The sequence below is a fragment of the Asanoa sp. WMMD1127 genome (genome assembly GCF_029626225.1).
Lineage (GTDB): Bacteria > Actinomycetota > Actinomycetes > Mycobacteriales > Micromonosporaceae > Asanoa.
On sequence record NZ_JARUBP010000001.1, the window covers coordinates 7,207,149 to 7,322,491 of the forward strand.

Below are 115,343 nucleotides of genomic sequence, written 5' to 3' on the forward strand. Positions count from 1 at the left end.
GGCCGCCGCCTACGACGCCGCCGGTGAGCCGACCCCGGCGGTGCGCGGGTTCGCCCGCTCCCAGGGCGTCGACCTGGCCGACCTCGCCCAGCAGGACGTCAACGGCGTCCCGCACGTGACGGTCGTCAAGCACGAGGCCGGGCGTACGGCCGCCGAGGTGTTGGGCGACGTGCTGGCCAAGGTGGTCGCCGCGCTGCGCTCCGCCAAGAACATGCGGTGGAACGACCCCAGCCTCTCGTTCACGCGGCCGGTCCGCTGGCTCCTGGCGCTGCACGGCGACGAGGTCGTGCCGTTCGCCGTCTCGTCGCTCGCCTCGGGCCGGCAGACGCGGGTCCACCGCACCGCCGAGGCGCCCGTGGTCACCGTCAACAGCGCCGAGATCCACCTCGACACGCTGCGCGCCCACGGCATCCTGGCCGACCCCGACGAGCGCCGGGCGGAGATCGTCGCCGCGGCGCAGCGGCTGGCCGCGGAGGTCGGCGGTCAGGTCGACGTCGACGGCGAGCGGGCGCTGATCGACCAGATCAGCTACCTGGTCGAGTGCCCGACGGCACTGCTGGGCCGGTTCGACGAGAGCTACCTGCGCCTGCCCGAGGCGGTGCTGGCCACGGTGATGCGCAAGCACCAGCGCTACCTGCCGATCCGTGGCGCCGACGGCGACCTGCTCCCCTGCTTCGTCGCGGTGGCCAACGGCACCGTCGACGGGGACCTCGTCCGCGCCGGCAACGAGGCGGTGCTGCGGGCCCGCTACGAGGACGCGGCCTTCTTCTACCGCGCCGACCGCGAGGTGCCGCTGGACGCGATGCGGGCGCGGCTGGAGCGCCTCACCTTCACCGACAAGCTCGGCTCGATGGCCGACCGGGCGGCCAGGATCAGCACGCTGTCGCGGACCCTGGCGGCCGACATCGAGCTCGGCGGGGCCGAGCGCGACACCCTGGGCCGGGCGGCCGAGCTGGTCAAGTTCGACCTGGGCGCGCAGCTGGTCACCGAGATGACGAGCCTCGCCGGGGTGATGGCCCGGGACTACGCCGCGCACGCCGGTGAGCCGGCCGCGGTGGCCGAGGCCGTCTGGGAGAGCGAGCTGCCGCGCAACACCGGCGACGCGGTGCCGGCCCACGCGCCGGGCGCCGTGCTCTCGCTGGCCGACCGCCTCGACCTGGTCGCCGGCCTGGCCGCCACGGTCGGGCTGCCGACCGGCAGCAGCGACCCGTTCGCGGTGCGCCGGGCGGTGCTGGGACTGCTGGCCGTGCACCGCACCGGCCTGGTGCCGGTCAGCCTGACCCGCGGCCTGGCCGAGGCGGCCGCCCTGCAGCCGGTCGAGGTCTCCGCACAGGTGCTGGCCGACGCGGGCGAGTTCCTCGCGCGCCGGCTCGAGCAGGTGCTGGTCGAGGAGGGCCACCCGGTCGACCGGGTCCGGGCGGTGCTGCCGCACGCGGACCGGCCGGCGCTGGCCGACCGGCTGCTGCACCAGCTCGACGAGCTGGCCAAGGACGAGCGGTTCCGGGCGCTGGTGGAGGCGATCCAGCGGTCCCGCCGCATCGTGCCGGCCGGCACGCCCGCCGGCTACGACCCGGCCGCGCTGGTGGAGCCGGCGGAGAAGCGGCTCGACGAGGTCGTCCGGACGGTCTCGGTGCCCGGCCCCGACCTGACCGCGTTCCTGGCGGCCGCGGGCAAGGTCACCGAGCCGGTCAACACCTTCTTCGACGAGGTGTACGTGATGGCCGAGGAGCCGGCGCTGCGGCAGGCGCGACTGGGCCTGCTGGCCACGGTGCGCGACCTGGGCGCCGGCATCCTCGACTGGGACCACCTGCGGCTTTAGGGCGTCAGCAGGATCCGGCCGCCGACACCGCCGGCCACGAGGCGGCGGTGGGCCTCGCCGGCCTCGGCCAGCGGCAGCGTCTCCGTGCGGATCGGCACCAGGCCCTGCCGGAGCGCGGCCAGGGCGGCGACGGCCGCCGGTCGGCCCCGCTCGGGACGCGCGGCCAGGTAGGCGCCGACGTTGAAGCCGAGCAGGCCCAGGTTGGCGTACCAGAGGGCGTTGGTCGAGACCGTGTGCGGCCAGTCGCCGCTGGCGTTGCCGACGAGCAGCATCCGCCCCAGCGGCGCCATCACCTCGAGGCTGTCGGTCCGGACCTGGCCGCCGACGGGGTCGACCACGATGTCGAATCGGGTCTCCAGCGCGGCGACGTCCTCGGCCGCCACGACGTCGTCATAGGGGAAGCCGGCGGCCCTGGCCTTCGACAGAGACGGCCGGCGGACGGTGCCGACGACCGCACCGGCGCCGAGGGTGCGGGCCACGCCCGGGAAAGCCGACGCGAGACCGCCCAGCGCGCCGTGCACCAGCAGCCGCTCCCCCGCCCGCAGGTGCGCCACCTCGGTCAGGGCCAGGTGGGCCGTGGTCGCGTTGGGCAGGGCGGCGACGGCGAGCGCGGGGTCGACGCCGGCGCCGGCCAGGCTGACGGCGAGCCGGGCGTCGACCACCTCGACCTCGGCGTAGCCGCCCGCGGGACCGGTGCCCGACAGGGTCACCACGGGCTCGCCGACCCGGACGTCGTCGACCCCGGCACCGAGCGCCCGGACGGTGCCGGCGACCTCGAGACCCGGCACGTAGGGCGGCTGCGGCAGCCCGGGCCGGTCCCGGTAGTCGCCCTGGCGGATGAACACGTCGATCAACCCGACGGCGGCGTGGCTGACGTCGATGGCGATCTGGCCGGGCCCGGGCTCGGGATCCGGCAGCTCGCTCAGCGCGAAGACCTCGGGCCCGCCGAACCGGGTGACCACTGCGGCACGCATGACTTCCCCCTTTACGCAATCAGCTTGCGTTAATGGCCCCACGCTACCACCCAACGCAAGCGGATTGCGTTAGAGTGACGGCATGCACCGTCGGGCCCGCTCACCGGAGGCGAAGCAGCAGCGCGCCGAGGACCTGCTGGCCGCGGCCCGCGCCCTGGCCGCCGAGGCCGGCGGGGTCCGGCACGTGACGCTCGCGGCCGTCACGGAGGCGGCCGGCCTGCACCCGTCGGCCGTGCGCCGCTACTTCGCCAGCAAGGAGGAGCTGCTGCTGGAGCTGGCGGAGCGCGGCTGGGCGCGGTGGCGGGAGGGCGTCGAGGCGGAGCTGGCCGGCGCCCGCGACCTGACGCCGGCGGAGACGGCCGCGGCGGTGGCCCGCACGCTGGCGGCACAGCCGCTGTTCTGCGACCTGCTCACCCACGTGCCGCTCAGCCTGGAGGGCGAGGTCGACATCGACCGGGCGCGCCGCTACAAGACGAGCTCGTTCGCGGCGTACGACGGGATCGTGTCGACGTTGACCACCACCGGCACGATGACCACCGATCAGGTGCACGACCTGATCACCGCGGCCCTGGGCCTGACCGCCAACCTGTGGCAGCTCGCGCACCCGACGGCGACGCTGGCGAAGCTCTACGAGCAGGAGCCGCGGTGGGCGCACGCGGCCCTCGACTTCGAGCCGCGCCTGACCCGCCTGCTCCAGGCCACCGCGACCGGCCTGACATGACCTGGCACGGAGTCCCGCGCCGGATCCGGCTGACGGTGGCGGCGCTGGCCCTCGTCCTGACCTACGGCGGCATCGTCCACATCGTCCAGCTGGCCACGGGCGGCTGGCCCCCGTACGCCTGGGCGCCGCCCTCGCTCGCGCTCGATTTCACGTCGCTCACCCTGCTCGACCCGCTGGCCGCGGCCCTCCTCGCCACCCGCCGCACCGCGGGCCTCCACCTCGCGACCCTGGTCCTGGCGACGGACGCGGCGGCCAACTGGTACGCCACCTACCGCCTCCTCGACCCGACCTGGCCGGCCAGAACCGCCCAGGCCGCCATCACCGTCCTCGCGCTTGCCTCCTTGGTCGCCGCACCCCGCGTCCACCCCTGGCTACGCCGCGGCCGGATACGTTCGAGGGGTGAGTCCACAGGAGATTTTCCAGCGTTACATCCACGCCGGGGCGATGAGTCGGGATCCGGAGCGGGTCGCGGCTCTGTTCACTGAGGACGGTGTCTACGAGGCGCCGCTCGCGAGCGTGGGCGACGTCTTTCCGCCCAGGATGAGTGGGCGCGCGGCCATCCGGGACGGGCTCGCCGCCGCCTATCGGCGGATGGCCCCGCCGACCGACCCGGTCGATCCCGAGCGCACCCGCTTCGCGCTGCACGTCACCGCGGATCCCGACGTCTTCATCGCGGAGATAGACACCGCCTTCGCGTCCGGCGCGACCATGTCGCTCGTGCAGATCTTCCGGGTTCGCGACGGGCTGATCCACCACCTGCGCGACTACTTCGCGCCCGTGCGCTAAGCGGCGCGGCGTTGGCGTTTGTGCGCGACTACTTCGCGCTTGGGCTAAGCGGCGCGGCGTTGGCGTTTGTGCTCGTCGAGCCAGGCCGGCAGCTCCTCGCCGGGCATCGGGCGGGCGGTGTGCCAGCCCTGCACCAGGTCGCAGCGGTTCTTGGCCAGGAGCTTGTGCGTGATGTCGTCCTCGACGCCCTCCGCGACCGTGCGGATGTGCAGCGACCTCGCCAGCTCGATGGTCGACCGGACGATCGCCGCGTCGTCGCTGTTGTGGGCCATGCCGGCGATGAACGACTTGTCGATTTTGATCTCGCTGATCGGCAGGCGGCGCAGGTGCTGCAACGACGAATATCCCGTGCCGAAGTCGTCGAGGCAGATGGTGACGCCGAGGTCCGCGATGCGGCGCAGCGGCGCCTGGGCCCGGCGCACGTCGGCCAGGATCGCGCTCTCGGTCAGCTCGATCTGGATCTGGCCCGGCGGGATCTCGTGGTACGCGATCCGGTGCGCCAGATGGTCGATCAGCTCGTCGCTGTAGAGGTCGCGGGTGCTGACGTTGAGCGCCGCCCGCAGCGTGACGCCCTGCGCGTTCCAGGTGGCGACCTGGGCGGTGACCCGGTCGATCATGCCCCTCGTCAGCATCACCATGACCGGCGTGTGCTCGGCCAGCGCGACGATCTCGTCGGCCCGGATGGGGCCCAGCTGCGGGTGGTTCCAGCGCAGCAGCGCCTCGACCCCCTCGATGCGGCCGGTGCGCAGCGAGACCTGGGGCTGATAGAACGCCCGGAGGCGGACGGTGTCGTCGACCTCCAGCGCGCGGCGGAAGTCGGCCAGCAGGCTCAGCTGCGCCGGGCTGGCCCGGTCGGCCCGCTCGTCGTACGCCGCGATCATGTCGCCGTGCTGTTTGGCCTCGTACATCGCCACGTCGGCGTGCCGCAGCAGCGTCGCGAAGCCCTCGCCCTCGTCGGTCGCCAGGCCCACCGAGGCGGTCACGTCGACCCGCAGGCCCTCGAGATAGACGGGCTGGTTGAGGTTGCGCACCACCGCTTCGGCCAGGCGGCGCGGGTCGCGGGCGCGGGCCAGGATGGCGAACTCGTCGCCGCCCAGCCGGGCCGCCACCCCGACGTGCGGGTCGATGGTGGGCAGGCGCTTGGCCACCGCGATCAGGAGATGGTCGCCGATGTCGTGCCCGAGCGCGTCGTTGACCTGCTTGAACCGGTCGAGATCCAGGACCAGCAGGGTGGGCGCCGGGTCGTCGGTGGTGCCGCTGAGGATCAGCCGGTCGTACGCGCCACGCAGGCCGGACCGGTTCGCCAGGCCGGTCAGCGGGTCCTGGCGGGCGATGTTCTCCCGCTGGGTCGACAGCCGGGCCAGCCGCTGCACCGCGTAGAGCGGGATGATCGCCAGCGGCACGAACGCCACGTTGATCAGGGCCGCGAAGGCCAGCACCGGGCTCAGCACGAGCAGCGCGGAGTTGAACAGCACCTGGTCGCGCACGACCACCAGGGCCCGCCGCCACGTCAGCCCTTCGCCCAGCCGGGTGCCGAGGAACAGCACGCCGTAGACGGCGAGCCAGGCCACCCCGGCGGCGACCACCGCCAAGGCGTCGGTGGCGAGACTGGAGTCGCCGCCGTCGCGGAACGGGTCGGGTCTGCCCAGCCACAGCACGGCCGACGCGGCGCCCAACGCGAGCGTGTAGCGGGCCGCGGCCACCACGGCGGCCGCGGGCGTGCGGCCCAGGCGCCAGGCGATCACGAGACAGGCGACGGCCTGCGCGGCGGCGGCCGGCCAGAGCCCGAAGGTCAGCAGGATCGCGAAGGTGAAGCAGACGGTCGGCGCGACGGTCACCTTGACGCGCTCGGGCCCGATGTCGGCGGCGAACGCGGTCAGCCCCGCGAGCACCGCGAGGACGACCATGACCCAGAAGGCGGCGTCCCGGGCGTTGGCGGTCGCGCCGCCCAGATGCGTGAGCAGGACGGCGAGCGCCGCCGCCAACGTCGCCACGTTGAAGGCGACGAAAGCCGGGCGCCGTCGTGCCCACACCACGCTGATCGTAGTCGCCGGGCCGCGGCGTTATCAGCCGTTATGTCCCGTGAGCGGTGGTCGGTGCGACTGTCACCGGAAGTGACCGCGGCGCGCGTACAGTGAAAAGATGATCTCCGTCGGTCTGGTGCTCCACCCGACGAAGCCGGTCGCCGAGTCGGTCGACATGATCGTCGACTCCGCCCGCGACGAGCCGGTCCGGGTGGTGGCCCGCGAGATCGACCGCACCCGGGTCCCGCCGGGCGTCGACGTCGTCCCGGAGGCCGCGTTCCGCGAGCAGGTGGACGGGGTCGTGGCGCTCGGTGGCGACGGCACCATGCTGGGCGCGATGCGCCTGATGACCGGCCGGCCGGTGCCGATCCTCGGGGTCAACCATGGCAACCTGGGTTTCCTGGTCGAGGTCACCCCGAGCGGACTGCCGTCGGCGCTGCGCCGGCTGGCCACCGGCGACTACACCGTCGAGAGCCACGCGGCGCTGGAGGTCAACGCCGGCGAGACGAGAGCCTGCGCGTTCAACGACGTGGTGATCGGCCGGACCGGGGCGGGCCGCACCGCCTCGGTCGACCTGACGGTCAACGAGGTGCACTACGGCTACTACAAGGCCGACGCCGTCATCGTCGCCACGCCCACCGGCTCGACGGCCTACAACTACTCGGCGGGCGGGCCGATCCTGTCGCCGTCGTCCAACGCGCTGGTGGTGACGCCGGTGGCGCCGATGTCCGGCATCAGCCGGCCCGTGGTGCTCGGCGGCGGCGACCGGGTCTCGTTCCAGGCCGAGGGCGCGCTCGTCGTCGAGGCCGACGGGACGGGCGCGCACCCGGTCGCCGCCGGCACCGACCTGACCGTGCACCTCAAGCCCGACGCCGCGCAGGTCGTGCGGTTGTCGCCGCGCGACTACGCCAACCGCAGCCGCGTGCGGCTCAGCCTGCTGGACCTGCCGCTGCGGCCGGACCAGCTGCTGGAGCTCATCCCGCTGGAGCTGCGCCGCAACGTGGCCGCCGCCATCGATGCGCCGCCCGAGCCGCCCACGGCGGACGGCTCGGGCGCCCCTACCCAGGGGTCCTAGGGCGACGTGATCGTGTAGGTCGCGCCCGCCTGGGTCGCGAACGAGACCACGTCGCCGGTGACCGACGGCGTGACCGCGCCGCCGCCGACCCGGGTGACCACGACCGGCCGCCCCGGCCACGGGTTGCGCAGCCGCACCTGCCGGCCGGCCTCGCTGGTGATGTCGACATAGGACACCCGCCCGCCGGCCAGCGCGCTGGACACGAGAAACGCGTCCTTCTCGCGCAGCTTGACGAAGCTGGCGTCCCGGGCCGCCGGCCAGACCGGAAACACCCGGATGATGCCGTCGTCGCTCTGCAGCAGCAGGTTGTTGACGGCCTCGGTCGCGCCGGACTTCTCCAGGCCGTGCCACTCGTCGCGGATCCGCAGGTTCGGGTCCGTCTTCGCGGCGATCTGGGCCTTCAGCTTGTCGATCAGGCTCTGCGCCGGGTAGCCCACGCGGGCCGCCTGCGTGAACACCTTCGGGAAGCTGTTGTCCTGGCCCCACGAGTTCATCGCGTCCAGCGTGTCGATCGCCCGCTGGCGGTCGGCGGCCGGCGAGTTGAGGCCGAGGCCCTCGCCCGGGTGGATGAACTCGAGGTTGACCGTGTTGTCACCGGGCCGGATCGCCCGCCCGTCGGAGACCGTGCCGGGATCGCCCAGGGCGTAGACCGACTTCCCGTTGTGCGTCGTCGTGGCGATCGGCGGCAGCCCGTTCAGCATCTGCTGCCACAACGGCCGTGACCCGGCGTCGAGACCGAGCTCGTTGCTGGCCGCCAGCAGCGACGTCAGCAGGTAGCGCAGCATCCCCACGTCGAGGCTCGGGTTCCGGGCCCAGGTGCCCTCGTGCGGCCCGCCCCACGTGGTGTAGCGGCCGGTGGCGGCGTCGTACTCCATCCATCGGCTGAAGAACGTGGCGACCTCCTTCATGAAGGGGTACGCCTTCGTCTGCAGGTAGGTCCGGTCGCGGGTGTAGTCCCAGTAGGCGATGAACTCGACGACGTTGAACAGCGCGTTGCCCACCTGCTGCCAGTAGTTGCCGTCCGGTGTGCCGCCGAACGGGCTGATGCCGACCGGGAACAGCACGCCGCCCGGTATCCCACCGGACCCGAACCGCGGCGTCACGTAGTCGGACTTGACCTGCTGCAGCTCCTGCGTCGACCGGCGGCGGGCCTCCGGCAGGTAGGAGATCACCGCGTCGATCATCGGCAGGGCCAGGTCGGCCCGGTTCGACGAGTACGCGCCGTAGAAGTTGGCGACGAAGTTGTAGTTGAGGTGGTAGTCCCCGGAGAAGTAGGGGTCGTCCTTGGTGGTCCAGAGCCCGTAGAGCCCGGGCGCCGTCCTGCCGTTCCGCGATGCCGAGCCGAGGAAATATTGTGCGGCGTAGTAGAACCGCTCCAGCACGTCGTCGTTGAGGTCCACATAGGAACGGAGCCAGAACTGCTTCCACCACTCGACGTGCCCGTTGTAGAGGCCGTCGAGGGCCGTTCCGGTCTGGGCGTCGGCCAACGACCGGGCGCCCGGCGCAGGGTCGGCGTTGTTGGCCCCGCCGCCGGCCACCGCGGTCAGCAGGCGCAGCGTCTGGCCCGGCTGCAGGTCGAACTGGAACCGGGCCGTGTTGCCCGACGCGGTCGGCGCGGCCACCGGGCTCGCCCCGATCAGGCGGCTCGCCAGGGCCGCGCGGGACACCCAGCGCGACCCGCCGGGCGTGGTCCGCGCGGCCCAGGTCGTGTTGCCGGAGGCACCCGCCGTCTGGGTGAAGCCGCCCATCGGATTGGTGGCCCCGGACCAGGTGCGCGCCTCCAGCCGCACCGGGGCGCTGCCGGTCGAGCGGATCTGGGTGACCAGCAGGTTGTCGTTGGCGGCGACCCAGGTCTTGAGCACGACGGGCTGGCCGCCGATGGTCATCGTGGTGTCGACCTCGCCGCGCAGGATGTTCTGCTCCTCGAGGAACGTCCCGCCCGAGCCACCGCCCGGCCCGCCGCCGGTGCCGTAGAGCTCGAACTGGCCGATCCGGGCCCGCGGGTTCTGCTGCGAGTCGGCCGTCGTGCCCTGCGTCGGCTCGGTGGAAACCAACCGGACCCACCGGGCGGTACGCGACCCGAGCGTCCGGTCGGTGACCGCGGCCGTGTTGTTGGTGACGGTGTCCCAGCTCGACCAGTTCTGGTTGTCGGTCGAGGTGAGCACCTGAAAGTTCTTTGTGTTGTTGGCGGTCTCGGCCGGCCGGGCCGCGCTGTCGTGCCGGGCGATGTAGCGGGTGAAAGTCTTCGCGCTGCCGAGGTCGAGGGTGAGCGTCTGTGGCTTGCCGACCTCGGAGACCCAGCCCTCGTAGCCGGGGCCCCACTGGCCGCTGACGGCCCGGGATTGTGGGAACGACGGATGCGAAGTGCTGGCCGTGGCGGTGGCGCCGAGGGCCAGGTTGCTCGACGTGGAGCCGCTGGCCGCCGCGAGCGTGACCCCGCCGACGGGCGCGGTCGCCGGGCCCGGGTTGCCGCGCCAGAAGTTGCCCTTGGCGACGAGGAACGTCTTGACGCCGGCGCTGCCGGACGAGGTGACACCGATGTCGCCGTTGCCCAGCAGAGCGGTGCTGGGCATGCCGTTGACGACGGAGTTCACATAGGACTGGTCGGTCCAGCGGCCCTTGATGTTCGCGAGCAGCGACTGGATCGCCGCCCACTGCTGGTCGGGGGTCGGTGTCGCGGCCTGGGCCGGGGCGGGCGTCGCGAGCCCGACACCGGCCACCACAGCGGCGACGACGGTTCCGGCGATCACCCGGCGGGACGGACGGGTTCTCACGGTGCTTCCTTCCTAGTGCGGTGGGGCCACCGTCTCCACCGGCGCCGGGACGGGGCGCAGGTTGAGGTTCTCGAGCGTGCCGAGGCCGGCGACGGTGACCGTTGCGGGACGGGGGGTGGTGGAGCGCAGGGCGGCGAAGTCGGGCTCCACGCCGAAGAGGCCGGCGACGACCGCCTCGGCGGTGGCCGCCCCGGCGATCGAGTCGCGGTTGGCGACGCCGCGGCCGGCGACGCGGACACGCAGCTCCCCGGCGCCGGGGACGATCTCCATCGCCTGTCCCCACAGGCCGCCCGAGGCGGCCCGCGGGGTCCTGCCGAGCACGCCGGCCGCGAGGTCGGGCCGGCCCAGCCGGGCCAGCCCGTACGCGGTGACGCCGGGCCAGGCGCCGAACGCGCCTCCGGCACCGTGGTCGGGCCGGTCCGAGAACGGCGCGATCGGGTCGTCGGCCGCCAGCGCCCGCATCCACGGGCCGGCCAGCAGCTTGTCGACCACGAACGCGACCATCTCGGCCCGTTGCTCGCGGGTCAGGTCGCCGGCCATCGCCGCCGCGACCAGACCGAAGTCGAGGACGTGCCCGATCGTCTCGCGACCGCCGGGGTGGGCGATCTGCCACCGGCCACCGCCGGCGTAGAGGCCCAGCACGGCGTCCGCGAGCGTGGCCGCCACGCCGTCGGCCCGGTCCGCGTCGGAGTCACGACCGAGGTAGCGCAGCAGTTCCGCCCAGGACCGGAGCATGCCGACATAGGCGGCGTTGAACGAGGCCATCCCGTCGACGTAGTTGGGCACGCACTCCAGCACCCGCCACGCGTCGGCGCCGAAGTCGGCGAGCCCGTCGAGGTCGCCGCGCCGGCCGGCGACCCCGTAGGCGAGACGCTCGAGATGGTCGAGCACCGTGCGCCCGCCGGCCGGCTCCGACAGGAAGGCGATGTCGCCGGTGCTGCCGACGTAGTGCTCGACCAGCCGGAACAGCGCGTACTCGTTGGAGACGTAGTAGTTGCCGAGCGGGCCGCCGCCGCGCACGTCGTAGCCGAACGCCGTGTCGTAGGGGCTCGCCAGCCCGGCCAGCAGCCAGGCCCGCAGGCCGGACGGGTCCAGCATGGCGTAGAGGCGGCTCCACTCGGTGTGGTCCCAGAAGAACGTGGTGGTGGCGCCGAGCCGCGGTCCGCCGGTGAGGAAGACCGGGCCGGTGCGGCCGACCCGGGTGTTGCGCAGGTAGACCGCCAGCAGCGCGCCCATGTGGTAGGCGCGGGCCAGGTCCTCGTCGGGCGTGCGCAGCGTGGGCAGGTGGCCGCTGAAGTCGGGGTTGCCGGGGGTGAACGCGTGGGCCCAGAGCCGGCGCCAGGCGTCGGCGGTCGCGGCCAGCTCCGCGTCGAGCGTCGCGGCGGCGGCGCGGGCCTCCCCGGCGACGGACCCGGTGCCCCAGGCGAGGGCGAAGCCGACGGTGTCGGTCGCGCCGGGCGCCAGGTCCAGCCGCCAGGTCGCGCGGGCGCCGGCGCCGTGCGGCACGAGCTCGTCGGGCGGGACGGCGAAGGCGTACGCGGCCCGGGCGGCCGAGGCGGTGTCGATGACGGCGACCGTGCCGTCGTCCACGGTGGACCGCCAGCGGACGGCGCGGGTCCAGTGGCCGGTGCGGGCAACCTCGGCGCCGTCGAGCACCAGGGCGGCCCGGTGGGCGTCGACCTCGACGCGGATGTGGTGCCAGCGGCCCGCTTCGAGCGGCCGGTCGGCGGTCTCGCGCTCGCCGCAGATCGCCAGCCAGAGCCGCCCGCCGGCGATGCCGAGCTGGAGCGAGTCAGGGTGGTTGCCGTGGGTCAGCAGTACGCCGTCGTGGCCCGGGTCGTCGGCCCGGAACTCCAGCTCCAGCGCGACCCCCGGCGTCAGCTCGAACGCGTCGAGCGGCACCTCGGCGCCGTCGTCGAGCACAACCGGGCCGGGGAAGGCGAGGCCGGTGCCGGCCGTCAGCGCGCGGACGGCGCCCCGGACGGAGGTGGTGTGCGGCCAGACCCAGTCGGCGCTGACGTGGCGGGGCAGCTCGTACTCCAGCAGCATCGGCGCGGAGTCCTCGTCGCGCTGGATGCCCGGCGGGCGCGGCCGGCCGAGGCGCAGCCGGCGCGGGCCCGGGCCGAGCAGGTACGGCGCGCCCTGCGCCCCGGGCCGCGTGGTGTCCCGGATCCGCTCGAGCGCGTGGTAGTCGTGCTCCCCGGACGCGTTCCACGGCACCGTGTGGAGCCAGCCCCAGCCGGTCTCGGAGTGGCCGACCGGCGCGAACAGGTCCTGGGTCAGCTCGACCGTGGCCGCCTCGGCGCGGGTGTTGGTCACCTGGATCCGCCAGAGCAGCCAGTCCGCGTCGTAGCCGAGGCTGGTGTCCGTGACGACGTCGACGTGGGCATCGCGGTAGCTGCGCCGGGTGCCCCACGGCTTCCACCGGTAGTGCTGCACACCGGGCACGCCGCCGTCGACCCGCAGCACGCCGGTGTGGTAGCCGCCGGCGAACGGCGGTGCGGCCAGCCAGGAGACGCTGGTGAGGTCGTGGTTGACGTGGGCCTGGCCGCGCTGGTTGCGCAGCGACGGCAGGTGGCCGAGGTCGCCGGCGGCGACCCACTCCCCCGCGACGTCGTCCAGCGGCGGCACCCCGGTCACTTGCTGGCGCCCGACGTGAGGCCCGCGACGAACTGCTTCTGCACCGTGAGATAGCCGACCACCGGCAGCGCGCCGGCGAGGAACATGATGCCGAAGAGCTGGCCGTAGTCCACTGAGTACTGTCCAATCGTCAGGTAGAGGCCCGTGGTGATGGTCTGGCCCTGCAGCGGGCCGAGGATGAACAGCGGGTTCAGGAAGTCGTTCCAGATCCACAGGGTCAGGAAGATGACCACGGTGGCGGTGGCCGGGCGGACCAGCGGCATGACGATCTGCCACCAGATCCGCAGGCCGCTGGCGCCGTCGAGCCGGGCCGCCTGGACGATCTCGTCGGGCACCGAGCGCATGAATCCGACGTAGACGAAGACCGCGAAGCTCAGGTAGCCGCCGCCCAGGTTCGCCAGGATCAGCCCGGGGTACGAGTGGTCGAGGCCGATCCAGGTCAGGATCCTGATTGTGGGCAGCAGGGTGACCTGCGGCGGGATCATCAGTCCGGCGGAGAGCGCGACGAGGATCGCGGCCTTGACCCGCCCGCTGCGCCTGGAGATGTAGAAGCTGAACGCGGAGCCGAGCGGGACGATCAGGGCGACCGAGCAGACCGCGACGATCAGCGAGTTGCGCAGCCCGAGCGGAATCAGGTTGTCGGGCCGGCTCAGCGCCTCGGTCAGGTTGTCCAGCGTCGGCGGCCAGGGCGGCGCGACCGGGTTGCCGAGGATCCGCTCCTGCGGCTTGAACGCGTTGACCAGCATGAGATAGATCGGCGCGGCGAATACCAGCGTGACGGCGGCCGCGACCAGGACCCGGGTGCGCCCGCTCGGGCGGCGGCGTCGGGGGCTGGGCGTTTCGGGCGGCGGTGTCAGGGCGGTCCTCCCGCCGGCGGTCGGGCGGTCGCGCGTATCCCCGATGGTCGTCATAGGGAGATCTCCCGGCGGCGCAGGGCGCTCGTGACGGTGAGGGCGACCACCGCGGACAGCGCGAGCAGGAGCATCGCGACGGCGCTGGCGTAGCCCACCCGGTCGCTGGTGAACGCCAGCTTGACGATGTAGAGCGCGGTCGACTGGGTGGAGTTGGCCGGGCCGCCGCCGGTGAGCACGGTGATGATGTCGTAGAGCTTCAGCACGGTGATCAGGGAGATGGTCACGCTGATCGTGGTGCCGGGCGCGAGCATCGGCCAGGTGATCTTGCGGAAGCGTTGGGTGCCACGGACGCCGTCGAGCGAGGCCATGTCGTGCAGCTCGAGCGGGATGCTCTGCAGGGCGGCCAGGTAGACGACCGTGGTGAAGCCGCTCATCACCCACGTGACGACCAGGCCGATCGAGAAGAGGGCGGCGTTGGGGCTGCCGAGCCAGGGGTACGGCTCGTCCAGGATGCCGATCTTCATCAGCGCGGTGTTGAGCAGACCGTTCTGCGTGAGGATGGTCTGCCATACGAAGGCGACGATCACACCCGAGAGCACCTGGGGCAGGAACGCGACCGTACGCATGACGCGGTAGGACAGGCTCGTGCGGTTGAGCAGGATCGCGAAGGCGACGCCGAGCGCGTTGGCGGCCAGCGTGACGCCGAGCGCGAGGATCAGCGTGAAGGTGAGGCTCGCCCGCAGCTGGTCGTCGCCGGCCATCTCGGTGTAGTTGGCCAGGCCGACGAACTCGTTGGTGGCTTTGAGCGGGTTCTCGTTGGTGAAGCTGCTGCGCAGGCTGAGCAGCAGCGGCAGCACGAGGAAGACCAGGTAGAGGCCGACCGCGAGGGCGGCGAGCAGGGCCAGGCCCCGCTCGCCGGACTGCTTCCTCACTGCGCGGCGGTCTTCCACGCGTCGTCGAGCTTCGCGAGCTCACCGGCCACGTCGTCGCTGGTGAACAGGGCCTGTGCGGTCGCGTAGAAGGCGTCGTTGAGCCCGGGCGGCAGCGCGTCGTCGTTGGTCGCCCAGCCGATCGCGTTGACCTTGTTGTTGTCCTGCCCGACGTACGCGTAGGAGTCCTTGAAGACCTGGGTGACCGTGACGCCGTAGTCGTCGAGGGTCTTGCCCTTGATCATCGGGAACGCGCCGTCGGTCTCGATGAGCGCCTTCAGGTTGGCCGGGTTGAGCGACCAGGCCTGGCCGAACTTCTCGGCGAGCGCGGTGTCCTTTGCCTTCGCGGAGATCGCCATCGAGCCGCCGCCGACGAACGGCACGACGACGTCGCCGTTGTCGGTCGGCCACGGGAACGAGCCGAAGTTGTCGGCGGTGTCCTTAGGTACGGAGCCGAGGAACCAGCTGCCCATGGGGTACATCGCCGACTTGCCGCCGGTGAAGCGGGTTATCGAGTCGGCGTACTTGACGCCCAGGGCGCCCTTGTCGAAGTAGCCGCCGGTGACGAGGGTGCGGTATTTCCGGACCGCCGTGACCAGGTCCGCGTCAGCGAACTTGACCTTGTCCGCGTAGCGGTCCTGGAGCCAGTTCTTGTTCTTGCCGAGGATGTCGGCGGAGATGATGCCGACCAACGGCATGGAGGCGGCGAACGGGTCGGCGCCGCCGAGCTCGATCGGCGTGATGCCCTTGGCCTTGAGCTTGGCGCAGGCGTCGAGGAACTCGGCCCAGGTCTTCGGGGCCGCGGTGATGCCCGCTTGTTGGAACAGCTGCCTGTTGTAGTAGACCTGCGGGACGATCTGCGAGTTGGTCGGCGGGATGTAGACCTCGCCCTTGAGCGAGTTGGCCGACGGCAGCAGGAAGTTGGCGTCGATCCAGGTCTTGTCGTAGGGCTTGAGCAGGCCGGCGCCGACGAAGTTGGACGGCGTGATCGACTGCAGCAGGTCGGGGAACTGGCCGGACTGCTGCAGCTGCTTGGCGTAGCCGTCGCGGTCGGTGCTCGGCGCGACGATCTTGTTGATCTTCACGCCGGGCGTTTGCGCGGTGGCGGCGGTGATCGAGTCGTCCCAGAACTTCGCGTCGAGGCTCGGGGTCTCGAAGACAAGGTAGGTCAGGGCGGTCTCGCCGCTTTCGTTCCCTCCGCCGTCGCCGCTGCCACAGGCGGCGGTGAGGGCGAGGAGACCGGCGACGCCTGCCGCGACCAGCGGCTTCCGTATCAAGGGGTCCTCCCGGGGACGGGGGTGCGGGTCAAGGTGCGGCTAGTCAAGATGATCGTTTCGGGATAACGTTATCCGGAAGCATAGGAAGTTTCACTCGCGTGTCAAGGGTGCTCGGTGAGCGGGCGTCCGAAGAGGAGGATCAGGCGATGACCGATCGGGTGGGCGGCGGGGTGCGGCGAAAGCGCCCGACCATGCGGGACGTGGCCCGCGAGGCCGGCGTGGCGCTGCGCACGGTGTCCCGGGTCGTCAACGACGACCCGACGGTCGGCGCGCACCTGGTCAGCCGGGTCCGGGCGGCGATCACGGCGCTGGACTACGCGCCGGACGAGCGGGCTCAGCAGTTGCGCCGGGGCACGAGCGGCACGATCGGCGCGGCGGTGCGCAACCTGGCGGACGCGCACCCGGTGCTGTCCGCGGTCGACACCGCGTCGCGGGCCCGCGGCCTGGCGCTGCTGGCCATGTCGACGGAGGACGACGAGTCCCGCGAACGCGAGGCGGTCATGTCGATGTGCCGGCGCCGGGTCGACGGGATCGTCATCGAGCCGATCGGGCCGACCCATGACTACCTGGCCGCGGAGGTGGCCGCCGGGTTGCCGGTGGTGGCGGTCGACCGCCCGTGCGGCGGCGTCTCGGCGGATGCCGTGCTGTCCGACAATGCGGCCGGGATCGGCATGGCCTACCGGCAGCTCTCGGTCCACGGGCACCGCCGGATCGCGTACATCGGGGACGACGAGCGGATTTTCACCGGTCGGGAGCGAGCGGCGGCGTTCCGGGCCAGCGTGGCGGCGAGCGGTGGGCCGCTGTCGGGGATGGTGCATCCGGGGGTGGTGACGCCTGAGCGGGTCTCGGCGGCGTTGGGCGCGGTGCTGTCCGGGCCGTCGCCGGCGACCGCGTTGATCACGGGCAACGTGGCGACGACGATCGAGGCCCTGCGCTGTCTGGGTGCCGACGCGGGGCGGTTGGCCCTGGTCGGGTTCGACGACTTTCCGCTGGCGGACATCCTGCGGCCGGGGGTGACCGTGGTAGCGCAGAACACGGCGGTGATCGGCCAGACGGCGATCGACCTGCTGGTGGCCCGCTCGGCCGACCCGTCCCGCCCCGTCCAGACGGTCACGGTGCCGGTGGAGCTGATCCCCCGAGGCTCCGGCGAGCTCCCACCGGCCGACTGAGCCGGCGGTCCCTCTCCGATAACGTTATCCCGCTCGTCGGTTGTGCCGGAATGCGCATAGGGTGCGGGCATGGACGGCGCCGCAGAGATGTTCGCCCGCGACAAGGCTTCCGAGTCGCTCGGGATGTCGGTTCTCACGCTCGAGCCCGGGCGGGCCGTGCTCGAGATGACCGTGACGGATCTGATGGTCAACGGCCACGGCATCGCCCATGGTGGCTACGTCTTCCTGTTGGCGGACTCGGCTTTCGCCGGCGCCTGCAACTACCCGGGCGCGGTCACGGTCGCGGCGTCCGCCGAGATCGTGTTCGTCTCCGCGGCCCGGGAGGGCGACCGCCTGACGGCGACAGCGGTCGAACGCCACCGCGCCGGGAAGTCCGGCATCTACGACGTCACCGTCCGCTGCGGCGACCGCCTCGTCGCCGAGTTCCGCGGCCTGAGCCGCACGCTCTCCAGCTAGCTGTCGCCCGATGCACGTCGGGCGGCGAGGTAGCGAGCCCGCTCCTCCGCCTCGAGGTGTTCGGTCGCGAAGCGGACCACGACCCGCGGGGCGGTCGCCGCATGCTCGTCCAGGAAGGCCAGCAGGCGCGCCCGGTCGTGTTTGCCGGCCTCGCGGAGCATGCCGCCGACGACCGTGTTGACGTACTCGTGCGGGTCGTCGACCAGCATCTCGGCCAGGGCGAACGTGTCGTCCGCGTCGCCCGCCCGCACCAGGGCCAGCGTGGCGAACATGGCGATCCGCCGTTCCCACCAGTGCGGCGAGCGGGCCAGGTCGTAGAGGACGTCGCGGGGTTTGTCGCGCAGGTGCGCGCCGACCACCTGGTGTGCGCTCAGGTCGACCAGGTCCCAGGTGTCGATGCGGTCCGTGCGCCTCAGGTAGAGAGCGAACAGGTCCGCGCGCGTCGACTCCGAGGTGCGCTTCGCGCCGGCCTGGTTGCCCATGATGCGCAGGGCGCCGACGCGTACGAGATGGTTGCCGCTGTCGAGCAGGATGTCGAGCTCCGCGAGCGGCAGGTCGCCGAACTCCTTGGCGAGGCCGAACACGTCGCCCATCCGGACCCGGTCGCGGCCCGGCGGCGGTCGGAGGGCCTCGATCCGCGCGGTGAACGCGGCGGCGGTCAGCGTCATCCGACGATGATCGCGCCGATAGCCGAGGCGGTCCAGCACGTAGCGGCCGGGCGCCCGCCCTGGCCATACTCGCCTCCATGCACCCTCCGCTCGACCGCAGCACGCTGACCGCCGTGGAGGCCGCCGCGCTGGCCGCGGTCGACGAGGCCGGCATCGGCCCGACCTTGCTCGAACTCCTGGCGGTGCCCAGCGTGACGGGCACCGCGGCCGAGTCCGAGCTGCAGCACCTGCTGGCGCGCCGGCTGGCGACCCTGGACCTCGACGTCGACCTGTGGCGGATGGACCTCGACGCCCTCCGCGCACACCCGGACTTCCCGGGCAGCGAGGCCCCACGCACAGAGGCTTGGGGCCTGGTGGCCGGCACCCGCCACCGCACCGACGGACCCGCGCTGATCCTCCAGGGCCACGTCGACGTCGTGCCGCCGGGCGACCAAGCCCAGTGGGAAGGCGACCCGTTCCGCCCGCGGACCGTCGGGGACACCGTGCACGCCCGTGGCGCCTGCGACATGAAGGCCGGCCTCGTGGCGATCCTCGCCGCCCTGGAGGCGATCAAGACGGCGGGCGCACGGCCGCGCGGCCACGTCTCGGTGCACTTCGTCGTGAGCGAGGAGGACGGCGGCCTCGGCGCGTTCGGCACGCTCGAGCGCGGCCACACCGGCGACGCCTGCATCATCACCGAACCGACCAGCGGCGCCATCATGACCGCCAACGCGGGCGCCCTCACCTTCCGCATCGAGGTGCCGGGCCAGGCCACCCACGGCAGCACGCGGTACGCCGGCGTCAGCGCGATCGACGCCTACCTCCCGATCCATCGGGCGCTGGCCCGACTCGAGTCCCGCCGCAACGCCGACCCGGACCCGCTCATGTCCGGCTACCCGATCCCGTACCCGCTGTCGGTCGGCACCGTCCAGGCCGGCGACTGGGCCAGCAGCGTCCCCGACCTGCTGGTCGCCGAAGGGCGGCTCGGCGTGCGGCTGGGCGAGGACCCGGCCCGGGCCCGCGCCGAGCTCGAGACATCAGTGGCCGAAGCCTGCGCCGACGACCCTTGGCTGCGCGCCCACCCCGCCACCGTGACGTGGCCCGGCGGCCAGTTCGCCAGCGGACGCCTGCCGCCCGGGCACCCGCTGGCCGCACTCGTCACACAGGCCCACGCCGAGGTCACCAACGGCGCGCGGCCACTGGAGCGGGGCGCACCCTACGGCAGCGACCTGCGGCTGTACGCGGGCAAGGACATCCCCACCCTGCAGTACGGCCCGGGCGACGTGCGCCTCGCCCACGGCCCACGCGAGCAGGTCGACGTGAGCGACGTGGTCACCGTCGCCCGCACCCTGGTGCTCGCGACCCTGCGCACGGTCGGCACGAGGTAGGCCGGCCGCACCAGGTAGCCGGCTTCACGCGCGGCGGTTGCGGCCCGTCAGCCACGACAGGGCGCTCAGCAGACCGAACCCCGCGACCGCCCCGATCACCGCGAACACCACCCACTGCACGCCCGGGTGGACGCCGTCGAGCACCCCGGAGGCCAGCCACACGCAGAGGCCGCCGACGAAGAGCGACGCGACCAGCGCGACGACGATCGCCGTGAGGCGCTGCCCGTTGGTGGCGGACGGGTACGTGTTGAGACGACGTTCGAGGCGGCTCCAGTCCCGATTCGGCATGGGAAGCGCAGTACCCGAACGGCCGCGCGCGTGAACCTGCCTAGGGCAGGCGGCCTACCCCCGCCCAGACGCAGGAGAGGCGCGGGTCGTCGGCGAAGTCGGTCGGGTCGTCGGGCTGCGGACGCCACTGCGTCACCCAGACGATGCCCGGGTCGACGAGCTCGGCCGGCCCGAAGAAGCGCGCCACACCCTCGCGCGTGCGGCCGCCGGCGGGCGTCGCGGTGCGCTGGTTGTAGACCTTCTGGATGGTGCTGTGCTCCTCGCTGGTGACCGACGCGTCGGCGCCCTCGTTGGCGCCGTGCGACACCAGCACGTAGCTGCCCGGCGCGAGCGCGTCGCGGAACTGGTCGACGAGGCCGTAGGCCTGGTCGTCGTCGGGCACGAAGTGCAGCACCGCGCAGAGCAGCAGGGCCACCGGCTGGTCGAAGTCGAGCGTCTTGAGCACCACCGGGTGGTCGAGGACGGCGCGCGGCTGGCGCATGTCGCCCTGAATCGCGGTGACGCGGCCGGTGTCCCCGATCAGGTCGAGGCTCTCGGAGACCGCGATCGGGTCGATGTCCACATAGACCACACGCGACTCGGGTGCGACCTCCTGGACGATCTCGTGGACGCTGCCCTGGGTCGGCATGCCGGAGCCCAGGTCGAGGAACTGCCGCACGCCGGCCTCGGCCAGGTGGCGCACGGCCCGGCGCAGGAACGCGCGGTTGGCCTTGGCCATCGCGGGCGCGGACGGCATCATCGCCACGACGCGCGCGGCCGCCTCGCGGTCGGCCGGGAAGTTGTGCACGCCGTCTAGGAAGTAGTCGTAGATCCGGGCGGCGGTCGCCGGCTTGGTCGATCGGTCACTCACGCCGGTGCTCTCCACGTCCATGGCGCAGACGGTACCGTGCCGCCCACAGGGGACGCTGCCCCAGGTTCATAAACAGTTTTGGCGTTACGAATCGTCGACTGCTGTTAACCGCTCTGCCCTCCCACGCCCGCCGCTCCTAGGTTCGTCGGCACCCCCCTGGGAGGAGACAACTGTGCGGCAGAGAGCATCCGGACTCGGCGTCGCGGCCATCGTCGCGGCCGCCGCGGTCCTGGGCGTCGGCGTCCCCGCGGGCGCCGAACCCGCCAACCCCCAACCCACCCCCATCCGGTACGCGGACAGCCCCAACGCCGTACCCGGGCGCTACATCGTGGTCCTCAAAGACGGCGCCGACGCACGGACGAAGGCCCGCGACCTCACCACCCGCTTCGGCGGCCAGGCCCGGCACGTCTACACGACGGCCCTGCGCGGGTACGCCGGCACCATGTCGGAGCAGCAGGCCCGCACGCTGGCCGCCGACCCGGCCGTCGCGTCGGTGGAGGCGGTGCAGCGGATCGGCGTCGCCGACACCCAGAACAACCCGCCGAACTGGGGCGACGACCGGATCGACCAGCAGAACCTGCCGTTGAACCAGGCCTACACGTACCCCGCCAACCCCGGTCAGGGCGCGACGGTCTACGTGCTGGACACCGGCATCAACGCCAACCACGTCGACTTCACCGGCCGCGTGCGGCAGGGCACGGACATGGTCGACAACGACAGCTCGCCGACCGACTGCCACGGGCACGGCACGCACGTGGCCGGCACGGCGGTGGGCACCACGTACGGCGTGGCCAAGAAGGCGAGCGTCGTGGCCGTACGCGTGCTGAACTGCCAGGGCAGCGGCACCAACGACGACCTGATCGCCGGCATCGACTGGGTGCGCGCCAACGCGCAGAAGCCGGCGGTCGTCAACTACAGCATCGGTTGCCAGAGCCGGTGCAGCAGCCAGGCCATGGACAGCGCGGTGTCGAGCCTCATCTCGTCCGGCGTGCAGTTCGTCCAGGCGGCGGGCAACTCGTCGGACGACGCCTGCTACTACAGCCCGCAGGCGGTGGCGGCGGCGGTCACCGTCGGCAACACCAACAGCTCCGACGCCCGCAACAGCAGCAGCAACTACGGCTCGTGCCTCGACATCTTCGCGCCGGGTACGAGCATCGTGTCGGCCTCCTACTCGAGCAACACCGGCAGCGCCACGATGACCGGCACCTCGATGGCGTCGCCGCACACGGCCGGCGCGGCGGCTGTCTGGCTTGGACTGAACCCGAACGCCACGCCGGCCCAGGTGCGGGACGCGCTGGTCACCAACGCCACGAGCGGCAAGGTGACCAGCCCCGGCTCCGGCTCGCCGAACCGGTTGCTCTACACGGGCTTCATGAACGGCGGCACCAACCCGAACAACCCCGCGGTGACCAACCCCGGCAACCAGACGACGGTCGTCGGGCAGCAGGTCAACCTGCAACTGCGGGCGTCGGGCGGCACGACGCCGTACACCTGGAGCGCCTCGGGTCTGCCGGCCGGCCTGTCGGTCAACGCGTCGACCGGCGTGATCAGCGGTAGTCCCACCGCCGCCGGCACGTCCACCGTCACGGTGACCGTGCGCGACAGCGCGTCGCGGACCGGCACGGCCACCTTCACCTGGACGGTCACGACCGGTGGCGGCGGTTGCACGCCGGTGCAGGTCGTCGGCAACCCGAGCCTGGAGAGCGGGACCACGCCGTGGTCGGCGAACTCCGGCGTGATCGGGGCGTGGGCGAGCTACGGCTACCCGGGCCACACGGGCACCCGGAGCGCCTGGCTCGGCGGCCAGGGCCGCACGCACACCGACTACGTCCAGCAGTCGGTGACGATCCCGGCGGCGTGCACCAGCGCGACGCTGCGCTACTGGGTGCGGATCACCACGGCCGAGAACGACGGGCAGGTCTGGGACCGGCTGACGGTGACCATGGGCAGCACCACCGTCGGCTCCGCGACCAACCTCGACGCCAACTCCGCGTACGTGGAGAAGGTCGTCGACGTCACCCAGTTCCGCGGGCAGACGGTGACCCTGCGGTTCAACGGGGCGGAGGACCAGTCGCTGCAGACCAGCTTCGTGGTCGACGACGTGACCATCAACGCGTCCTGATCTCCGTCGGCAAAGGCCGGGTCGCTCACGAGGCGGCCCGGCCTAGTCCCATTCCCAGCGCATGCCGACGATGCCGGGTGGCACGTCGGCCGCGACCAGGTGGGCGCCGTGGGTCGAGCCGATCCAGACCTCGCGTACGCCCTGGTCCGGCGCGTGGAGGCCGCGGCGCTCGAAGCGGTAGCAGCGCGCCGGGACCGCGTCGTGGTCGAACTGGACCTGCAGGACGTACTCGCCGACCGGTGTCGAGAAGCCGTGGTAGTAGTTGTCCGTCGTGACGCGCGAGCCGCTCTCGAACTCGTACTCGATGACCGCGGTGTCGCCCTGGGCCAGCATCCGGTCGAAGATGATCTCCGCCGCGAGCAGCCCGGTGCCCGGATCGGACCGCACCCGCCCGACCCGGCAGTTGCGCAGCGGATGCACCCCCACCGGCGCGTCGGGGTCGTCGGTGTGGAAGATCCCGACGGTACGCGAGACGCGGTCGACGTTGGCCCGCAACACCTGCCGGCAGTTGAGCCCGCGCTCCTGCCGGTCGGCGCCGACCAGGTAGAGGTCGTGCATGCTGACCCGGGACAGCTCGTGGTACATCCACTTGTCCAGCTCGCTCATGATCTTCGAGACGCTGGCGCCGTTCTCGAACAACCGGTCGATGTCGATCGTCCCCGGTGGCTGGTTGAGCCAGCGGCCGCGGGGCCGGCGCGGGCCGAGCTGGGCGATCAGCGACTCGGCGGGCAGGGCCAGGATCTGCTCCATCAGCCGCACGGCCCGCATCGACTCGGGCCGCTCGGGCCGGCTGCGGCCGCGCCGCCAGTAGCTCAGGGTGGTCAGGCTGACCGTCACCCCCGCCGCCGCGAGCCGCGCCTGGATCTCCTCGGGCCGGATCCCCCGGTCCTCCATGGCCAGATGCAGGGCGGCGGAGAACGGGCCGGTACGCAGCGCGTGCGCCAGGTCGCGTCCGAGCGGATCCGATCGAGCCTTTTCCATGAACGCGAGTATCGCCACGGGGGTGCCCGGACGCCACCGCCCCGCCGCGACCCTTGAGAAGGAATCGGATTACCGTGCATATTGTGAAAATTGTCCAATATGCTCCCCCTGACGTATGAGTCCGATTCAGGGGGCGGTTCTGATGGCAACACGCGCGCGGGCCCGGGTGCCCGCTCTCGCCGCGGCCGCGGCGGTGGTGACGGCCGCGGCGCTGTGGGCGTCGTGGGCGCCGGCGGAGGCGATCGGGCCGGTCAACCCGGTCGACGGCGGCCCCGAGCTCAGCGGCTTCCTGGTGGTGGTCGAGCAGAACGCCACGCTGACCAGCAACGAGAGCGAAGGGCCGGTGGCGATCGGTGGCGACCTCACCATCGGCGGCACCTACCAGATCTCGTCGAACACCGGGCACACGTACGGGACGGATGCCCAGCCGACAGCGCTGGTGATCGGCGGCCGGGCGCTGCTGACGACGCCGCCGAGCCTGGCCAGCGGCTATCTCCAGGTCAACAACAACAAGTACCTCAAGATCGGCGACACCACCGGGGTGGCGGTCCTCGACCAGGCCAACATCCTGCAGATCGTCCCGGACCCGCCGGCCGACCCCAACACGTTCCCGCGGGTGCAGAACGGCGCCAACCAGACGCCGGCGAGTGCGACCGCCGCGACCGGCATCGACTTCGCGGGCGCGTTCGCGACCTACCGGAGCCGCGCGGAAGAGATGGCCACCTGCCCGGGCACGGTGACGCTGCGGAACGCCAACGGGGGTCCCATCGCGCGGCCGATCACGTCGCCGACGCAGGTGTACGTGGACCTCACCAACAACCAGACGAACGTGCTCAACCTGACGGCGTCCGAGATGGACAACATCGTCAGCATCACCTACAACGATCCGCCGACGGCCAACAGGCCGGTCCTGATCAACGTCGACACCGGGCCCAGCTACACCTGGAACCCGCCGACGTCCGCAGGGGTGGGCGGGCAGCAGGCGTCGTACATCCTCTACAACTTCCCGAACGTCACGGACCTGACCCAGACGGGGGCCAACTCCGTCGAGGGCACGGTGTACGCGCCGAACGCCACGCTGACCGACACGAACTCGGGCAACATCGAGGGCAGCGTCATCGTGTCGAACCTGGTGCACGGCACGGCGTCGGCCAACGGCGGCGAGATGCACAACTTCCCGTTCGACACGACCATCCAATGTGTCTCGTCGACCCCGACGCCGACTCCGACCGTGACGCCGACGGGCACGCCGACGCCGACCCCGACGGCCACGCCTACGCCCACGCCTACGCCGACCCCGACCCCGACCCCGACGCCGACGGGCAGCCCGACGCCCACGCCGACCCCGTCGGGCACCGGGTCACCGACACCGACGCCCACCGGCAGCCCGACGCCGACACCGTCCGACACGTTCGTGCCGCCGGTGTGGCCGACCGAGCGTCCGCCCTACGTGCCGCATCCGGGCATCGGCGGCGGCCGGCCACCGGGCGACATGCCCGTGACCGGTTCCCCGGTCAAGCCGATCGCCATCGGCGGCGCGCTCGCCGTGCTGACCGGCCTGGGAGTGCTGCTCCTGGTCCGCCGCCGGCGGGGCCTGACCGAGTCCTGACCTAAGCCGACGAAGGCCCGGCGCGGGGATGTCCCGCGCCGGGCCCGTCGTCTCAGGCCGACCGAAGGACGATGTCCGTCAACTCGCTCAGCGTCTCGATGCGCCAGGTCGCCCGCGAGAAGTCATGTGTTCTCGTGAAGTCGTTGTGGACGACCACACAGTCGATACCGGCCGCGACGGCTGAGCTCAGCCCCCGCGCCGAATCCTCGACGACCAGCGTCTCGCCCTTGGTGGCGCCGAAGCGCTTCAACCCGGTCAGGTACGGCTCCGGGTGGGGCTTGGCACGCTCGTAGTCCTCCCGGACGAGCACGAAATCCATGAACTGCCGGATCCGGCGCGCCTCGTGGATGACCTCGAAATCCCTGCGCTTCGCGGTCGTCACGATGGCCATGCGGACGTGCCTCGACAGCTCCTCGAGAGCGTCGACGACGCCCTCGATCTCGATGGCCTCGGTCCTCAGATACTCCTGGTAGTACGCATCGCGAACCCCGCGCTGCCGGCTGATGGTCTGCTCGTCGACACCGGCCGCCCGCGCCTGGGCCCAGGTGCCCGAGCCCTGGTTCATGTCCTGGACGTACTGGTCCAAATCCAAGGTGAAGCCGACGTCCGCGAGCGCGCGCTCGCCGGCCTTGTGGTACCAGAACTCGGTATCGACCAGCACACCGTCATGATCGAAAAGCACGTACCTCTTCACGAGGAAGCGCCGTCGTACGTCGCCCGGGCGACGTCGATGTCCCCGATGTGCCGCTCCGCCCACTCGGTCATCAGGGCCAGCACCGGAAGCAGGCTCTCGCCGACGGGCGTGAGCCGGTATTCGACGCGGGGCGGCGTCGCGCCGGTCACCGACCGCGCGACCAATCCGTCGCGTTCCAGGGTCCGCAGCGTCTGGGTGAGCATCTTCTGCGTGGCGCCGGCCACCGCGCGGGCCAGTTCGCCATGTCGGCGTGGCCCGCCGGCGAGCTCCTTGAGGATCAGGCTGACCCACCGCTCCCCCAACCGGTGCAGCACCCGGTGCGTGGGGCAGGCGGCCACCGAGACGAGGTACGCGGAGCGCGCGCCGGCTCGCCGTTCGTCGGCACGGCTGGTGGCCATGGTTCCTCCAGGCACTTCGAAGTGCGTACTGCCGCCGGGGGTGGGGGCAAGCCTAGCGTCGGCGGCATGAGCGTGATCGGCTTCGCGTGTGCGCTGCCCGGAACCCGGGTGGTCAAGGCGCTGAACACGGTCGGACCGGCGTCGCTGATGGCCGACCCGGGCAGCCTGGCCGTACCACCGGCGACGTTTCTCTGTGGTGACGACGGCGATGCCAAGAAGCTGGTCGCCGGGCTGCTCACCGACCTCGGCTGGTCACCACGGCAGATCGTGGATCTCGGCGGCGTGGCGAACGCCTGGTGGCCGGAGTCGTTCGTGCTCATGGTCCGGCCGCTGGTCGCCGCGCTGGGACCCGTCCCGTTCGGGCTGTCGATCGCCTACTGACGCGAGCGCGCGCGCGACTGTGCGATCGCGCCCAGGGCCAGGATGACCACCACCGCGCCGGCCAGCCACCAGAGCCAGCCGAAGCGGCCCGTCAGGGTGGAGCTGGCGTCCCGGTCGGCCGCCGGCGCCGGCGGCATCTGCTGGGCCACCTTCGCCTCGACCTTGACCAGGGCCTTGCCCGGATGCGGCGCCGGCGACGTCACCGCGACGTCCCACGAGCCCGGCGTCAGGACCGGTCCGCTGGTGTAGAAGCCCTGGCCTTCCGCCGACGGGTTGAGCTGGATCGGGCCGACCGTGCGGCCGCTCTCCCCCGTCGCGTTCAGCACCAGGCGCACGCCGGTCTCCACCGGGTGCTTGTCCTTCGTGTAGATCGCGCGGACCGTCACGCCCCCCGCGCCGTCGCCGGCGACGTCGAGCGTGACGGGTCCGTCGTGTGCGTATGCGGGCAGGCCCGGGACGAGGGCCAGCAACGCCGCCGCGAAGATCGCCGCAACGCCGCGAATGAACACCCTCATCCCGAGCCTCCTTGGTTCCGAGTTACTTCAGCGGTCCGCCGGCGACCTGCCGGGCGGCGTCACCGGGCACCCGGCCCGCACCGGCCAGCGACTTGTTGCCGTTGGCCTTCTTGCCCGCCGCGCTCGCGTCGCCGCCGAGGCGGACGATCATCGCGTCGGCGTCGCGGACCAGGACCGCCCGGACCTCGGCGTTGGGCACCAGGGCGGTGTCCTGCGCGAGCTGGCGGAACGCGGTCAGCTGGTTGATCGCCCGGCGGTCGTTGCCGGCCGCCTCGGCCTCGCGTGCCGCCTGCAGCTTGGCGCCGAGCTGCTTGTGCGCCTTCGCCGACAGCCAGCTGGTCGCCTTGAAGCGGTCCAGCAGGGACTGCATGTCGCGGAACGAGGTCGTGACGTAGAACCGGACCGACGACGTGGTGACGTTGCCGGCCTTGTCGGTGGCGGTCACGGTCAGCTCGTGCAGGCCGAGCGGCAGCTCGAACATGGCCTGCAGCTTGTTGGCCGGGTAGGCCGCGCCGTCGAGCGTGCCGACCACGCTCTTGAGGCCCGACGTCGGGTCGACCGCCTGGTAGGTCACCCGGACGTCCTGGCTGTCACCGTAGAGCTGGCCGTCGGCCAACCCGCCGATGATCACCGTGGGCTTCGTGCCGTCGATCTTCACGATCGCCGACTTGAGCGTCTCCACGTTGCCGGCGTTGTCGGTCGCGCGGTAGAGCAGCTCGTGCTCGCCCTCGCCACTGACGTCGACCGGCGCGGTGTACGGCGTCCAGGCGCCGCCGTCGAGCGCGTACTCGACGGAAGCGACCCCGGACCCGGCGTCGGTCGCGGTCAGCGTCACCGGGACGGCGCCGTTGTGCCAGCCGTCGTCGGTCGACGGCGCGAACGTCGCCGCCGTCACCGGCGCGGTGGTGTCGATCTTGACCGCCACCGTCTTGGTGGCCTCGACGTTGCCGGCCTCGTCCGTCGACCGGAACCGCACCTCGTGCGACCCGTCACCGGTGACCTCGACCGGCGCGGTGTATGCCGTCCACGTGGTCGCGCCGTCGACCTGGTACTCCGTCGACGCCACCCCGCTGCCGCCGGCCTCGTCGGCCGCCGTCAGCGTGACCGTCGCCGGGCCGGTGTGCCAGCCGTTGGTCACGGTCCCCGCCACCGACGCCGTGGTCACCGGCGCCGTCTCGTCCTCCGGCTCCTCGCCGCCCGTGGAGAGGCGGAAGTAGTCGAAGGAGATCGGCTTCGACGCGGTCTGCGCCGCGCCGAGGCTGAAGAGGCCGACCTTGGGCGCGGCGCCGACCGCCGCGTTGGTCAGCGTCTCCGGGAACGTGGTCCAGGTCGTGCCGTCGGCGGAGTACGACGCCGTGTAGGTGTCGCCCACCTTCGCCAGGCGCAGGTGCCACACCGCGGTGGTCAGGTTGGTGACCTGCGGCTGCGGGTTCTGCACCACGCTGGCGATCTCGCTCCGGAACTCGATCCGCCGCGCGACCGGCTGGCCGGCGGTGTTGTCGGCGATGAAGTCGAACTTGACGTAGTTGTCGTCGTCGCCGTACACCATCAGGCCGCCCTGCTGGTACTGCTCGTCGAGCTGGCTGCCGTCGACCTTGGTCTCCAGCGTCCAGTCGCCCGCGGGCGCGTTCTGCAGGATGAAGTTGGTCGGCCCGGTGTTGTTGCCGGTGTAGATGTCACCGTTGGGCACGTCGATGGTCAACGACCCGTCGGCGACCTGGTAGGCCGTGGCGTCCTCGCGGACGACCGCGTCCCACCGGCACTTGTCGAGCGCCGTGCCGTCGAACTCGTCGGACGGCGCGACCTCGCCACCCGCCTCGTCCGGCGAGATCTGGAACCAGTCGAACTCGGCGTTCACGACCGGGGCGGCGGTGCCGCCGTTGAGCGCGTACAGCCCGATCTTCGGGTTCTCGATCCCGGCCAGCTCGGCCGAGCGTCCGGCCGGCGTGTAGGTCACGCCGTCGGCCGAGAACGCGGCGGTCAGGTTGGTGCCGTCGGAGATCAGCCGCAGGAACACGGTGTCGGTGCCCTCCGGAGCCGGCGTGCTGTCGGCCGCCTCGTTGCGCGGCGTTCCGGCGGTCTGCCGGATGAACTCCACCCGCTTGTAGTCGGCGAAGAGCAGGTCGAGCTTGGCCCAGTTGGCGTCGTCGCCGTAGAGGATCAGGCCGGCCTGCTGGTAGTTCGCGGTCAGCGGCAGGGTCACCTTGGTGGTGGCCTGCCAGGAGCCGCCCGGTGTCGGCTGCAGCACGATGTTGCCGGCGTCGGTGCGGGCCCCGTAGAGGTCCGCCGCCTGCGTCGGCAGCAGCAGAGCGCCACCGGCCACGGAGTACGTCTGGTTCTCCCGGACGATCGTGCTCCACCGGTCGCGGTCGAGCGCCGTGCCGTCGAAGTTGTCCGAACGCGCCCCGAAGCAGGACGTGTTCGGCGCCTCGACCCGGATCGGCACCGTGGCGTACGCCGCCGCGCCGCGGGCGTCGGTCACGGTCAGGGTCGCCGTGAACGTGCCGGGCGTGGTGTAGGTGTGCGACGCGTTGGCCGTGGTGGCCGTCGTGCCGTCACCGAAGTCCCAGGCGTACGTGACCGCGTCGCCCTCCTCGTCGGTCGCCGTGCCGCTGAACTCGACGGTCAGCGGCGTGGTGCCGGACGTCGGGTTGCCGGACGCGGTGACCAGCGGCGGCGCGTTGTCGGTGACGCCGCGGCCGAGGAAGTCGACCCAGTTGACGTTGAACACCGAGCCCTGGCCGGTGGTGCCGGCCGGGTTGCGGGCGATGAAGAACAGCGGCCCGCTGGTGGTCGGTGGATTCTCGAGCGGCAGGCTGACATCCACATAGGACTGCCATCCGCCGGTGCCGGGCACGTCGACGGTGCCGAGCACCGCGCCGTCCACCGCGCCGGACCGCACCTCGATGCGGCCGCCGTCGACCGCCGAGGCCACCCGGAACCGCAGGCTGGTGATGCCGGTCAGGTTGGCCGGGTCGAACGTCCAGTAGTCACCGTCTTCGATGAAGCCGATGTTCTGGAAGCCGCCCTGGGTGTCGCCGGTGGTCTCCCGCTGCACGCCCGGGTCGCCGCCGCCCACGCCGTCGGGCGAGCGCCCGGTGGCCGAGAAGTACTCCGCCTGCTTGCGCTTGGGCTGGAGCTGCTCGATGTCACGGCCGGTGAGCGGGTTGGACCCGCCGACCCCGCCGTCGTCGGTGTAGGTCGCCTCGAACACGCCGAACACGTTGGCGTCGGCGCCGTGCCCGGAGGCGAGCGAGGTCTGGATGCTGCCCGTGCAGCCCTGCTGGCTCTGCAGCGGGTGGGCGTGCTCGTCGTGACCCAGGTAGTACTGCAGCTTCACCCGGGAGCAGTCGATCTCGCCGTCCTCCGGGTCGGTCACGGTGACCGTGTATTCGACCTGGTCGCCCCAGTTGAAGAAGCCACCGTCCGGCGGGAACGTGATCGACACGGTCGGCTCGGTGTTGCCCACGGTGATCGGCACGTTGGCCACCGCGGTGCGCCCGCCCGGGTCGGTCACCGTGAGCTGCGCGGTGTAGTTGCCCGGCTGCGCGTACGTGTGGCTCGGGTTGGGGTCGGTGGAGGTGCCGCCGTCGCCGAAGGTCCAGGCGTAGGTGATCTCCTCCTCGTCCGGGTCGCGCGAGCCGGCGCTGGAGAACTGGACGGTCAGCGGCGACGGGCCGGAGGTCGGCGTGCCGGACGCGACCGCGATCGGGGCACGGTCGCCCGCCACGTAGTCGATCCGGTAGATCCCCGAGTTGTCGTTGTTGCCGCCGAAGCCGCTGCCCCACTCGATCAGGTAGAGCGCGCCGTCGGACCCGAACTCGAAGTCCATCGGGCGCAGGAAGGCCATCCCGGTGAGCAGCTGGTTGATGTCGACGACCGCGCGGGCGTCGTCGGTGAGCTGGAACGTGTACATCTTGTTCTGGTTCCACTCACCGAAGATGGCCTTGCCGTCGTAGTAGGCCGGCCACTTGCGGTCGGACGGGTTCGCCGCGTCGTAGCGGTAGACCGGGCCGCCCATCGGCGCGCCGCCGCCACCGATCTCCGGGAACAGCGGGTTGCCGCTGTAGTCGTAGTCGATGGTGGCCGGGATCGCCGGCGGGAGGTTGCGCAGGCCGGTGTTGTTGGGCGAGTCGTTGACGATCGCCGCGCAGTCGAACTTCGGCCCGCTCGGTCCACTGGGGAACGTGTAGTCGTTGTAGGCGTAGTTGTTGCCGTGGCAGTAGGGCCAGCCGTAGAAGCCGGGCTGCGCCACGATGTTCCACTCGACCGTGCCCTCCGGGCCGCGGTTGGGGTCGGCCTGGCCGGCGTCCGGCCCGTAGTCGCCGACCACCAGCGTGTCGGTCTTCGGGTCGATGCCGATCCGGAACGGGTTGCGGAAGCCCATCGCGAAGATCTCGGGACGGGTCTGCGCGGTGCCGGCCGGGAACAGGTTGCCCGCCGGGATCGTGTAGGTGCCGTCGTCCTCGGGGTGCACCCGCAGGATCTTGCCGCGCAGGTCGTTGGTGTTGCCGGACGACCGCTGGGCGTCGAAGTCCTGCCGGCCCGGCCGCTCGTCGATCGGGTTGAACGAGTTGGACTCGAACGGGTTCGTGTTGTCACCCGTGGCCAGGTAGATGTTGCCGGCGCTGTCGAACGCCATGCTGCCGCCCGCGTGGCAGCAGGTGTTGCGCTGCGTGTCGACCTGCAGGATCACCTTCTCGGTGGCGAGGTCGACCGTGTCGCCGCTGACGGTGAACCGCGACAGGTAGTTGCGCGGGGCTCCGCCGTCGGGCGCGTAGTACAGGTAGATCCAGTTGTTGGTGGCGAAGTCCGGGTCGAGGCGTACGCCGATCAGGCCGTCCTCGTTGCCGGTGAACACGTCCAGCGTGGCCGCGGTCGTGGTCAGGCCGGTGGCCGGCGAGATGACCTGCAGCCGCCCGTCGCGCTCCGCGTAGAACACCCGCCCGTCGGGCGCGATGTCGAGCTCCATCGGGTTCTGGGTGTTGCTGTCGAGCGTCACCTTCTCGAAGCTGCTCGTCTTGCTGGCCGAGCAGTCGGCGTCCACCACGCCCGCGGTGGTCTCGATGCCGCCGAGGAGGTGGTTCAGGAAGTTCGGCTCCGCGTACGACTCCTGCGTGTGCCCGCTGCCCGTGTACCAGGAGCGGCCGCCGTCGTAGTCCTGGCACCAGGCCGTCGGGTGGTCGGCGCCCATCGCGCCCGAGCCCGGCGAGTAGCTGGTCTCGTCGAGGCTCGCCAGCACGTGCACGGTGCCGCGGGGGTTGGTGCGGAAGTTGTACCACTCGTCGAAGCGGTTCCACTCCGCCGGCAGGTCCGCTGTGGACGGGTGCGCCGGGTCCTCGACCTTGATGGTGGCGTTCTGGTTGCTCGGGTGCGCCGCGAAGTAGGCGCCGACGAGGCCGCCGTACCAGGCCCAGTCGTACTCGGTGTCGGAGGCCGCGTGCACGCCCGCGTAGCCGCCGCCGGCCTTGATGTAGCGCTCGAACGCCGCCTGCTGGTCGGTGTTGAGCACGTCACCGGTGGTCGAGAGCCAGACCACGGTGGCGTAGTTGGCCAGGTTGGCGTCGGTGAACGCGGCGGCGTCCTCGGTGGCGGTCACCGAGAAGCCGTGCTCCGCGCCGAGCTGCTGGATGGCCGCGATGCCGGCCGGGATCGAGTCGTGCCGGAAGCCGGCCGTCTTGGAGAAGACCAGGACGTTGTACGGCTCACCGGGCGCCGGTGCGGCGCTGGCGGGCGTAGGGCCGGCGACGAGCACGCCGGCTACCAGCGCCAGGCTCGCGCCGAGGCTGATCAGAGTTCGTCGAAAGTTTCGGCGATGGACGGACACGAAGGCGCTCCTCCGCATGCGGTGACGGCCCGGGTGCTCGGCTCGCCGAAGACCGAACGCCCAGGTGGATGGTTCGCTGCCTGATGATTAACCCTTGTGGATCAAGCCAAAGACAAGTCTTGCGCGATGTATTTGCATGTAACGTTTGCGTAACTACCGGCCACCGGCCACTCTGATCGTCGCTCCGGTCACATAGGACGCGTCGTCGCTGAGCAGCCACGCGATGGCCGCGGCGACCTCGTCGGGATAGCCGGCGCGGCCGAGCGGGGCGTTCGGGCCGACCCGGTCGGCCCGGCCCGGCTCGCCGCTCTGGGTGCCGTGGAAGTCGGTGTAGATGACGCCGGGTTGCACCGTGTTGACCCGGATGCCTTCCGGGCCGAGCTCTTTGGACAGACCCAGCGTGAGCGCGTCGAGGGCGGCCTTGCTGGCGGCGTAGTGGGGGTACTCGAACGGGCTGCCGAGGGTCGCGGCGGCCGACGAGACGTTGACGATCGCGCCGCCGTCGGTCATCCGCCGGGCCGCCTCGCGGGCGCAGAGGATCGCGCCGACCACGTTGACGTCGACCACGCGGCGCAGGTCGGCCTCGTCGAGGTCGACGAACCGGCCGATCCTGCTGCCGACGCCGGCGTTGTTGACCAGACCGGTGACGGGGCCCAGCTTGGCGGCCTCGTCGAAGAGCGCTCTTATGTCGCCGGCGTGGGCCAGCTCGCCCGCGACGGCGACCGCCTGCCCTCCGTCGGCGGTGATCTCGTCGACGATCGCGGCGGCCGCGGCGGCGTCGCTGCGGTAGCCGACCGCGACGGCGTGCCCGGCCCGGGCGAGGCGACGCGAGGTGGCCGCGCCGATGCCGCGGGAACCGCCGGTGACGATGGTGACCTTCACGTGCCGAGCTCCAACCGTGCGTAGACCTTGTCGCCCTGGGGCTCCAGGGTCGCGCCGGCCCTGCGCAGCACCGCTTGCGCCGCCCGGTTGGCGGGTGTCGTGTCGGCCCGGACCGCGCGGGCGCCGGCTTTCCCGGCCTCGGCCAGGAGGGCGTGCAGAGCTCGCGTGCCCAGCCCTTGGCCGCGGGCCGAGCGGGCCAGCCACATGCCAGTTTCCGCTGTGGCGCCGTCCGCGTCGAGGGTGAGGCGGATCATGCCGCGCGGCTGGTCGTTGATCATGATGGCGTACATCACGGTGCGGTGTGGCCCGGTCAGGCCGGCCTGGCGCTCCTGGTGGAACGCGCGGAAGAACGTCTCGCGCGCCCGCGTCCAGCCCGGCTCGCCGTCGACCGGTGGCATGACCTCCTCGGGGGTCGCGTCGACGCGGGCGGTCTCGAGCAGGCGCTCGGTGAGCGCGTCGTCGAGGGGCGTGAGGACGAGCGGCATTGTCACACCCTAGGTTTAGCGTCCGGCGCATGACGACGCCATTTCTCGTCGACGTGCCCGACGCCGTGCTCGCCGACCTGCGGGCCAGGATCCGCGCCACGCGCTGGCCGCCGCCGGCGCCGGGGACGCCCTGGGAGCAGGGCACCGATCTCGACTACCTGCGGGAGTTGTTGGCCTACTGGGCCGACGGGTTCGACTGGCGGGCGGTGGAGCGCGGGCTCAACGCGTACCCCCAGTTCGTCGCGTCGGTCTCCGGGGTGGAGATCCACTTCGTGCACCAGCGGGCCGTGGGCGGGGGTGGCGTGCCGCTGGTGTTGACGCACGGGTGGCCGAGCGCGTTCGTCGAGATGCTGCCGCTGGTGTCGCGGCTGACCGATCCCGGCACGCACGGGTTGCCCGGGCCGGCGTTCGACGTCGTGGTGCCGTCGCTGCCGGGCTACGGGTTCACGCCGCGGCCGTCGTCACCGGTCGACTACCGGCGGGTGGCGGCGCTGTGGCACGGGCTGATGGAGTCGTTGGGATACGCGCGCTACGGGGCGCACGGTGGGGACTTCGGCGCCGGGGTGGCGACCTGGATGGCGCTGACGGCGCCGTCGCGGATGCTGGGCATCCACCTGACCACACCGGAGGTCTCCCCCTTTCTCGGCGACGGGGCGGCGCCGTTGACGGCGGCCGAGCAGGCCTACGTCGACCAGCACGTGGGGGTGTGGGGCGCCACCGAGCGCGGCTATTCGGCGATCCAGAGCACGAAGCCGCAGACGGTGGGCTACGGGCTGACCGACTCCCCCGCCGGGCTGGCGGCCTGGATCGTGGAGAAGTGGCGGTCGTGGGGCGACACCGGCGGTGACGTCGACGGCCGGTTCGGCCGGGATTTCCTTTTGACCTTGTTGACCGTCTACTGGGCGACCGGGTCGATCACGACGTCGATGCGGGACTATTTCGACAACCGGTGGCACGGCGCCGCGCCCGGGCCGGACGACCGCGTCACCGTGCCGACCGGGATCGCCGTGTTTCCCAACGAGTTCATGCCCGAGGGCGAGCCGCCGCTGTCGTGGTCACAGCGCCTCTACGACGTTCGGCGGCGCACGGTGTTCCCGCGCGGCGGGCACTTCGCCGCGGCCGAGGAGCCCGACCTGGTGGCGGGCGACATAGCGGCGTTCTTCGCGAGCGTGTTGCGCGCGGGGGGTGATGCTTGATCGACTCGAGGCATGGCAGGGCACATGACCGCCGACGAGTTCCGCCGGCACGGGCACGAACTGGTCGACTGGGTGGCCGACTACTGGGAGTCGGTCGGCTCCCTTCCGGTGCGTCCCTCCGACCCGCCGGGGGCGGTGGCCGCGCGGCTGCCGGCCGCGCCGCCGGCTGAGGGTGACGGGTTCGCCGGGCTGCGGGCCGACCTCGACTCCGTCGTGCTGCCCGGGATGACGCACTGGCAGCACCCCGGCTTCTTCGCGTACTTCCCGGCCAACACGTCGGGGCCCAGCGTGCTCGGTGACCTGGTGGGCGCGGGGCTGGGCGTGCAGGGGATGCTCTGGGCCACCGGTCCGGCCGCGACCGAGGTCGAGACCGTGATGATGGACTGGCTGGCCACGTTGCTCGGACTGCCATCGCGGTTCCTGTCGTCGTCGGCGGGCGGCGGCGTCATCCAGGACTCGGCGTCGTCGGCGGCGCTGGTGGCGACGCTGGCGGGGCTGCACCGGGCGGGCGGCGGCGGGTGGCGCTCATCGGGGGTCGAGGGGGCGCGCTACACGGTCTACACGTCGACCCAGGGGCACTCGTCGATCGAGAAGGCCGCCCGGATCGCCGGCATCGGCGACGCGGGCGTCCGCCTCATCCCGGTCTCGCCGTCGACGCTGGCGATGGACCCGGCGGCGTTGCGTGCGGCGCTGGCCGCCGACGTGGCGGCGGGTGCGCGGCCCGCTCTGGTGGTGGCCACGATCGGCACGACGTCGACCACCGCCGTCGACCCGCTGCCGGCGATCGGCGAGATCTGCGCGGAATATGGCGTCTGGCTGCACGTCGACGCGGCCTACGCGGGCGCGGCGGCGGTCTGCCCGGAGCTGCGGTGGACGCACGCGGGGCTCGAGCACGCGGACTCGTACTGCTTCGACCCGCACAAGTGGCTGCTGACGGGCTTCGACTGCGACGCGTTCTGGGTCGCCGACCGCGAGGCGCTGGTGTCGGCGCTGACCGTCATGCCGGAATACCTGCGCAACGTGGCGACGGAGTCGGGGGCGGTGATCGACTACCGCGACTGGGGAGTGCCGCTGGGTCGGCGCTTCCGGGCACTCAAGCTCTGGTTCGTCATGCGCTGGTACGGGGCGTCCGGCCTGCAGGCCCACATCCGCTCGGGGGTTTCCTTGGCGCGGCGGTTCGCAGATCTGGTGGCGGCCGACGAGCGCTTCGAGATCGTCGCCCCGCACCCGTTCTCGCTGGTCTGCTTCCGCCTCCGCGCGGGCGACGCGGCGTCGGAGGAGCTGCTGTCCCGGATCAACGCCACGGGCCGCTACTACCTGACCCACACCAAGGTCAACGGCTCCTACGTCCTGCGGCTGGCCATCGGCGCGCCGCAGACCAGCGAGTCGCATGTGGACGAGGTGTGGTCGCTCCTGTCGACCGCCGCCACCGACGTGCTGGCGGGCCACGCGTCGTGATCTCGGCCCGTGAGGGGTGGCCGCGGCGGAGCGCGGCTACGCCGACGCCGGCGAGCTCGTCGGGGCGGGCCTGCGACCTGCTGGCCGCCAGGTACGACAAGGCGGCCCCAAGGACGCTGGCCGCCGGGCACGACACTGCGGCCCCTAGGACGCTGCCCGCCCGGGCACGACACCGCCGCCCCAAAGACGCCCGCCCGGGCACGACACACTGCGGCCCCAAAGACGCTGACCGCCCTGGCCACGACACTGCCACCCCAAAAACGCTGACCGCCCGGGCACGACACTGCCACCCCAAAAACGCTGACCGCCCGGGCACGACACTGCCACCCCAAAAACGCTGACCGCCCGGGCACGACACTGCCACCCCAAAGACGCTGACCGCCCGGGCACGACACTGCCACCCCAAAGACGCTGACCGCCCGGGCACGACACTGCCACCCCAAAGACGCTGACCGCCCGGGCACGACACTGCCACCCCAAAGACGCTGACCGCCCGGGCACGACACTGCCGCCCCAAAGACGCTGACCGCCCGGGCACGACACTGCCGCCCCGAAGACGCTGACCGCCCGGGCATGACAGGGCGGCCCCAAAGACGCTGGCCGCCGAGTACGACGGCCCGGCGGTGAACGGCTGGCCGCCTGGTCGGTGCGTTCCGGCGGTGATGACGTGCCGGGGTTGCTGCCGGCGGCTTTGCCGAGGTCGGGCTGCCCTACAACGAGAGAGACAGCGCAGCGGGGCGCCGAGGCGGCGGTGCTCGGGTTGGCCGGCCGGGTGGTAGCGGGGAGCGCTCGCCTCCGGAGACCTGGTTTCCTGAGCCCACTCCCATATCGGGCGCGAAGGTCGGCCGCTCACGGCGCGGCTCGTGGAGCTGGACCATTTCTCTGACCGCGCGATGTCTGCGACGCCGCGATCGACGCCGAGCCAGCGCCGACGCACGCCGCATCACCGCCGTTCGCGACCTACATTGAGATCAACTCACCGCTGAACATATAATGCGAAAACGGACGGCGATGACATCGGGCGCAGGACTGGCGATCCGACGCACCACGCCGATCGGGATCGCGGAGCGGCCGAAGATGGTTCGATGTCCGTACCCGCGGCGGTCCGAGATGCGACCTCCGGACCGTCGTGGGCCAATTGCCGGTCCCGTTAGACCATCGCCTCCAACCTCGCGGCGAAGCTGACGCCAGGCCTTCCTATTATTTTCATCAATGGAAATAAGAACCCGAGCCAATGGAGCACGGCTGTTTTCGCGGGATAATATTCGCATGCGGCAGCTTCAACTATTCACGACGGCTCACATGGCCGCCATGCGCGATAGGACGAAGCGCCGCAATTATTCGGTCGAAGCCGACGAGTTCCGCCGTGCGCACGCGCAGCATCGGGATTGGGGGATGGCGCAGCGGCATTCGCAGAAGCTGCGCCGCTTGCACGGCAACATTCCCGACGACGCGGCACTGATAGCTGCTTGGGCCGAGCGGCCACACGCGGCCGAGGCGGTGGGTGCGCTTCCGTCAGCGAGCGCGAACACCCCGAGCTCACCGGAACGCATCCTGGGTGAGCCGCCGATCCCGGCGGCCCGGATGCTGGAGGCCAGAGTCAAAGCGGCCATGCCGGATCCGTCACAGCAATCCGGCTCGGAGCCGAACACGACCGAACCACCCGAGCCACACCCGACCGACCCAGCCACGCCGGAAGCGGCCGAGCCGGCCACGCCAGAACCAGCCGAGCCAGCCACGCCGGTCACGCCGGAAGCGGCCGAGCCGGCCACGCCAGAACCAGCCGAGCCAGCCACGCCAGAACCAGCCGAGCCAGCCACGCCAGAACCAGCCGAGCCAGCCACGCCAGAACCAGCCGAGCCAGCCACGCCAGAAGCGGCCGAGCCAGCCACGCCAGAACCAGCCGAGCCAGCCACGCCAGAACCAGCCACGCCAGCCACGCCAGAAGCGGCCGAGCCAGCCACGCCAGAACCAGCCACGCCAGCCACGCCAGAACCAGCCCAGCCAGCCATGCCGGAAGCGATCGGGCAGGATCGGTCCTACACGGCCAACTGGCCAGCGCCCCATACGACCCATTCTGGCCGGCCCGACCGACCGGACCTCGCCGACGCGGCCGGCGGGACACGGCTGTCAGCACACCGCCTGGCAACTCGCCGCCGAGCCGGCCCAGTCCCACGTGGCCAGAGCCACCTGACCGACGCGGCCCGGCAGTGGCCAGGGCCACCTGGCCGACGCGGCCCGGCAGGACACGGTGGCAGCACACCGCCATGCAGGCCCAGGTCCAACAGAGCGGGACTATTCGACCGCAGAGGAATGGCATCGTCTGCTACACGCGGCCGGCGACGCATTCATCCTGCGATATTGTTCCGCATCGCGACGAGGTTGGCATTGGCGGAGCGAAAAATCGCGGCGTTCGACGAGATGTTTCGACGACCGCCGACATCGCGTGGCGCGCCTCGATATCGGCTGTCTGACGGCGGGCGTTTCTTATCGGCAAGATAAAGGCACACGCACAAACGGCTTCGGCCGCGGTTCGCGGTCAGGCCCAGGCGGCCGGGTCCGCGGTGAGGTCGCGGACGCGGTCCGGGAGCTTGCCGGTGGCGACGTCCTGGATCGAGACCAGGTCCAGGATCTCCCGCTCGCTGGCGCGCAGCGCGATCCAGACCTCCTGCAGCGCCGCCGCGGCCCCCGTGTAGCCCAGGTCCTCCGGTCGTTGGCCGCGCACGTTGGCCAGCGGCCCGTCGATCGCCCTGATGACCTGCCCGAGCCCGATCTCCCGCGCCGGCCGGGCCAGCCAGTAGCCACCTTCCGGCCCCCGCTGGGCGTGGACCAGGCCCGCCCGGCGCAACTGCAGGAGGATGCTCTCCAGGAACTTCGGCGGGATGTCCTGCGCCCGGGCCACCTGCTCGGCCGTCATCGGTGTGGGGCCGTCGCTCTTCTGGTCCGCAGCCGCGGCCAGTTCTGCCATGGCGCGTAGCGCGTAGTCGACCCGTGCGGACAGTCGCATGGGACTAATCCTATCGGGTACGTAGAAAGGAAAAGATCATGCACCCACGCGGCGGAGGAGGCCCTCCTGGACCGCCGTGGCGATGTTGGCGCCCGTGGCCGTGAACATGCGGCCCGTGGCCAGGCCGCGGCCGCCGGAGGCGGACGGGCTCCAGCAGTCGTAGAGGAACCACTCGTCGGCCCGGAACGGACGGTGGAACCACAGCGCGTGGTCGAGGCTGGCCCCGATCACGCCGCCCGGGCCCCAGACCTCGCCGTGCACCGACAGCACCGAGTCGAGCAGCGTCATGTCGGACGCGTAGGTCAGCGCGCAGGCGTGCAGCAGCGGGTCGTCGGGCAGCTTGCCGTCGATGCGCATCCAGACCCGCTGGTGCGGGTCGGCCCGCCGGTCGCCGGGCGCGACCCAGCCGGGCTCGCCGACGTAGCGCACGTCCAGCGACCACGGCACGCTCGACCAGATGCCGAGCCGCTCGGGGTAGGCGCCTAGGCGCTCCCGCATGGTCGGCACCGACTCCGGCCCCGGCACGTCCAGCGGCGCCGGCGCGGAGTGGTCGAGGCCGTCCTCGTGGCGGTGGAACGAGGCCGACATGAAGAAGATCGTCTTCTCGTTCTGCACGGCGACCGATCGGCGCACCGAGAAGGAGCGGCCGTCGCGGATGGTCTCGACGTGGTACTCGATCGGCTGGCCGGACTCCCCCGGGCGCACGAAGTAGCCGTGCAGCGAGTGGACGGTGCGCGACGGGTCGACCGTACGGCCCGCCGCGACCAGGGCCTGGGCGGCGACGTGGCCGCCGTAGACCCGCTGCAGGCCGACGACCGGGGTCGTGCCGACGAACGTGGAGTCGTCGCGCCGCTCGAGGTCGAGCATGCGGACGAGGTAGTCGACCGCCTCCTGCCCACCCGCGGGCATGGCGCCCCCGGTCACGAGGTTTGGCGCGTGACGCTGGCCGGGTCGACCAGCGAACCGATCAGGTGCACCCGGAGCGTGTTGGTCGAGCCGGGCGTCCCGGGCGGGCTGCCCGCGACGACGACCACGTAGTCGCCGGGCTCGGCCCGGCCGAGGCCGAGCAGCGCCTGGTCGACCTGGCGGAACATGTCGTCGGTGTGCTGCACGAACGGCATGTGGAAGGTTTCCACACCCCAGCTCAGCGCCAGCTGGGCGCGCACCTCGGAGACCGGGGTGAAGGCCAGCAGCGGCAGCTCGCAGTGCAGGCGGGCGAGGCGGCGGACCGTGTCGCCGGTCTGCGAGAACGCGACCATCGCCTTGGCGCCGACCGCCCGGGCGACGTTGGAGGCCGCGATGGTGAGGGCGCCGCCGTGCGTACGCGGGTCGTGCTGGAGCCGCGGCACCGGCATCCCGCCGGCCTCGGTCGTAGCGATGATCTTGGCCATCGTGCTGACCGCCAGGACCGGGTATTTACCCACGCTGGTCTCGCCGGAGAGCATCAGTGCGTCGGCGCCGTCGAGCACCGCGTTGGCCACGTCGGAGGCCTCGGCGCGGGTCGGCCGGGCATTTTCGATCATCGAGTCGAGCATCTGGGTCGCGACGATGACGGGCTTGGCGTCCTCGCGGCACATCTGCACGGCGCGCTTCTGCACCAGCGGCACCTGGTCGAGCGGAAGCTCGACGCCGAGGTCACCGCGGGCGACCATCACGCCGTCGAACGCGTCGACGATGTCGTCGAGCCGGTCGACCGCCTCGGGCTTCTCGACCTTGGCCAGCACGGGGCGGCGCACGCCGACCTCGTCCATGATCGTGTGGACCAGCTTGGCGTCGTCGGGCGAGCGGACGAACGAGAGGGCCACCAGGTCGACGCCGAGGCGCAGGGCGAACCGCAGGTCCTCGGTGTCCTTGTCGGACAGGGCCGGCACGCTCACCGCGACGTTGGGCAGCGAGACGCCCTTGTTGTTGGAGACCGGGCCACCCTCGATCACCAGGACCCGGATGTCGTTGCCGGTGACCTCGGTGACCTCGACCGCGACCTTGCCGTCGTCGATCAGCAGCCGGTCGCCGGGCTTGACCTCCTGCGGGAGCTTCTTGTAGGTGCAGGAGACCCGGTCGGCGGTGCCCGAGACGTCGTCGCTGGTGATCACCACGGAGTCGCCGGTGCGCCACTCGTGGGGCCCGTCGGCGAAGCGGCCCAGGCGGATCTTGGGGCCCTGCAGGTCGGCGAGGACCGCGACCGCGCGACCGGCGGCGTCGGCCGCCTCGCGCACCAGCTTGTAGACCGCCTCGTGGTCGGCGTGGTCACCGTGGCTGAAGTTGAGCCGCGCCACGTCCATCCCGGCGTCTACGAGGCCCCGAATGCGCTCCGGCGAGGCGGTCGCTGGGCCCAGCGTGCAGACAATCTTCGCGCGGCGTGTCACGCCCATGAGGCTATTCTCTTTCCCGGATCGTCCTTGTAACCGGCTTCTGTCGCAAATCCGAACAGTTGCCGCCCATCAGCGTGGTGACCGGCTGATGGGCCGTCAGCGAGCCTACTCGCGCCCGCGCCCAACCCGAAGCAAGGGCCCCTTGTTAACGCTTTTCGCATAGGAAGGGCCCCTTGTTAACACCTGCGCGTCGGCGGGCGTTAACAACGGGCCGTTCCTTTCGTGCCACCGGGCGTGCGGCGGCGGTCGACACCCGGAGGTCAGGCGGCCAGTGGGACCGCGGCCGGATCCACCGGGGTCGGCAGGGATCCCTCGCCGCCGAGGTACGAGTGGATCGCGGCGGCGGCCGCCCGGCCCTCGGCGATCGCCCACACGATCAGCGAGGCGCCCCGGTGCATGTCGCCCGCGACGAACACCCCGTCGGCGCCCGTCTGCCAGTCCGGCCGCGCGTCGACCGCGCCGCGGGCGTTGCGGGTGACCCCGAACTGGTCGAGCAGCGGCTGCGGCTCGGTGCCGTCGAAGCCGATCGCCAGCAGCACGAGGTCGGCCGGCAGCTCGCGCTCGCTCCCGGGGACCACCTCGATCAGCCGCTCCCCGTCGACCTTGGTCACCGAGACCTCGGCGATCCGCACGGCCCGCACCGCGCCGGTGCCGTCGTGCACGAACTCCTGCACGCCGACCGCGAAGTCCCGCGAGCCACCCTCCTCGTGGGCCGGGTAGTTGCGCAGGACCCACGGCCAGGTCGGCCACGGGTCGCGGGCCTCGTCGCGGGCCGACGGCGGTTCCGGGTAGAGGTCGAGCTGGTAGACCGCGGCCGCGCCCTGCCGGTGGGCGACGCCGAGGCAGTCGGCCGCCGTGTCGCCGCCACCGATGATCACCACGTGCTTGCCCGCGGCGTCGATGGGCGTCGTCTCCGCGATCCCCGCCGCGACCCGGTTGGCCGGCACGAGGTGCTCCATGGCCAGGTGTACGCCGCGCAGCCCGCGCCCCGGTGTCGCCGGTGTGTCGCGGCCCTGCAGCGCCCCGCAGGCCAGCAGCACCGCGTCGTACTCGGCGCGGAGCTGGTCGGCGGTCACGTCGACGCCGACGTTGACGCCGGTCTCGAACGCCACGCCCTCGGCGAGGAGCTGCTCGACGCGGCGGTCGATGTGCGCCTTCTCCAACTTGAAGTCGGGAATCCCGTAGCGCATCAGCCCGCCGATGCGGTCGTCACGCTCGAACACCGTGACCGCGTGCCCGGCCCGCGCCAGCTGCTGCGCGGCGGCGAGGCCGGCCGGGCCGGAGCCGACCACGGCGACCCGCTTGCCCGACGAGTGGCCGGCCGGCTGCGGCGTGACCAGGCCCAGGTCGAACGCCCGGTTGGCGATCTCCACCTCGACCTGCTTGATCGTCACCGCGTCGCCGCCGGCGATCGACAGCACGCAGGCCGACTCGCACGGTGCCGGGCAGAGCCGCCCGGTGAACTCCGGGAAGTTGTTGGTGGCGTGCAGCGACTCCGACGCCGACGCCCACTGGCCGGTGCGGACCAGGTCGTTCCAGTCCGGGATCCGGTTGCCGAGCGGGCAGCCCTGGTGGCAGAACGGGATGCCGCAGTCCATGCAGCGGCTCGCCTGCTCGCGGATCAGCCCGTCGTCGGCCGACGGGTAGACCTCGCGCCAGTCCTGGATGCGGACCGGCACCGGGCGCCGCTGCGGAAGCTGGCGCCCGTGGCGCAGGAAACCTTGGGGATCAGGCACGTGCCACCTCCATGACAGCCGTGTCGACGTCATGGCCGGCAGCCTCGGCGGCCCGGATCGCCTCCATCACCCGCTTGTAGTCGCGGGGGACGACGGCGACGAACTCGCGGGCCGCTTCCGGCCAGCGCTTGAGCAGGTCCTCGGCGACGGCCGAGTCGGTCTCCTCGAAGTGCCGCTGCACCAGCGCCTGCACCGTGACCTGCTCGTCGTCGGTGAGCGGGGTGAGGTCGACCAGCTCGGGGTTGACTCGGGCGGCGTCGGCCCGCCAGAGATAGGCGGTGCCGCCGGACATGCCCGCGGCGAAGTTGCGCCCGACCGGCCCGAGCACGACCACCGTGCCGCCGGTCATGTATTCGCAGCCGTGGTCGCCGACGCCCTCGACGACGGTGGTCGCGCCGGAGTTGCGGACCGCGAACCGCTCGCCGACCCGGCCGCGCAGGAACAGCTCGCCGCCGGTCGCCCCGTAGAGGATCGTGTTGCCGGCGATGATCTGCTGCTCGGCCACGAACGGCGCGTCGACGTGCGGGCGCACCACGACCCGGCCGCCGGAGAGCCCCTTGGCCACGTAGTCGTTGGCGTCGCCGTGCAGCCGGACCGTCACGCCCCGCGGCAGGAACGCCCCGAACGACTGGCCACCGGTGCCGACCAGGTCCAGCTCGACGGTGTCGTCGGGCAGCCCCGCGCCGCCGAACCGCCGGGTGACCGCGCCGCCCAGCATCGCACCGACGCTGCGCTGGTCGTTGCGGACCGCGACGGTCGCCCGGACCGGCGTGCCGTCGGCCAGCGCCGGCGCGGCCAGCTCGATGAGGTGGTTGTCGAGCGCCCGGTCGAGGCCGTGCTCCTGCTCGCGCACGCGGCGCCGGGCCGCGCCGTCGGGCAGGTCCGGCACGTGCAGGACGGGCGACAGGTCGAGCCCGTTGGCCTTCCAGTGGTCGATGGCCGGCGCCAGGTCGAGCAGCTCGGCGTGGCCGATCGCCTCGTCGATGCTGCGGAAGCCCAACTCGGCCAGGTAGCCGCGGACCTCCTCGGCCAGGAACTCGAAGAACGTCTCGACGAACTCCGGTTTGCCGGTGAATTTCTCGCGCAGCGCCGGGTTCTGGGTGGCGATGCCGACCGGACAGGTGTCGAGATGGCAGACGCGCATCATCACGCAGCCCGAGACGATCAGCGGCGCGGTGGCGAAGCCGAACTCCTCGGCGCCGAGCAGCGCGGCCACCACCACGTCGCGGCCGGTCTTGAGCTGGCCGTCGACCTGCACGGTGACCCGGTCACGCAGCCCGTTGAGCAGCAGCGTCTGCTGGGTCTCGGCCAGCCCCAGCTCCCACGGGGTGCCGGCGTGCTTGAGGGAGTTGAGCGGGCTGGCGCCCGTACCCCCGTCGTGGCCGGAGATCAGGATGACGTCGGCCTTGAGCTTGGCGACGCCGGCCGCGACCGTGCCGACCCCGACCTCGGAGACCAGCTTGACGTGCACCCGGGCGGCCGGGTTGACCATCTTGAGGTCGTGGACGAGCTGCGCCAGATCCTCGATCGAGTAGATGTCGTGGTGCGGCGGCGGCGAGATCAGCCCGACGCCCGGGGTGGCGTGCCGGGTCTTGGCGATCCACGGCCACACCTTGTTGCCGGGCAGCTGGCCACCCTCGCCGGGCTTCGCGCCCTGCGCCATCTTGATCTGCAGGTCGTCGGCGTTGACCAGGTATTCGGTGGTCACGCCGAACCGGCCGCTGGCGACCTGCTTGACCGCCGAGCGCCGCCGCGGGTCGTAGAGCCGGTCGACGTCCTCGCCGCCCTCGCCGGTGTTGGACTTGCCGCCGAGCCGGTTCATCGCGACCGCGAGGGTCTCGTGGGCCTCGGCCGAGATGGAGCCGTAGGACATCGCGCCGGTGGCGAACCGCTTGACGATCGCGCTGACCGGCTCGACCTCGTCGAGCGGCACCGCCGGCCGGTCGCCGACGCGCAGGCGGAACAGCCCGCGCAGCGAACCGGCCTCGGCCGCCATCTTGTCCACAGTGGAGGTGTAGCGGGCGAAGATGTCCTCCCGCCGGCTGCGGGTGGCGTGCTGCAGCAGGAACACCGTCTCCGGGTTGAACAGGTGCAGCTCGCCCTCGCGCCGCCACTGGTATTCGCCGCCGACGTCGAGCCGCCGGTGGCTGCGCTCGGCCTCGTTGGCCCGGTAGGCGCGGGCGTGCCGGGCCGCGATCTCCGTGTGGATGTCGGCCAGCCGGGCGCCACCGATCTTCGCCGGCGTGCCCGCGAAGTAGCGCTGCACCAGGCGGGCGTCCAGCCCGACGGCCTCGAAGACCTGGGCGCCGCAGTACGAGGAGACGGTGGAGATGCCCATCTTCGACATGATCTTCAGGACGCCCTTGCTGAGCGCCTTGACGTAGTTGCGGATCGCGTCGGCCGGTGCCACGCCGGTCAGCGCGCCGGTCGCGATCAGGTCCTCGGCGGACTCGAAGGCCAGATAGGGGTTGACCGCCGCCGCGCCGTACCCGAGCAGCAGGGCCGCGTGGTGCACCTCCCGGCAGTCGCCCGACTCGACGACCAGCGCGACCTGCGTACGCGTCTGCTCGCGCACCAGGTGCTGGTGGACGGCCGCGGTGAGCAGCAGCGACGGGATCGGCGCCAGGTCGGCCGTGGAGTCCCGGTCCGAGAGCACCAGGATGCGCACGCCGTCCTCGATCGCCTCGGAGACGTGCCGGCAGATCTCGGTGAGCCGGGCCTTGATGCCGGCCGCGCCGTTGCGCAGCGGGTAGAGCCCGGAGACCCGGACCGCCTTGAAGCCCGGCAGGTCGCCGTCGTCGTCGATCGAGAGCAGCTTGGCCAGCTCGTCGTTGTCGAGCACGGGCCGCGGCAGCACGATCTGGCGACAGCTGGCCGCGCCCGGCTCGAGCAGGTTGCCCTCGGGCCCGATGGTCGACGAGAGGCTGGTCACCAGCTCCTCGCGGATCGCGTCCAGCGGCGGGTTGGTCACCTGGGCGAACAGCTGGTGGAAGTAGTCGTAGAGCAGCCGCGGCCGGGTCGACAGCGGCGCGATCGGCGTGTCGGTGCCCATCGAGCCGAGCGGCTCGGCGCCCGAGCGGGCCATCGGCCCGACCAGGATCTTGAGCTCCTCCTCGGTGTAGCCGAACGTCTGCTGCCGGCGCTGCACCGAGTCGTGCGTGTAGACGATGTGCCGCCGGGCCGGCAGGTCCTCGAGGTCGATCAGGCCGGCGTGCAGCCAGTCGTCGTAGGGCAGGGCGGCGGCCAGCTCGGCCTTGATCTCGTCGTCCTCGACGATCCGGCCCTCGGCGGTGTCGACCAGGAACATCCGGCCGGGCTGGAGCCGACCCTTGGCGACCACGGTGGCCGGGTCGAGGTCGAGCACGCCGGCCTCGCTGCCGAGCACGACCAGGCCGTCCTCGGTGCGCCACCAGCGGCCCGGGCGCAGCCCGTTGCGGTCGAGCACCGCGCCGACCAGGGTGCCGTCGGTGAAGGCCACGCTGGCCGGCCCGTCCCAGGGCTCCATGAGGCTCGCGTGGAAGCGGTAGAAGGCCTTGCGGGCCGGGTCCATCGCCGGGTCGTTCTCCCACGCCTCGGGGATCATCATCAGCACGGCGTGCGGCAGCTCGCGGCCGGCGAGGTGGAGCAGCTCGAGCACCTCGTCGAAGTTGGCCGAGTCGGACGCGGCCGGCGTGCAGACCGGGAAGAGCCGCCGGATGTTGCCGGGGATCTGCGGCGACGCCAGCAGGGCCTCGCGGGCCATCATCCAGTTCTTGTTGCCACGGATGGTGTTGATCTCGCCGTTGTGCGCGATGAAGCGGTAGGGGTGGGCCAGCGGCCACGACGGGAACGTGTTGGTCGAGAAGCGGGAGTGCACCAGGGCGATCGCGCTGCTCACCCGCTCGTCGGTCAGGTCCGGGAAGAACGCCGGCAGCTGGTCGGGCGTGAGCATGCCCTTGTAGACCATGGTCCGGGCCGACAGGCTCGGGAAGTAGGCCGGTATGCCGCGCTCGGCGGTCTCGCGCTCGGCCTGCTTGCGCACGCAGAACGCGACCCGGTCGAGGTCGATCCCGCTGATCGGCGTGCCGGCCGGCCCCGCGGGACCGTCGTGCAGCCGGTGGGCGGCGAGGAAGATCTGGCGGATCCGCGGGCGTACGAGCTCCGCGGTGGCGCCCAGGCCCGCGGGCTCGACGGGCACGTCGCGCCAGCCGAGCACCTCGGCGCCCTCGACGATGGCGTACTTCTCGATCACCGTGACCGCCTGGGCGGCCTCCGCCTCGCCGTTGGGCAGGAACACCAGGCCGGTGGCGTAGAAGCCGGCCGCCGGCAGCGGGACGTCGACGCTGGCCCGGAGGAACTCGTCGGGCACCTGGATCATGATGCCGGCGCCGTCGCCGGTGTTGGGCTCCGCGCCGCGCGCTCCCCGGTGGTCGAGCCGGCACAGCGCCGAGAGTCCCTTCGCCACGACGTCGTGGGACGGGCGGCCGGCAAGATCGGCCACGAACGCGACGCCGCAGGAGTCACGCTCGTTCTCGGGGTCGTACAAACCCTGGGGATGCGGCTGAGCCGCCCCGACAAATGCCACCGGGCCTCCACGGTCGTCTTGGTCACGCTGATTTCAGATGCGGGACGACGTCGGCCCTGGGGGTCTTCTGAGTTTACGTGAATGCCGGCCCTCATCCGCCAGGACGTATTGATCACACGCCCAGAGTCTGAGATGTGTACTCTCGCGCGGTGACTACCCCTGATCCTGCCCTCCTGCACCGACTGGAGGCCTTCTACGACGCCCTGCCCCGGTTCACCGCGCGTGCGGAGGAGTTCGGGGGGCTTGTCCTGTTCGTCCGGGAAGGAGCGGGCTGGCCGTTCTACGCCCGTCCCCGGCTCGACGGTGGCGAGCCACCGTCCGCGGCCGACATCATGGCCGCCCGGGAGCGGCAGCGTGAGCTGGGCCTGCCGGAGGCCTTCGAGTGGGTCCACGAGAACGCGCCCGACCTGCTCGCCGTCGCCCGCTCGGCCGGCCTGGCGGTGCTGGAGGCGCCGCTGATGGTGCTCGACCCGGCGGCGCTGCCCACCGCGGACGCGCCCGACGTGCGGCTGCTGGACCCGCAGTCCCCCGCCTTCGCCGCCGACCTGGAGCTGTCGCGTGCGGTCGCGGCCGTGGGCTTCAGCACACCCGGCACGGACAGCGGCGCCGGCGGGCCCGCCGAGCGCGACGCGGCCCGGGTGGAGATCGACGCCGCGGCCCTGGAGGGCGAGCGGCAGGCCATCGCCGAGGGCCGCCGGTTCACCGCGGTCGCCGAGCTGCCCGACGCGGGCCAGGTGGCCAGCGGCATCGGCATGCGGGCCGGCGACGTGGTGGAGATCGCCGGTGTGGCCACGCTGCCCGCCTACCGCCGCCGCGGCCTGGGCGCCCGGCTGACCGCGGTGCTGGCCCGCCAGGCCCTCGCCGCCGGCGCGGACCTCGTCTTCCTGTCGGCCAGCAGCGTCGACGTCGCCCGCGTCTACCTGAGCGTCGGCTTCCGCCGCGTCGGCACGGCCTGCATCGCCGAACCGGCCCCGGTGGCCGCCCCCGCCTGACCCTCGTTCGTCAGCTGGGCTCGGCGGCCGGTAGGGCCGGCACGGACAGTTCCGCCGGCTCGCCGACCAGGGTGTCGATGCCGGCGACCCGGCCGGCCGCGTGGGCCTTGGCGTAGGCGTCCTCGCCCAGCAGCGTCCGCAGGCCGGCCGCCGTGGCGGCCAGGTCGTGCAGCTCGCAGGCCGGCACGGGCGCGCCGAGCTCCGTGCGGATCGTCGCGGCCGCGCCCAGCAGCGCCGCCCCACGCTCGCCGGCCCCGACCACCCGGGCCGCCTCGGCCAGGGCCTCCAGCACGCTGGCGGTGCGCCAGCGGTCGCCCACCTGGCGGTGCGTGGCGAGGCTGCGGGTCAGGTGGGCGACGGCCCGGCCGGTCCGCCCGGCCCGCAGCTCGACCAGGCCGCGCAGGTTGTGCGCCCACCCGAGGCCCTCGGGGAACGCGAGCGCCGTGAAGCGGTCGAGCGCGGTGTCGAGCAGCGAGGCCGCGCGGTCGCCGTCGCCGCGGTAGAGGGCGACGGCGCCCAGGTTCATCAGCACGGTGGCGGCCGCCTCGGGGTCGCCGAGCCGTTCGAAGCCGTCGAGGGCGGCGCGCAGCTTGGCCTCCGCCCGGTCGAGGTCGGTGGCGAGCCAGGCCGTGAAGCCCCGCAGCAGCGTCGACTGGGTCGCGCCCCACTCGTCGCCGTGCATGCCGAACAGGCGGGCGGCGGCGTCGAGGTGCGCGGCCGACGCGCGATATTCGGCCCGCTCGCGGGCCACGGAGCCGAGCGTCAGCTCCACCCGGGCCTCGCCGAGCGGGTCGCCGGCCGCGCGGCAGGCGGCCCACGCCTGCGCGGCGTGCCGGGCCGCGGCCGGGTAGTCGCAGAGCAGCATCGCCAGCATCGCCGCCCCGGCCAGGGCCCGGGCGCGCAGGGTGGCCGGCGCGTCGGGGTGCCGGGCCAGCGCGTCGACCAGCCACGTGCGGCCGTCGCGGTAGTAGCCCTCGAGCCGGCAGTAGTTGGCCAGCACCCCGGCCAGCCGGAGGTCGCCGTGCGGCTCGTCGGCGGCCCCGGCGCCGGCCAGCCAGGCCATCGCGGCCCGCAGGTTGGCCGCCTCGCGGCGGAGCCGGCCGAGCCACCAGCCCTGGGCCGAGCCGCGCAGGCCGCCGTCGGCCCGCTCGGCCAGCGCGAGGAAGTGCCGGGCGTGCGCCTGCCGGGCGGCCTCCTCGCTCCCGGCGGCGCGCAGGCGGCCGAGCGCGTGCCGGTGGATCGGCACCAGCATGCGGAAGCGGGCGTCCGGCTGCGCCTCCACCAGGGACGCCTCGACGAGGGCGGCCAGGCCCTCGGCGGCGTCGCGGCCGGCTACCGCGGCGGCCGCCTCGGCGTCGAACCCCCCGGCGAACACCGCCAGCCGGTCGAAGAGTTGGCTGGCGACCGGGTCCAGCTGGTCCACACTGGACTCCACGGCGGCCGCGACGGTGCGGTGCCGGGCCGGCGCGGTCGGGTCCGGGCTGCGCAGCACGCTGTGGTCGGCCCGCAGCCGGGCGACGATCTCGGGAACCGACAGCACCGGCGTACGCGCGGCGGCGAGCTCGATGGCCAGCGGCAGCCCGTCGAGCTCGGCGCAGAGCATGGCCACGGCGGCCGCGTCGGACTCCGGGACCGGGCGGCCGGCCCGGGCGCGGGCGCGCTCCAGGAACAGCCGGCTCGCCGGGTGGGCCGCCAGACCCGCGATCGTGTGCTCGCCCTCGGGCGCGGGCCCGGACAGCGGCGGCACCGGCACGGTGACCTCGCCGGGCACCCGCAACGCGACCCGGCTCGTGGCCAGGACGCGCACCACCGGGCAACGCTCCAGCAGCACGGCGACCAGCTCGGCGGCCCCGGCGACGACGTGCTCGCAGTTGTCGAGGAGGAGCAGCCCGTCGCCGGCGCCGAGGGCGTCGGCCAGCGTGTCGCCAGTCGCCCGCCCGGGCTCGTCGCGGACGCCCAGCGCGACCGCGACCGCGGTGGCCACGGCCGCCGCGTCGTCGACGACGCTCAGGTCGACGAACCAGACCGGGGCCCGGTCGGTGGCGACGGCGACGGCGAGCCGGGTCTTCCCGCTGCCGCCGGGCCCGGTCAGCGTCACCAGGCGGTGCTCGGCGAGGTGCGCGGTGACCCGGCCGGCCAGCCGGTCGCGGCCGATCAGCGGGGTCAGCGGCACCGGCAGGCCGGTCCGGGCGGGCGCGGTCGTGGGCGGCGGCGCCGGACAGGGCTCCTCGGGCCGCTCCCACCACGTGGCCAGGCCGCCCGAGCGCACCTGCGCGGCGATCTCGCCCAGCCGCCGGCCGGGCTCGACGCCGAGGTTGTCGGCGACCGCCAGCACCGCCCGGTCGTAGACCGCGGCTGCCGCGCGCCGGCCGCGCGCGAAGGCGGTCGCGGTGAGCAGCAGCTCCCAGAGGCGTTCGCGGAGCGGATGCCGGTCCAGCGCCCGCTCCAGGTCGGCGACCGCCTCCTCGGCTGCGGTCAGCGCGGCCGCGCCGGCGGCGACCGCGTCGGGGTCGGCGGCCGGCGCCCCGGCGGCGGTCAGGGCGGCGGCCACCCGGCGCAGCACGCACTCCCAGCGGTCCTCGACGGCCGCGGCGCGCATCTGCACCAGCCGCGTGCGCTCGGCCTGCACCCAGCCGAGCGGGTTGACGGCGCTGCCGGACAGCGGGTCGTCGTCGAGGTCCACCTGCCACAGCCGCAGCGCACTGGCGAACCGGGCGGACGCCCCGGCCAGGTCGCCGGCGGCCATCAGCTCGCGGGCCCGACGCAGCAGGTGACCGAAGCGGCTCGCGTCGACGGCCCGGCCGGGCAACCGCAGCACCAACCCGTCCGGCCCGCGGCCGAGCAGCTCCGGGCACCCGGCCGCGGCCAGCGCGGCGGCCAACGCGTCGATCGCGGCGGGCAACCGCGGCCCGGCGCCGCGCTGCCGTGGCACCGTCCACAGTGCCGTGCCGATCTGTTCGGTGAGGACAGTCTCACCTGGACGGAGCGCCAGCACCCCCAGCAGGTCGCGGGCGGGCGGCGGCAACGGCACCTCGACGCCGTCGGCGAGCAGGCGGACGGGACCGAGCAGGCAGGCGCGCACGGGCCGGTGCCCGTCGGCCGCTGCCGGCCCGCCGTCGTCCACCACGCGCACCCCCTGTTCGGTAGCCGGTAGTCTGCCCGTCCGCCGGCCCTGAGGTCATGGCACGTTCGGCCCCCTCGGGCGCGTTGCTCGGCCGCTTACGACTCGGTCACGCGGGGGGCCGCCACTGTGCCGCGGTGCTCGCGGCGCTGCCCAGCAGCCGCGGGGTGATCTGGCCGAGGGCCGCGTCGCGGGCCCGCAGCGCGAGCCGGCCCCGCGTCTGCAGCACCGCCGACATCCGCCGGGTCTGCCGGACCATGGTCGCGGCGCGCGGCCGGCGCTCCCGGTCGTAGCCCTCGATGGCCCGGCGCAGCGGCAGGCCGGTCGACGCGTCGCGCACGGCGGCCGCGAGGGTGGCCGCGTCCTCGAACGCCAGGCAGGCGCCCTGCCCGAGGTGGTGCGGCATCGCGTGCGCGGCGTCACCGAGCAGCACCACACCGCCCGGACCCGACGCGAAGGCGTACGCCCGGGGCAGTGGGCGCAGCTCGCGCACCTCCTGCTGGATCAGGTCGGCGGGCTCCGTGGCGGCGAGCAGGTCGGCGATCGGCTCGGGCCAGCCCGCGTACCACCGGCGGAGCAGGCCGAGCTGGGTGGCCGGCGGCTCCGGCCGGGGCGCGCCGGCGGCGGTGGCGACCCAGTAGACGCCGCCCCGGCTGGAGGCGCCCGACGAGCCCCGCTCCCCCAGCGACGCGGCCACGAACCGGTAGCCCGCGCCGAGCGTCTCGCCACCGACCGGGCGGCCCTCGAGCCCCTTCGGCGCCCGGTACCACGGGATCACCGCGCGCCAGGCCGTGCAGCCGGAGCTGACGACGGCCGACTCGGGGGCCAGCCGGGGCCGGACCGCGCCGTCGATGCCGTCGGCCGCGACCACGAGGTCGGCGGCGAACACCTGGCGACCGGCGGTGACCGCGGGCCGTTCGGTGCCGCCGGTGCGCACGTCGGACACCTGGACGCCGGTGCGGATGTCGATGCGGTCGCCGAGCCCGGCGATCAGCGTGTCGTGCAGGTCCTCCCGGTGGACGACGACCGGCGCGCGGTGCGCGGCCACCGGCCGCGGCTGGACGAGCCAGTGCCCGTCGGGCCGCCGGACGCCGCTCTCGCCGAGCGGGGTGCCGATCGCGTCGAGGCCGGCGCCGAGGCCGAGGGCGCGCAGGGCGCGGATGCCGTTGGGCCAGAGCACGAGCGCGGTGTGGCCGGGCCGCACGCGGTCGGCCCGCTCGAGCAGCGTGACCTGCCAGCCGGATCGGGCCAGCGCGCCGGCCGCGGCCAGGCCGCCGATGCCGGCGCCCACCACCACGGCCGTACGCATGGGCACCGCCTCTCCGGGTGGTCGGTCGGATCAGCGGTCGTCGGCGCGGCCGCCGGCGCCGGCGGCCGTGGTGTCGCTGTCGCGCCCGTCATCATCGGCGCCGTCGGCGGCCGCGGCGTCGGACTCGTCGTCCGTCTCGGCCTCGACGGGCTCACCGGCGGCCGTCGTGTCCCCCGCCTCGGGGACCACGCCGGTCTCCCGGTAGGCCTCGAACTGCTCTTCGGTGACCACCCGGTAGCTCGACGGGATGGCGGCGGACGCGGCCGGCTTGGCCGAGACGTCGACCGTCGAGATGTCGCCGCCGCGGGGCGCCGGGACGGGCGCGTCGACGCCGACGGGGATCAGGTATTCGCGGGGGCCGCGGACGCGCAGGAAGTAGACGAGCGCGCCGACGAAGACCAGGGCGGCGACGAACACGTTGATGCGTACGCCGAGGATGTGGGTCGCGGTGTCGTCGCGGAGCATCTCGACGAAGAACCGGCCGAGGGTGTAGCCCATCACGTAGAGCGCGAAGGCCCGGCCCTTGCCGAACTTGAACTTGCGGTCGAGCCAGTAGACGACGCCGGCGACCAGCACGTTCCAGATGAGCTCGTAGAGGAACGTCGGCTGGTAGAGCCCCGGGCGCAGCACCGGCTCGCCGTCGACCAGCGTGGGCTGGCCGGCCGAGTCCATCTCGTGCACCTCGAGACCCCAGGGCAGCGTGGTCTGCCGGCCGTAGAGCTCGTTGTTGAACCAGTTGCCGAGCCGGCCGACGGCCTGGGCCAGCGGCAGGCCGGGCGCGAGCGCGTCGGCGGCCACGGTCAGCGGCATCCCGAGCTGGCGGCAGGCGAACAGCGCGCCGACGGCCCCACCGGCCACCGCGCCCCAGATGCCCAGGCCGCCCTTCCAGACCTGGAGCGCCTCGAGCGGGTCACCTCCCTCGCCGAAGTAGGCGCCGGGCGAGGTGATCACGTGGTAGATCCGGGCGCCGATGATGCCGAACGGCACCGCCCAGACCGCGATGTCCAGGATCGCCCACTTGTGCGCGCCACGGTTACGGAGGCGGACCTCCGTCACCCAGGCGGCCAGAATGATGCCCAGGATGATGCACAGGGCGTACGCCCGGATCGGCACCGGGCCGACCTGCCAGACGGCGTGGGTGGGACTCGGAATCGCGGCGAGGGTCACGGGACAACACGGTACCGTCGCGCATGGTGCTGACGGCACCCCGGGTTAGCTCCAGATCTATCCGGACACCGCACGCATCGTGCACGACGGTCGTACGACGGCTGACGTTGACCCGCGACCGGCGTACGGTAACCGGGTATGAACTCCCTCACTTCCGCGGTCGCCGCGATCGTCACCGACGACGCCGGCCGCGTGTTGCTCTGCCAGCAGAGCCAGGGACACCGCCGGTGGGGGCTGCCCGGCGGGAAGGTCCGTGAGAACGAGAGCCCGATCCACGCCGCGGTCCGCGACATTCGCGAAGAGACCGGCATGGATGTCGAGATGGTCGACATGGTCGGCCTGTACGAGCTGCGCGGGCAGGGCCTGCCGGACGTGGTCGTCCACGTCTTCCGCTGCCGTGACGGCCGCGGTGAGGCGCTGGTCAACGCGCCGGGCCGCATCTGCCGCCTCAGCTGGCACGAGCCCGACGACCTGCCCCAGCCGATGACCCCCACCACCCGGACGGCGCTCGCCCACGCGTTCGCGGGGCGTTCCGGCGTGGTGTGTGAGGTCGACCGCGATGCCGAGCCGGACTATCCGGACGCCGCGGACACCAGTGACGCCCGCAGCCAGGACGTCGTCGTCGGCCTCGCCGGCTAGCTAACGCTTGACGGCTCGCACACCCGCGGCGAGCTCAGCCGACAACGCCCGCAGCGACGCCAGGCCGGCCGCCTCGTCGGCGGCCTCCAGGACGCAGCGGACCAGCGCGCTGCCGACGATCACGCCGTCGGCGAACGAGCCGACCTCGGCGGCCTGCGCGCCGTCGCGGACGCCGAGACCCACTCCGACCGGCAGGTCGGCGGTGACCGCGCGGACCCGCGCGACCAGGGCCGGCGCCGCCGTCGAGGTCTGCTCCCGGGCGCCCGTGACGCCCATCAACGCGGTGGCGTAGACGAAGCCGCGGCAGTGCGCCACGGTCATCGCCAGCCGCGCGTCCGTCGACGAGGGCGAGACCAGGAACGTGCGGTCCAGGCCGTACGCGTCGGAGGCGGCCAGCCACTCGTGCGCCTCGTCGGGGATCAGGTCGGGCGTGATCAGCCCCGCGCCGCCGGCGGACGCGTAGTCGCGGGCGAACGCGTCGACGCCGTACTGCTCGATGGGGTTCCAGTAGGTCATGGTGACCACCGGGGCGCCCGTGGCGGCGACCGCCTCGACGACCCGCATGGTGTCGGCGGTCCGCACGCCGTTGGCCAGCGCGATGTCGCTGGCCTTCTGGATCACCGGACCGTCCATCACCGGGTCGCTGTAGGGGATCTCCACCTCGATGACGTCGACGCCGGCCTCGACCATCGCGGTCATGGCGGCGATGCTCCCGTCGACCGTCGGGAACCCGGCCGGCATGCAGCCGACCAGCACCGCCCGGCCCTCGGCGCGGGCCTTTTCGAACGCCACAGCAATGCTCATGTCAGGATCCCGAAGTATTGCCCCGCGGTGTGCGCGTCCTTGTCGCCCCGGCCGGACAGGTTGACCACGATGACCGGCTCGCGACCGAGCTCCGCGGTGAGCGCCGGGATGATCCGCAGGGCGCCGGCCAGCGCGTGCGCGCTCTCGATCGCCGGGATGATCCCCTCGGTGCGGCAGAGCAGCTGGAACGCCGCCATCGCCTCGTCGTCGTCGACGGGCTGATAGGTGGCCCTGCCCGAGTCGTGCAGCCAGGCGTGCTCGGGCCCGACGGCCGGGTAGTCCAGGCCGGCCGAGATCGAGTGCGACTCGAGCGTCTGGCCGTCGGCGTCCTGCAGCACGTACGTCCGGGCGCCGTGCAGCACGCCCTTGGAGCCGGCGGTGATCGAGGCGGCCGTGCGGCCGGTCTTGACGCCGTCGCCGCCCGCCTCGAAGCCGTAGAGCCGCACGGACTCGTCAGGGACGAACGCGTGGAAGATGCCGATGGCGTTGGAGCCGCCGCCGACGCAGGCCGCCACGGCGTCGGGCAGCCCGCCGAGCCGCTCCAGCGACTGGGCGCGGGCCTCCCGGCCGATGCCGCCGACGAAGTCGCGCACCAGCTCGGGGAACGGGTGCGGGCCGGCGGCCGTGCCGAGCAGGTAGTGGGTCTCGTCGACCGAGGCGACCCAGTCGCGGAGCGCCTCGTTGAGCGCGTCCTTGAGGGTCCGCGAGCCGGCGGTCACCGGGATCACCGTGGCACCGAGCATCCGCATGCGGGCCACGTTGAGCGCCTGCCGCTCGGTGTCGAGCTCGCCCATGTAGACGACACACTCGAGGTCCATATAAGCGGCGGCGGTGGCGGCGGCCACGCCGTGCTGGCCGGCGCCGGTCTCCGCGATCACCCGGCGCTTGCCCATTCGCTTGGTCAGCAGCGCCTGGCCGAGCACGTTGCGCACCTTGTGGGCGCCGGTGTGCAGCAGGTCCTCGCGCTTGAGCAGGATCCGGGCGCCGGCGTGGGCGCTGAGCCGGCGGGCCTCGTAGAGCGCCGAGGGCGCGCCGGCGTAGTCGCGCAGCATCGCCTCGAACTCGGCCACGAACGCCGGGTCGGCCTTGGCGCTCCGGTAGGCCGCGTCGAGCTCGTCGAGCGCGGCGACCAGCGCCTCGGGGATGAACCGGCCGCCGAAGGGCCCGAAGTGACCGGTGGCGTCGGGCAGCAGGTCGGTCATCGGACCGGCCTCGGCGTCGCCGGGTGGTTGCCGGCGTTGACCAGCTCGGCGACCGCGTCCCGGGGGCTCTTCTGGGTCACGAGTCCCTCGCCGACCAGCACCGCGTCGGCCCCGGCCGAGGCGTAGCGGATGAGGTCGTGCGGGCCGCGTACGCCCGACTCGGCGATCTTGACCACGTTGTTGGGCAGGCCGGGCGCGATGCGCTCGAACACCGACCGGTCGACCTCGAGCGTGCGCAGGTTGCGGGCGTTGACGCCGATCACCCGCGCGCCGGCCTCCATGGCCCGGTCGGCCTCTTCCTCGTCGTGCACCTCGACCAGGGCGGTCATGCCGAGCGACTCGATGCGCTCCAACAGGCCGGTCAGCACGTTCTGCTCGAGCGCGGCGACGATCAGCAGGACCATGTCGGCGCCGTGGGCCCGGGCCTCGTGCACCTGATAGCTGGAGACGACGAAGTCCTTGCGGAGCACCGGCACCTCGACGGCGGCCCGCACCGCGGCCAGGTCGGCCAGCGAGCCGCCGAACCAGCGGCCCTCGGTGAGCACGCTGATGCAGCGCGCGCCACCGCCGGCGTATTCGCTGGCCAGGTCGGCGGGGTCGGGGATGTCGGCGAGCTGGCCACGGGACGGCGAGGCCCGCTTGACCTCCGCGATCACCGCGACGCCGGGCCGGCGGAGCGCGGCGTGCGCGTCGCGCGGCGGCGGGGCGGCGGCCGCGAGTCGCTTGATCTCGTCCAGAGGAACCTGCTGCTGCCGAGCTTCGACGTCTTCGCGCACGCCCGCGATGATCTCGTCGAGGACACTTACCGGCGTCGCCGAGTTGGCGCCGTCGTCACCCTGCGGTTGATCAGCATTCACCAACGGACTCCCCTTTCCGGGTGTCATGCGCCCGATGCTATGGCCCGCCGGACCGCGGACAGCGTCCGGGGTATGGGCCGTCTCACGCCGCGTGGTCGGGCATAATGCCCGGCCCGTCCCGCCGCACGTGACGCGTACCGCATCCGCCACGGGTCGGACACTCTGCGGAAACAGCCCTGGGAGAGCATGTCGTCGGGCAAACTGGTCGGCGGTGCCATTGGTGCACCGACCACAGGGGACTTGTTCATCGGGGCGGGGCATGGACAACACACTGATGCGGCAGCAGGGCGGGATAGCGGACTTTCCGCGGGCGGTCCTCTCGGCGGCCTACGGGGTCATCGACACGGCGCAGCGGGTCGTCGTCGGCGACGAGCGGGTACGCACGGCGCGCGGCAACGCCTGGGAGGCCATCTGTGCCGACCGGGCCCGGGCCGACCAGCGCGACGAGGTGCGCCGGCACGTGGCCATGATCGTCACCATGCCGCCGCGGGCCAAGGCCCGCTCGCTCACCTGAGCGTCGGGTCCTCGCCGCGGTCGAGCGCGTTCCAGGTGTCGGTGGTGCCCCCCACCGACCTCGGCGACCGCTCGTAGCGCGCGCCCATCCCGGGCCAGCGGTGCCCGGCCAGCGCGGCGGCCAGCCCTCCGGCCACCACCAGCAGTCCGCCGACGGCGGTGAGCGCCGGCCAGGCCGTGCTCGCGTCGAACACCCGGCCGAACGGCAACGCGACCAGGGCCAGCCCGACGAGCAGCACGAGCGCGCCGACCGCGCGCCGCGCCCAGCCACGGGTGGCCAGCAGCGCGCCGGCGCCGGCCAGCGCGACCAACGCGAGGGCGGACAGGCCCGGCACCAGGTCGGCGCCGGTCTGGTCGGGGCTCGCCGGCGTCGGCCCGTGGGTGTAGCCCCGCTCCCAGGTGCGGCCCGCGCCGACGAAGGCCAGCCCGGCGCCGACGGCGCAGAGCAGCACCGTCGAGGTCAGCCGGCGGCGGCCGTCCGTCATCGCGCGGCCCGCAGCGTCTCGGCCGCGCTGATCGCCGCGAGCACGGCGGCGGCCTTGCTCTGCGTCTCGCGCTCCTCGGCGGCCGGGTCGGAGTCGGCCACGATGCCCGCGCCGGCCTGCACGTAGGCCACGCCGTCGCGGATCAGCGCGGTGCGGATCGCGATCGCCATGTCGAGGTCGCCACCGAAGCCGAGGTAGCCCACCGTGCCGCCGTAGACGCCCCGCCGGGTCGGCTCGAGCTCCTCGATGATCTCCATCGCGCGTACCTTGGGCGCTCCGGACAGGGTGCCGGCCGGGAACGTCGCCGCCAGCGCGTCGAACGCGGTCCGGTCGTCGCGGAGCTGCCCGACCACCGTCGAGACGATGTGCATGACGTGGCTGTAGCGCTCGATCGTGGCGAACTCGGGCACCTCGACCGTGCCCGGCACGCAGACCCGGCCCAGGTCGTTGCGGCCGAGGTCGACCAGCATCACGTGCTCGGCCCGCTCCTTGGGGTCGGCCAGCAGCTCGGTCGCGAGCTCGGTGTCGTGCCGCTGGTCCCGGCCGCGCGGGCGGGTGCCGGCGATCGGGTGCAGCAGCGCCCGGCCCTCGGTGACCTTGAGGTGGGCCTCCGGCGACGAGCCGACGATGTCAAAGCCGTCGAACCGCAGCAGATACATGTACGGGCTGGGGTTGGTCGTGCGCAGCACCCGGTAGACGTCGAGCGGGTCGGCGGTGGTCCGCCGCTCGAACCGCTGCGCGACGACGATCTGGAAGCACTCGCCGGCCCGGATCGCCTCCTTGGCCAGCTCGACCGCCTTCGGGTAGCCGCCGTCCGGGGTGCGGCTCTCCAGCCGCGTCTCGGCGGCGCCGGTCAGGTCGATCGTCGAGATCATCGGCGGGGTGGGGCGGGACAGCGAGGTGGTCATCGCGTCCAGGCGGCCGACGGCGTGGTGGTACGCCGCCTTGACCGCGTCGTCGTCCGCCTCCGGGGGCAGGATGGCGTTGGCGACCAGGATCGCCGAGCCCGCGTAGTGGTCGAGCACCACCAGGTCGGTCGCGAGCATCATGCCCAGCTCGGGGACGCCGAGATCGTCGTCGGCCAGCTCGGGCAGGCGTTCGAAGCGGCGGACCAGGTCGTACGCCAGGTAGCCGACCATGCCGCCGGTCAGCGGCGGCCCGTCGGGGTCGTGCCCGCGGCCGGTCAGGGCCGCGACGGTGGCGCGGAGCACGTCGACCGGGTCGCCGCCGGTCGGCACGCCCTCGGGCGGGGTGCCCAGCCACTCGGCCTGCCCGTCGCGCTCGACCAGGGTGGCCGCGCTGCGGACCCCGACGAACGAGTAGCGGGACCAGGCCGTCCCCGCGCCCTGCTCGGCGGACTCCAGCAGGAAGGTGCCCGGGCCGCCGGCCAGCTTGCGATAGACCCCGACCGGGGTCTCGCCGTCGGCCAACAGGCGGCGGGTGACCGGCACGACCCGTGCGCTCGTCGCAAGCTCCGCGAAGCGCTCGAGGCTCGGCGTGACGGCGCCGGTCGTCATGCCCGCACCGGCAGCTCGTCGAAGAAGCAGGTGGGCGTGCCGGTGTGGCAGGCCGGGCCGACCTGTTCGACGGTGAGCAGGATCGTGTCGCCGTCACAGTCGAGAGCGGCGGACTTCACGTGCTGGGTGTGGCCGGACGTCTCGCCCTTGACCCAGAGCTCCTGCCGGCTGCGGGACCAGTAGGTCGCCCGGCCGGTGGTCAGGGTGCGGTGCAGCGCCTCGTCGTTCATCCAGGCGAGCATGAGCACCTCGCCGTCGTCGTGCCGGCGGACGACAGCGGGCACGAGCCCGTCCCCGGTGCGCTTCAGGCGGGCGGCGATCGCCGGGTCGAGACCCGAATCTGGTACGGCCACCCGACCAATTCTTCCGTACCGGCGGATGGGCCGAATCCCGGGGCTTTCGGGGGCTGTGCTCCGGCTCACGTCGCGGTAGTTTGTCCGTGCGCCGCCCGGGTTCCGCGTCACCGGCGGGGCGCTCCCTGCCCTCTCTTCCGCGTGTCCACTCGTCCCTGTCCGTTGGGCACGGGTCCGACGCGTTCCCGTGGGCAGTCGCGTCCCGTCTCCCCCACCCGTCCGGCGCGCCCCATCCTGGCATCGCCCGGCCGGGTCGCCGTTACGCAAACGGACGGAGGACTTACCCCGCATGCAGCCTCAGCCCCCACCCCAGCCCGACCAGGGCGAGCCGACTTTCGCAGTGCCCGGCCAGCGCCCACCCGGCGACGAGGCGCCGGTGTCCGCGCTCGACGCCCTCGCCGCGGCCCAGGCCGCTGAGACCGCCGACCCACCGGTGTCGGGCGCCTTGACCGAGAGCACGATCGAGACCCCCGTCATCCGTCCGGGTGAAACGACCCAGCCGCTGCCGCCGATGACGAGCGAGTTCGTGAGCGCCCCCTCCCCGTGGAGCACCGCGCCGGCCGCGTCCGAGTCGGACAGCCCGGTCGCCGAGGCGGTCGCGCCGCCGGCCCAGGAGGCGGAGCCGGCTGAGGCGATCGTCGCCGAGGACGCCGAGGAGGCGGCCGAAAGCGCGGCCACCGAGGCGGCCGAGGACCCCGAGTTCGAACGCGAATGGCAGGCGCTGCTCGCCGAGGAAGCCGCGGCCGACTCCGCGACCACTGTGGACGACGCTCCGGACGCGAGCGCGGCCGAGGCCGTGACCGCCACCGACGAAGCGCCGTTGCCGGAAGCCGCGACGGTGACCGACGAAGACGCGGCGCCAGAGGCCGCAATCGACGCAGAGCCGGAAGCGGTCACCGTCGCCGACGAAGCGGCCGAGCCAGAGGCAGTCACCGCCACCGACGAAGCGGCCGAGCCCGAGGCAGTCACCGCCACCGACGAAGCGGCCGCGCCAGAGGCCGTGACCGTCGCCGACGAAGAGGCTGAGCCGGAGGCAGTCACCGCCACCGACGAAGCGGCCGCGCCAGAGGCAGTCACCGCCACCGACGAAGCGGCCGCGCCAGAGGCTGTGACCGCCACCGACGAAGAGGCTGAGCCCGAGGCCGTTGCCGAAGCTGACGAAGAGGTCGACGCCAGCGCCGGCACCGACGAAGAGGCCGAGCCTGAGGCCCTGACCGTGGCCGACGAAGCGGCCGAGCCGGAAGCCGCGGCCGACGAAGAGGCCGAGCCGGAGGTCGCCGCCGTCAGCGACCAGGAGGCTCAGGTCGACGCGGCAGTCGATGACAGCGTCGAAGCCGCCGCCGAGCCGGAAGCCGCCGCCGACGAAGAGGTCGGGCCGGAGGCCGCCGCCGTCAGCGACGAAGACGCCGACACCGGGGCGGTCGACGCCGAGGCCGCGACGGTCGCTGACGAGGACACCGAAGCCAGCAGCGACGAAGACGCCGAAGGCGAGGCTGACGCCATCGACGCCGAACTCGCGACCGTCGCCGACGAGGACACCGAAGCCAGCAGCGACGAAGACGCCGAAGGCGAGGCTGACGCCATCGACGCCGAACTCGCGACCGTCGCCGACGAGGACACCGACGCCAGCAGCGACGAAGACGCCGAAGGCGAGGCTGACGCCATCGACGCCGAACTCGCGACCGTCGCCGACGAGGACACCGAAGCCAGCAGCGACGAAGACGCCGAAGGCGAGGCTGACGCCATCGACGCCGAAGTCGCGACCGTCGCCGACGAGGACACCCAAGCCAGCAGCGACGAAGACGCCGAAGGCGAGGCTGAGGCCATCGACGCCGAGGTCGCGACGCCCGCCGACGAAGAGGTCCAAGCCGAGGCCGCAACCGACACCGAGGTCGAACCCGAAGCGGCCGCCGCAACCGACGACGAGGCCGATCCGGCCGTCGACGCCGGCGACGACGCCGAGCCGGACGCGGCAACCGAGACCGACGTCGAACCCGTAGCAGCCGCCGCGACTGACGACGACGCCGAGGCCTCGGCGGCCATCGACGCTGAAGCCACGGGCGACGCCGATGAAGGGGTTGAGGCTGACGCCGAGCCGGAGGCGGCCGAGGTCGAGGCTGAGGCCGCTGTGAGCGACGAGGATGTCTCCGGCGAACCGGAGGCCGCGATCGCCGCCGACGAAGACGCCGAAGCTTCGATCGACATCGACGAGGGCGCTGAGGCCGACGCCTCGCCGGAGGCCGCGGTCGCCACGGAGGAAGGCGATTCGGGCACCGACGCGGAAGCAGCGGCCGATGTCGATGACGCCGGGCTGGAGTCTGCGGCGGGGACCGAGCCCGAACCGGAAGCCGCCATCACCGTGGACGCGGAGGCGGACGCCGAAGCCGACGGTGAGCCCGACGCGGCCGGCCACGACGCCGAGCCGGAAGCCGTCGCCGCTGAAGCCGACGACGAGGCGGCCGCGGAGGCCGAGGCCGACGAGCCGGAAGCCGCTGCTGACGCGGACCCCGTGGCGCAGGCCGACGAGGATGAAGCGGCCGAACCGGCCAGCGAGTCCGAGGCCGAGCCCGCGGCCACCGCGGACGCGGACGCCCAGGCGGAAGCCGGGTCCGAGGCGGACCCCGACGCGGAGGCGAGCGCCGGTGTCGGTGACGCCGCCGACGAAAGCGACGACGCCGAGCCAGTGGCGGCCGCGGCCGACGCCGGCGGCGAGGAGCCCGGCGACGACGACGTCGAGGCGACCGCGGACCTGGTCGAGACCGAGACCGTCGAGGCCCCGGCCGAGGAGGTCGCCGCCGACCCGGAGGGGCTCGTCGAGACCGCCGACGCGCCGGCGCCCGTCGCCGACGAGGAGGAGGACGGGGACACGGTCGAGTTCCCGCAGGGGTCGCAGTACGAGTCGGCCGCGCCGATCGTCGCCGCGCCCAGTTTGGCTGATCTCGGGTCGCCGGCGGCTGAGGTCAAGCCGGTCAGTGGGCCGCCGATGCGGCCCGGGGACGTGCCCGAGACGCGGATCGCGGTGTGGAGCGCCGAGGCGGCCGACGCGTTGCGGTCCGAGTGGCACGAGGTGAAGGCCGAGTTCGTCGACGAGCCGGTCGAGGCCCTGGAGCACGCCCAGGCGCTCGTCGCCCGGGCCGTGCAGCAGCTGGCCGAGACCCTGCTCGCCGAGCAGGTGGAGCTCGACCCCCGCCGCGAGAACGAGGCGCCCGACACCGAGGCGATGCGGGTGGCGATGCGCCGCTACCGCGACTTCCTGGATCGGGTGCTCGCCCTCTAAGAAGCAAACACCGAACGCCCCGGCCGCACAGTGGCCGGGGCGTTCGCTTGCGCGCGTCCATCTATTTCATCTACCGTTGAGTTCAACAGGCGTTGAATTTCAGAGACGGAGGAACGATGGAGACCGCGATCGAGGTCAGCGACCTCGTGATCAACCGCGGAAAGCGCGAGGTGCTGCACCGGTTGAGCTGCACCATCCCGCGCGGGAGCATCACCGGGCTGCTCGGGCCCAGCGGCAGCGGCAAGACCACCCTGATGCGCGCCATCGTCGGCGTGCAGATCGTCGCCTCCGGGCGCGTCACCGTCCTCGGCGAGCCGGCCGGGGCGCCGCCGCTGCGGCACAAGATCGGCTACCTGACACAGGCGCCGAGCGTCTACGACGACCTGACGGTCCGCGAGAACGCGCGCTACTTCGCCTCGCTCTACCGGCTCGGCGCGGCCGACGCCGACGAGGCCATCGAGGCGGTCGGGCTTGCCGGCGCCGCCCACCAGCTCGTCGCCAACCTGTCCGGCGGCCAGCGCAGCCGGGCGAGCCTCGCCTGCGCGATCGTCGGCCGGCCGGAGGTGCTGGTGCTCGACGAGCCCACCGTCGGCCAGGACCCGGTGCTCCGCGACGACCTCTGGGCCCGGTTCCGCGCGATGGCCGCCGACGGCACCACGATCCTCGTCTCCAGCCACGTCATGGACGAGGCCAACCGGTGCGACCGGCTGCTGCTGATCCGCGACGGCTACCTGATCGGCGACGACACCCCGGCGGCGATCAAGACCACCGCCGGCACCGACGACCTCGACGAGGCGTTCCTGCGCATCATCCGTCAACAGGAGAAGGCGGCCGCGTGATGACTCCCCGCACCCTGGCCAGCACCATCGGCCGCATCGTCCGGCAGCTCCGGCACGACCGCCGCACGGTCGCGATGGTCATCGTCGTACCCCTGCTGCTGTTGACCCTGCTCTATTTCATGTTCGACGGCCAGGGCCTGATCTTCGACCGGATCGCGTTGATCATGCTCGGCATCTTCCCGTTCATCATCATGTTCCTGATCACGAGCATCGCGATGCTGCGCGAGCGCACCAGCGGCACGCTCGAGCGGCTGTTCACCACCCCGGTCGGCAAGCTCGACCTGCTCTTCGGCTACGGCATCGCGTTCGGCCTCGTCGCCGCGGTGCAGGCCGCGGTGGCGTCGGGCCTCGCCTATTGGCTGTTCGGTCTCGACACCGCGGGCCCGGCCTGGCTGGTCATCGTGATCGCGGTGGCCAACGCGGTGCTCGGTGTGGCGCTGGGCCTGCTGTGCAGCGCGTTCGCCCGCACCGAGTTCCAGGCGGTGCAGTTCATGCCGGTCGTGGCCATCCCGCAGATCCTGCTGTGCGGCCTGTTCGTCGCCCGCGACCAGATGGCGGGGTGGCTGCAGGCGATCAGCGACGTGCTGCCGCTGTCCTACTCCGTCGAGGCGCTGAGCGAGGTCGGCCGGCACACGGACCCGACGGGCATCATGTGGCGGGACCTTGGCATCGTGGTCGGAGCGATCATCCTCGCCCTGGCCCTCGGCGCCGCCACCCTGCGCCGCCGCACCGCCTGACACAGAAAGGCAGCCAACGTGGTACGACGGACCGGTCGCCGGCCCGGCAACCCCGACACCCGTGACGCGATTTTGGCGGCCGCCCGGACGGCGTTCGCGGAGAAGGGCTACGACGGCGCCTCGATCCGCCACATCGCGACCAGCGCCGGAGTCGACCCGGCGCTGGTCCACCACTACTTCGGCACCAAGGACAAGCTGTTCCTGGCCTCGATGAACGCCCCGCTCGACCCGGGCGAGATCATCCCGGAGGTGCTCGCCGGCGACCCCGAGGACCTCGGCGAGCGGCTGGTCACGATGTTCCTGACGATCTGGGACGGGCCGGCGGGAAAGGCAGGAGTCGGCCTGCTGCGCTCGGCGGTCAGCACGGAATGGACCGGCCGGCTGTTTCGCGAGTTCGTGGTCACCCAGGTGCTGCGGCGGGTAATGCAGTCGGTGCCGATGCCGCCGGAGGAGGCGCCGTTGCGGGTCAGCCTCGTGGCCAGCCAACTGTCCGGCCTCGCGTTGGTCCGCTACGTGATCAAGGTCGAGCCGCTCGCCTCGACGCCGCGGGAGGTCCTGGTCAAGGCCGTCGGGCCGACCATCCAGCGCTACATCTTCGGCGACATCGGCAAGGGCTAGCCTGGCCCGCATGGCCGAGTCTCTCTCCTTCGACCGCGTCGCCGACCGCTACGACGAGACGCGGGGCGGGCAACGGCGTGGCGAGGAGTTCGCCGCCGCGCTGGCGCCGCACCTGCGGCCCGGCCGGTCGCTGGAGATCGGCGTCGGCACGGGCCTGGTCGCCGACGCGCTGGCCCGCCGGCACGGTGTCACCACGGCCGGCGTCGACCTCTCCCCTGCGATGCTGAGCCACGCGTACGCACGGCTCGGTCCCCGCGTGACGGTCGGCGACGCCCGGCGGCTGCCGGTGCGGGACGCCTCCGTCGACAACGCCTTCTTCGTCGGCGCGCTGCACGTGATCGTCGACCTGGCGACGGCCTTCACCGAGGCGGCCCGGGTCGTCCGGCCCGGCGGGCGGGTGCTGGCACTGTCCGCCAGCCGTGACCGGGGCCGCCACGACGCCTTCGCGCCGCTGCTCGCCGGCCTGCCCAACCGCGACCGGGTCGACACGCCCGACGCCGTGGTCGCCGCCGCCCACGAAGCGGGCCTGCGCACCCGCGAAAGCCGCGAGGTCACGGTCGGCGCCGCGGCCACGTCGCCCAACGAGATCGCCGAGACCATCGAGACGCGCGCCTGGTCCTACCTGTGGAACGTCGACGGCGCGGTCTGGGCCTCGACCGTCGCGCCGATCGTGCAGGGCCTGCGCGACCTGCCCGACCCGGACGAGCCGCGCGAGCGCCGGATCACCTTCCAGCTCTCGGTGTTCGAGAAAGCCGAGAAGCCTTAGCGGGTCTGCTCGAGCCAGCTCGCGTAGAGCTTCGCGTAGACCGAGCCGGCCTCGCGGACGAGCTCGTCGTGCGGACCGCGCTGCACCACCCGCCCCGCGTCGACGACGATCACCTCGTCGGCGGCCTGCGCCGTCGACAGCCGGTGGGCGATCGCGACCGTGGTGCGGCCCCGGGTCACCGCGTCCAGGGTGCGCTGCAGCCGCACCTCCGTCGCCGGGTCGACGGCGCTGGTCGCCTCGTCGAGCACCAACAGGTCGGGGTCGGCGACGTAGGCCCGGGCCAGCGCGACCAGCTGCCGCTCGCCCACGCTGAGCGCCTCGCCGCGCTCGCCCACCCGGGTGCCGAGCCCGGCCGGCAGGCCTTCGACCCAGTCGGTCAGGCCGAGCTCGGTGAACGCGAGCTCCAGGTCGGCGTCGGAGAGGTCCGGCCGGGCGAAGCGGACGTTCTCCGCCACGGTCGCGTCGAACAGGAAGCCGTCCTGCGGCACCATCACCACGCGGGAGCGCAGGGAGTCGAACCGGATCCGGTCGAGGGGCACGCCGGACAGTCGTACGCTGCCGGTCGTCGGGTCCATCAGCCGGGTCAGCAGCTTGGCGAACGTGGTCTTGCCACTGCCCGTCTCGCCGACCACCGCGACCCGGGTCTTGGCCGGGATGTCGAGGTCGACGTCGGCGAGCACGATCGGGCCGCCGTAGGTGAACGAGACGTCGTCGAACCGGATGTCGATCGGCCCCGGCGGCAGCTCGACGCCCTGCTCACCCGGGTCGGCCACGTCGGGGCTGACGTCGAGCACGTCGAGCACGCGGCGCCAGCCGGCCACCGCGTTCTGCGCCTCGTTGAGCACCTCGGTCGCGATCTGCACGGGCTGGATGAAGAGCGTGACCAGGAAGAGGTACGCGGTCAGCTGGCCGACCGACAGCGTGCCGCCGACGCCGAGCTGGACGCCGACGACCACCACGGCCGCGGTGGCCAGGCCGGCCGCCAGCTCGCCGCTGGAGAAGCCGGTCACGCTGGTGCGCAGCGCCCGCATCTGGGCGACCCGGTGCTCGTCGATCGCGGTGTTGAGCCGGGTGCGGGTGCGCTCGGAGACCCCGTACGCCCGGATCACCGGCGCGCCCACGACGCTCTCGGACACGGCCGCGAGCAGCGCGCCCATCCGCTTGCGGACCGTGCCGTAGGCGCCGGCGAGGCGCTTCTGGAAGGCCCGGATCACGAACACCGCGGGCGCGAACGCGATCAGCACGACCAGCGTCAGCTGCCACGAGTAGTAGGCCATCACGCTCGCCGTGACCAGCACCTGGCCGGCGCTGATGATCAGGATGACGCCGCCCCACTGCAGGAACTGCGTGATCTGGTCGATGTCGCTGGTCACCCGGGAGACCAGCGAGCCGCGGCGCTCGGACTGCTGGTGCAGCATGGACAGGTCGTGGATGTGCCGGAACGTGCGCACCCGCACGTTGGCCAGCGCGGTCTCGCTGACGGTGAACAGCCGCCGCATCATCAGGTAGCCGCAGAGCGTGGTGATCGCCAGCACGCCCGCCGTGATCGCCACGACTGTGCCGACGAAGCCGACGTCGAGCCCGCCCGGGCCGGCGATGCCGCGGTCGAGGCCCTGCTGGATGGCGACCGGCACGGCGGCCCGGCCGACCATCGAGACGATGGCGAAGAACAACGTGCCGGCGAGGCCGGTACGCAACTCCGGCGAGAGCGACAGCCCCCGGCGAATGGTGGCCCAGGTCGACGCGTCGCGCTCGGGCAGCTCCGCCGGCTTCGTCGCGGCCGCCGGCTTCGTGGCGGTGGCGGTGGTCATGCGGTCACCGCCCCTTCGTCCTCGTACGCGTGCTCGCGCTCCCGCTCGGCCTCGGCCCGCTCGTAGGCGGTGACCAGGTCGGCGTACCCCGGTGTGCTGGCCAGCAGCTCCTGGTGGGTGCCGGCCGCGACCACCCGCCCGTGCTCGATGTAGACCACCTCGTCGGCGAGGGCGATCGTGGCCCGCCGGTAGGCGACGACCAGGATCGACGTCGGCTGCTCCCCGCCCCGCAGGCCGGCCAGGATCGCCGCCTCCACGCGGGGGTCGACCGCGCTCGTCGCGTCGTCGAGCACCAGCAGCCGCGGGCGGCCGGCCAGGGCCCGGGCCAGCGTGAGGCGCTGGCGCTGGCCGCCGGAGAGCGACGTGCCGCGCTCGCCGACCATCGTGTCGAGGCCCTCGGGGAGCCGGTGGATGAACTCGTCGGCCTGGGCGAGCCGCAGCGCGGCCCAGACGGCGTCGTCGTCGATGCCCTCGCGGTCGAGGGAGACGTTGGCCCGCACCGAGTCGTCGAAGACGAACGGGATCTGGGCGACCAGCGCGGCGGTTTCGGCCAGCCCGGCGGCGGTCAGCTCGCGCAGGTCGTGGCCGTCGATGCGGACCGTGCCGGTGACGGGGTCGACCAGGCGCACCGCGAGCGAGGCGATCGTGGACTTGCCGGAGCCGGTCGGGCCGACCAGGGCGACCGTGCGGCCCTCGGGGACGACCAGGCTGATGTCGTGCAGGACGGTCGGGCCGTGCTCGTCGTCGGCGGTGTTGACCATGTCGTCGGTCTCGCCGCCGGCGGGATAGGCGTAGTCGACGTTGTCGAAGGCGAGCCGGGCGGGTTCGTCCGATTTTTCGGGATTTATCGTGCCGTAACGCATCTCACCCGTCGCGGTCAGCACGTGCTGCAGCCGGTCCCAGCCCGCCACGCTGCGTGGCAGCTCGGCCAGCACCCAGCCGATCGCCCGCACGGGGAACGCCAGCACGGTGAACAGGAACGCGACGCTGACCAGGTCGGTCACCGAGATGTCGCCGGCCCGCAGCCGGAACGTGCCGACCAGCAGCACGGCCAGCGTGCCGAGGCTCGGCAGGGTCTCCATCAGCGGATCGAACAGGCCGCGCAGCCGGCCGACGGAGATCAACGCGTCGCGCAGCCCGCGGGCCTGGTCGGCGAACCGGTCGGTCTCGTGGCTCTCGCGGCCCATGGTCTTGACCACGAGCGCGCCGTCGAAGCTCTCGTGCGCGATCGCGCTGACCTCGCCCCGCATGAGCTGGGCCCGGGCCTGCCGCGGCGCCATCCGGCGCGAGTAGAACACGTTGATCAGGAAGAGGCCGGCGAAGGTGGCCACGCCGACCAGGGCCAGCACCCAGTCGGTGAAGAACAGGGAGCCGACGGCGCCGACCAGCATCACCACCGTGCCGACCGCGAACGGCAGCGGCGCGATCGGGAACCAGGCGGCCTCGACGTCGGAGTTGGCGTTGGACAGCAGCGTGCCGGTGGCGTGCCGGTGGTGCCACGACAGCGGCAGGTCGAGGTAGCGGCCGGTGACCAGCCGCCGGTAGCGGGCCTGGAGCCGGAACTGCATGTAGCCCGCGCCGAGCCGGCGGCCGAAGATGCCGACCACCCGCAGCATGCTGATCGCCAGCACCGCGGCCGCGCCCAGCCAGAGCAGGACGTCGTTGATCTCGCCGTCCTCGATCGCCGGGACGACGATCCTGCCGACGATGTGCCCGATCACGTACGCGCTGCCCACGACCAGACCGCCGAAGAGGACGCTGCCGCCGACCGCGAACGTGAAGATGCGCGGTTCGTCGCGGATCGCCCGGCCGAGCACGCGGAAGCCCCGGGCGAGCACGTCCCGGCTGGTCACGCTCGCCACTATGGTTGCCCCTCTGTTTGCCACCCGCACGGCGTCCCACGTGGGGTAAGCCGCGAAATTCCACCGTTATCCTTACCGGACCCAAGGCTCCGGTGCGAGCGGGTATTCCCTGTGTCCGCCGTCACAACAGGCGCTTCTCCCGCGCTCAGCCCGACAGGCGGATTCCCGGCACCCTGGCTACGATTCTCGCCATGTCGCGCTTCGTGCGGTCCGAACGGCGGAAACTGGCCGACCTTTTCAGCACGCTCGGCCCGGACGCGCCGACGATGTGCGAGGGGTGGGCCACCCGCGACCTGGCCGCGCACCTGGTCATCCGGGAACGCCGGCCCGACGCCAGCCTCGGCATGTTCGTCCCGCCGCTGCGCGCCCACGCCCGCAACACGCTGCGCGCGTTCGCCGGACGCCCGTACCCGGATCTGATCGAACTGGTCCGCAACCCGCCTCTGTGGAGCCCGGTCAGCAACCCACTGGTCGAAGGCCTGACCAACGGACTGGAGTTCTTCGTGCACCACGAGGACGTCCGCCGGGCCCAGGCCGACTGGCACCCGCGCGACCTGCCCAAAGAGGACCAGGCCGGGCTGTGGCGGACCGCGTCGACGATCGGCCGGCTGCGGCTGCGCAGGTTCCCGGCGGCGCTGCTGGTGCAGGCGCCCGGGTTCGGCGAGTTCACCTCCGGCGCCGGCGGCGAGCGGCTTAGGCTGGTCGGCAGCCCCGGTGAGCTGGCCTATTTCCTGGCCGGGCGGCAACGGGCCACCCGGGTCCAGATCGACGGCCCGCCCGCGCTGGCCGATCGGCTGCGGACCACCCCGCTGAAGATCTGAGGCATCGACCTAACCACCCGTTCCCCGACCCGTTCGGGCTCCCGCATTATCGGAATCCGAGGGGGTGGGATGCGGACGTTCGCGGCGACGGCGTTGACCCCACCACCGTACGAGGCGCTCGTCCACGACGCGGTCGCCGAGATCGCGGCGCACTCGGCGCAGTGGGCCGACGCGTTCGGGCTGGCGCCGACCCCGGCCGCCCGCGCCCGGCTGGCCAAGGCCGATGCCGCCGCCCTCGCCGCCCGGGCCTGCCCCGACGCGCCGCTGCCCGCCGTCCGGCTGCTGGCCGACCTGGTGACCTGGCTGTTCGCGTTCGACGACCGGTGCGACGAGGACGAGCTCGGCACGGACCCCGGCCGGCTCGCGCCCGCGCTGGCGCCCCTGCTGGAGGTCGTCGACCGGTTCGGCACGGCCGCACAGTCCGGCTACCAACCGGCCGGGCCGACCGCGGCCGCGCTGCACGACCTGTGTCGTCGGGTGCGCGCGCTCGGCAGGCCGGGTGGGCTGCTGCGCTTCGCCGCCGCGTTCCGCGAGTATCTGTTCGCGCTGCTCTGGGAGGCGACCAACCGGCAGCTGCACCGGGTGCCGCGGTTCGCCGAGTACGTGCAGATGCGCCGGCACACCGGGGCCGTGCTCCCCAGCTTCGCGCTCACCGACCTGGCCGTCGGCGGGCTCGCGCTCGCGGCCGACCGGGTGGACCCGCGGGTGGTCCGGCTCGACCTGCTCGCCGCGGACCTCGTGTGCTGGTGCAACGACGTGTTCTCCTACGGCAAGGAACGCCTGCGCGACGGGCACAACCTGGCGACGGTCATCGCGTACGAGCTGAGCTGGCCCGAGAAGGCGGCGCTGACCGAGGCGGCGGCGCGCTACAACGCGGGACTGGCCGCCTACGGCGCGCTGGAGGCCGAGGTGCTCGCGGACGCCGACGCGCGGCTGAGCCGGATGCTGGAGTCGCGTCGGCGGTGGCTGCGGGCCACGTACGACTGGTCACTCCTGGCACTCCGGTATCACCTGTGACACCGCGGCTGGGTCCACGATGAAGACCCTGGTCAGGCCATGATCGACACGTTGCTCAAGGGACTGGCATCCGCACGGTGATTGGCCCTACCCTTCGGTAGCAGTGACCGCGATCACATGGCCAACTAAAGGTGGTTTCCGGATATGTCGCTCGATGTCCCTTACCGGTCGATCCCCGACATGTTCCTCAAGCGTGTCGCCGCGTCGCCCGACGCGCGGGCATTCGGCTTCCCGGGTGCCTCCGGCCCGGAGTGGATGACCTGGCAGCAGGTGGGCGAGCGGGCCAAGGCGCTCGCGGCCGGCCTGCACGGCCTCGGCGTCGGCGCCGAGGAGCGGGTGGCGATCCTGGCCAACACCCGCATCGAGTGGGTCATCGCCGACCTCGGCATCATGTGTGCCGGCGGTGCGACCACGACGGTCTACCCGACCACCGAGCCGGAGGACGCGACGTTCATCATCGCCGACTCGGGCTCCAAGGTCGTGATCGCGGAGAACGCGATGCAGGCCGGCAAGCTGGCCGGCGCCGACCTGCCGGCGGTCACCCACGTCGTGCTGATCGACGGCGACGCCGACCCGGCGGCCACCCCGCCCCAGCTGACCATGGCCGACCTCGAGAAGCAGGGCGCGGCCGCGCTGGCCGGCGAGCCGGGGCTGATCGAGCGACTGGTCGAGCCGATCGCGCCCGACCACCTGGCCACGCTGATCTACACCTCGGGCACCACGGGCCGGCCCAAGGGCGTCGAGCTGCTGCACGCGGGCTGGTGCTGGGAGGCGGTGGCGCAGGCCGACCTCGGCATCCTGCGCGCCGACGACCTGCAATACCTCTGGCTGCCGCTGTCGCACTCGTTCGGCAAGACGCTGCTGTGCGGCATCATCCACGTGGGCCTGCCGACCTACGTCGACGGCCGGATCGACGTGCTCGTCGACAACCTCGGCGTGGTCAAGCCGACCCTGATGTGCGGCGCGCCCCGGATCTTCGAGAAGGTCTACAACCGCGCGATCACCAACGCCACCTCGGAGGGCGGCGCCAAGGCCAAGATCTTCGGCTGGGCGGTGGCGACCGGCAAGCAGAAGGTCAAGCTGGAGCAGGCGGGCAAGCCGGTGCCGGCGGGCCTTAAGCTGCAGTACGCGATCGCCACCAAGCTGGTGTTCAGCAAGCTCCAGGCCCGCCTGGGCGGCAACATCCGCACGCTGGTCTCCGGCGCGGCGCCGCTGAGCGTCGACATCGGCGAGTTCTTCGCCGCGGCCGGGCTCCCGATCTCCGAGGGCTACGGCCTGACCGAGACCAGCGCCGGCAACTTCGTCAACCGCCCCGGCGGCCTGCGCATCGGCACGGTCGGCCAGCCGCTCGGCGACCTGGAATGCAAGATCGACGAAGACGGCGAGGTGCTGCTGCGCGGCGCCCCGGTCATGCGCGGCTACCACAACCTGCCGGAGGAGACGGCGGCCGCGTTCACCGACGACGGCTTCTTCCGCACGGGCGACATCGGCGAGATCAGCGAAGATCGCTACCTGAAGATCACCGACCGCAAGAAGGACCTCGTGAAGACCTCGGGCGGCAAATACATCGCCCCGTCCCACATCGAGGGCCTTTTCAAAGCCATCTGCCCGTACACCTCGCAGGCGATCGTGGTCGGCCAGGCCCGCAACTTCTGCACGATGCTGATCACCCTGGACCCGGACGCCATCGCGGCCTGGGCGGCGGGCAACGAGCTCGCCGGCAAGCCCTACGCGGAGATCGTCGCGTCACCGCAGGCCCACGAGATGGTCGCGGGCCACGTGGCCGAGCTCAACACGAAGCTCAACCGCTGGGAGACGATCAAGAAGTTCGCCATCCTCCCCCGCGACCTGACCATCGAGGACGGCGAGATCACCCCATCCCTCAAGGTCAAGCGCCGCGGCGTCGAGGCCAACTTCAAGACCGAGATCGACAAGATGTACGAGGGAACGCTCGCCGAGATCTGACCGTTCGACCGGCCCGCCGGCGCGTCAGCCGGCGGGCCGTCGCATGCGCAGGGCCCAGAGGTTCTCCTCGGGCAGCGACGAATACATCGGAACGGTCTCGACCTCTTCGAACCCCCGGGCCCGGTAGAACGGGATGCCGCGCTCGTTCCCCTTGGTCACCCCGACCCAGATCTCCTCGGCGCCCGCGTCGGTGAGCTGCTCGACGACGCGGTCGAGGAGGAGCGTGCCGAGGCCGCGGTTGCGCTTGGTGGGATCGAGATAGATGACGAACAGCTCGCCTGTCCCCGGCTTGGTGATGCCGCCGCCGGCCGCGCCCTGGACGAGCCCGCCCTCCTCGACGACCTGGTAGCCGAACCAGTGCGGCGGGCTGGGGTTGACTTCCCTGCTGACGCGCTCCGGTTGGTAGAAGTCGCGGATCGTGCGCTCGATGAAGTCGGCGGGTAGGAGGTCGCGGTAGGTCTCCCGATAGGCGACGGAACAGATCTCACAGATCCGCTCCACGTCGTCTGCGGTCGCGACCCGGACCCGGGCTCTGTCGGATGTCACCGCACCAAGCTAAGGCCAGGCCACCCACCCTCGCAGCGCGGGTTTGCTCTGCAGCCATATACGCAACGGGCGAGGCCGAGGGTGTTGCGTATATGGCTGCAGAGCAAGCGGCGGGCCCTGCCGCCCGCCGCTTGCTCTGCAGCTTCCGCGCCGCGCAGCCCTCGGGCCCGGCACCGCGCAGCCCCGGCTCTCCGCGCCCGGCACCCCGGGCCTCGCAACTCGCCCCGCGCCCCGCACCATGATCGAGTGCGGAGAATCAAGAGTGTGGCGAGGCGTTTGCATGATCATGTGCAGCGGTTCAGGGCGATTGCCGGCGTGTCACCAGATCTGATGCACTCGATCGTCGAGATGTGCGGCCATCTGCCAGGTGAAGCGCACATGATCACGTCCGCCGGTTCCATCCAAGCCGAGCGGCCGGCTCAACGGAGCCACCGCCCTGGGCCGCCGGTCTGACGAACCGCCGACCCGAGCACGGTCGTCTTGCGGCCAGGGCGGCCGGCACGACCAAGGCGAGCGACCGGCCCGGGCGGCCCGGCACCGGGCGGTTTCTCCTGAGCGACTGGAGGCGCTGAGCAGGAAGGCGTCAGGCGATGACGACCGGTTTGCGCCAGCCCGGGGCAGGCGTGCGGTCCAGGTCGTAGCGGACCGTGGCGATGCGCTTGACCGCGTCCACCAGGTCCTCCGCCGGCAGTGTGTAGGGCAGGCGGAGGAACCGCTCCAGCGTCCCGTCCAGGCCGAACCGCGGCCCCGGCGCCAACCGCACCCCCACCTCCTCCGCCGCCCGCGCCAATGCGCTCGAGATGGGCCCGTCCAGCTCCGCCCACAACGTCACGCCGCCCTGCGGTGGGTGGACGCGCCACTCCGGGAGGTGTTCCGACAGCGCCGTCAGCAGGGCGTCGCGTTGGGTGGCCAGCTGCGCCTGGCGGGCCGGGACGATCGTGTCGGCGCGGTCCAGCAGTTGGGCGGCCACCAGCTGGTCCAGGACCGGGCTCGACATGTCGACGCCGACGCGCAGGGCGGCCAGGCGTTGGACCGTCGGGGCCGAGGCGCGGACCCAGCCGATGCGCAGGCCGCCCCAGTAGGGCTTGCTCATGCCGCCGATGGTGATCACGCGGGAGTGGCGGTCGAACATCGCGACCGGTGGCGGCATCTCGACGCCGTCCAGCGGCAGGTCCACGAAGGACTCGTCGACGACCAGGTCGGTGCCGGTCGAGTGGGCCGTGGCGACCATCCGCTCCCGCAGGTCCGCCGGCATCAGGTGGCCGGTGGGGTTGTGGAACTCCGGGATGACGTACGCCAGTCGGGGTGTGGTCTGCCGCAGCGCGCCCAGCAGCAGCTCGCCGTCCCAGCCGGCCGCCGGGTCGAGGCCGTGCGTGGTGATCCGGGCGCGGCGCGCCGACAGGGCGGCCAGGGCGTTGGGATAGGTCGGCGATTCCATGAGTACGCCGTTGCCCGCCTGGACCGTCAGCCGCAGCACCAGGTCGAGGGCCTGCTGGGTGCCGCTGGTGACCATGATCTGGTCGGGGCTGGTCGGCAGGCCACGGTCGGTGAACCCGCGCGCGACCGCCTCGCGCAGCTCGACCAGGCCGGTCGGGTGGTAGCCGGCGTCGCCCAGGTAGCGCGGCAGCTCGTCGGCGGCGGCGCGGGCCGCGGGGATCAGCTCCGCGGGCGCGGCGAGGGCGGCGCAGCCCAGGTCGATCATGCCCAGGTCGTTGAGCGGGGTCCACAGGCCGGTGCTGGCGACCCGGTGACCGCCCGGCAGCGTGGTCCAGCTGCCCGCGCCGCGGCGACTGGTCAGGTGGCCACTCTCGCGCAGCTCCCGGTACGCGGCCGTGACGGTGGTCCGGCTGACCTTGAGCGCCTCGGCGAGCTCGCGTTCGGCGGGGAGGCGGATGCCCAGCGGCAGCCGGCCGTCGGAGAGCAACCCGCGGACCGCCCCGGCCAGGGCGGCGTAGTCAGGGTTGCGCCGGCGGCCCGGCAAGGCGTGCCAGTGGCCGAGGAGCCGGGCGAGTTGGCTTCCACGGACCAGGCTCGTCATATCCACTCCTCGCGAATTGGCTCTTCAGCACCACACCAATTGGTTCCAGAGTGGCATGCATGGTGTCCGAGAGCAACCACGCACCCTCCGGCCTGCGCGACCGGCTTCCCCGGCGGCTCACGCAGCTGTTCGTCGGGCTGGCGCTGTACGGCGCGAGCATGGGCCTCATGATCGAGTCGGCGCTCGGACTGGACCCCTGGGACGTCTTCCACCAGGGCCTCGCCGAGCGGACGGGCCTCTCGTTCGGCACCATCGTGATCATCGTCGGCGCGGCCGTGCTGCTGCTCTGGATCCCCCTGCGGCAGAAGCCGGGCATCGGCACCGTCAGCAACATCGTCCTCATCGGGCTGGCGGTGGACGCCACCCTGGCCCTGCTGCCGACGCCGGACCCGCTGGCGGTGCGGATCACCTTCCTCGTCCTCGGCATCGTCCTCAACGGCGTCGCGGGCGGCCTCTACATCGGAGCGCGGCTCGGTCCGGGCCCCCGCGACGGCCTGATGACCGGCTGGGTGGCGCGCAAGCCGGGCCGGTCGATCCGGCTCACCCGTACCGTGATCGAACTGTCCGTCCTCGCCGCCGGCGTGCTGCTCGGAGGCACGGTCGGCGTGGGCACGGTGGCGTACGCCCTCCTGATCGGACCCCTCAACCACGTCTTCATTCCGCTGTTCACGGTGCGCCCGTCGGCGGGCCGGGTGAGCGCCCGCCCGCTGCCCGACCCGGCTGCATGATGCATCGAGACTGGTGAAGGTTTCAGGTAAACAAAAGATCACCACAATGTTCATGGCTCGTTGACGTTGGCATCATGGGGCCATGGGGCAGGACGGCTGGCGACGATCCGACGCGTGGATCTTCGTCGCGGTGGTGATGGCCAACGGCGCGGGGCGGCACATGCGCTCGGCGACGACGAGACGACCGGAGGGCGTACGGCTCGCGGACGTGCTCTCGATGGCCGACCACCTGCGCCAGGTGCTGCCGGGCCGGCGTGAGGTCGAGGAGGCGGTCCGCCGGCTGACCGGGGCAGGCCTGATCACGGTCGTCGACGGCTGGTTCCAGGTGACCTCGACCGGCGCCGCGATGTGGCGCAACCGGCGCGTCGGCGTGGGCGCGGTGGACACGGTCTACACGCAACTGCTGCGCCGCCCGCTGGCCGACGACGGCGACTGGACGCTCGACGACGCGGACCACGCCGCGGCGATCCTGGAGTACGCGGGCCGCACCGACCCCGACGAAAGCGCCCACTCGTGAGCCTGGAGATCTTCGTCGGCGAGTGGGCGGTGGAGGCGTCGTTCCCGGGGATGCCGCCGACCGCGGCGCGGAGCGTCTTCGAGTGGACGCTGGGCGGGACCTACCTGGCGCAGCGCACGGAGATCCCGATCCCCGAGGCGCCGGACAGCTTCTCCCTCGTGGCCGCCCGGGCCGAGAACGGCCGCTACACGCAGCACTATTTCGACTCGCGGGGCGTCAGCCGCGTGTACGCGATGACGTTCGACGACCGCGTGTGGACCCTGACGCGGGAAACCGGGGACTTCTCACCGTTCCACTTCGCCCAACGCTTCACGGGCACCTTCACCGTCGACGGCAACCGCATCGACGGCGCATGGGAGAAGGCGATGCCGGGCGCGGAGTGGGAGCACGACTTCGGCCTGACCTACACCCGCCTGGGCTGACCGCCCGCCCGCCGTGGGATTCGCGGCTGGTTTGCCTCGGCGTTTCGCTTGTGGGCGTGTCGCGGCGGAGGGAGGGATGTGCCGAGCGTGGACATGCTTCGGCATGTACGCACATGACAAAGCATGTACGCCTCCGACGACACCTCCGGCCTCCCCCCAAACACGCCCGGGTTCGCAACACGCCGAACGAGCGGGTGCCGCAGGGCACGCAGGCCGGAGTCGAGCCGCCCCGGTTCCCGCCGGCAGTCCCGGAAGAGGAACCGCCCGCCGCGCCGGCGGGACCCGCTGCCGAGCGGGTTCAGGTCACGCTGGAGTCGGCCCAGCGGCCGCAACCGTGAGGTGGGGCCGGTTCAGGTCAAAGCCCAAGTCGGCCGGGCGGCCGCAACCCTGCGGTAACGGGCGGGTTCAGGTCAAGGCCGGGGTCGGCTCTGGGGTGGGGGCGGCGCGGTGGCGGGCGACCCAGTCGACCAGGGGGACCGCGGCCAGGGCCGCGCCGAGGAAGACTCCGCCGATCAGGAACCAGCCCCAGCCGCCCGTGGTGACGGCCAGGGCGATCAGGGCGGCCGGGCCGATCATCTCGATGGCCGAGTTGCCCATGCGGAAGGCGCCGAAGTACTCGCCTCGGCGGCCGGGCGGCGGCAGTTCCGCTGCCAGGGTCCATGAGCCCGCCGACTGCCACATCTCCGACAGCGTGAACAACACCGTCGCCACGACGAAGACGATCATCGTGACCACGCCTGACGTGGCGCCGGCCAGGTAGAAGATCGGGCAGCCCAGGGCCGCGGCCAGGCCGCCCAGGCGGAGGGCGCGGGCCGCGCCGGGGAGGATGTGCGCCGCGGGTCATGGCTACCTGCAACGTTGTCGCCATGATGGTGTTGATCAGGGTCAGCACGCCGATCCACCACTTCGGCGCGTCGGTGTGTGTGAGCAGCCACAGGGGCGCGACCTGCAGTTCGATCGTGCCGTAGGCCAGCAGCACCGTCACCGCCAGGAACTGGCGGTCGGCGAAGACGTGCCGCTCGCCGACCGCACGAGCGCGCCTGGCCCGGCCGGGAGGACCCGCGGGCAGGCGGGCGATCAGTGCCAGGTTGGCCAGCAGCACGACAGCGTTGGTCAACGGCAGCGCCAGGTACGCCCACCGCGTGTCGACCGCCAGCGCCAGCGCCGCCAGGCCCGCGCCGGCCGACCAGCCGACGTTGAGCCAGGAGCGGGCGAACGCCTGGGTGCGTACCCGGGTCTCCGGGTCGACCGCCTCGATCAGGTAGACGTGCCCACCCCGACACCGAAGACCAAGCTGACCAGGGCGTACGCCCGGGGCCGGCCGGCCGGTGGGATCAGGTTCTCGCGGACGCCCACCGGTTACCGGACGGGGTGGCCGGCCGCACGCAGCACCGTCTTCACGTCGCCGATGCGCAGCTCTCCGAAGTGGAACACCGAGGCGGCCAGCACCGCGTCGGCCCCGGCGTCGACCGCCGGCGGGAAGTGCGCAGCCGCCCCCGCGCCGCCGCTGGCGATGACCGGGATGTCCACCGCGGCCCGGACCAGCCGGATCAGCTCCAGGTCGAACCCGGCCTTGGTCCCGTCGGCGTCCATCGAGTTGAGCAGGATCTCCCCCGCTCCCAGGTCGGCCACCCGCCGGGCCCACTCGATCGCGTCGAGCCCGGTCCCCTTACGGCCGCCGTGCGTCGTCACCTCGAAATCCCCGAACGGCGACCGCCGCACGTCCAGCGACAGCACCAGCACCTGGTTGCCGAACCGCTCCGCGATCTCGCGCACCAGCTCCGGCCGCGCGATCGCCGCCGTGTTGACCCCGACCTTGTCGGCGCCGGCCCGCAGCAGAGTGTCCACATCGGACACCGAACGCACACCGCCACCGACGGTCAGGGGGATGAACACGGACTCGGCGGTACGCCGTACGACGTCGAGCATCGTCCCTCGGTCGTCCGACGACGCCGTCACGTCGAGGAACGTCAGCTCGTCGGCCCCGGCCGCGTCGTAGGCCGCCGCCAGCTCCACCGGGTCCCCGGCGTCGCGCAGGTCGACGAAGTTGACGCCCTTGACCACCCGCCCCGCGTCGACGTCGAGGCACGGGATCACCCGGACCGCGACGCTCACGACGCCAGCACCGCCAACGCCTCGCGGACGGTGAAGGCGCCCGCGTACAACGCCTTGCCGGCGATCACGCCTTCCACTCCCTCACTCTCCAGCGTGGCCAGCGCGCGCAGGTCGTCCAAGGTGGACACGCCGCCGGAGGCGATCACGGGCGCGGGCGTGCGGGCGCAGACCTCGCGCAGCAGGTCGAGGTTGGGTCCGCGCATCATGCCGTCCTTGGTGATGTCGGTGACCACGTACCGCGCGGCCCCGGCCTTGTCGAGCCGCTCCAGCACCTCGAACAGGTCGCCGCCGTCGCGGGTCCAGCCGCGGGCCGACAGCGTGCGTCCGCGCACGTCGAGCCCTATCGCCACGCGGTCGCCGTATTCGCCGACGACCCGGTCGCACCACTCCGGGTCCTCGAGCGCGGCCGTGCCGATGTTGACCCGGGCCGCCCCGGTGGCCAGCGCCGCCCGCAGCGAGGCGTCGTCGCGGATGCCACCGGACAGCTCGACCTTGACGTCGAGGCGCGACACGACGGAGGCCAGCAACGGAGCGTTGGAGCCGCGGCCGAACGCGGCGTCGAGGTCGACCAGATGCACCCACTCGGCCCCGTCGTGCTGCCAGGCCAGGGCCGCCTCCAGCGGGTCGCCGTAGCCGGTCTCGGTGCCGGCGGCGCCCTGCACGAGGCGGACGGCCTGGCCGTCGGCGACGTCGACGGCGGGCAGCAGGTGCAGCGTCATGGTCTTCCTCCGCAGGAGAGCGATCTATCCGGCCCGGCGGCCCAGGGCGACGACGACCAGGGCCGGCAGGCAGAGCAGCAGGAGCACGGTGAGCACGAGGCGCAGCGCCAGGTCGTCGACCAGGAACCAGACCAGCGCGAGCAGCACGAGCGTGACGACGGCGATGCCGGCCCGCTCGCCGCGGCTGCGCCGGACCAGCAGGCGGCCGGTGCGGCGGCGCTTCGGGGTCAGCCGGTTGACCAGGGCCCGGCGGCGCTGGCGGCGCGCGGAGACGCGGGCCCGCTTGGCGCGGAGCTTGGCGGCCTCCGCCTCGCGGGCGGCCCGGCGCAGGGCGCGTTCCTTAGCCAAGGGTGGCCAGCCAGTTGCCGAGCAGGGTCGCGCCCGCGTCGCCGGACTTCTCGGGGTGGAACTGGGTCGCCGACAGCGCGCCCCGCTCGACCGCGGCCACGAACGGCGTCTCGTGGGTGGTCCAGGTGACTCCGCTCCCGGGGTCGTGGGCCGCGTACGAGTGGACGAAGTAGAACCTCGTGTCGTCGGGCAGGCCGGCGAACAGCACCGAGTCGGCCGGCGGGGCGACCGTGTTCCAGCCCATGTGCGGGACGCGGCGCGCGGCGAGCCGGGTGACCGTGCCGGGCAGCAGGCCCAGCCCCTTGGTCACCACGCCGTGCTCCTCGCCCGCCTCGAACAGCACCTGCATGCCGACGCAGATGCCGAGCACCGGGCGGCCCGCCGAGACGCGCTCGGCGATCACCCGGCCGGCCGCGCCGGGCAGCGCGTCGATGCCGGCCATGCACGCGGCGTAGGCGCCGACGCCCGGCACCACCAGGCCGTCGGCGTCGGCGGCAGCCGCCAGGTCGGGGGTCACGGTGACGTCCGCCCCCACCCGCTCCAGGGCCCGCTGCGCCGAGCGCAGGTTGCCGGAGCCGTAGTCGAGGACGACCACCTTGCGGGCGGTCACGACGGCACCAGCCAGAGGATGCCGCCGACCAGCGCGAGCGCCGCCAGCAGACCGACGAAGACGACACCGCCGCGCGCCGCGCCCTGCTTGTGCATCGAGTAGGCGCCGCCGGACAGGATCCCGGCCAGGCCCAGCAACAGAACCGGCACCACCGAGCTCATAGCCGCCCCTCGCTTCGCGAGGCACGCCAAGAGCCGGGCTCACTGAGCCAACCGGTTCGCTCGCTCCGCTCGCTCACAGTGCGCCCTTCGTGGACGGGACCGCGCCGCCGGAGCGGGGGTCGATCGCCACCGCGGCCCGCAGCGCCCGGGAGACCGCCTTGAACTGGGCCTCGACGACGTGGTGGGCGTCGGGGTTGCCGCCGGGGCGGGCCGCCCGCAGCACGTCGACGTGCAGCGTGACCTTGGCCGCCAGGCCGAACGACTCGAAGATGTGCCGGGTCATGCTGGTGGGATAGACCGGCCCGATGTACGGCGCCAGCGGCGGCTCGTCGTGCACCACGTAGGCCCGGCCGGACAGGTCGACCGCGGCCCGCACCAGTACCTCGTCCATGGGGACCGTGGCGCTGCCGTACCGCTGGATCCCGGCCTTGTCACCCAACGCCTCGGCGAACGCCGTGCCGAGCGCGATCGCGGTGTCCTCCATCGTGTGGTGGGCGTCGATCTCGAGGTCGCCGACCGTCCGCACGGTCAGGTCGAAGCCGCCGTGCCGGGCGATCTGGTTGAGCATGTGGTCGTAGAAGCCGACCCCGGTCGAGATCTCGGCACGGCCGGTGCCGTCGAGGTCGATCTCGACCGACACCTTGGTCTCGTTGGTGGTCCGCTCCACGCGGCCGATGCGGCTCACAAGGACTCCATCGCGGTGAGGAAAGCGTCGGTCTCTTCGGGCGTGCCGGCGGTGACCCGCAGCCAGCCGGGCAGGCCGACGTCGCGGACGAGCACGCCCCGGTCGAGCAGGGCCTGCCAGGCGGCCCGCTGGTCGCCGCCGACCTCGAAGAGCACGAAGTTGGCGTCGCTGTCGGCCACGGTCAGCCCGCGGGACCGCAGCGTGGCCACGATCCGGTCGCGCTGCTCCTTGATCGCCTCGACGGTGGCGAGCAGGCCGTCGCGGTGGGCCACGGCGGCGCGGGCGGCGGCCTGGGTCAGCGCGCTGAGGTGGTAGGGCAGGCGGACGAGCTGGACGGCGTCGACCACGGCCGGGTCGGCGGCGAGGTAGCCCAGCCGGCCGCCGGCGAAGCCGAACGCCTTGCTCATCGTGCGGGTCACCACGAGCCGGGGGTGGCCGGGCAGCACGGTGAGCGCGCTCGGGGTGCCGGGGCGGGCGAACTCCGCGTACGCCTCGTCGACGACGACCATCCCCGGCGCCACGTCGAGCACCGCGGTCACCACGTCCGGCGGCAGCGCCGTGCCGGTGGGGTTGTTGGGCGAGCAGAGGAAGACCAGATCCGGCGCGTACGCGCGCACCTGCGCGACCACGTCGGCGGCGGTCAGGGTGAAGTCGGCGCCGCGGCGGCCGTCGACCCAGCCGGTGCCCGTGCCGACGGCCAGCAGGGGGTGCATCGAGTAGGCCGGCGTGAAGCCGAGCGCCGTGCGCCCCGGCCCGCCGAACGCCTGCAGGAGCTGCTGCTGGATCTCGTTGGAGCCGTTGGCCGCCCAGACGTTGGCGACGGTCAGCCCGTGCCCGAGGTAGGCCGCCAGGTCGGACCGCAGCGCCACCGCGTCGCGGTCGGGGTAGCGGTTGAGGTCGCGCAGCTCGTCCTGGACCGCCTTGCCGATCGCCTCGACGACGTCGTCGGGCACGGAGTAGGAGTTCTCGTTGGTGTTGAGCCGGACCGGCACGTCGAGCTGCGGCGCGCCGTAGGGGGTCAGCCCCCGCAGGTCGTCGCGCAGCGGGAGGTCGTCGAGGTGGGTCATGCCGGGAACCTCGCCGTGACCGCCTCGCCGTGCGCCGGCAGGTCCTCGACGGTGGCCAGGGTCACCACGTGCGGGGCGGCCTCGCGCAGCGCCGCCTCGTCGTACTCCACGATGTGGATCCCGCGCAGGAACGACTGCACGGACAGGCCGCTGGAGTGCCGGGCGCAGCCGCCGGTCGGCAGCACGTGGTTGGAGCCGGCGCAGTAGTCGCCGAGCGAGACCGGCGCGAACGGGCCCACGAAGATCGCGCCCGCGTTGCGCACCCGGAACGCGACCTCGCGGGCGTCCCGGGTCTGGATCTCGAGGTGCTCGGCGGCGTACGCGTTGACGACGCGCAGCCCCTGGTCGAGGTCGTCGACGAGCACCGTGCCGGACTGCTCGCCGGTCAGCGCGGCGGTGATCCGCCCGGTGTGCTTCGTCTTCGCGACCCGGCCCGGCAGCTCGCGGTCGACGGCGTCCGCCAGCGCGGGCGACGTGGTGACCAGCACGCTGGCCGCGAGGGGGTCGTGCTCGGCCTGGCTGATCAGGTCGGCGGCGACGTGGCCGGGGTCGGCGGTGTCGTCGGCCAGGACGGCGATCTCGGTCGGCCCGGCCTCGGCGTCGATGCCCACCGTGCCGCCGGAGCGCAGGATCCGCTTGGCCGCGGTCACCCAGACGTTGCCCGGGCCGGTGATGATGTCGACCGGCCGGCAGTAGCCGGTGCCGTCGGCGTTGGTGGTGCTGCCGTGGCCGAGCACCGCGATCGCCTGCGCGCCGCCGATCGCGTAGACCTCGTCGACGCCGAGCAGCGCGCACGCGGCCAGCACCCGCTGGTCGGGCAGGCCGCCGTTGTCCTTCTGGGGCGGGCTGACCACGACCAGCGCGTCGACGCCGGCCACCTGGGCGGGCACGACGTTCATCACGACCGTGGACGGATACATCGCCAGGCCGCCGGGGACGTAGAGGCCGACCCGCTCGACCGGGACCCAGCGCTCGGTGACCGTGCCGCCGCGTACGACCTGGGTGGTGGTGTCCTGCCGTTTCTGGTCCTCGTGGACCCGCCGCGCCCGGGCGATCGCCTCCAGCAGGGCGGCCCGGACGTCGGGGTCGAGGCTGTGCTCGGCCGCCTTGATCGTCTCGGGCGGGACCCGCAGCTCGTCGAGGGTCACGCCGTCGAACCGCTGCGTCGCCTCCCGGACCGCGTGGAACCCATGCTCCCGGACCGCCTCGACGAGCGGGCGGATGGTCTCGACGGCCTGCGACACGTCGAGCCGGGCACGGGGCAGCAGACCGCGCGGGTCGGTGTCGACGCCGCGCAGGTCGATCCGGTTCAACACCTGGCCAAGTCTAGGCGTCCCAGCAATCGAGATTCCGCCGCCGTTCGCACGGTTAGGTCCTCGGTGCCCGGTCAGGCGTTAGGCTCGGGCGGTGACGTCGCGGCTGCCCGTTTTCCCCCTTGGGACGGTGCTTTTCCCCGGCCTCGTGCTGCCGTTGCACATCTTCGAGGAGCGCTACCGCGACCTCGTGAAGCATCTGCTCAGCCGGCCGGACGGTGATCCACGCGAGTTCGGGGTGGTGGCGATCCAGCAGGGCTGGGAGACGCTGCCCACCGCCCCGCCGCCCGGGCAGTCGCCCACGGACCCGCCGCGGCTCGGCCCGGTGCCCGTCCACCCGCTCCCGCCACCGCCCGCCGCCGCGCCCGCCTCCCCCGGCGACGTGGCGCTGCACGAGGTCGGCTGCACGGCCGAGCTGCGCCAGGTGACCGAGCTGCCGGACGGCCGCTACGACATCGTCACCGTGGGCCGCCGCCGGTTCCGGGTGGTGTCGATCGACAAGACGTCCGAGCCCTACCTGATGGCCGAGGTCGAGTGGCTGCCCGAGCCGCCCGGCCAGGAGGAGCTCGCCGACCTGCTGGCGCCGCGGGTGCTGGCGGTGTTCCGGCAGTACCTGACGCTGATCCGGGCCGACGAGCAGGAGCTCACCGAGCAGCTGCCCGAGGACCCGACGGTGCTGTCGCATCTGGTCGCGGCCACGGCGGCGCTGAGCCTGGAGGACCGGCAGCGGTTGCTGGCGACGCCCGACACGGCCGGGCGGCTGCGGGCCGAGCTGCGGATGCTGACCCGGGAGGCGGCGCTGCTGCGGCAGGTGCGGGCGGTGCCGGTGCCGCTGCGGGAGCTGGCGGTCCCGGCCTCGCCTAACTGAGCAGGGCCTCGACGTAGCTGGTGAGTCGCGCCGCGGCGTCGATGTCGGTGCGGCCGAGTTCACGCCAGGGCCCGACCACCTTCTCGGCGGCGGGGGCGAAGGCGAGGGCGTCGAGCAATCGCCAGTAGCGGTGGGCGGCCGGGTCCGCGTCGAGCGTGCCGCCGGTGTCGCGGTAGTGGTCGGCGAACCGCATCCCCGCCTCCGCGCCGTGCAGGAGGGCGGTGGCGGTGGCGCAGTGGGCGACGTCGAGGTCGGTCGGGCCCCACGAGGTCTCCACCCAGTCCACGACGCCGGTGATCGTGCCGCCGGTGAAGAGGACGTTGCCGGGGTGGAAGTCGCGGTGCAGGAAGGCGCCTTCGTACGGCGGCGGGTCGCGCCGGATCTCGCTGATCGCCCTGCGCCAGAGGGCGTCGTCACCGCCGGGTGGCCGGACCCGGTCCGGGTCGGTCCAGGGCTGGTAGGTGCGCGGCCGGGTCGTCGGCGTGATCGCGTGGATCCGCACCAGCCGGCGGGCCAGTTCCGGGGAGTGGTCCTCGGTCAGGTCGACGCGGCCCTTAAGCAGGGTCATCAGCAGGGACGGGTGGTCGCAGTGGTCGCCGGCCGGGTCGACCGCGACGAGTCGGGCGGCTGGGACGTCGGTGTCGGCGAGCAGTCTCAGGATGTCGGCTTCGCGGGCCAGCAGGTTGGGTGCGTGGCGGACGAAGAAGGGGGTCTGGAAGGAACGCAGGACGAGGGCGTACGGGCCGTCGGGGCCCTCGACGTCGAGCCGGCAGATCCGCGAGGTCCAGCCGCCGCGCAGGGTGCTCACTCGTGTGACGGCATGGCCGGGCGGCAGGGCGTCGTCGACCCAGGCCTGGGTACGGGGCTCCAGGTCGGCGGTGGTCGGCGGCATCAGCGGGCCGCGTCGCCTCGGGCGGCGGCTCGGCGCCGGCTCACGGCGTCGGCCGAGGCTGTTGCCCGTCCGGAGCGCCGGGATCGCCCGGGCCATGGTGGGGCGGGTTCGGCGCGGTCGGGAAGCCGCTGCCCGGGTCGTCGCCGGGGACGCCGGGCGCGGCCGGGAGGCCGGTGTCGGCCGATCCGGGCACGCCGAGGACGTAGAACGGGTTGTTCGGCGTCGGCTGTGGGAGCTGAGGCTCGCGTTGCAGCGACGGCGTGCGGGACCAGCCGGCGAGCAGCGTGTAGATGATCACGGCGCCGAAGGTCGCGATGAGCAGGTCGCCGTGAACGAACGGGACGACGTCCCAGAGCTTGGTGAACCCACCGGCCCGCAGGTCCGGCGGCCGGGTGATCAGCTCGCCGGGCTTGGCCGCCAGGATCCTGTCGTGGTAGTCGCCGATCCCGATCCGCCGGCCGACCTGCCAGGCCAGGATGCTGGCCCCGATCGTGCCGACGACCAGCCCGGCGAGCGTCCACGGCCCGCGGTGGCGCCGGAACCCGATCCACGTCACCAACGCCGCCAGGACGCCGAGTACGAACAGCAGGATCGTGAACCACCCGTCCGACGCGATGAACTCCTCAGGGCTCGGCGTCGCGAAGACCGCGCCGTCGTCGGTCTTGATGATCGGCACCCCGGGCGCGAGCAGGGCCCAGAGCAGGCCGAGCGGGGCGCCCACGACGGCGACCACGACCGCGGTCAGCCCGGCCGCCCCGAGCCGCTGCCGCAACGGCAACGCCGGCGGCTCCGGCGCCCGCGGCCCCACCCATCCGTCCTGCGGCCCGACCACCACGCCACCGTCATGCTCGGTCGGCGCCGCCCAGCCGCCCGACGCGCTGGGATCACCGCCGGCCGGCGGCGCCGCCTCCGCACCGCGCGAGCCGGCGTTTCCCGTGTCGCCTGACCCGGCGTCGACGCCCAAGTCCGGGGCGCCGATCGGCCCCACCGGCTGCGCACCGCGCGCGCCGGCGTTCCCCGTGTCGCCTGACCCGGCGTCGAGCCCTGAGTCGGCGGTCGGAACCCCCGGCCGCGGCCGGGCATCCGGCGGCTGCCAGCCCGACGGCGGCGTGGCCCACGGTCCCGGACGGGACGCGGCGGACCCGCCGGTGGGCGCGGGCGGGGGTGGCGGGGCGTCCGCCGACGACCAGGTGCCGTCCCCCGAAGCGGGAGCGGCGCCGGAACCGGCGGGCGCCGCCCAGGAACCGTCAGTCGGTTCGGGGCTGGCGGCGGTCACCGACCGATCCTCTCAGGCGAATCGCCCATCGCCTACCGCACCCCGCCGCCGACGATCAAGCCCGGAGCGACATGAGCAACACCAGTCGCGCGCCGCCGGCCCAGGCCGACCAGGCGGCAGAGGCCCGACGGCCCGCTGCGGGCCGTCAGCGGGCCAGCTCGACCGCCGACGGGCCGAGCAGGGCCTTGAGGTCGGCCATCAGCGCCGTCGTCGGCGCCACCCGTAGCGGGCTCAGTCGTAGGACCGTGGCCTTGGAGCCGTTGACCAGGCGCACGTGCACCTCGGACGGGCCCGGGTGGGTGTTGAGGATCTCGCGGAGCCGTTCGACCAACGGCGGCGTGACCCGGTTGGTGGCGATGTTCATGACCACCGGCTGGTTGCCGTCGGCGCTCGCGGCCGAGATGTCGGGGATCGACATGTCCATCGCCATGATGCGGGCCTGGTCGTCGCGGCGGTCGACGCGGCCCTTGACCACGACGATCGCGTCCTCGGCGATGTATTGCCCGACCAGCTCGTAGGTGTTGGGGAAGAACAGCACCTCGACGCCGCTGGTCATGTCCTCGATCGACGCCGACGCCCACGGCCGGCCCTGCTTGGTGATCCGGCGCTGGACGCCGGTGAGGATGCCGGCCAGCGTGACCACCGCGCCGTCGGGGATCGCGCCCTCCTCCGCCAGCGCCGCGATCGGGGTGTCGGCGGCGGCCGACAGCGCGCGGTCGAGGCCGGAGAGGGGGTGGTCCGACACGTAGAGGCCGAGCATCTCGCGCTCGAACGACAGCTTGTCGGGCTTGTCCCACTCGCCGTCGGGGATCGGCGGCGACACGATCATCGAGGTCTCGGACGCGTCGCCGAACGCGGCGCCGAACAGGTCGTACTGGCCGACCGCCTCGTTGCGCTTGACGCCCATGAACGCGTCGATCGCGTCGGCGTGGATGGCCAGCAGGCCCTTGCGGCTGTGGCCGAGCGAGTCGAACGCGCCCGCCTTGATCAGCGACTCGATGGTGCGCTTGTTGCAGGCGACCGCGTCGACCTTGCGCAGGAAGTCGTAGAAGTCGGTGTAGGGGCCGTGCTGCTTGCGGGCCCGCACGATCGCCTCGACGACGTTGACGCCGACGTTGCGGACGGCGGCCATGCCGAACCGGATGTCGGTGCCGACGGCGCCGAACCGGGCCAGCGACTCGTTGACGTCGGGCGGCAGCACCTTGATGCCCATGCGCCGGCACTCGGCGAGGTAGACGGCCGCCTTGTCCTTGTCGTCACCGACCGAGGTCAGCAGCGCCGCCATGTATTCGGCCGGGTAGTTGGCCTTGAGGTAGGCGGTCCAGAAGGAGACCAGCCCGTAGCCGGCGGTGTGTGCCTTGTTGAACGCGTAGTCGGAGAACGGGACGAGGATGTCCCACAGCGTCTTGATCGCCGCGTCGGAGTAGCCGTTGTCGCGCATGCCCTGGGAGAAGGGCACGTACTCCTTGTCGAGGATCTCCTTCTTCTTCTTGCCCATCGCCCGGCGGAGCAGGTCGGCGGCGCCGAGCGTGTAGCCCGCGAGCTGCTGCGCGATCGCCATGACCTGTTCCTGGTAGACGATCAGCCCGTAGGTGTCGCCCAGGATCTCCTCGAGCGCGTCGGCCAGCTCGGGGTGGATCGGCACGACCGGCTTGCGGCCGTTCTTGCGGTCGGCGTATTCGTTGTGGGCGTTGGCGCCCATCGGACCCGGCCGGTAGAGCGCGAGGACCGCGGAGATGTCCTCGAAGTTGTCGGGGACCATCGAGCGCAGCAGCGAGCGCATCGGGCCGCCGTCGAGCTGGAACACGCCCAGGGTGTCGCCGCGGGCCAGCAGCTCGTAGGTCGGCTTGTCGGCCAGCGGCAGCTGCTCCAGGACGACGGTCTCGCCCCGGTTGTGCTGGATGCCGTCGAGGCAGTCATCCATGATCGTGAGGTTGCGCAGGCCGAGGAAGTCCATCTTGAGCAGGCCGATGGACTCGCAGGCGCCCATGTCCCACTGCGTGATGATCGCGCCGTCGTTGTCGCGCCGCCAGATCGGCAGCACGTCCATCAGCGGCTCGCCCGACAGGATCACGCCGGCCGCGTGCACGCCGGGCTGACGGATCAGGCCCTCGATGCCCTTGGCGGTGTCGACGACCTTCTTGGTGTCGGGATCGGTCTCGTAGAGGGTGCGGAACTCGGCGGCCTCGGCGTAGCGGTTGTGCGACGGGTCGAAGATGCCCGAGAGCGGGATGTCCTTGCCCATCACCGGCGGCGGCATGGCCTTGGTGATCTTGTCGCCGACCGCGAACGGGTAGCCGAGCACCCGGGCCGCGTCCTTGATGGCCGCCTTCGCCTTGATCTTGCCGTAGGTGACGATCTGGGCGACCCGCTCCTCGCCCCACCGCTCGGTCGCGTAGCGGATCATGTCGCCGCGCCGGCGCTCGTCGAAGTCCATGTCGATGTCGGGCATCGAGACGCGGTCGGGGTTGAGGAACCGCTCGAACAGCAGGCCGTGGTCCATCGGGTCGAGCTCGGTGATCTTGAGCGCGTAGGCGATCAGCGCGCCCGCCGCCGAGCCACGACCCGGCCCGACCCGGATCTTCTCCTTGCGGGCGTATTCGCAGAGGTCGGCGGTGACCAGGAAGTAGCCCGGGAAGCCCATCTTGCAGATGACGTCGAGCTCGTAGTCGGCCTGCTTGAGCCGGTCCTCCGGGACGCCGTTGGGGAAGCGCTCGCGCAGCCCGCGGTGCACCTCGGCGCGCAGCCACGACTCCTCGGTGTAGCCGTCGGGCACCGGGAACGAGGGCATCAGCTTGCGGTGGCCGAACACCGACGAGTAGTCGCCGATCTTCTCCGCGATCTCCAGCGTGTTGGCGCAGGCGCCGGGAACTTCCTTCTCCCAGAGCTGGTACATCTCCGCGGCGGACTTCAGGTAGAAGTCGCGCGCGTCGAACTTGAACCGCTTGGGGTCGGCCATCGTGGACCCGGACTGCACGCAGAGCAGCACCTCGTGCGCGTCGGCGTCCTTCTCGTAGGTGTAGTGCAGGTCGTTGGTCGCCACCGGCTTGAGGTTGAGCCGCTTGCCGAGCGCCAGCAGGTCCTGCCGGATCCGGGTCTCGATGTCGAGCCCGTGGTCCATCAGCTCGAGGTAGAAGTTGTCGCGCCCGAAGATGTCCATGAACTCGGCGGCCGAGGCGCAGGCCTTCTCGAAGTCGCCGATCCGCAGCCAGGTCTGCACCTCGCCGGACGGGCACCCGGTGGTCGCGATGATCCCCTTGCCGTGCTCGTGCAGCAGCTCCCGGTCGGCCCGCGGCTTGAAGTAGTAGCCCTCCAGCGACGACCGCGACTGCATCCGGAAGAGGTTGCGCAACCCCTCGGCGTCGGCGGCGAGCATGGTCATGTGCGTGTAGGCGCCGCCACCGGACACGTCGTTCTCGCCGCCGTCGGCCCACCGCACCCGCACCCGGTCCTGCCGGGCCGTGTTGGGCGTCAGATAGGCCTCGACGCCGATGATCGGCTTGACCCCGGCGCCGGTGGCCTGCTTGAAGAAGTCGTAGGCGCCGTACATGTTGCCGTGGTCGGTCATCGCCAGCGCCGGCATGCCGAGCCGATTGGCCTCGGCGAACAGCTCCTTGAGCCGGGCGGCACCGTCGAGCATCGAGTACTCGGTGTGCACGTGCAGATGCACGAACGAGTCGGACACCCGGGACCCCCTTCACTCAAGCGCCGCGACGAGCCTAGTCCGCGGGTACGACAGGAGGCACCAACGAACCCCCGGTGAGTTGAAGATCAAATTCACATTGCCGGCGGAGATCCGGATCCGGCGCACGACTCGCCGGAGAGTGCGCGCCACAAGCAAGTTCCGACATCCGCGCCACCGCTGGTCGCCGGGCCTGGTGGCGCCATTGGGCGGCGACACGGCCAACACGAAGATCATGTGTGCCTGGTCGGGCCCCGACCAACCCGACCGCAAGATCATGTGCGCCTGCTCTGGACGACACGCCGCGAGGCACCCAGACGAGGTGCACTTGATCTCGCGAATGCCGAGTCGAACTCCAGACCCAACGCACCTGATCAATCGACCGGCGGAGGCGATGCGGGCCCGCCTTCCGCCGGCTCGCCGGCGCGGCCACCGCAGCCGCTCGGCGCAGCCGGCCGAGCGAGGCTAGCCAAACACGCTCTAAGGCATCCTAGGATGAACCATTTGGCAAGCGCCGAGAACCACGGGCGACGACGAGGAACGCGCCCGACGGATCGCGGGTATAGCGATCGAGGCGATCCGGGCGCAGGGCGGCGCGTGACCGTCGCCGCCTCGTCACACGGGATGGCCCACCCGGCCGAGCTGAGCCCGCGACGGCGGCTAATACCGGCTCGGCAACATCGCGCCACAGGCAGGCCGGCGTTGTGGTGGTTGCGGGCAGGGCGGCCTCGGTGATCACGGCCGCGATTCGTGCGCGTGAGGCCGGCCACGGCGGTCAGCGGGCGAACGGCTCCAGCATGATGCTCGCGGCCTTGAGCCAGGCGTCGCGGGTCTCCGGCTGGAGCAGCGCGTATTCGATGGACGAGCCCGCTTCCAGCGCCGGGTCGTAGGGCACGACCGCGACCGCGCGCGTGCGGGTCGCGAAGTGGGCCGCGAAGTCGTCGAGCATCGGCGACTTGCCCGGGGTCGGGCACGACAGCAGCGTCACCGCGTTGGTGGCCAGGTCGCCCATGCCCACGTCGTAGAGCAGGTCGAGCATCCAGTCGGCGGTGAAGGCCGCGTCCTCCCGTGGCACGGTCGTGATCACCAGCTGGTCGGCCGCCTGCAGCACGGTCTGCCAGTTGGCGCTCTCCACGTTGTTGCCGGTGTCCACACAGATCACGTCGTGCGTACGCCGGAGCAACTCGAGCACACGCCGCACCGTGTACTGGTCGAGCCGTTGCGCGAACCGTGGGCTCTCCTCGCCGGCCAGCACGTCGTAGGAGCCGTCGGACGCGTGCCGCAGGAAGTCGTCGAGCGCCTCGGTCAGCCCGTAGCCGTGCTGCGCCTCCACCTCGGCCAGGTTGGCGATCAGGTGGCGGATCGTGCGGGCGTGGCGGGCGCTGCCGGCGCGCAGGCCGAGGGTGCCGCGCAGCTCGTTGTCGTCCCAGGCGAGCACGCCCTGGCCGCGGATGCTGCCGACCGTCGCGGCGGCCAGCACGGTCGCGGTGGTCTTGTGCACGCCGCCCTTGGGGTTGGCGAACGCCAGCACCCGCGAGCCGCCGAACTCCCGGCGCAGCACCCCGATCGCCCGGTCGACCTCGGAGTCACCGGCGACCGGAGCCGGCGCGGGCACAGCGGCGGCCGCGGCCGGCGCGCGCCACTCCAGGCCGGCCGGGTCGGCGATGCCCGCCGGCGGCTCGGCCACCCGCGGCTCGGCCCGCGCGTAGGACTCGTAGCCACCACCCGCGTAGCTCTCCGGGTAGTCACCGCCGTCGAACCGGTCCTCGGAATATCCGCCGCTGCCAGCGGCGCCGTAGCCGTAGTCGGTATCGCCGCCGTAGTAGCCCCCGGACCGGTAGGCCCGCGGCTCGTAGCTCTCCTGCGGCGCCGGCGGCACCTGCGGTGGGACGGCCGGCGGATATTGGCGCTCCGGCGGGTACGCGACCGGCGCGACCGCCCGCCCCTGGAACCCGTTGACGGGCGCCACCGGCTGGTCCGGCCGCTCCACCGGCGTCCGCGGCGCGGCGACCCGGGCCTCGCGGACCTCGTGGTTCTCCCCGGTGCGCCCGCCGAGCAGCGCACGGTCGAGGAGTGCCCGCCACCGTGGGGCCGGCTCGGCCGGTCGACCCCACCCGGTTTCGGTGCCCTCCACGCCTCGCCCTCCCGACGCGTACGCCCGCTCGACAGCTCCGGCTACGAAGCAACCCTATGCGGCCCGCACCAGGACGCATATCCCCACTGTGCATATGGCGCACCGTCAGACTGGTCCAACGTGCCGGGCCGGTCACCGGATGTGGGCCACTCCACGATTACCCCGGCTCCGGTGAACCCGTGGCCGCCGGCTCGGTGGGCGCCGCCGACGGCGGGTCCGCGGTCGGCCCGGCGGGCTCCGGCGACCGCGTCGGCGCAGGTGGCGGCGCTGTCGGCTCGTCGGCCGGCGGCGTCGGCGGTGCGGCCGTCGGGCTCGACGTCGGGTGCGGGTCCGGCAGCGGCGGCAGGAACACGGCGCGGTCCAGCGTGCGGACCTCCGGCGCCGGGTCGACGGCGCGCACGCCCGGTTGCGCGGCGAGGCGCTTCAGGTCGGGCGGCGCCGCGCGCAGGACGGCCGCGTACACGCAGGAGCAGTGCGTCCGGTACGCCGTCGCCTCGGCGATCGCCACGCGCGCCGCTGTCTCGTACACGGGACGCAGTCGTTCTTCGTCGGGTGTGCCGGTGACCTCGGTCGCGCGCTCCTGGTAGTCGTGCGCCTCGCGTTCCTTGCGCTCCGCGAACAGCAGCATCCCGGCGACCACGTCGTCCGGCACCCGGTGTACGGGCATCCGCGCGATCTGCGTCTGCATGCCGGGCAGTGGCACGCGAGTGAACACTTCGGACACCGGGGCGCCGTCGAGCACCGTGGGCAGCCGGTCGGGCGCGAGATAGGCGGAGAACATCACCAGGGCGTACGGGTCGCCGTCGCCGGACGCCTTCGCGGACAGCTCGTCGAGCTCGCGGCGGGACTCCGCCAGGTATCTCGGCACCGAGGTGCCGTCGGTCACCCCGACCCGGACCACGTCGCCGGTCGGCGCGGACTCCCGCGGCCGTTGCGCCACCCACACGGCGGTGACCAGCACCGCGGTGACGGAGACGAGCGAGACGGCGGTCAGCAGGCCGGTGTGGCCCGTGGGCCGGCGCAACCGGTCGAGCACGCGGCCCAGCGGCGGCACGACCTTGTCGTCGATCCGGCGGAGCAGGTCGTCGACGCGCACGATCTCCTCCCCCAGAGCCGGCTCAGTCGCGCAGGATGTCCAGTGCGTGTTGCAGGTCGTCAGGGTAGCTGCTCTCGAAGAGCACCTCGTCGCCCGTGCCGGGATGGACGAACGCGAGCGCCCGGGCGTGCAGCCACTGCCGGGTCAGGCCCAGTCGCGCCGACAGCGTGGGGTCGGCACCGTAGGTCAGGTCGCCCACGCACGGGTGACGCAGCGCGGAGAAGTGCACGCGGATCTGGTGCGTGCGCCCGGTCTCCAGCCGCACGTCGACCAGGCTGGCGGCGGGGAACGCCTCGATCGTGTCGTAGTGGGTGACGCTCGGCTTGCCGCCCGACACGACCGCCCACCGGTAGTCGTGCTGCGGGTGCCGGTCGATCGGCGCGTCGACGGTCCCGCGCAAGGGATCCAGATGCCCCTGCACGACGGCGCTGTAACGCTTGTCGACCTCGCGTACCTTGAACGCCCGCTTGAGCGCCGTGTAGGCGCGCTCGCTCTTGGCCACCACCATCAGGCCGCTGGTGCCGACGTCGAGCCGGTGCACCACGCCCTGACGCTCGGCGGCGCCGCTGGTGGAGATCCGGTGGCCGATCGCGGCGAGCCCACCGACCACCGTCGGCCCGGTCCAGCCGGGGCTGGGGTGCGCGGCGACGCCGACCGGCTTGTCGACCACCACGATGTCGTCGTCGGCGTGGACGACGCGCAGGCCGGGCACCGCCTGCGGGACGACCTCCGCGGCCGACTGCGGCTCCGGCAGCCGGACCTCGAGCCAGGCGCCGGCGGAGACCTTGTCGGACTTGGGCCGCGGTGTGCCGTCGACGACCGCGTCGCCGGCCTCGACGATGGCCGCGGCGGCCGTGCGCGACAGCCCGAAGAGCCGGGAGATCGCCTGGTCGAGCCGCATGCCGTCGAGCCCGTCCGGCACGGGCAGGGCGCGGGAGCTCACTTGTCGCCCGACCCCTTGCTCTTGCCGCTCTTGCGCAGCGGTATCCGGGTGCCGTCGCGTTGTCGGCCACTGAACTCGAGGATGATCGCCAGCACGACGCCACAACTCAGCGCGCTGTCGGCGATGTTGAAGACCGCGAACTTCTCACCGTACGGCGCGAAGAGGCTGATCATGTCGACCACGTGGCCCTGGAACGGGCCGGGCGCCCGGAACAGCCGGTCGGTGAGGTTGCCCAGCGCGCCGCCGGCGACGAGGCCGAGCGCGATCGCCCAGGGCATCGAGCGCAGCTTGAACGCCATCCAGGTGATCCAGGCGATGACGGCGAGAGCGATGAGCGGGAAGATCCAGGTGTGGCCGCTGGCCATGCTGAACGCGGCGCCGCTGTTGCGGATCAGGCTCAGGTAGACCAGGCCGCCGAGGATCCGCACGGGCCCGCGGCCGGTGAGCTCCTCGGTCGCGAAGTGCTTGGTGAGCTGGTCGAGCAGGATGATGAAGACGGCCACGCCGAGCAGGGCCCAGATGGCGGCGGCCCGGGCGCGCCGGGGCGGCGCCGGGGTCTCGTCCGCGGGCGTGGTCGCGGTCATCTGTCCCTCTTCGGCGGCGTTCAGCTCGGCCTGCTTCCTCGTCGGCTGGGGTCGCCGGGTGCCCGACATGGGCGTTGCCCGGACGGGCCGCGGGTGACACGGCCCGGCCGGGCAACTCTACGCGAAAGCCGGTGGGCCGGCCTTACCGGCGCTCCTCCAGCTGCTTGCAGGTGACGCAGAGAGTCGCCGAGGGGAACGCGGCCAGCCGCTCGACCGGGATCGGGTTGCCGCACCGCTCGCACCAGCCGTAGCCGCCCTCGTCGAGCCGCTCCAGCGCCCGCTCCACCTGGCTGATCCGGTCGAGGATGCTGTTGGCGAGGGAGATCTCCTGCTCACGCTCGAAGGTCTTGGTGCCGGTGTCGGCCTGGTCGTCGCCCGCCGAGTCGGTGAACCGGTCCCGCTGCAGCACGGTGATCTCGCTCAGCGTCTGGCTGTGCTCGATCGTCAGCTCCTCGCGCCGGGCCGAGAGCGCCGCACGGATCTTCTCCGTCTCCGCGGCGGTCCGGGTGCCCTTGGGCGCTTTACGGCCTGCGGCGGTTTTCGTGTCGGCTGGCTTCACCATGGCTTCTCCCTCAGCCGCGGCCCCCGCGGCGGTTTGTGCTGCCGTCGTGGCGGAGGAACGCCTCCCCCGCGACGCGACCGGGTCGGCAGACCCGGTCTGGATCGAGGTGTCGACGCCCCCCGCCGACCTGGTGGCCTGGGTACGCGACCCGGCCCTGGTCCCACGCCCGCTCGGCGCGGCCTTCTTCGTCGCTGCCTCCGCGGCGGTCCCCGGCTCCTTCTTCGCCGGTGCCTTCCGCGCGGTCGCCTTCCCGGCCGGCGCGGCCTTGGCCGGCGCGGCCTTGGCCGGCGCGGCCTTCTTGGCAACCTTGGCCGGTGCCGCCTTCTTCCCCGCCGCGGCCTTCTTCGCGGCGGGTTCGGCGCTCGCCCGCTTGGTGGCGGTGGTCTTCTTCGCGGCCGCGCCGGTCGCGGCCTTCTTTGCCGCGGCGCCGTTCGCTGCGGCCGCCTTCTTCGCCGGCGTCTCGGCGGTCTTCCGCGCCGCACCGTTCGCGGCGGCCGCCTTCTTCGCCGGCGTCTCCGCGGTCTTCCGCGCCGCACCGTCCGCAGCGGCCGCCTTCTTCGCCGCCGCCCGCTGGGCGGGCGCCGACTTCTTGGCGGCCGGCTCGGTCGTCGCGGCCTTCTTCGCCGGCGGTGCCGCCTTCTTGGCGGCCGCGCGCTGGGCCGGCGCGGCCTTGCCCTCATCAGTTCCCGCCGGGCCTGCCTTCGCCGCGCTCCGCGCAGCCGCGCCGGAAGCCTTCTTCGTCGCGGTCGCCTTCTTCTCCACCGCCGGCGCGGCCTTGGCCGCGGTCTTCTTGGCGGCCTTCCGGCCGTCGGCCGCAGCGGCCTTCGCCGCCTTCCTGGCCGGTGCGGCCTTCTTGGCAGCGGCCTTCTTCGTGGCGCCGGTCTCCACCGCCGAGGTCACCTTCCGCCCGGACCCCGCTTGGGCCGCGACGACCTTCTTGGCAGCGGCCTTCTTCGCGGCGCCGGTCTCGACCGCGGAGGTCACCCCCGCTTGGGCCGCGACGACCTTCTTACTACGGGCCTGACCCGCCTCACCGCCGGCCCGAGCCGTCTCGCCGCCGGACCGGATCGGCTCACCGCCGGATCGGGTCGGCTCACCGCCGGACCGGATCGGCTCACCGCCGGATCGGGTCCGCTCGCGCTCGGACCGGGTCGGCTCATCGGCGGACCGGGTCGGGCGGGGGTTGACGGTCCTCGATCGGCGAGGTGTGGTCGCGGTCTTCTCGGCGGGACTCGCGGCCCGGCGCCCGCCGCGGGCCGGCTTCGGGCGGTCGGGGGTGCCGGCGGCGGCGCGCGTGTCCGGCGCGCCGGCCGCGGCCGGCACTTTCCGGACCATGCTCGCGCGGTCGGCCATCACGTTCCCCCACGTGCAAAACGGGCGCGCGACGGGCCGTCGCGCACTCCGGAGGTTGGCAAGAATACGGAACGTGAAGACGTCCGACAACATGCCGCACCGATTCCGCCAGTTTCGCCGGTGATTAGCCGTGAATCGGGGCAAAACGAACCTTAACCGATGGTTAGCCCCTTTCCTCCCCGTACTCGGCAAACCACCGCGCCAATCGGCCGCGGCGGCTCACGGCGCGGAGGCGGCGTTCGGCGGCGTCCCGGACGGCCGCGGTCGCCACGATCAACATGCTGTCGCCGGTCTTGAGGCGCGTGTCGGGGCCCGGCACGAAGCCCTGCCCGTCGCGCAGCACCAGCGTCACCGAGGCGCCGACCGGCAGGCGCAGCTCGTCGAGGTGCACCCCGGCCAGCTTGGAGCCCGGCGGCACCTCGAGCTGCAGCAGGTCGGCGCCCATCCGCTCCAGCGGCGCCGTCTCGACCCGCAGCTCGGCCGCCTCCCCCGGCGCCGTGACCTTGAGCGCCCGGGCCACCGGCGCGATCGTCGTCGCCTGCAGCACCGTGAAGATCAGCACCAGCACGAAGACCACGTCGAACAGCCGGCTGGCGCCGGGATAGCCCAACGACAGGGGGATCGTCGCCAGCACGACCGGGACCGCGCCGCGGAGGCCGGCCCAGGCGAGGAAGGCCTGGGCGCGCAGCGGCACCTGGAACGGCGTGGCCGATATGAAGACCGACAGCGGCCGGGCGAAGAACACCAGCGCGACCCCGACGACCAGCGCCGGCACCAGCACGTCGTCCAGCCGGCCGGGCGACGCGAGCAGGCCGAGCAGCACGAACAGGCCGATCTGGGCGACCCAGGCCAGGCCGTCGGCGAAGCCGAGGATCGCCTGGCGGTGCGGCAGCCGGGCGTTGCCGATCATCACGCCGGCCGTGTAGACGGCGAGGAAGCCGGAGGCGTGCGCGACCGCGCCGGCCGCGTAGGCGAGCGCGGTCAGTCCGACCACGGCGATGGGATAGAGGCCCGACGAGGGCAGCGCGGCCCGCCGCAGCACCCAGCGGCCGCCCATCCCCACGACGAGGCCGATCGCGGCGCCGACCACCAGCTCATAGAAGATCAGCAGGACTTCCAGCCACCAAGGGTGGGCGAACGGGCCGACGGTGGCGAGCAGCACGACCACCAGCACGACCGGCGCGTCGTTGATGCCCGACTCGGCCTCGACCGCGGCCACCAGCCGCGCAGGCAGGCGCAGCTTGCGCAGGGTCGCGAACACGGCGGCCGCGTCCGTCGACGAGACCACCGCGCCATAGAGCAGGGCCAACCGCCAGTCCAGACCCAGCAACAGGTGTACGGCGACCCCGACCACCGCGATGCTCACCGCGACGCCGACCGTGGCCAGGGTGAGCGAGACACCGAGCACCGGGCGCAACGTCGACCACCGCGCGGTCAGCCCGCCCTCCGCGATGATCACGATGAGGGCGGCGAAGCCGAGCGTCCGGGTCAGCGTCGCGTCCTCGAACTGGATGCCCAGCCCGGACTCGCCGATCAGCAGTCCGAGGGCCAGGTAGACCAGGAGGCTGGGCAGGCCGAGGCGGGTCGACAGCCGCACCGCGGCGACCGCCACGAGCAGCACGCCGGCCCCCAGCAGCAGGGCGAGGTTGAGCTGCTCGCTCACGTGGTGTCGAGAAGCGCGGTGACCCGGTCGCGCGCGGCCGCGTCGCTCAGGTCGTCGGGCAGGGTGACGGTGAAGAGCTTGTCGCGGCTGGCCGCGCCGGCTCGCAGCGCCACGGCGCGGTGCCGCAGGCCGAGCGCGTCGGCGACGGCCAGCCGGGCCGCCTCGGTCGCCCGGCCGTCGACCGCGCGGGCGGTGACGGCGACGACCAGCGCCGGCCCGTGTGGGCCGTCATGGCGTCCGCCGACCCGCGCCCGGGAGGCGCCCGGTTTGACCCGGACTGCTAGCACGACGGACCTGACCATGCCTCATTGTGCCAAGAAGGGCACCCGCGAGGCGGGTGCCCTTCTTGAGAGTCGGGAGGCAGTCAGACCCGGCGGGCGCCGGCGAGCAGCGCGCTGTCGGGCTCGCAGAGGCTGCACGGCGTGAAGCCGAGCTCCGCGGCCTCGCCCACCGGCAGCGGCTCGCTCTCGCGGCCGAGCAGGTGGACGCAGCCCGTGATGTGGTAGCGCGGGCGGCCGTCGATCACCAGGACCGGTGCGGTCATCCGGGCCACCCGGGCGGCGTCGGCGGCCGAGACGATCTGGGCCGCCGGCTCGTCCGCCGGGTCCTCGTCGTCATCGTCGTCGTCGTCGAGGTCCGGCGCGGCGTAGGTCTGCTGCGGCGGAACCGGTTGCTGACCGGGCCACCCCTGGCCCTGCGGCGCGCGCAGGTCGGCGAAGCCCTGGTCGTAGTGACCGGTCCGGTCGTCGACAAGGCCCCCCGGCTCGTCGACGGTGGCGGCCGCCGCGCGGCGGCGGCCGTATTCCGTGCCCTCGCCCGCACCCGACCGGTAGGTGCCCTGGTTGGGCACGCTCGGCGGGTCGACGGGGTCGGCGACCGCGACGGACGTCTCGTCCGCCCCCCATGCGCTCGCCCGCCGGCGGCCGGGTTCGCTGCCCCGGGCCGTCGAACGGTGGTGGAACACTCTCGAGTCATCCTCGTCGCCGGCACGCCGGAATCGCTCGTCGTCGGCGTAGCTGGTCTGCTGCGCGCGTGCGGCGGCGGCCTGACGGGCACCGACGACGAGCGCGACAGCGGCGAACAGGCTCGCCGCGATCGACAGGACCAGCAACACGCTCGAACCACCTGCGAGTCCGAGCACGAGCAGCGTGACAGCACCGAGGATGAGCACCAAACTTGCAACGATCACGGCTCACCCCCGCCGCTTTCTGTATAGATGTCGTGGGTCCGGCGCGCCCCCGGGGGACCCGGGTGCGCCGGAGACACGGCACCGTCCGGGGGACGCATGCCCGCCCCCGGTTGGGCTACGGAACCGTCGTCGGTTCGAAGAGGCTCAGCGGCCGGCTTCGAGGGAGCCGGAGCGTCCCGCGCCGCCGTAGGAGCCCGCGAGACCGGCGGTGGCCAGACCCGGTGCGCCGGATGTCACGGACCGATTGCCGTCGGTCCGGGTCATCTCGGCCTCGAGCCCCTGCCCGCGACCGTCGAGGTCGCGCAGCTGGCTCTCCAGGTAGGCCTTGAGCCGGGTGCGGTATTCCCGTTCGAACTGCTTGAGCTCTTCGATGTGCTTCTGCAGTGCGGTGCGCTTGGCGTCGAGGCCGCCCATGGCCTCCTGGTGCCGCTGCCGCGCGTCACGCTCGAGCGCGTCGGCCTTGGCCCGCGCCTCGCGGGTGACCTCTTCGGCCTTGGTGCGGGCGTCCGAGAGCAGCTTGTCGGCCTCGCGGCGGGCATCGGACACGTGGTCGTCAGCCGTGCGCTGGGCCATCATCAGGACCCGGAGGGCCTGCTGCTCGCCGTCGCCACCCACGACCGGGGCGCCCTGGGCGCGCATCTGCTCCAGCTCGCCCTGCATGGCGCGGGCGGCCTGCTCAGCGGCGGCCTTGTCACGCTGGATCCGGTCGAGCTGGGCCTTGAGGTCGTTGAGCTCAGCGGCCAGTCGAGGGTCGGCACCCGGGCCGGCTGGCGCGCCGCCTCGGGGTCCGCCGCGCTCGACCTGGGCGCGCAGCTCGTTGTTCTCCTCGATCAGTCGGGCGAGCTCGCGCTCCACCTCATCGAGGAATGCGTCGACCTCCTCCTCGTCGTACCCCCGTTTGCCGATCGGGGGTTTCTTGAAGGCGACGTTGTGCACGTCGGCCGGGGTAAGCGGCATCGAAACTCCTCGGGTCAGTTGCGGCCGCGTAGCGCCTGGTCAGACACGGTGTCAGATCCAGGGCTCCACCACGAACGTCATCAGCACGAACAGGATAACCAAGAGCACAAGGGAGGCGAGGTCGATGCTGAGGTTACCGATCCGCAGTGGTGGGATCACACGCCTCAACGCCTTGAGGGGCGGATCGGTGACGCTCCACACCACTTCGAGTCCGGCGGCCGCACCTCGCCTCGGTTGCCAACGACGGCCGTATTGAAGCACGGCGCTCAATACGAATCGCGCGAGCAGCGTGATCAGAAAGAAGTACAAGACCAGGTAGAGCACCTGGAACAGAACCGACATCACGACTCGCAGGACCCTCCGTCAGGCCGACTCTGCCCTGCTCAGGGCTACGGCAGGGTGAAGAAACCGCCCTCAGCGATCTTCGCCTTGTCCTCCGCAGTGACCTGGACGTTGGCCGGTGAAAGCAGGAACACCCGGTTGGTGACGCGCTCGATGGTACCCCGCAGACCGAAGGCCAACCCCGCCGCAAAATCCACCAGACGGCGGGCATCGGACTCATCCATTTCGGTGAGGTTGATGATCACCGGGACACCGTCGCGGAAATGCTCGCCGATGGTGCGGGCCTCGCGATAAGTGGTCGGATGCAGAGTCGTGATCTGGTAGCGCTGGTCGTCGTCGGCGACCACCGCACGCTCGCGCAACTGCACCTGGGGTGCCAGGGCGAGATTGTCGCGGGTGGGGTAACTCACGGGCGCGGGGCTCTCCGGCGCCGGCGAGCGGGTGATCGAACGCACGCTGGACCGCTCGAGCGCGCGGCTCTCCCGGGCCTCGGCGAGCTCCGCCTCGGCCGCCTCCAGACGGCTGGGCGAGCGGTCGCCGCGGTCGGTGTGCCGGGTGGACCGGGCCCGCGGCACCGCCGGGGCGTCGTCGGCCTCGTCCTCCTCGTCGGCGAACTCCTCGGCGTACCGGCTGGACCGGTAGCGGGACTCGCGGTAGCCGGCATCGCCGGACCGGCTCGTCCCGGACCGACCGTCGTAGCCGTCGTCGTAGCTCCGGTCGTCGTCTTCCTCTTCGACCAACCCGAGCCAGACGCCCGCCTTTCGCAACGCTCCCATGTGCCGCGCCCCTCCGTCCGCCGTGTGGCGCGTGCCCCCCTGCACGAACCACTGTCACGCGCGTGGACTCCGCCTATGCATCGGCACCAAGCCAACCTTCCTTTGCCGTCACCCTCCCAGATGACGGCACGCCCCCCGGCGCTGCGAAGCTCGGCATGGAAAACAACACCGATGTAGTTTGGTGTCCGCCGTCAGGCTACCCCAGGTAGTGACGCTTACCGAGCAACGCGCTACCGATCCGCACATGTGTCGCGCCATGTCTTATGGCGTTTTCCAGGTCATCGGACATTCCCGCCGACAGGACCGTGGCTGTCGGATGATCGACATGGAACGCGGCCGCGATCTCGGCCAGCCGGGCGAACGCCGCGTCCGGCTCGGCGCCCAGCGGCGCCACCGCCATCAGGCCCGCCAGGCGCAGCGCGTCGGCGCCCGCCACCGCCCCGGCGACGCCGGCGAGGCCCCGGTCCGGGTCGGCCGAGTCGGGCAGCGCGCCGCCCCGCTCCGGGTCGCCGTCGAGGCTCACCTGGACCAGGACGTCGAGCACCCGTTCATGCCCCTGGGCGCCACGGTCGAGCGCCGCCGCCAGGCGGACGCTGTCGACGGAGTGGACCACGTCGGCGTACGCGCTGACGGACCTGGCCTTGTTGCGCTGGAGCTGGCCGACGAAGTGCCAGCGCACCCGCCGACCCACCTCGGCCGCCTTGGGCGCCGCCTCCTGGTCCTTGTTCTCCCCGATGTCGGTGACGCCGAGGTCGGCCAGCAGTGCCACGTCGCCGGCCGGGTAGGTCTTGGTGACGGCGACCAGGGTCACGTCGTCGGTACGGCCGGCGGCGGACCGGGCGGCGTCGATCCGGGCACGCACGCGCGCCAGGTTCTCCGCCAGCTCGGCCCGCCGGGTGTCGTCAGCAGCACTCACGTGCTCAGGCTATTAGGAGCCGTGCCAGGCCTCCCGAAGGCGCCTCCGGCGCACGTCAAGACCTAGGAGCCGTTCTTCAGGAAGTCGGGCACATCGACGTCGTCGAACAGCACGCGGCGGGCCGGCTGGGGCGGCGCCACGGGCGGCGGGGTGGTCTCGACCGGCGCCGGGGAGACCGGCTGCGGCTGGACCGCCTTGCGCACCGGCTCGGCGGGCTTGTAGGCGGGCGTGCCGCCGTCGAACCCGGCCGCGATGACGGTGACCCGCACCTCGTCGCCGAGCGCGTCGTCGATGACCGCGCCGAAGATGATGTTGGCGTCGGGGTGGGCCGCGTCGGTGACCAGCTGGGCCGCGTCGTTGATCTCGAACAGGCCGAGGTCGGAGCCGCCGGCGATGGAGAGCAGCACGCCGCGCGCGCCGTCCATGCTCTGCTCGAGCAGCGGACTGGAGATCGCCGCCTCGGCCGCCTCCACCGCGCGGTTGTCGCCGCGGGCGCTGCCGATGCCCATCAGCGCGCTGCCGGCGCCGCTCATCACGCTCTTGACGTCGGCGAAGTCGAGGTTGATCAGACCCGGCGTGGTGATCAGGTCGGTGATGCCCTGGACACCGGAGAGCAGCACCTGGTCGGCCTGGCGGAACGCGTCCATCATGCTGATGCCGCGGTCGCCGAGCGCCAGGAGCCGGTCGTTGGGGATCACGATCAGGGTGTCGCACTGGTTGCGCAGCTCGTCGATGCCGGCCTCGGCCTGCACCTGGCGCCGCTTGCCCTCGAACGAGAACGGCCGGGTGACCACGCCGATGGTCAGCGCGCCGAGCTTGCGGGCGATGTTGGCGACCACCGGCGCGCCGCCGGTGCCCGTGCCGCCGCCCTCGCCGCACGTCACGAAGACCATGTCGGCGCCCTTGAGCACCTCTTCGATCTCGTCGCGGTGGTCCTCGGCGGCGCTCTTGCCGACGTCGGGGTTGGCGCCGGCGCCGAGCCCGCGGGTCAGCTCGCGACCCACGTCGAGCTTGACGTCGGCGTCGCTCATCAGCAGCGCCTGGGCGTCGGTGTTGATGGCGATGAACTCGACGCCCTTGAGGCCGACCTCGATCATCCGGTTGACGGCGTTGACGCCACCGCCACCGATGCCGACGACCTTGATGACCGCCAGGTAGTTGTGCGGAGGTGTCATCGGGGGTGCCTTCCCTTCCCGTGTGCGGCCGGACGCGGCATGCCGCCGCTACGCGAAGGGCAAGGGAGGAAACCCTCACCCTCTACTAGAGGCTTAGAGTTATGTCAACTGCTCGGCCTCTGGGGCAACGTAAGCGGGACACGACCGTGATCCAAGGACCAGCTACGGCGTGTCGCCACGCGGTTCTTCTTCAGCGGATCGTGACGACCTCGGGATCGCTGACGTCGATCGTCTTTCCGTCCCTTTGCAGGAGGGCCGTGGTCACCGTCGCCTTGTCGGCGTTGCGGCTCGCGTCGCCCCACACGACCGTGCGGCCGCCGGAGAGCTTGAGGCTGATCTGCGCCGGCCCGGTCACGCTGACCTCGACCAGCTGGCGGCGCAACGGCGTCGAGAGGGCGGCGATCACCTCGACTGCGCCCCGGGTGCCGTCGACGTTGCCGCGCGGGTCGGCGATCTTCACCAGCGGCAGGTGCGCCGGGCGGCGCTTGAGCTCCTGGAAGGCGACGCCGAACCGGTCGACCACCAGGAACCGTTTGCCCTCCGGCACGACGGCCTCGGGCGTGCGCTCGACCACCACGATGCGCAGCCCGCCCGGCCAGTCACGGGTCACCGTCGCCCGCTCCACCGCCGGCAGCGTGCCGACGCGCGCGCCGATCGCCGCCAGGTCGAGCCGGGCCAGCGGCGCGCCGGACCGGACGGCGGCCGCGGTGCGCACCTGGTCGGGCGTGACGAGCGCGGCGCCGTCGACGGCGACCGTGCGGACGCCCAACAGGCTGGACCCCAGCACCAGCCAGGCCAGCAGCCCCAGCACGGCCAGCGAGGCGAAGCCCACCGCCCAGGGCAGCACGGCCCGCAGCCGCCGGCGGCGGGCCCGTTGCATGAACCGGCGCACCGACGACGGCATCGCGTCGCTGCCCGCACGGACCAGGGTCCAGCGGCGTCGCTCCGGCGCGCCGCCGCCGGGCCGGACGGTCATCAGCCCGCGACCGGCGACACCGAACCCGCGGCCGTGCCACCCACGGCCGGGTCGGCCGCCGAGAGCGCGGCGAGCAGCTCGTCACCGAGCAGCGAGCTCGGCGGGGCGCCCATCGTCACCACCAGGTCGCCGGGGCGCGCCCGGCGGACCACCTCGGCCGGCACCGCGTCCCAGTCGGGCACGAACACCTTGTGCTCGGCCGGCAGGCCGATCGCCGCGGTCAGCGCGACGCCACCCTCACCCGGGCCCCGGGTCTCGCCCGGCCCGAAGACCTCGAGCACGATCGCCTCGTCGGCCAACGCCAGCGCCGCGGCGAGCTCGGCCTCCATGTCGCGGGTGCGGTAGACCCGGTAGGGCTGGAACACCACCACGAGCCGGCCACCGGACGCCACCTCGCGCAACGTCTCCAGCGCGGCGGTGACCGACACCGGGTGGTACGCGTACTCGTCGTAGACGACGACGCCGTTGGCGACGCCCTTGCGCTCGAACCGCCGCCGCACACCGGGGAACGCGCCCAGCGCCTCGACCGCGACCGGCAGCGCCACGCCCAGCTCCACCGCGGCCAGCAGGGCAGCGGCGCTGTTGAGCCCGAAGTGGCCGCCCGGCACCGGCAGCCGGATCTCGCCGATCGCCTCGCCCCGCAGCCGCGCCTCGTAGCGGACGCCGAGCACCGAGGACGAGACGTCGGTCAGCCGCAGGTCGGCGTCGTCGGCCACGCCGTAGGTCAGCACCCGGCGGCCCTCGGCGCGCAGCGTCTCGGCCAGCCGCCGGGTGCCGTCGTTGTCGGCGCACGTCACCACGAAGCCGGCCGGGTCGGTCAGCCGGGCGTACTCCAGGAACGCCGTCTCGAGCCCCGCCAGGTCGCCGTAGGTGTTGAGGTGGTCGGCGTCGATGTTCGTGATGATCGACACGAACGGCCGGTAGAGCAGGAACGAGCGGTCGCTCTCGTCCGCCTCGGCCACGAACAGGTCGCCGCTGCCGTGGTGGGCGTTGGAGCCGACCTCGGAGATCTCGCCGCCGATCACGAACGACGGGTCGAACCCGGCGTGCTGCAGGATCAGCGTAACCATCGACGTGGTGGTGGTCTTGCCGTGCGTGCCGGCCACGGCGACGGTGCGCCGGCCGGTCATCGCGGCCGCCAGCGCCTCGGACCGGTGCATGATCCGCAGGCCGCGCCGACGGGCCTCCTCGAGCTCGAGATGGTCCTGCGGGATGGCGGTGGAGTAGACCACCGTGTCGACGCCGTCCAGGTTCTCCGGGACGTGTCGCATGTGGATGGTGCCGCCGAGCGCCCGCAGGCCGGCCAGCGCCGGCCACTCCCGCAGCTCGCTGCCGGAGGTCGGGATGCCCCGGGTCAGCAGCAGGCGGGCCAGCCCGCTCATGCCGACGCCACCCACGCCGATCAGGTGGACCGTGCCCAGTTCTTCCGCGGCCACCGTGCCGGCGGGGGTGAAGTTCGCGATGTCAAGCCCTGCCACCGTGCCTCGCTCTCGTCAGTCACACTCAGCCGTGGGTAGCCGCTTCGTAAACGAAGTCGAGCAACGCCTCGTCACCGTCGCGCCGGCCGTAGGCGGCGGCCGCGTGCCCCATCTGGGCCAGCCGGTGCGGGTCGCGCAGCAACGGGATCACCGTGCGCTCGACCCAGGCGGGCGTCATCTCGCCGTCGTCGACCAGGAGCCCGCCGCCGGCGTCGACCACCGGCTGGGCGTTGCGGCTCTGCTCCTGGTTGCTGTACGGGTACGGGACGAAGATCGTCGGCAGGCCGATCGCGGACACCTCGGCGACCGTCATCGCGCCGCCCCGGCTCAGCATCAGGTCGGCGGCCGCGTAGCCGAGCTCCATCTCGCTCAGGTAGGGCACGGTCACGTAGGGCACCGGCAGGTCGTTGGGCACCGAGACCGGCTCGTTGCGGGCGCCGATCACGTGCAGCACCTGCACGCCGGCCCGGGACAGCTCCTTGGCGGCGCCGGCCACGGCCAGGTTGATCGAGCGGGCGCCCTGCGAGCCGCCGGAGACGAACAGCACGGGCAGGTCGGGGCGCAGGCCGAAGCGGGCCCGGGCGGCGGCCGAGGCGGCCCGCCGGTCGAGGTGGGCGATCGAGGACCGCAGCGGCACGCCGACCACCCGGGCGTCCTTGAGCGAGTCGGCCTGCCGCGGCTGGTGCGGGAAGCCGACCGCCACGTATTTGGTGAAGCGCATGCCCATCCGGTTGGCCACGCCCGGCGGCACGTTGACCTCGTGGACCACGATCGGCGTCTCGCGCCGCCACGCCGCCAGGTAGCCGGGCACCGACACGTAGCCGCCGAAGCCCACCACCACGTCGGCACGGACCTCGTCGAGGACCTTGCCGGCCGCGCGGGTCGAGGTCACCATCCGGTCCGGCGTGCGCAGCAGCGCCATGTTGATCGACCGGGGCAGCTGGAAGGCCGGGATCTGCCGCAGGTCGTAGCCCTGCGGCGGGATGAGCTCGTTCTCCAGGCCCTTGGGGGTGCCGAGGCAGGTGATCCGGACCGATGGATCGTGGCGGCGCAGGCAGTCGGCGAAGGCGAGCAACGGGTAGATGTGCCCACCCGTCCCTCCACCAGCCAGCACGACCGACCGCAGCGGACCCATCACCGTCTCCTCTCGCCACCCACGCCGGCGCGGTCACGCGCGGCGCGTCCGGCGGCGGGCGCCGTCGGACGGCTGGCCTTCGGCGCCTGGGGCAACGGAGGCAGCGGGGCCCAGAGTAGTCGGACCCACCTGGCCGGCGGGCGGGCATGCAGGGCACGCGCGGCATCGGGCTCGGCGCGGGCGAACGAGGCCAGCATGCCGACGCCGGCCAGGGTCACCACCAGGGCGCTGCCGCCGTCGGAGATGAACGGCAGCGGCAGGCCGGTGATCGGGATGAGGCCGACCACCCCACCGATGTTGATCAGCGCCTGGGCCACCAGCCAGGTGGTCAGCGCGGCGGCCACCAGGCGGCGGAACGGATCGTCGATCCGCCGGGCGATCCGCAGGCCGGTGTACGCCAGCACGCCGAACAGGGCGAGCACGACGGCGCAGCCGATCACGCCCAGCTCCTCGGCGATCACGGCGAAGATGAAGTCGTTGTCGGCCGCCGGCAGCCAGTTCCACTTGAGCCGGCCCTCACCGAGCCCGACCCCGAACCAGCCGCCATTGTCGATCGCGTTCCGGGCCTGAATGCCCTGGTAGCAGTCGTTGGAGGCGCAGTTCTCGGGCGGGTTGTACCAGGTCAGCAACCGGGTGAACCGGTAGTTGCCCCCGTCCTCGCCGTCGGAGCCGCCGCCCCGGGACGCCGCGGCGATGAGCCCGCCGATGCCGACCAGGCCGACCGCGGAGAGCCCCGCGAAGACCCGCATGCGCACGCCGGCGGCCCACAGCATGCCGACCATGATGGCCAGCAGGATCAGCATCGTGCCGAGGTCGTTGTAACCGACCAGCACGAACAGCAGCGCGACCACCGGGAACAGCGGCATGGCCAGCTCACGCCAGTAGCTCAGCGCGGGTCCCTTGCGGCTGATCACGTCGGCGGCCCAGAGGATCAGACCGATCTTGACGAACTCGGACGGCTGCACCTGGACGGAGCCGATGTGCAGCCAGAGCAGGTCGCTCTGGATCGGGCCGAGCCGCACGACCTTGACGTCGCGGACGGCGGCCAGCGCGTTGAGGCCGTTGAGGAACAGCAGCAGCGCGATCGCGAAGCCCAGCACCGGGCGGGCCAGCGCCCGGAACGTGCGGGCCGGCAGCCGCTGGCAGACCCAGAAGGCCAGGACGCCGATCACGGCGAATATGGCCTGCTTGGTCACGGCCGAGAAGGGGTCACCGTCGGCGGCGATGTCGCGCGGACCGGTCGCCGAGAAGACCATGGTGAGGCCGATCAGCAGCAGCAGGCCCGCGCTGGAGATCAGCAGGTAGTAGGACGCCAGCGGACGGCCGAGCAGCCCGCGCAGCGCCGCCACGCCGCCGTCGAACAGCGAGCGGCGGGTCTGCGCGGCCACCGAACCCGGTTTCGCTTCCTCCCCCACCGGCCCATCATCGACGCTCGGCGCGCCCGGACAGCGGAGAAACTTTCGGCGTGTCGGCCCTGGCGTCAGCTGACCGCGGCGAGGAAGTCGCTGTAGAAGAGGCCGAGGGCCATCGCGACGCCGATCCCGGCGATGATCCAGAAGCGCACGACAATGTTGACCTCGCTCCACCCCGCCAGCTCGAAGTGGTGCTGGAGCGGCGACATCCGGAAGACGCGCTTGCCGGTGGTCCGGAACGAGATGATCTGGATGACCACCGACATCGTGATGATCACGAAGAGCCCGCCGATGATCGGCAGCAGCAGCACGGTGCGGGTCGACATCGCCATGCCGGCGATCAGGCCACCGAGGCCCAGCGCTCCGGTGTCGCCCATGAAGATCCGGGCCGGCGAGGTGTTCCACCAGAGGAAGCCCACACACGCGCCGGCGGCCGCGCCGGCGATCAGGGCTATCTCCAGCGGATCGCGTACGGCGTAGCAGTAGGTGTCGGCACCGGCCTTCACGTAGGTCGGGTCGGCGCACCAGTGCCGGTACTGCCAGAACGCGATCAACGCGTACGCGCCGAGCACCATCGTGGAGGCGCCGGTGGCCAGGCCGTCCAGCCCGTCGGTCAGGTTGACGCCGTTGGTCGCGGCCAGCACCACGAACACGAACAGGATCACCGAGCCGACCTTGCCGATGTCGAGCCAGCTCACCTCGCGGATGAACGAGACCGCGGTGCTGCCGACGGTCTCCGTGTTGGTGCGGCTGCCCGTCGTGTCGAGCATCGTGCTCGGGAAGTAGAGCGCGACGATGCCGAAGGTGGCGCCGACCAGGAGCTGGCCGAGCAGCTTGCCCCGCTTGTTGAGGCCGCCGCTGTGCCGCCGGCGGACCTTGAGGAAGTCGTCGATGAAGCCCACGGCGCCGCAGAAGACCAGCAGGCCCAGCAGCACCAACGCGGTGATGGTCGGGCCGACCTGGAAGATCTGCTGGGACGGCAGGGTGGTCAGCGCGAGGTGCCCGGCGACGTACGCGATGACGGTGGCCACGATGAAGACCACGCCGCCCATCGTCGGTGTGCCCTTCTTGCCCATGTGCATCTGCGGGCCGTCGGCGCGGATCGGCTGGCCGGCCTTGAGCCGGGTGAACACCTTGATCGCGAGCGGGGTGCCGAACAGCGAGACGAGGAACGCCACCGCGATGGCGACGATGACCGCCCTCACGCCGTGGTCCCGTTCTCACGCAACGCGTCGACCACGTCCCAGGTGCGGTAGCGGGAGCCCTTCACCAGCACCACGTCGCCCGGCCGCAGATCGGCCCGCAGCGCGTCGATCGCCGCCGCCTGGTCGCCCACCACCACCGACCTGCCTTCCCAGCCCGGATGGGCCGTCGCGCCGTCGTGGATCGCCTCGGCCGCCGCGCTGACCACGACCAGCCGGTCGACGCCCAGCTCGGCGGCGAGCCGCCCGACCTCTTCGTGTCCGGAACGCTCGAACTCGCCCAGCTCGGCCATGTAACCGAGCACGGCGACCGTACGCCGCCCCCTGCCGATGGTCGCCAGCGCCCGCAGCGCCGCGCTCGTCGACGCCGGGTTGGCGTTGTAGGAGTCGTCGATGACGGTCACGCCGTCGGACCGGTCGAACACGTCCATCCGGCGGCCGGACCGCAGCTCCAGCTCGCCCAGCGCCTCGCCCAGCTCGCGCAGGGGCATGCCCAGCTCGCGGGCCACCGCCGCGGCGGCGAGCGTGTTGGCGACCTGGTGGCGGCCGGGGATCCGCAGCCGCACGGGCACGCTGCCCCGGGCCACCCGCAGCGTGTAGGAAGCCTGGCCGCGGGAGTCGAGCGTCACGTCGTCGGCTCGCACGTCGGCGTCCGGCGCCTCGCCGACCAGCACGACCCGGCCACGCGTGCGCACGGCCATCTTCCGGACCCGCTCGTCGTCGGCGTTGAGGATCGCCACCCCGTCCACGGGTACGGCCTCCGCCAGCTCGCCCTTGGCCGTCGCGATGTTGTCGACCGAGCCGAACTCGCCGATGTGCGAGTTGCCGACGTTGAGCACCACGCCGACCCGCGGCCGGGCGATGCCGGCGAGGTAGCTGATGTGCCCGGCGCCCCGGGCGCCCATCTCCAGCACCAGGAAGCGGGTCTGCTCGTCGGCCTTGAGCACGGTGTGCGGGAAGCCGAGCTCGTTGTTGAGCGAGCCGGCCGGCGCGACCGTCGGGCCCAGCCGGGCGGTCAGCTGGGCGACCAGGTCCTTGGTGGTGGTCTTGCCGGACGAGCCGGTCAGCCCGATCACGGACAGGTCCGGCAGCCGGGACAGCACGGCCCGCGCCAGGCCCGCCAGCGCCGCCAGCGCGTCGTCGACCAGGACCATCGGCACGCCCTCGACGGGGCGGGTGCCGAGCACCGCGACCGCGCCGTCGGCCACCGCGGCCGCGGCGAACTCGTGGCCGTCGACCTTCTCGCCGGGGAACGCGACGAACAGTCCGCCGGCCATGGGCTTGCGGGAGTCGTATTCCACCGGCCCGGTCACCACGGCGGCCGGATCGGCGCCGGCGAGCCGGCCCTCGACCGCGGCGGCCACCTCGTCGAGGCGCATGCCGATCATCGCTGGCCCACCAGGTGGCCGAACCGGGCGCGCAGTGCCGCCGCCAGCTCGACCCGGTCGTCGAACGGGTGCGTCACGCCGGCCACCTCCTGCCCTCGTTCGTGCCCCTTGCCGAGCACCGCGATCACGTCGTCGTCACCGGCCCGCCGGACCGCCTCGTCGATGGCCGCCCGCCGCCCGCCGGTGATCTCCTCGACCGCCGCCGGCCCGGCACCCCGCGCGCCGGTCAGGACCTCGGCCCGGATCGCGGCCGGCTCCTCGGTGCGCGGGTTGTCGTCGGTCACCAGCACCAGGTCGGCGCCCTCGGCCGCGGCGGCGCCCATCAGCGGGCGCTTGCCCCGGTCGCGGTCGCCGCCCGCGCCGATCACGCAGATCAGCCGGCCGCCTCGCGACTGCGCCCGGGCGCGCAGCGCGCGCAGCGCGGCCACGATCGCGTCGGGCTTGTGCGCGTAGTCGACGACGCCGATGACGGGGCCCGGCGCGTCGACCACCTCGAGCCGGCCCG

97 protein-coding genes and 1 pseudogene (2 of these 98 cut by a window edge) are annotated in these 115,343 nt (G+C 72.7%); 30 read left to right on the forward strand and 68 right to left on the reverse strand.

The genetic code is table 11. The features are described 5' to 3' along the window. Nucleotides 1-1,819: the 3' portion of a glycine--tRNA ligase gene (locus O7635_RS34485; protein ID WP_278084678.1), read on the forward strand. The gene continues 1,142 nt to the left of window position 1, outside the view; only the last 1,819 of its 2,961 coding nucleotides appear in the window; the start codon falls outside the window, past its left edge; its stop codon occupies nt 1,817-1,819. Here O7635_RS34485 and O7635_RS34490 read toward each other — a convergent pair. Further along, on the reverse strand, nt 1,816-2,793 hold the full coding sequence (locus O7635_RS34490) for a zinc-binding dehydrogenase (RefSeq protein ID WP_278084679.1): 978 nt from the start codon (nt 2,791-2,793) through the stop codon (nt 1,816-1,818). The two genes, O7635_RS34485 and O7635_RS34490, sit on opposite strands and share 4 nt — an antisense overlap. 82 nt (nt 2,794-2,875) lie before the next feature. On the opposite strand from O7635_RS34490, the gene O7635_RS34495 reads away from it, so the two are divergent. Genes O7635_RS34495 through O7635_RS34505 form a run of 3 tightly spaced genes read left to right on the forward strand, consistent with a single transcriptional unit; the run spans nt 2,876 to nt 4,300 of the window. Beyond that, the gene (locus O7635_RS34495; protein ID WP_278084680.1) at nt 2,876-3,514 is read left to right on the forward strand and encodes a TetR family transcriptional regulator; all 639 of its coding nucleotides are present in this window, start codon (nt 2,876-2,878) and stop codon (nt 3,512-3,514) included. Next, entirely contained in the window at nt 3,511-3,999 is a 489-nt protein-coding gene (locus tag O7635_RS34500; protein ID WP_278084681.1) for a hypothetical protein, read from the forward strand. Before O7635_RS34495 ends, O7635_RS34500 begins: the two co-directional genes overlap by 4 nt. Next, entirely contained in the window at nt 3,959-4,300 is a 342-nt protein-coding gene (locus O7635_RS34505; protein ID WP_278084682.1) for a nuclear transport factor 2 family protein, read from the forward strand. The genes O7635_RS34500 and O7635_RS34505 overlap by 41 nt, the downstream gene beginning before the upstream one ends. 44 nt (nt 4,301-4,344) lie before the next feature. Here the strand turns inward: O7635_RS34505 and O7635_RS34510 are convergent, their stop codons facing one another. Next, nucleotides 4,345-6,333, reverse strand: coding sequence for a bifunctional diguanylate cyclase/phosphodiesterase (locus O7635_RS34510; protein WP_278084683.1), 1,989 nt, complete (start codon nt 6,331-6,333; stop codon nt 4,345-4,347). 109 nt (nt 6,334-6,442) lie between these two features. On the opposite strand from O7635_RS34510, the gene O7635_RS34515 reads away from it, so the two are divergent. Then, the gene (locus O7635_RS34515) at nt 6,443-7,399 is read left to right on the forward strand and encodes an NAD(+)/NADH kinase (RefSeq protein WP_278084684.1); all 957 of its coding nucleotides are present in this window, start codon (nt 6,443-6,445) and stop codon (nt 7,397-7,399) included. On the opposite strand, the gene O7635_RS34520 is transcribed toward O7635_RS34515, so the two are convergent. Genes O7635_RS34520 through O7635_RS34540 form a run of 5 tightly spaced genes read right to left on the reverse strand, consistent with a single transcriptional unit; the run spans nt 7,396 to nt 15,873 of the window. Next, nucleotides 7,396-10,173: a discoidin domain-containing protein gene (locus O7635_RS34520; RefSeq protein ID WP_278084685.1), complete on the reverse strand. Its 2,778-nt coding sequence runs from the start codon at nt 10,171-10,173 to the stop codon at nt 7,396-7,398. The genes O7635_RS34515 and O7635_RS34520 overlap by 4 nt on opposite strands. A gap of 12 nt (nt 10,174-10,185) precedes the next feature. Beyond that, nucleotides 10,186-12,813 (reverse strand): laminin G domain-containing protein, encoded by a 2,628-nt coding sequence (locus O7635_RS34525; RefSeq protein WP_278084686.1) that lies wholly within the window; start codon nt 12,811-12,813, stop codon nt 10,186-10,188. After that, complete coding sequence (locus O7635_RS34530; protein ID WP_278084687.1) at nt 12,810-13,724, reverse strand: carbohydrate ABC transporter permease; 915 nt, start codon at nt 13,722-13,724, stop codon at nt 12,810-12,812. The genes O7635_RS34525 and O7635_RS34530 overlap by 4 nt, the downstream gene beginning before the upstream one ends. Beyond that, nucleotides 13,721-14,599 (reverse strand): sugar ABC transporter permease, encoded by an 879-nt coding sequence (locus tag O7635_RS34535; protein WP_278084688.1) that lies wholly within the window; start codon nt 14,597-14,599, stop codon nt 13,721-13,723. The genes O7635_RS34530 and O7635_RS34535 overlap by 4 nt, the downstream gene beginning before the upstream one ends. Continuing rightward, the gene (locus O7635_RS34540) at nt 14,596-15,873 is read right to left on the reverse strand and encodes an extracellular solute-binding protein (RefSeq protein ID WP_278084689.1); all 1,278 of its coding nucleotides are present in this window, start codon (nt 15,871-15,873) and stop codon (nt 14,596-14,598) included. The genes O7635_RS34535 and O7635_RS34540 overlap by 4 nt, the downstream gene beginning before the upstream one ends. Before the next feature lie 146 nt (nt 15,874-16,019). Here O7635_RS34540 and O7635_RS34545 point away from each other — a divergent pair, with 146 nt between their 5' ends. Together O7635_RS34545 and paaI are read left to right on the forward strand one after the other, a co-directional pair. Beyond that, the gene (locus O7635_RS34545) at nt 16,020-17,042 is read left to right on the forward strand and encodes a LacI family DNA-binding transcriptional regulator (protein WP_278084690.1); all 1,023 of its coding nucleotides are present in this window, start codon (nt 16,020-16,022) and stop codon (nt 17,040-17,042) included. Between the two features lie 69 nt (nt 17,043-17,111). After that, nucleotides 17,112-17,498: a hydroxyphenylacetyl-CoA thioesterase PaaI gene (gene paaI, locus O7635_RS34550; RefSeq protein WP_278084691.1), complete on the forward strand. Its 387-nt coding sequence runs from the start codon at nt 17,112-17,114 to the stop codon at nt 17,496-17,498. Here the strand turns inward: paaI and O7635_RS34555 are convergent. Next, nucleotides 17,495-18,166, reverse strand: a complete 672-nt coding sequence (locus tag O7635_RS34555; RefSeq protein WP_278084692.1) for a DNA alkylation repair protein — start codon at nt 18,164-18,166, stop codon at nt 17,495-17,497. The two genes, paaI and O7635_RS34555, sit on opposite strands and share 4 nt — an antisense overlap. Before the next feature lie 77 nt (nt 18,167-18,243). Here O7635_RS34555 and O7635_RS34560 point away from each other — a divergent pair, with 77 nt between their 5' ends. After that, complete coding sequence (locus O7635_RS34560) at nt 18,244-19,533, forward strand: ArgE/DapE family deacylase (protein WP_278084693.1); 1,290 nt, start codon at nt 18,244-18,246, stop codon at nt 19,531-19,533. A 24-nt stretch (nt 19,534-19,557) separates the two neighbouring features. Here O7635_RS34560 and O7635_RS34565 read toward each other — a convergent pair whose 3' ends face one another. Together O7635_RS34565 and O7635_RS34570 are read right to left on the reverse strand one after the other, a co-directional pair. Then, nucleotides 19,558-19,821 (reverse strand): hypothetical protein, encoded by a 264-nt coding sequence (locus O7635_RS34565; protein ID WP_278084694.1) that lies wholly within the window; start codon nt 19,819-19,821, stop codon nt 19,558-19,560. Between the two features lie 40 nt (nt 19,822-19,861). Next, the gene (locus tag O7635_RS34570; protein WP_278084695.1) at nt 19,862-20,692 is read right to left on the reverse strand and encodes an SAM-dependent methyltransferase; all 831 of its coding nucleotides are present in this window, start codon (nt 20,690-20,692) and stop codon (nt 19,862-19,864) included. 151 nt (nt 20,693-20,843) lie between these two features. Here O7635_RS34570 and O7635_RS34575 point away from each other — a divergent pair, with 151 nt between their 5' ends. Further along, nucleotides 20,844-22,793, forward strand: coding sequence for a S8 family serine peptidase (locus tag O7635_RS34575; protein WP_278084696.1), 1,950 nt, complete (start codon nt 20,844-20,846; stop codon nt 22,791-22,793). Nucleotides 22,794-22,835: 42 nt separating this feature from the next. Here O7635_RS34575 and O7635_RS34580 read toward each other — a convergent pair whose 3' ends face one another. Then, entirely contained in the window at nt 22,836-23,774 is a 939-nt protein-coding gene (locus O7635_RS34580; protein ID WP_278084697.1) for a hypothetical protein, read from the reverse strand. Nucleotides 23,775-23,916: 142 nt separating this feature from the next. Here O7635_RS34580 and O7635_RS34585 point away from each other — a divergent pair, with 142 nt between their 5' ends. Then, nucleotides 23,917-25,383, forward strand: coding sequence for a choice-of-anchor A family protein (locus O7635_RS34585; protein ID WP_278084698.1), 1,467 nt, complete (start codon nt 23,917-23,919; stop codon nt 25,381-25,383). Between the two features lie 52 nt (nt 25,384-25,435). On the opposite strand, the gene O7635_RS34590 is transcribed toward O7635_RS34585, so the two are convergent. Then, nucleotides 25,436-26,077, reverse strand: coding sequence for an HAD-IA family hydrolase (locus tag O7635_RS34590; protein WP_278085645.1), 642 nt, complete (start codon nt 26,075-26,077; stop codon nt 25,436-25,438). Further along, complete coding sequence (locus tag O7635_RS34595; RefSeq protein ID WP_278084699.1) at nt 26,074-26,475, reverse strand: helix-turn-helix domain-containing protein; 402 nt, start codon at nt 26,473-26,475, stop codon at nt 26,074-26,076. The genes O7635_RS34590 and O7635_RS34595 overlap by 4 nt, the downstream gene beginning before the upstream one ends. Before the next feature lie 66 nt (nt 26,476-26,541). On the opposite strand from O7635_RS34595, the gene O7635_RS34600 reads away from it, so the two are divergent. Further along, nucleotides 26,542-26,856 carry a hypothetical protein gene (locus O7635_RS34600; protein ID WP_278084700.1) on the forward strand — a complete coding sequence of 105 codons (315 nt, stop codon included), beginning with the start codon at nt 26,542-26,544 and terminating at the stop codon, nt 26,854-26,856. Here the strand turns inward: O7635_RS34600 and O7635_RS34605 are convergent. From O7635_RS34605 to O7635_RS34620, 4 genes are all read right to left on the reverse strand, one after another. After that, nucleotides 26,850-27,371, reverse strand: coding sequence for a hypothetical protein (locus O7635_RS34605; RefSeq protein WP_278084701.1), 522 nt, complete (start codon nt 27,369-27,371; stop codon nt 26,850-26,852). The genes O7635_RS34600 and O7635_RS34605 overlap by 7 nt on opposite strands. 22 nt (nt 27,372-27,393) lie before the next feature. Beyond that, entirely contained in the window at nt 27,394-33,198 is a 5,805-nt protein-coding gene (locus O7635_RS34610; protein ID WP_347405322.1) for a ThuA domain-containing protein, read from the reverse strand. Nucleotides 33,199-33,351: 153 nt separating this feature from the next. Further along, complete coding sequence (locus O7635_RS34615) at nt 33,352-34,080, reverse strand: SDR family oxidoreductase (RefSeq protein WP_278084702.1); 729 nt, start codon at nt 34,078-34,080, stop codon at nt 33,352-33,354. Then, nucleotides 34,077-34,565, reverse strand: coding sequence for a GNAT family protein (locus O7635_RS34620; protein WP_278084703.1), 489 nt, complete (start codon nt 34,563-34,565; stop codon nt 34,077-34,079). The genes O7635_RS34615 and O7635_RS34620 overlap by 4 nt, the downstream gene beginning before the upstream one ends. A 29-nt stretch (nt 34,566-34,594) precedes the next feature. Here O7635_RS34620 and O7635_RS34625 point away from each other — a divergent pair, with 29 nt between their 5' ends. Both O7635_RS34625 and O7635_RS34630 read left to right on the forward strand, forming a co-directional pair. Next, nucleotides 34,595-35,761 carry an epoxide hydrolase family protein gene (locus O7635_RS34625; protein WP_278084704.1) on the forward strand — a complete coding sequence of 389 codons (1,167 nt, stop codon included), beginning with the start codon at nt 34,595-34,597 and terminating at the stop codon, nt 35,759-35,761. A 12-nt stretch (nt 35,762-35,773) separates the two neighbouring features. Then, the gene (locus tag O7635_RS34630; RefSeq protein ID WP_278084705.1) at nt 35,774-37,219 is read left to right on the forward strand and encodes a pyridoxal-dependent decarboxylase; all 1,446 of its coding nucleotides are present in this window, start codon (nt 35,774-35,776) and stop codon (nt 37,217-37,219) included. A gap of 1,623 nt (nt 37,220-38,842) precedes the next feature. Here O7635_RS34630 and O7635_RS34635 read toward each other — a convergent pair. The 6 genes from O7635_RS34635 to gltB all read right to left on the reverse strand — a co-directional run bounded on the left by O7635_RS34635 (nt 38,843) and on the right by gltB (nt 48,898). Then, on the reverse strand, nt 38,843-39,286 hold the full coding sequence (locus tag O7635_RS34635; protein WP_278084706.1) for a hypothetical protein: 444 nt from the start codon (nt 39,284-39,286) through the stop codon (nt 38,843-38,845). Between the two features lie 472 nt (nt 39,287-39,758). Then, nucleotides 39,759-40,226, reverse strand: a complete 468-nt coding sequence (locus O7635_RS34640; RefSeq protein ID WP_278084707.1) for an Rrf2 family transcriptional regulator — start codon at nt 40,224-40,226, stop codon at nt 39,759-39,761. 36 nt (nt 40,227-40,262) lie between these two features. After that, a complete protein-coding gene (locus O7635_RS34645) occupies nt 40,263-41,135 on the reverse strand; it encodes an acyl-CoA thioesterase II (protein WP_278084708.1) in 873 nt (290 codons plus the stop codon). 11 nt (nt 41,136-41,146) lie between these two features. Further along, entirely contained in the window at nt 41,147-42,598 is a 1,452-nt protein-coding gene (gene pyk / locus O7635_RS34650) for a pyruvate kinase (protein WP_278084709.1), read from the reverse strand. A gap of 260 nt (nt 42,599-42,858) precedes the next feature. Then, nucleotides 42,859-44,334 (reverse strand): glutamate synthase subunit beta, encoded by a 1,476-nt coding sequence (locus O7635_RS34655; RefSeq protein WP_278084710.1) that lies wholly within the window; start codon nt 44,332-44,334, stop codon nt 42,859-42,861. After that, a complete protein-coding gene (gene gltB, locus O7635_RS34660; protein ID WP_278084711.1) occupies nt 44,327-48,898 on the reverse strand; it encodes a glutamate synthase large subunit in 4,572 nt (1,523 codons plus the stop codon). Before gltB ends, O7635_RS34655 begins: the two co-directional genes overlap by 8 nt. A 149-nt stretch (nt 48,899-49,047) precedes the next feature. On the opposite strand from gltB, the gene O7635_RS34665 reads away from it, so the two are divergent. Further along, nucleotides 49,048-49,890 carry a GNAT family N-acetyltransferase gene (locus tag O7635_RS34665; RefSeq protein WP_278084712.1) on the forward strand — a complete coding sequence of 281 codons (843 nt, stop codon included), beginning with the start codon at nt 49,048-49,050 and terminating at the stop codon, nt 49,888-49,890. A gap of 10 nt (nt 49,891-49,900) precedes the next feature. Here O7635_RS34665 and O7635_RS34670 read toward each other — a convergent pair whose 3' ends face one another. The 3 genes from O7635_RS34670 to lgt all read right to left on the reverse strand — a co-directional run bounded on the left by O7635_RS34670 (nt 49,901) and on the right by lgt (nt 55,487). Next, nucleotides 49,901-53,023, reverse strand: a complete 3,123-nt coding sequence (locus O7635_RS34670; RefSeq protein ID WP_278084713.1) for a BTAD domain-containing putative transcriptional regulator — start codon at nt 53,021-53,023, stop codon at nt 49,901-49,903. Nucleotides 53,024-53,120: 97 nt separating this feature from the next. Next, nucleotides 53,121-54,320: an FAD-dependent monooxygenase gene (locus O7635_RS34675; protein WP_278084714.1), complete on the reverse strand. Its 1,200-nt coding sequence runs from the start codon at nt 54,318-54,320 to the stop codon at nt 53,121-53,123. 30 nt (nt 54,321-54,350) lie between these two features. Then, nucleotides 54,351-55,487 (reverse strand): prolipoprotein diacylglyceryl transferase, encoded by a 1,137-nt coding sequence (gene lgt, locus O7635_RS34680; protein WP_278084715.1) that lies wholly within the window; start codon nt 55,485-55,487, stop codon nt 54,351-54,353. Between the two features lie 138 nt (nt 55,488-55,625). On the opposite strand from lgt, the gene O7635_RS34685 reads away from it, so the two are divergent. Beyond that, entirely contained in the window at nt 55,626-56,126 is a 501-nt protein-coding gene (locus O7635_RS34685) for an NUDIX hydrolase (protein WP_278084716.1), read from the forward strand. Here the strand turns inward: O7635_RS34685 and trpA are convergent, their stop codons facing one another. Genes trpA through trpC form a run of 3 tightly spaced genes read right to left on the reverse strand, consistent with a single transcriptional unit; the run spans nt 56,127 to nt 58,989 of the window. After that, nucleotides 56,127-56,930 (reverse strand): tryptophan synthase subunit alpha, encoded by an 804-nt coding sequence (gene trpA, locus O7635_RS34690; protein ID WP_278084717.1) that lies wholly within the window; start codon nt 56,928-56,930, stop codon nt 56,127-56,129. Beyond that, the gene (trpB, locus tag O7635_RS34695; RefSeq protein ID WP_278084718.1) at nt 56,927-58,132 is read right to left on the reverse strand and encodes a tryptophan synthase subunit beta; all 1,206 of its coding nucleotides are present in this window, start codon (nt 58,130-58,132) and stop codon (nt 56,927-56,929) included. Before trpB ends, trpA begins: the two co-directional genes overlap by 4 nt. Next, complete coding sequence (trpC, locus tag O7635_RS34700; protein WP_278084719.1) at nt 58,129-58,989, reverse strand: indole-3-glycerol phosphate synthase TrpC; 861 nt, start codon at nt 58,987-58,989, stop codon at nt 58,129-58,131. Before trpC ends, trpB begins: the two co-directional genes overlap by 4 nt. A gap of 259 nt (nt 58,990-59,248) precedes the next feature. On the opposite strand from trpC, the gene O7635_RS34705 reads away from it, so the two are divergent. Further along, nucleotides 59,249-59,503, forward strand: a complete 255-nt coding sequence (locus O7635_RS34705) for a hypothetical protein (protein WP_278084720.1) — start codon at nt 59,249-59,251, stop codon at nt 59,501-59,503. On the opposite strand, the gene O7635_RS34710 is transcribed toward O7635_RS34705, so the two are convergent. From O7635_RS34710 to hisI, 3 genes are read right to left on the reverse strand one after another with little or no spacing between them, the layout of a single operon-like run. Continuing rightward, a complete protein-coding gene (locus O7635_RS34710; RefSeq protein WP_278084721.1) occupies nt 59,496-59,987 on the reverse strand; it encodes a Trp biosynthesis-associated membrane protein in 492 nt (163 codons plus the stop codon). The genes O7635_RS34705 and O7635_RS34710 overlap by 8 nt on opposite strands. After that, nucleotides 59,984-61,504, reverse strand: a complete 1,521-nt coding sequence (locus tag O7635_RS34715) for an anthranilate synthase component I (RefSeq protein ID WP_278084722.1) — start codon at nt 61,502-61,504, stop codon at nt 59,984-59,986. The genes O7635_RS34710 and O7635_RS34715 overlap by 4 nt, the downstream gene beginning before the upstream one ends. Then, nucleotides 61,501-61,857: a phosphoribosyl-AMP cyclohydrolase gene (hisI, locus tag O7635_RS34720; RefSeq protein WP_278084723.1), complete on the reverse strand. Its 357-nt coding sequence runs from the start codon at nt 61,855-61,857 to the stop codon at nt 61,501-61,503. Before hisI ends, O7635_RS34715 begins: the two co-directional genes overlap by 4 nt. A 376-nt stretch (nt 61,858-62,233) precedes the next feature. Between hisI and O7635_RS34725 the strand changes: the two genes are divergently transcribed. The 5 genes from O7635_RS34725 (at nt 62,234) to O7635_RS34745 (ending at nt 68,094) form a co-directional block, all read left to right on the forward strand. After that, the gene (locus tag O7635_RS34725) at nt 62,234-65,134 is read left to right on the forward strand and encodes a hypothetical protein (RefSeq protein ID WP_278084724.1); all 2,901 of its coding nucleotides are present in this window, start codon (nt 62,234-62,236) and stop codon (nt 65,132-65,134) included. 116 nt (nt 65,135-65,250) lie between these two features. Then, on the forward strand, nt 65,251-65,973 hold the full coding sequence (locus O7635_RS34730) for an ABC transporter ATP-binding protein (RefSeq protein WP_278084725.1): 723 nt from the start codon (nt 65,251-65,253) through the stop codon (nt 65,971-65,973). Beyond that, on the forward strand, nt 65,973-66,710 hold the full coding sequence (locus O7635_RS34735; protein WP_278084726.1) for an ABC transporter permease: 738 nt from the start codon (nt 65,973-65,975) through the stop codon (nt 66,708-66,710). Before O7635_RS34730 ends, O7635_RS34735 begins: the two co-directional genes overlap by 1 nt. A gap of 18 nt (nt 66,711-66,728) precedes the next feature. Further along, nucleotides 66,729-67,328 carry a TetR family transcriptional regulator gene (locus O7635_RS34740; protein ID WP_278084727.1) on the forward strand — a complete coding sequence of 200 codons (600 nt, stop codon included), beginning with the start codon at nt 66,729-66,731 and terminating at the stop codon, nt 67,326-67,328. 10 nt (nt 67,329-67,338) lie between these two features. Further along, nucleotides 67,339-68,094, forward strand: a complete 756-nt coding sequence (locus tag O7635_RS34745; RefSeq protein WP_278084728.1) for a methyltransferase domain-containing protein — start codon at nt 67,339-67,341, stop codon at nt 68,092-68,094. Here the strand turns inward: O7635_RS34745 and O7635_RS34750 are convergent. Next, the gene (locus tag O7635_RS34750) at nt 68,091-69,905 is read right to left on the reverse strand and encodes an ABC transporter ATP-binding protein (protein ID WP_278084729.1); all 1,815 of its coding nucleotides are present in this window, start codon (nt 69,903-69,905) and stop codon (nt 68,091-68,093) included. The two genes, O7635_RS34745 and O7635_RS34750, sit on opposite strands and share 4 nt — an antisense overlap. Beyond that, on the reverse strand, nt 69,902-71,767 hold the full coding sequence (locus O7635_RS34755) for an ABC transporter ATP-binding protein (RefSeq protein WP_278084730.1): 1,866 nt from the start codon (nt 71,765-71,767) through the stop codon (nt 69,902-69,904). Before O7635_RS34755 ends, O7635_RS34750 begins: the two co-directional genes overlap by 4 nt. Nucleotides 71,768-71,958: 191 nt before the next feature. Here O7635_RS34755 and O7635_RS34760 point away from each other — a divergent pair, with 191 nt between their 5' ends. The 3 genes from O7635_RS34760 to O7635_RS34770 all read left to right on the forward strand — a co-directional run bounded on the left by O7635_RS34760 (nt 71,959) and on the right by O7635_RS34770 (nt 75,570). After that, nucleotides 71,959-72,588 (forward strand): TIGR03085 family metal-binding protein, encoded by a 630-nt coding sequence (locus O7635_RS34760; RefSeq protein WP_278084732.1) that lies wholly within the window; start codon nt 71,959-71,961, stop codon nt 72,586-72,588. 69 nt (nt 72,589-72,657) lie between these two features. Then, on the forward strand, nt 72,658-73,605 hold the full coding sequence (locus O7635_RS34765; RefSeq protein ID WP_278084733.1) for a terpene synthase: 948 nt from the start codon (nt 72,658-72,660) through the stop codon (nt 73,603-73,605). A 144-nt stretch (nt 73,606-73,749) separates the two neighbouring features. After that, on the forward strand, nt 73,750-75,570 hold the full coding sequence (locus tag O7635_RS34770; RefSeq protein WP_278084734.1) for a long-chain fatty acid--CoA ligase: 1,821 nt from the start codon (nt 73,750-73,752) through the stop codon (nt 75,568-75,570). A 24-nt stretch (nt 75,571-75,594) separates the two neighbouring features. Here O7635_RS34770 and O7635_RS34775 read toward each other — a convergent pair whose 3' ends face one another. Together O7635_RS34775 and O7635_RS34780 are read right to left on the reverse strand one after the other, a co-directional pair. Further along, nucleotides 75,595-76,116: a GNAT family N-acetyltransferase gene (locus tag O7635_RS34775; RefSeq protein WP_278084735.1), complete on the reverse strand. Its 522-nt coding sequence runs from the start codon at nt 76,114-76,116 to the stop codon at nt 75,595-75,597. Nucleotides 76,117-76,699: 583 nt separating this feature from the next. Beyond that, nucleotides 76,700-78,154: a PLP-dependent aminotransferase family protein gene (locus O7635_RS34780; protein ID WP_278084736.1), complete on the reverse strand. Its 1,455-nt coding sequence runs from the start codon at nt 78,152-78,154 to the stop codon at nt 76,700-76,702. A 59-nt stretch (nt 78,155-78,213) separates the two neighbouring features. Here O7635_RS34780 and O7635_RS34785 point away from each other — a divergent pair, with 59 nt between their 5' ends. From O7635_RS34785 to O7635_RS34795, 3 genes are all read left to right on the forward strand, one after another. After that, a complete protein-coding gene (locus O7635_RS34785) occupies nt 78,214-78,882 on the forward strand; it encodes a hypothetical protein (protein WP_278084737.1) in 669 nt (222 codons plus the stop codon). 82 nt (nt 78,883-78,964) lie between these two features. After that, nucleotides 78,965-79,399: a hypothetical protein gene (locus tag O7635_RS34790; protein WP_278084738.1), complete on the forward strand. Its 435-nt coding sequence runs from the start codon at nt 78,965-78,967 to the stop codon at nt 79,397-79,399. Continuing rightward, nucleotides 79,396-79,821, forward strand: a complete 426-nt coding sequence (locus O7635_RS34795; protein WP_278084739.1) for a hypothetical protein — start codon at nt 79,396-79,398, stop codon at nt 79,819-79,821. Before O7635_RS34790 ends, O7635_RS34795 begins: the two co-directional genes overlap by 4 nt. A gap of 405 nt (nt 79,822-80,226) precedes the next feature. On the opposite strand, the gene O7635_RS34800 is transcribed toward O7635_RS34795, so the two are convergent. Continuing rightward, nucleotides 80,227-80,547, reverse strand: a complete 321-nt coding sequence (locus O7635_RS34800; RefSeq protein WP_278084740.1) for a hypothetical protein — start codon at nt 80,545-80,547, stop codon at nt 80,227-80,229. Nucleotides 80,548-80,963: 416 nt separating this feature from the next. Between O7635_RS34800 and O7635_RS34805 the strand changes: the two genes are divergently transcribed. After that, nucleotides 80,964-81,086, forward strand: a complete 123-nt coding sequence (locus tag O7635_RS34805; RefSeq protein WP_278084741.1) for a hypothetical protein — start codon at nt 80,964-80,966, stop codon at nt 81,084-81,086. Between the two features lie 94 nt (nt 81,087-81,180). Here the strand turns inward: O7635_RS34805 and hisF are convergent, their stop codons facing one another. The 8 genes from hisF to hisD form a co-directional block, all read right to left on the reverse strand. Next, a complete protein-coding gene (gene hisF / locus O7635_RS34810; protein WP_278084742.1) occupies nt 81,181-81,936 on the reverse strand; it encodes an imidazole glycerol phosphate synthase subunit HisF in 756 nt (251 codons plus the stop codon). Then, nucleotides 81,933-82,655, reverse strand: coding sequence for a bifunctional 1-(5-phosphoribosyl)-5-((5-phosphoribosylamino)methylideneamino)imidazole-4-carboxamide isomerase/phosphoribosylanthranilate isomerase PriA (gene priA / locus O7635_RS34815; protein WP_278084743.1), 723 nt, complete (start codon nt 82,653-82,655; stop codon nt 81,933-81,935). Before priA ends, hisF begins: the two co-directional genes overlap by 4 nt. A gap of 24 nt (nt 82,656-82,679) precedes the next feature. After that, nucleotides 82,680-83,003 (reverse strand): hypothetical protein, encoded by a 324-nt coding sequence (locus tag O7635_RS34820; protein WP_278084744.1) that lies wholly within the window; start codon nt 83,001-83,003, stop codon nt 82,680-82,682. Next, nucleotides 82,996-83,613, reverse strand: coding sequence for an imidazole glycerol phosphate synthase subunit HisH (hisH, locus tag O7635_RS34825; RefSeq protein ID WP_278084745.1), 618 nt, complete (start codon nt 83,611-83,613; stop codon nt 82,996-82,998). Before hisH ends, O7635_RS34820 begins: the two co-directional genes overlap by 8 nt. Then, nucleotides 83,610-83,774: a hypothetical protein gene (locus O7635_RS34830; protein ID WP_278084746.1), complete on the reverse strand. Its 165-nt coding sequence runs from the start codon at nt 83,772-83,774 to the stop codon at nt 83,610-83,612. The genes hisH and O7635_RS34830 overlap by 4 nt, the downstream gene beginning before the upstream one ends. A gap of 73 nt (nt 83,775-83,847) precedes the next feature. Next, nucleotides 83,848-84,459, reverse strand: a complete 612-nt coding sequence (gene hisB, locus O7635_RS34835) for an imidazoleglycerol-phosphate dehydratase HisB (protein WP_278084747.1) — start codon at nt 84,457-84,459, stop codon at nt 83,848-83,850. Then, entirely contained in the window at nt 84,456-85,526 is a 1,071-nt protein-coding gene (locus O7635_RS34840) for a histidinol-phosphate transaminase (RefSeq protein ID WP_278084748.1), read from the reverse strand. Before O7635_RS34840 ends, hisB begins: the two co-directional genes overlap by 4 nt. Next, the gene (hisD, locus tag O7635_RS34845) at nt 85,523-86,842 is read right to left on the reverse strand and encodes a histidinol dehydrogenase (protein ID WP_278084749.1); all 1,320 of its coding nucleotides are present in this window, start codon (nt 86,840-86,842) and stop codon (nt 85,523-85,525) included. The genes O7635_RS34840 and hisD overlap by 4 nt, the downstream gene beginning before the upstream one ends. A gap of 91 nt (nt 86,843-86,933) precedes the next feature. Between hisD and O7635_RS34850 the strand changes: the two genes are divergently transcribed. Then, on the forward strand, nt 86,934-87,707 hold the full coding sequence (locus O7635_RS34850; RefSeq protein ID WP_278084750.1) for an LON peptidase substrate-binding domain-containing protein: 774 nt from the start codon (nt 86,934-86,936) through the stop codon (nt 87,705-87,707). Here O7635_RS34850 and O7635_RS34855 read toward each other — a convergent pair. From O7635_RS34855 to O7635_RS34890, 8 genes are all read right to left on the reverse strand, one after another. Next, complete coding sequence (locus O7635_RS34855; RefSeq protein ID WP_278084751.1) at nt 87,700-88,599, reverse strand: aminoglycoside phosphotransferase family protein; 900 nt, start codon at nt 88,597-88,599, stop codon at nt 87,700-87,702. The genes O7635_RS34850 and O7635_RS34855 overlap by 8 nt on opposite strands. Nucleotides 88,600-88,639: 40 nt before the next feature. Continuing rightward, nucleotides 88,640-89,875, reverse strand: coding sequence for a DUF2567 domain-containing protein (locus O7635_RS34860; protein WP_278084752.1), 1,236 nt, complete (start codon nt 89,873-89,875; stop codon nt 88,640-88,642). Between the two features lie 145 nt (nt 89,876-90,020). Then, nucleotides 90,021-93,560 carry a DNA polymerase III subunit alpha gene (gene dnaE, locus O7635_RS34865; RefSeq protein ID WP_278084753.1) on the reverse strand — a complete coding sequence of 1,180 codons (3,540 nt, stop codon included), beginning with the start codon at nt 93,558-93,560 and terminating at the stop codon, nt 90,021-90,023. A 772-nt stretch (nt 93,561-94,332) separates the two neighbouring features. Then, nucleotides 94,333-95,691, reverse strand: coding sequence for an AAA family ATPase (locus tag O7635_RS34870; RefSeq protein WP_278084754.1), 1,359 nt, complete (start codon nt 95,689-95,691; stop codon nt 94,333-94,335). Nucleotides 95,692-95,848: 157 nt separating this feature from the next. Continuing rightward, the gene (locus O7635_RS34875) at nt 95,849-96,787 is read right to left on the reverse strand and encodes a hypothetical protein (RefSeq protein ID WP_278084755.1); all 939 of its coding nucleotides are present in this window, start codon (nt 96,785-96,787) and stop codon (nt 95,849-95,851) included. 22 nt (nt 96,788-96,809) lie between these two features. Further along, nucleotides 96,810-97,688, reverse strand: coding sequence for an RluA family pseudouridine synthase (locus tag O7635_RS34880; RefSeq protein WP_278085647.1), 879 nt, complete (start codon nt 97,686-97,688; stop codon nt 96,810-96,812). Nucleotides 97,689-97,726: 38 nt separating this feature from the next. Continuing rightward, complete coding sequence (gene lspA, locus O7635_RS34885) at nt 97,727-98,314, reverse strand: signal peptidase II (RefSeq protein ID WP_278084756.1); 588 nt, start codon at nt 98,312-98,314, stop codon at nt 97,727-97,729. A gap of 142 nt (nt 98,315-98,456) precedes the next feature. Further along, nucleotides 98,457-98,876, reverse strand: coding sequence for a TraR/DksA family transcriptional regulator (locus O7635_RS34890; protein WP_278084757.1), 420 nt, complete (start codon nt 98,874-98,876; stop codon nt 98,457-98,459). Nucleotides 98,877-98,922: 46 nt separating this feature from the next. On the opposite strand from O7635_RS34890, the gene O7635_RS34895 reads away from it, so the two are divergent. Next, complete coding sequence (locus O7635_RS34895; RefSeq protein ID WP_278084758.1) at nt 98,923-99,900, forward strand: hypothetical protein; 978 nt, start codon at nt 98,923-98,925, stop codon at nt 99,898-99,900. A 492-nt stretch (nt 99,901-100,392) separates the two neighbouring features. Here O7635_RS34895 and O7635_RS34900 read toward each other — a convergent pair whose 3' ends face one another. The 15 genes and pseudogenes from O7635_RS34900 to O7635_RS34970 form a co-directional block, all read right to left on the reverse strand. Next, complete coding sequence (locus tag O7635_RS34900) at nt 100,393-101,892, reverse strand: potassium/proton antiporter (RefSeq protein WP_278084759.1); 1,500 nt, start codon at nt 101,890-101,892, stop codon at nt 100,393-100,395. After that, nucleotides 101,889-102,194, reverse strand: coding sequence for a DUF167 domain-containing protein (locus O7635_RS34905; RefSeq protein WP_278084760.1), 306 nt, complete (start codon nt 102,192-102,194; stop codon nt 101,889-101,891). Before O7635_RS34905 ends, O7635_RS34900 begins: the two co-directional genes overlap by 4 nt. A 62-nt stretch (nt 102,195-102,256) precedes the next feature. Beyond that, a pseudogene (locus O7635_RS38175) lies at nt 102,257-102,490 on the reverse strand (hypothetical protein); the annotation flags it as partial. 735 nt (nt 102,491-103,225) lie between these two features. After that, nucleotides 103,226-104,038 carry a DivIVA domain-containing protein gene (locus tag O7635_RS34915; protein WP_089251496.1) on the reverse strand — a complete coding sequence of 271 codons (813 nt, stop codon included), beginning with the start codon at nt 104,036-104,038 and terminating at the stop codon, nt 103,226-103,228. Nucleotides 104,039-104,089: 51 nt separating this feature from the next. After that, nucleotides 104,090-104,383 carry a YggT family protein gene (locus O7635_RS34920; RefSeq protein WP_278084761.1) on the reverse strand — a complete coding sequence of 98 codons (294 nt, stop codon included), beginning with the start codon at nt 104,381-104,383 and terminating at the stop codon, nt 104,090-104,092. Between the two features lie 44 nt (nt 104,384-104,427). Next, the gene (gene sepF / locus O7635_RS34925) at nt 104,428-105,156 is read right to left on the reverse strand and encodes a cell division protein SepF (protein WP_278084762.1); all 729 of its coding nucleotides are present in this window, start codon (nt 105,154-105,156) and stop codon (nt 104,428-104,430) included. A 196-nt stretch (nt 105,157-105,352) separates the two neighbouring features. After that, nucleotides 105,353-106,072, reverse strand: a complete 720-nt coding sequence (locus O7635_RS34930) for a YggS family pyridoxal phosphate-dependent enzyme (RefSeq protein WP_278084763.1) — start codon at nt 106,070-106,072, stop codon at nt 105,353-105,355. A 62-nt stretch (nt 106,073-106,134) separates the two neighbouring features. Beyond that, nucleotides 106,135-107,247 (reverse strand): cell division protein FtsZ, encoded by a 1,113-nt coding sequence (gene ftsZ, locus O7635_RS34935; protein ID WP_278084764.1) that lies wholly within the window; start codon nt 107,245-107,247, stop codon nt 106,135-106,137. A 190-nt stretch (nt 107,248-107,437) separates the two neighbouring features. Next, entirely contained in the window at nt 107,438-108,223 is a 786-nt protein-coding gene (locus O7635_RS34940) for an FtsQ-type POTRA domain-containing protein (protein ID WP_278084765.1), read from the reverse strand. Beyond that, complete coding sequence (murC, locus tag O7635_RS34945) at nt 108,223-109,701, reverse strand: UDP-N-acetylmuramate--L-alanine ligase (RefSeq protein WP_278084766.1); 1,479 nt, start codon at nt 109,699-109,701, stop codon at nt 108,223-108,225. The genes O7635_RS34940 and murC overlap by 1 nt, the downstream gene beginning before the upstream one ends. A 25-nt stretch (nt 109,702-109,726) precedes the next feature. Next, entirely contained in the window at nt 109,727-110,836 is a 1,110-nt protein-coding gene (gene murG / locus O7635_RS34950) for an undecaprenyldiphospho-muramoylpentapeptide beta-N-acetylglucosaminyltransferase (RefSeq protein WP_278084767.1), read from the reverse strand. After that, nucleotides 110,836-112,251 carry a putative peptidoglycan glycosyltransferase FtsW gene (locus tag O7635_RS34955; RefSeq protein ID WP_278084768.1) on the reverse strand — a complete coding sequence of 472 codons (1,416 nt, stop codon included), beginning with the start codon at nt 112,249-112,251 and terminating at the stop codon, nt 110,836-110,838. Before O7635_RS34955 ends, murG begins: the two co-directional genes overlap by 1 nt. Nucleotides 112,252-112,316: 65 nt before the next feature. After that, a complete protein-coding gene (mraY, locus tag O7635_RS34960) occupies nt 112,317-113,453 on the reverse strand; it encodes a phospho-N-acetylmuramoyl-pentapeptide-transferase (protein ID WP_278084769.1) in 1,137 nt (378 codons plus the stop codon). Then, a complete protein-coding gene (gene murF / locus O7635_RS34965; protein ID WP_278084770.1) occupies nt 113,450-114,838 on the reverse strand; it encodes a UDP-N-acetylmuramoyl-tripeptide--D-alanyl-D-alanine ligase in 1,389 nt (462 codons plus the stop codon). Before murF ends, mraY begins: the two co-directional genes overlap by 4 nt. Continuing rightward, nucleotides 114,835-115,343, reverse strand: the 3' portion of a protein-coding gene (locus O7635_RS34970) for a UDP-N-acetylmuramoyl-L-alanyl-D-glutamate--2,6-diaminopimelate ligase (RefSeq protein WP_278085649.1). Its footprint extends 1,057 nt past the window's final position; only the last 509 of its 1,566 coding nucleotides appear in the window; the start codon falls outside the window, past its right edge; it ends in the stop codon at nt 114,835-114,837. The genes murF and O7635_RS34970 overlap by 4 nt, the downstream gene beginning before the upstream one ends.

Coding starts and splice junctions, on each gene's coding strand:
- O7635_RS34490 (WP_278084679.1), bottom strand. CDS start 2,793: ATGCGTGCCGCAGTGGTCACCCGGTTCGGCGGGCCCGAGGTCTTCGCG.
- O7635_RS34495 (WP_278084680.1), top strand. CDS start 2,876: ATGCACCGTCGGGCCCGCTCACCGGAGGCGAAGCAGCAGCGCGCCGAG.
- O7635_RS34500 (WP_278084681.1), top strand. CDS start 3,511: ATGACCTGGCACGGAGTCCCGCGCCGGATCCGGCTGACGGTGGCGGCG.
- O7635_RS34505 (WP_278084682.1), top strand. CDS start 3,959: ATGAGTCGGGATCCGGAGCGGGTCGCGGCTCTGTTCACTGAGGACGGT.
- O7635_RS34515 (WP_278084684.1), top strand. CDS start 6,443: ATGATCTCCGTCGGTCTGGTGCTCCACCCGACGAAGCCGGTCGCCGAG.
- O7635_RS34530 (WP_278084687.1), bottom strand. CDS start 13,724: ATGACGACCATCGGGGATACGCGCGACCGCCCGACCGCCGGCGGGAGG.
- O7635_RS34545 (WP_278084690.1), top strand. CDS start 16,020: ATGACCGATCGGGTGGGCGGCGGGGTGCGGCGAAAGCGCCCGACCATG.
- paaI (WP_278084691.1), top strand. CDS start 17,112: ATGGACGGCGCCGCAGAGATGTTCGCCCGCGACAAGGCTTCCGAGTCG.
- O7635_RS34555 (WP_278084692.1), bottom strand. CDS start 18,166: ATGACGCTGACCGCCGCCGCGTTCACCGCGCGGATCGAGGCCCTCCGA.
- O7635_RS34560 (WP_278084693.1), top strand. CDS start 18,244: ATGCACCCTCCGCTCGACCGCAGCACGCTGACCGCCGTGGAGGCCGCC.
- O7635_RS34565 (WP_278084694.1), bottom strand. CDS start 19,821: ATGCCGAATCGGGACTGGAGCCGCCTCGAACGTCGTCTCAACACGTAC.
- O7635_RS34570 (WP_278084695.1), bottom strand. CDS start 20,692: ATGGACGTGGAGAGCACCGGCGTGAGTGACCGATCGACCAAGCCGGCG.
- O7635_RS34580 (WP_278084697.1), bottom strand. CDS start 23,774: ATGGAAAAGGCTCGATCGGATCCGCTCGGACGCGACCTGGCGCACGCG.
- O7635_RS34585 (WP_278084698.1), top strand. CDS start 23,917: ATGGCAACACGCGCGCGGGCCCGGGTGCCCGCTCTCGCCGCGGCCGCG.
- O7635_RS34595 (WP_278084699.1), bottom strand. CDS start 26,475: ATGGCCACCAGCCGTGCCGACGAACGGCGAGCCGGCGCGCGCTCCGCG.
- O7635_RS34600 (WP_278084700.1), top strand. CDS start 26,542: ATGAGCGTGATCGGCTTCGCGTGTGCGCTGCCCGGAACCCGGGTGGTC.
- O7635_RS34605 (WP_278084701.1), bottom strand. CDS start 27,371: ATGAGGGTGTTCATTCGCGGCGTTGCGGCGATCTTCGCGGCGGCGTTG.
- O7635_RS34620 (WP_278084703.1), bottom strand. CDS start 34,565: ATGCCGCTCGTCCTCACGCCCCTCGACGACGCGCTCACCGAGCGCCTG.
- O7635_RS34625 (WP_278084704.1), top strand. CDS start 34,595: ATGACGACGCCATTTCTCGTCGACGTGCCCGACGCCGTGCTCGCCGAC.
- O7635_RS34630 (WP_278084705.1), top strand. CDS start 35,774: ATGGCAGGGCACATGACCGCCGACGAGTTCCGCCGGCACGGGCACGAA.
- O7635_RS34635 (WP_278084706.1), bottom strand. CDS start 39,286: ATGGGGCGCTGGCCAGTTGGCCGTGTAGGACCGATCCTGCCCGATCGC.
- O7635_RS34640 (WP_278084707.1), bottom strand. CDS start 40,226: ATGCGACTGTCCGCACGGGTCGACTACGCGCTACGCGCCATGGCAGAA.
- O7635_RS34645 (WP_278084708.1), bottom strand. CDS start 41,135: ATGCCCGCGGGTGGGCAGGAGGCGGTCGACTACCTCGTCCGCATGCTC.
- pyk (WP_278084709.1), bottom strand. CDS start 42,598: ATGGGCGTGACACGCCGCGCGAAGATTGTCTGCACGCTGGGCCCAGCG.
- O7635_RS34675 (WP_278084714.1), bottom strand. CDS start 54,320: ATGCGTACGGCCGTGGTGGTGGGCGCCGGCATCGGCGGCCTGGCCGCG.
- O7635_RS34685 (WP_278084716.1), top strand. CDS start 55,626: ATGAACTCCCTCACTTCCGCGGTCGCCGCGATCGTCACCGACGACGCC.
- trpA (WP_278084717.1), bottom strand. CDS start 56,930: ATGAGCATTGCTGTGGCGTTCGAAAAGGCCCGCGCCGAGGGCCGGGCG.
- trpB (WP_278084718.1), bottom strand. CDS start 58,132: ATGACCGACCTGCTGCCCGACGCCACCGGTCACTTCGGGCCCTTCGGC.
- O7635_RS34705 (WP_278084720.1), top strand. CDS start 59,249: ATGGACAACACACTGATGCGGCAGCAGGGCGGGATAGCGGACTTTCCG.
- O7635_RS34710 (WP_278084721.1), bottom strand. CDS start 59,987: ATGACGGACGGCCGCCGCCGGCTGACCTCGACGGTGCTGCTCTGCGCC.
- O7635_RS34715 (WP_278084722.1), bottom strand. CDS start 61,504: ATGACGACCGGCGCCGTCACGCCGAGCCTCGAGCGCTTCGCGGAGCTT.
- O7635_RS34730 (WP_278084725.1), top strand. CDS start 65,251: ATGGAGACCGCGATCGAGGTCAGCGACCTCGTGATCAACCGCGGAAAG.
- O7635_RS34735 (WP_278084726.1), top strand. CDS start 65,973: ATGACTCCCCGCACCCTGGCCAGCACCATCGGCCGCATCGTCCGGCAG.
- O7635_RS34745 (WP_278084728.1), top strand. CDS start 67,339: ATGGCCGAGTCTCTCTCCTTCGACCGCGTCGCCGACCGCTACGACGAG.
- O7635_RS34750 (WP_278084729.1), bottom strand. CDS start 69,905: ATGACCACCGCCACCGCCACGAAGCCGGCGGCCGCGACGAAGCCGGCG.
- O7635_RS34760 (WP_278084732.1), top strand. CDS start 71,959: ATGTCGCGCTTCGTGCGGTCCGAACGGCGGAAACTGGCCGACCTTTTC.
- O7635_RS34765 (WP_278084733.1), top strand. CDS start 72,658: ATGCGGACGTTCGCGGCGACGGCGTTGACCCCACCACCGTACGAGGCG.
- O7635_RS34770 (WP_278084734.1), top strand. CDS start 73,750: ATGTCGCTCGATGTCCCTTACCGGTCGATCCCCGACATGTTCCTCAAG.
- O7635_RS34780 (WP_278084736.1), bottom strand. CDS start 78,154: ATGACGAGCCTGGTCCGTGGAAGCCAACTCGCCCGGCTCCTCGGCCAC.
- O7635_RS34785 (WP_278084737.1), top strand. CDS start 78,214: ATGGTGTCCGAGAGCAACCACGCACCCTCCGGCCTGCGCGACCGGCTT.
- O7635_RS34790 (WP_278084738.1), top strand. CDS start 78,965: ATGGGGCAGGACGGCTGGCGACGATCCGACGCGTGGATCTTCGTCGCG.
- O7635_RS34800 (WP_278084740.1), bottom strand. CDS start 80,547: ATGATCGTCTTCGTCGTGGCGACGGTGTTGTTCACGCTGTCGGAGATG.
- priA (WP_278084743.1), bottom strand. CDS start 82,655: ATGACGCTGCACCTGCTGCCCGCCGTCGACGTCGCCGACGGCCAGGCC.
- O7635_RS34830 (WP_278084746.1), bottom strand. CDS start 83,774: ATGAGCTCGGTGGTGCCGGTTCTGTTGCTGGGCCTGGCCGGGATCCTG.
- O7635_RS34840 (WP_278084748.1), bottom strand. CDS start 85,526: ATGACCCACCTCGACGACCTCCCGCTGCGCGACGACCTGCGGGGGCTG.
- O7635_RS34855 (WP_278084751.1), bottom strand. CDS start 88,599: ATGCCGCCGACCACCGCCGACCTGGAGCCCCGTACCCAGGCCTGGGTC.
- O7635_RS34880 (WP_278085647.1), bottom strand. CDS start 97,688: ATGCGGCTCGACCAGGCGATCTCCCGGCTCTTCGGGCTGTCGCGCACG.
- lspA (WP_278084756.1), bottom strand. CDS start 98,314: ATGACCGCGACCACGCCCGCGGACGAGACCCCGGCGCCGCCCCGGCGC.
- O7635_RS34890 (WP_278084757.1), bottom strand. CDS start 98,876: ATGGTGAAGCCAGCCGACACGAAAACCGCCGCAGGCCGTAAAGCGCCC.
- O7635_RS34905 (WP_278084760.1), bottom strand. CDS start 102,194: ATGGTCAGGTCCGTCGTGCTAGCAGTCCGGGTCAAACCGGGCGCCTCC.
- O7635_RS34915 (WP_089251496.1), bottom strand. CDS start 104,038: ATGCCGCTTACCCCGGCCGACGTGCACAACGTCGCCTTCAAGAAACCC.
- sepF (WP_278084762.1), bottom strand. CDS start 105,156: ATGGGAGCGTTGCGAAAGGCGGGCGTCTGGCTCGGGTTGGTCGAAGAG.
- ftsZ (WP_278084764.1), bottom strand. CDS start 107,247: ATGACACCTCCGCACAACTACCTGGCGGTCATCAAGGTCGTCGGCATC.
- O7635_RS34940 (WP_278084765.1), bottom strand. CDS start 108,223: ATGACCGTCCGGCCCGGCGGCGGCGCGCCGGAGCGACGCCGCTGGACC.
- murG (WP_278084767.1), bottom strand. CDS start 110,836: ATGGGTCCGCTGCGGTCGGTCGTGCTGGCTGGTGGAGGGACGGGTGGG.
- murF (WP_278084770.1), bottom strand. CDS start 114,838: ATGATCGGCATGCGCCTCGACGAGGTGGCCGCCGCGGTCGAGGGCCGG.